We start from the raw sequence: 113077 nt of genomic DNA on the forward strand, positions 1-113077 counted from the left end.
GACCTGACCGCCCGCGATGTCGCCGAGGCGGAGATCGTCTCGCTCGTCGAGGACGCGGTGGCAGGCCGCCGCTGGTGGGTCGAGCAGTGGCCCGAGGGCGCCGGGTACGTCGCCGGGCTGGTCGCGCAGGACGTGCAGGACGCACTGCTGGAGCGGTACGGGCGCTGGCCGCTGTGCCCGGTGTGCGACGCGGGCGACCCGCACGCGCTGGACGTGGAGCCCGAGCTGGGCCCGGACCCGCACTGGGTGTGCGGGCGGGCCGGTGTGGTGGTCGCCCCGGTGGGCGGCCTCGCGTGACCCTGTACATCGACCCGCCGAACTGGCCGGGGCGCGGCCGCATGTGGTCGCACCTGGTCAGCGACGTGTCGTTCGAGGAACTGCACGCGGGGGCCGCCGCGATCGGCTGCCCCCCGCGCGCCTTCGACGGCGACCACTACGACATCCCGGCCGAGCGGTACGCCGACGCGGTGGCGGCGGGCGCCGTCGAGGTGGGGTCGAAGGAACTGGTACGGCGCCTCACGGCGGCGGGGCTGCGCCGCCCGAAGGGGCGCCCCCGCGCGTGAGGCGAGCCCGCGCGTGAGGCGAGCCCTCGCGTGAGGCGAGCCCTCGCGTGAGGCGGCGCGGCACCGTCCTGGCGGCGGCCCCGCACGGAAGCGGCACCACCCGCGCGGCGGCCCATGCGGGCAGGGGCCCCGTGCACGGGCGGGCGGCCGGGCTCAGCCCTGGACGGCGTCCGGGCCCTTGCCGGTGGCGGCGCACACCTGCACGCCGGCCGCCCCGCCACGGGCGTCCCCGCCACGACCGTCCCCGACGATCCCGCCGGGAGCGGCCATCCCGCCGGGAACCTCCCCGGCCACCCCGCCACGGGCGCTCCCGCCCGCCGCGCCGCCCGTCACGATCCGGCTCGGCGTACGGCGGTCCTCCCGGCGGTGCAGCCGCAGCGCCACGGCCACCGTCCCCAGCGCGACGAGCGTCATGGCCCCGCCCGCCCACGCGGTCGCCGGGTACCCGAGGCCCGCGTCGATGACGGTCCCGCCGAGCCACGGCCCGCCGGTGTTGCCCAGGTTGAAGGCGGCGGTCGTGGTGGCGCCCGCCAGGGTCGGGGCGGCACCGGCCACGTTGAACATGCGGGCGTTCAGCGCGGGCGCCGTGTAGAACGCGGACACGCCCAGCAGGAAGGCCAGCGCCACGGCGGCGACCGGGTTCCCGGCGAACAGCGCCAGCGCGGCGAGCAGCACCGTGGACGCCGCGATGCCGCTCAGCAGCACGCCGAACAGGTGCGCGTCCGCGACCCGCCCGCCGATCGCCGTCCCGACGAGCGCGCCGGCCCCGAACAGCCCGAGCACGGTCGGCACCCACCCGGAGGCGAGCCCGGCCACGTCGGTGAGGAGCGGCGCCAGGTAGGAGAACGCGCAGAAGACCCCGCCCGCCGCCAGGGCGGTGACGACCACGGCGAGCCACACCTGCCGGTCGCGGTAGATGGTCAGCTCACGCCGCAGCTCCGGCTTCCGCTCCGGCAGCGGGATGTGCGGGATGCGGGTGACCACGCCGACCAGGGCGACGGCGGACGCGGCGCCGACCGCCCAGAACGCCGACCGCCACCCCAGGTGCTCACCGAGGAACGCGCCCGCCGGGACGCCCAGCACGTTGGCGATGGACAGGCCGCCGATCATGACGGCCATGGCGCGGGCCCGCGCCCCCGGCCGGACCATCGCGATGGCGACGGCCGCGCCGACGGCCCAGAAGCCGGCGCACGCCAGCGCGCTCACCACGCGGGAGGCGAACAGCACCTCGTACGAGGGGGCCAGCGCGCCCGCGACCTGGCCGACGCCGAAGGTGGCGATCAGGGCGACGAGCGTGGTCTTGCGGGGCAGCCTCAGCGTCGCGACGGCGAGCAGCGGGGCGCCGACGACCATGCCGATGGCGAAGGCGGATATCAGCAGCCCGGCCTGCGGAATGGACACGTCCATGTCGTCCGCGATGGGCGGGAGCAGCCCGGACAGCATGAACTCGCTGGTGCCGAGCGCGAAGACGGACAGGCCGAGGATGTACACGGCCGCCGGCATCCGCCCGGACGCGGCGGCATCCGGTGAGGCGGGGGAGTCCGGTGAGGCTGCGGCATCCGATGAGGCGGCGGAGTCCGGTGTGGCTGCGGAGTCCGGTGAGGCGGGGGCGGCGGCGGGCGGGTGATCGTCGTCGGTGGGCATGTTGGATGGCAACACCACCGAAACGATCAGGATTCCCGCCCGCACGCCGGGCCGCCCGCCCGTCCACCGGCCGGGTGCCGGCCCTCCGGCCGTGCGGACGGTGCGGGGCGGGCCGGTACGGCTACCCGCCCAGCAGCCCCAGTTCCGTCGCGAGGTTGCGGCGGGCGGTCGGCTCCCAGTGCTCGGCGCCGTACGGGGTGCGGAACAGCCTCGGCAGGGTGAGGAGTCGGCGGAGCACCGCCGCGCGGCCCTGGCGGAACGCGTCGTCCGGCACGAAGCCGTACTCCTCCCGTACGGCCGCCGCGTACGCCGCGTACGCCTCCGGGTCTCCGGCCAGCACGGCGAGGTCGGCGTCGCACAGGACCTCGCCGTCGCGGTCGCCGGGCGCCGGGTCGTGGGTGACGGTGAGCCGGACGAGCCGGGCGGCCTCGGCCGTACGGGACGGTCCGACGCCCAGCTCGGGCAGGGCGCGCTCGGCGAGGCGGGCGCTGCGCTCCTCGTTGGTGTCCCGCTCGGGCAGGTACACCGCGTCGTGGAACCAGGCGGCGAGCTGGACGGCGGGGAGGTCGTCGGCGTAACCGGCCAGGTCGTCGACGCGGCGCAGGACGGCGAGGAGGTGGTCGGTGGTGTGGTAGCGGCGCTGGGGCTCCGCCCACCGGCGCAGCAGCTCGTCGGCGTACCGGGCGGGGGGCGGGGCGGCGGCGCTTCCGGAACCGGCTACGGCGCCGTCACCGGCTCCACTCCCGGCCCCGGGACCCGCCTCGGCACCGGCTTCGGCACCGGCTTCTGCGGGGTGCCCGGCCCGCGCCCGGCGGACGGTCTCCTCCCAGCGCAGGCGCAGTTCCTCGTGGGCGGGGTGCGGGGACAGCGGGGCGGCCATGGGCCCATTGTGCCGGTGGACCGGTGGACCGGGGGCGGTACGGCCTTCCCGTACCGCCCCCGCGTACCGCTCCGGCCCTTCGCCGCCCCGCCCCGCCCCGCCTCACGCGCCCTTGAAGCGCCGCAGCCGCAGGCTGTTGCCGACGACGAACACCGAGGAGAAGGCCATCGCCGCGCCCGCGATCATCGGGTTGAGGAAGCCCAGCGCGGCCAGCGGCAGCGCGGCGACGTTGTAGGCGAACGCCCAGAACAGGTTGCCCTTGATGGTGGCGAGGGTGCGGCGGGACAGCCGGATCGCGTCGGCGGCGGCGCGCAGGTCGCCCCGGACGAGCGTCAGGTCGCCGGCCTCGATGGCCGCGTCGGTGCCGGTGCCCATCGCGAGGCCCAGGTCGGCCTGGGCGAGGGCGGCGGCGTCGTTGACCCCGTCGCCGACCATGGCGACGCTGCGGCCCTCGGCCTGGAGGCGCTTGACGACGTCGACCTTGTCCTCGGGCATGACCTCGGCGATGACGTGCTCCGGCTCGATGCCGACCTCGGCGGCGACCGCGCGGGCGACGGCCTCGTTGTCGCCGGTGAGCAGCACGGGCGTGAGGCCCAGGGCGCGCAGCCGGCGGATCGCCTCCGCGCTGGTGTCCTTGACCGCGTCGGCGACCTCCAGGACCGCGCGGGCCTCGCCGTCCCAGGCGACCGCGATGGCGGTGCGCCCGGCGGCCTCGGCGGCGTCCTTCGCGGCGGCGAGCGGCGCGGGCAGGGCGATGGACCACTCGGCGAGCAGCTTCTCGCGCCCGACGAGGACGGCGTGCCCGTCGACGACGCCCTGGACGCCGAGGCCGGGGACGTTCGCGAAGTCCTCGGGTACGGCCAGATCGCCCACCGCGTCGGCGGCGCCCGCGGCGACGGCGCGGGCGATGGGGTGCTCGGAGGCGTTCTCCAGGGCGCCGGCGAGGCGCAGCACCTCCGCCTCGTCCGCGTCCGGGGCGGTGTGGACGGCCAGGAGGGTCATGCGGCCGGTGGTGACGGTGCCGGTCTTGTCGAGGACGACCGTGTCGGCCTTGCGGGTGTTCTCCAGGACCTCGGGGCCCTTGATGAGGATGCCGAGCTGGGCGCCGCGGCCGGTGCCGACCATGAGCGCGGTGGGCGTGGCGAGGCCGAGGGCGCACGGGCAGGCGATGATCAGCACGGCGACGGCCGCGGTGAACGCGGCGGTGATCCCGGCGCCCGAGAGCAGCCAGACGAGGAGGGTGCCGAGGGCGAGGAGGATGACGACGGGGACGAAGACGGCGGAGATGCGGTCGGCGAGGCGCTGCGCGGCGGCCTTGCCGTTCTGGGCGTCCTCGACGAGCTTGGCCATGCGGGCGAGCTGGGTGTCGGCGCCGACGCGGGTGGCCTCGACGACGAGCCGGCCGCCGGCGTTGAGGGTGGCGCCGGTGACGGTGTCGCCGGGGGCGACCTCGACGGGGACGGACTCGCCGGTCAGCATGGAGGCGTCGACGGCGCTGGTGCCCTCGACGACGGTGCCGTCGGTGGCGATCTTCTCGCCGGGGCGGACGGTGAACCGGTCGCCGACCTGGAGTTCCGCGGTGGGTACGCGCACCTCGCGGCCGTCGCGCAGGACGGTGACCTCCTTGGCGCCCAGCTCCATCAGGGCGCGCAGGGCGGCGCCGGCGCGGCGCTTGGAGCGGGCCTCGAAGTACCGCCCGGCGAGGATGAAGGTGGTGACGCCGGCGGCGGCCTCCAGGTAGATGTTGCCGCTGCCGTCGCCTCGGGAGATCGTCAGCTCGAAGGGGTGGCGCATGCCGTGCATGCCGGCGGTGCCGAAGAACAGCGCCCACACCGACCACAGGAACGCGGCGGCCGTGCCGACCGAGATCAGCGTGTCCATGGTGGCGGCGCCGTGCCGGAGGTTGGTCCAGGCGGCGCGGTGGAAGGGCCATCCGGCGTAGAGGACGACGGGCGCGGCGAGGGTGAGGGAGAGCCACTGCCAGTTGTCGAACTGGAGGGGCGGGACCATCGCCATGGCGACGACCGGGACGGAGAGGAAGAGGGCGATCAGCAGGCGCTGGCGCAGCTCGGCCAGCTCGTGGTCGCCGGTCTCCTCCGCGCCCCCGCCGGTCGCGGCGGACGCGCCGGTCGCGGCGGACGCGCCGGGCGCTCCGGCCGGGGCGGGCGGGGCGGGCGGCCGGGCGGTGTAGCCGGTGGCCTCGACGGTGGCGACGAGGTCGTCCACCGAGACGGCGGCGTCCCGGTAGGTGACCTTGGCCTTCTCGGTGGCGTAGTTGACGGTGGCCTCGACGCCGTCCATGCGGTTGAGCTTCTTCTCGATGCGCGCGGCGCAGGAGGCGCAGGTCATGCCGCCGATGGCCAGCTCCACCTCGGCGGTGCCGGGTGCGGTCACGGGACCACTCATCTCACTCTCCAATACCCAGGGGGGGTATACCAACGTGGCCAGTGTATACCCCCTCCGGGTAAACAGGACACCCCTGCGCCCGGCGGCCCGCCACGCATTAGCATTGGACTAGACCTGTAGACGTGTAAACAGCCGTGCGCCGAGATTGGGGTCCGATGAGCAACCGTGCACTCCTGGAGGTGATCGCCCTCGACGCGGAGGACGCGATCGCCGCCCAGGCCGGAGGGGCGGACCGGCTGGAGCTGGTCACCGACATGGCCGCCGACGGGCTGACCCCGTCCCGCGAGACGTACGCCCGCGTCCGGGCCGCCGTGGACGTGCCGCTGCGCGTGATGCTGCGCCTCGCGGACGGCTTCGCCGCCGGGGACGTGGACGCGCTGGCGAGGGTGGCCGGGGACCTGCGCTCCGAGGGCGCCGACGAGTTCGTGCTGGGCTTCCTCGACGGGGACGGCCACGCCGACCTGGCCGCGCTGGAACGGCTCGCCGCGGAGCTGGACGGCTGCCGGTGGACCTTCCACCGGGCCATCGACCACTGCGCCGACCGGGACGCCCTGCGCCGCCTGCTCGCCGACCTGCCGGGCCTCGACACCTACCTGACGGCCGGCTCCCCGGCGGGCGTCGACACCGGGCTGCCCGTCCTGGCGGCCGAGGCCGAGGCGTCCCGCCGGGGCGGGACGGGGTACGAACCCCGGCTGCTGGTCGGCGGCGGACTGCGCCTCGACCACGTGCCGGAGCTGCTGGCCGCGGGCGTGGACGCCTTCCACATCGGCGGCGCGGCCCGCGCGGCCGGCTGGACGTCCCCGGTGGCGCAGGGTGCGGTGGCCGCCTGGCGCCGGGCCCTGGACGCGGAGGTCCCGGTCGGGACGGTGGCGTAACGGCACGGCGCCCTCGGGGCGGCGCCGGGCACCCGCCCGGACCCCGCCCCGGGGGCACGCGGCGCCCGTATCCTGACCACGTACCGCCGGTCGCCGCGCCCACCGCGAGCGCCGGACGGATCGAGGCGGGAGGACATGGGCATGCTCCGCGGCCACACCGGCCCCTGGACCGTCGCCGACCTCCTGGCCCTGCCCGAAGACCGCACCACCCGCTACGAGTTGCTGGGGGATTCCCTCGTCCGGTCCCCCGCACCCGGCATCCGCCGTCAGCGGGCCTCGCTCAGGCTGGCGATGCTCCTGCACACGGCGGCCGAGGCCGCCGACGCGCCGGTCGAGGTACTGGAGGCGATCAACGTCATCCTGCCGTCCGGCCTGGTGGTGCCGGACCTGGTGGTGGCGGACGACGGCGCGACCGCCGAGGACGGGGTCAGCGTCGACGCCGAGGGCGTGCAGCTCGTGGTCGAGCTGGTCTCCCCCGGCAACAGAACCGTGGACCGCGAGTTCAAGCCGATGCTCTACGCCGAGGCGGCCATCCCGCACTTCTGGCGGCTCGAGTTCGACCCGGCGCCGATGCTCGTGGTGTACGAGCTGGAGGGCGGCAGGTACGTCGAGCGGACGACGGCGCTCGCGGGCGCGGCGACCCGGCTGGACGCGCCGTTCCCGGTGGAGATCGACCCGGCCGCCCTCTCCCGCCGGTAGGCACCGGCAGGTTCCGCGCGGGCCCCGGCCGAGAGCGGAAGCGACGTTCCCACCGTCCCGGTCATGACCTGGCCGCCCACCGCGCGGCCTGCCCCGTTCAAGCGACCGAAGACCTCGTTCCCGCCCGGCAGCCGCCACCGCACGGTAGCGTCGGGCCCACCACCCACCGTTCGGACGGGACGCAGGACGGACGATGAGCACAGCCCCCGACTACCACGGCATCGACGACCCCGAACGCGCGCTGAAGTACGCCGTCCAGCACATCCGGGGCGGTCGAGCCCAGATCATCGAGGGAATCATCGAGCCCGTGTCGCCGACCTGGGACCACGAAGCCGCAGCCGAGACCATCCGCGACCAGATCCGGCCCCGCGCCCGCGAACTCGGCTGCGTCACCGGATCCGGCAACCTCGACCTCCCCGGCTCCTCGAACTGGTACGTGCCGGACATCGCCGTCGTCCCCGCCGCCCAGGCCAAGGGCGCCACCGCGCTCCTCCCCGAGGACACCCTTCTCATCGTGGAGGTCACCTCCGAGTCCGACCGGGACACCGACCGGGTCGTGAAGCGCAAGCGCTACGCCGAGTACCACGCCCCGCTGTACCTGGTCGTCGACCGGCAGGAGAAGAGCGTCACGCTGTACTCGGAGCCCGGCCGCCTCGGCTACACCCGCGTCGACGGTCCCCACCCCTTCGGCGCCCGAATCCCGCTTCCCGACCCCTTCGGCATCGACCTCGACACCACCGACCTGACCTGACGCCCCGGCCCCTGCCCCCCGCTTGGGACCCGGCGCCTCCACCGGCCACGCCCCGCCCGGGTCCTCAGCGGCGCCGGGCCCGCCAGAGGAGGTACGCCGCCGTGGCCAGGGCCGCCGCGCGGAGGGTCCACGGCCAGGTCTCCGACACCGCGCGGGTGAAGGCGTCGCCACCCGCCGCGACGGGGTCGCCCCAGCGGCCGTCCATGCGGCCCCACAGCCAGACCGCCGCGCCCGCCGCGACCGCGCCCGGCAGCACCAGCACGCCCCACTTCGCCTGCGGCCTGGTCAGGCGCCGCGTCGCGTACGCCAGCAGCCACCCCGCCGCGAGCGCGAACCAGGAGCCGGTGACCGTGCCCACCACCAGGCAGCCCGCCGCCAGCAGCAGCACCGGGTCGCCGAGCCGCCGGGCGGCGGCGGGCGCGTCGGCCGCCGCCCCCTTGCGGCGGAGCGGCAGCAGCCGCAGGACCCGCGCCGCGCCGCCCGCGACGGCGGCCTCCTTCACCACGGCGGCCGGCGTACCGGCCGCACCCTTCCCGCCGGCCCCGTCCGCACCACCCGCCCCGCCCGACGCGCCCGACGCGCCCGGCTTCCTCGCGGGCAGCAGGGCGCGCAGGCCGTGCCGCTTCGGGGGGTCCGGGGGCGCGGGTGCGGGAGGGTCCTTCGGCCTCGGCGGGGCCAGCAGCTCCGGCACCTCCACCCCGCCCGTGAAGCCCGGCACCACGCTCCACCAGTCCGGTTCCGGCCCCGCGTCCGGGTCGCGCGGCTCCGGGGCGTCCGTGCCGCGCTGCCCCGGCACCGCCAGGCCGCCGTCCCGCACCGCCGACACCACCGCGTCGGGCGTGCCCAGCCGGGCCAGGATGCGGCGCACCTCGGCCGGGCTGTCCGTACCGCCCCCGCCGTCGCCCCGCTGCCGGGCGATCTCGTCCCGCAGCGACGCCACCAGGCTCATCCGCGCCTTGGCCGGGACCTGCCGCTGCTGGGCCAGGTCCCCGACCCTGCTCAGGTAGTCGAAGACCAGCTGGTCGCTCTCGATGCCCACCGCGCCCCTCGCCCCTCCATGCGGCCCGCCGGCCTGATTCCTCATGTCCCGCCGTCCCGCTGTCCCGGGCCCCGGGCCGCCTCGGGCCCCGGGCCGTCTCGGGCCCCGGGCCTCGGGCCGCGGCGTCCCACTGCCCCGGTGTCCGCGTTCCGCACGCTCCGACGGCCCGGAGGACCGATGGCCCCCGCGGCCCGCCGGCCCGGCGGCCCTGTGGCCCCGTATCCACGTCCCGACGTCCCGACGTCCCGACGTTAGCGCCTGAGGCGGGCGCCATGGGGCTAACGTGGTGCGGATGGCGACCGGCGACACCGAGCGGGAGGCGCACGTGTCCGAGGACCACGGCGGTACGGCGGCGCCCCGCACCCTGGCGGAGGCGCTGCGGGCGCGGGGCGACGAGGGGCTGGCCGCGCTGCTGCGGGCCCGTCCCGACCTGCTCACGCCCGTACCGGGCGACCTGACCCAGCTCGCCACGCGGGCCGGCACGCGGGCGTCCGTCGTCCGGGCCCTGGAGCGGCTGGACCGGTTCACCCTCCAGACCGCGGAGGCCCTGGCCGTCGCACCGGACCCCGTTCCGTACCCGGTGCTGCGCGCCCTGATGGCCGGGGAGGGCGGCGACCCGCCCGTCGAGGCGGCGCTGCCGGGCGCCGTCGCGGTCCTGCGCGAGCAGGCCCTGGTGTGGGGCGGCGACGACCGGCTCCGCCTCGTGCGCACCGCCCGCGAACTGCTCGCCCCGTCCCCGCAGCACCCCTCCCCCACCGGGCTCGGCCCGACCGTCGCGGAGGCCACCGCCGGGATGTCGCCGGGCCGGCTCCAGGAGATCCTGCGGGCCGTCGACCTGCCCTCCACCCACGACCCGGTCTCGGCGGTCGCCGCGCTGACCGCGCTCTTCACCGACCGCGCCCGCATGGACGCCCTCCTCGACCAGGCCCCGGCCGACGCGCTCGGCGTGCTGGACCGCCTCGTGTGGGGCCCTCCGTACGGCGAGGTCACCGCCAACCCGACACCGCCCGTGCGCTGGCTGCGCGACCGGGGCCTGCTGCTGCCCGCCACCGCCCGGACGGTCGCGCTCCCCCGCGAGGTGGCGCTGCACCTGCGGGGCGGCCGGGCGCACCGCACGCCCGAGCCGGTGCCGCCGCCGGTCGCCCCGGCCCGCGAGTACCGTCCACAGGTGGTGGACAGCACGGCGGCGGGCCAGGCGTACACGGCGCTCGCCACCGCCGAGGAGCTGCTGAAGAAGTGGGGCGAGGGCGGCCCGTCCGTGCTGCGCGCCGGCGGCCTGTCGGTGCGCGACCTGAAGCGCGCCGCCGTCCTGCTGGACGTGGCGGAGCCGGTCGCGGCGTTCTGGCTGGAGCTGCTGTACGCGGCGGGGCTGCTCGCCTCGGACGGCCAGGCCGACGAGCGGTACGCGCCGACGCCCGCGTACGACGAGTGGCTTGAGCTGCCGGCCGCGCGCCGCTGGGCCCGGCTGGCCGCCACCTGGCTCACCGCGACCCGCACCCCCGGCCTGGTCGGCGGCCAGGACGCGAAGGGCCGCACCCTGTCCGCGCTCGGGCCCGACCTGGACCGGGGCGCCGCGCCCGAGGTGCGCCGCCGGGTCCTGGAACTGCTCGCCGCGCTGCCACCGGGCGCGGCGCCCGAACCCGAGGCGGTCCTGGCCCGGCTGCGCTGGGAGCGCCCCCTGCGCGGGGCCGGCGAGGCCGGTGCGGAACTGCGCGCCCGCCTCGCCACCTGGGCCCTCGACGAGGCGGAGCGGCTCGGCGTCACGGGCCGGGGCGCCCTCTCGGCCCACGGCCGCGCCCTGCTCGGGGCCGCGCCGGGGCACGGGGGCGCCGGCGTGGGGGCCGGCACCGCGGAGGCCCCGGATGCGCCCGCACCGGCCGCCGCCGGTATCCCCGGCGCCCCGCCCGCACCGTCCGGCCCGCCCGCGCCGTCCGCCCCGCCCGCACCGTCCGGCCCGCCCGCGCCGGGCATCCCGTCCACGGGCGTCCCCAGCACCGTCACCACCCCCACCACCCCCACCACCCCCGAGGCACCCGCCCCCACCGCCCCCGAGGCGCCCCCCGCCGGCGCACCCGAACCACCCCACGCCCCCAACGCACACCCGCACACCCCGCAAGCCCCACACACCCCGCAAGCCCCGCAGGCCCAGCCGCCCGCCCCGGCCACCGGCCCCCGCCCGGACCCCGAGGAGGCCGCGGTCGCGCTCCTCGCCCCGCTCCTGCCCGAGCCGGTCGACCACGTCCTCCTCCAGGCCGACCTGACCGCCGTCGCGCCCGGCCCGCTGCGCCGCCCGCTCGCCGACGCCCTCGCGGTCCTCGCGGACGTCGAGTCCAAGGGCGGCGCGACCGTGTACCGCTTCACGCCCGGCTCCGTGCGCCGCGCGCTCGACGCCGGGCAGTCCGCCGCCGACCTGCACGCCTTCCTGGCCGCGCACTCCCGCACACCCGTGCCGCAGCCCCTCTCCTACCTGGTCGACGACGTGGCCCGCCGCCACGGCCACCTCCGCGTGGGCGCCGCCTCGTCGTACGTGCGCTGCGACGACGACACGGTCCTCGGGGAGATCCTGGCCGACAAGCGTTCCGCGTCGCTGCGCCTGCGCCGCCTCGCGCCGACCGTCCTCGCCGCGCAGGCCGACCCGGCGGCCCTGCTGGCCGGGCTGCGGTCCATGGGGTTCGCCCCGGCGGCCGAGGGCGACGAGGGGGACGTGCTGATCACCCGCGCCCCCGCCCGCCGCACCCCGCCCCGGACGCCGCCCGCCCCCGTCCCGGAGGGCCCGCCGCTGCCCGACGCCACCCTCCTCGGGGCCGCCGTCCGCGCGATCCGCGCCGGAGACCTGGCCGCCACCGTCCCCCGCAGGGAACCGGCCGAGCCGGCGGAGCCGGCCGCCGCCCGCCAGGGCCCCGGCAGGGCCGGACTGCCCCGCACCTCGGCGGCGGAGACCCTGGCGACCGTCCAGGCGGCGGCGCTGACCAACTCGGCGGTGTGGATCGGGTACGTCAACGCCGACGGCGCCGCCAGCCAGCGCGTGATCGCCCCGGTACGGGTGGAGGGCGGCTTCGTCACGGCGTACGACCACACCGCGGACGAGGTCCGCACGTACGCCCTGCACCGGATCACGGGCGTGGCGGAGCTGGCCGACGAGTAACCGGCCCGAAGGCGGGAGGGCGGCGCGTCAGCCCACCTCCCGCCCGCGCGAAGGCACCGCGCCGCCCCCGACGCACACCCGACGGCCGCCTCCCGGCAGGCGCCCCCGGGCCCATCCCCGCCCCACGCCCGATACGGCACACTGGAGAGCTGGCCGCGTCCCCGAGGCCGAGGCCGTACGGAAAGGGTGAGGCGTGAACGGACCGCTGATCGTCCATGCGATCAAGCTGGATGCACATACCTAGCACGTTGGGGCAGGTAGCGGATAGGCCCACCTGGAAAAGAGCGCGCTAAGCGCGCTTCACGCTCTCGGGCGGGACCAGCCACTCACGGCCCCCGCCCTCTGGCCACAGGAACGCTGTAGGGCGCTTCCGGCGCTCGCCCGGCAGGCCGGCGGGGTCCTCGTAGTCCGGAATCACGTCGCGCAGGATGCCGACCCGTCCCGCGCCATCTTCCACGCGTCGCCCGATGTCCTCTGCGGTGACCATCAGTGCCCCTCGGGGTGCCGCCGCATGAAGACGTTGCAGTCGGACACCGTGGCCATGTCGCCCCCGGCACGGGCGCGGGAGCGCACGTTGGCCAGCTCGATGCATCCCGCGCACCCGTCGACAGGGTCCGGTTCCCGATCCAGGTTCAGCGGCAGTTCGACAGGCGTAGCGCTGTATCGCGTGGGCTCACTCATGGCGCGATGGTCGCGCCGGTCGTCAGGACGAAGGAACCTCGTACGTTTCCCACTTTGGGACGTCCTACCACGTGTAAAACGTCCCTGGGAACGTCCGAAATCCGAGGGGGCGCAGCATGTCCAACGAGCGACTTCGAACCGTCATGGAGGCAGGTGGCTGGACACATGCGGCCTTGGCTGGCGTCACAGGTGTCGACCCCAAGTCCGTGGAACGGTGGGTCAATCTCGGGCGTACTCCGCGCCGGGCAACGGCGCTGGCGGCAGCGGAAGCGCTCGGGGAAGACGTGCATGCCCTGTGGCCGGCACTCCGGCAGGCGCGTGCCGCACGTGCTGTCAGCCCCGAACTCGTCGCTCTGTACGGACAGCGGGCGGATCTCCCCGTGTCGGTCTTCGTCGATCTCCTCTCCCAGGCGCGGCAGCGGATCGACGTGCTGGTGTACGCGGCCGTCTTCCTGCACGAGGCGTACCCCCGCCTCAACGACCTCCTGCGCGAACGGGCCGGCGAAGGCTGCGCGATCCGCATCGCGGTGGGTGACGCCGACGACCCCAACGTCCAGCAACGCGGACGGGAAGAGAAGTTCGGCCACGGCATCGAGTCCCGCTGCCGACTCGCGCTCCTGCATTACCGGCCTCTCGCGGACGTACCGGGAATCGAGCTGCGCACCCATGGAACGACCCTCTACAACAGCCTGTACCGCGCCGACGATCAGATGCTGGTCAACGCGCACGTGTGGGGCGTCAACGCCTACGGTGCGCCGGTGTGGCACCTCCGGCGCCACGGCGACGGGTGCATGTTCGACACCTACGCGGGGAGCTTCGACGCCGTATGGGAAACGGCCCGCCCCGTGGAAGGCTGAGCGCCGTGGCCCGAACCGAGTACTACGACGATCCCAACGCCCCCCGGCCGAACAGCCTGGTCGTGGCAGCCTCTGCCGTCGTCACCGATGAGGACGGCCGCGTACTTCTCCAGCGGCGCCGGGACAACGACTTGTGGGCGCTGCCGGGCGGAGCCATGGACATGGACGATTCCCTCCCCGGCACGGCCGTGCGAGAGGTCCAGGAGGAGACCGGTCTGGATGTCGAGATCACGGGACTCGTCGGCACGTACACCGACCCCCGCCATGTCATCGCGTACAGCGACGGAGAGGTACGCCGGCAGTTCAACGTCTGCTTCACCGCCCGGGTCGTCGGCGGCACCCTGGCCATCTCCGACGAGAGCACGGAACTCCGCTTCGTGGCGCCAGAAGAACTCGATTCGCTTCCGATGCATCACACGCAACGGCTGCGTATCCGGCACTTCCTGGAGCACCGCGCCGCCCCGTACCTGGGATAGGGCTACCGGTCGCGGTGGCGTCACTCCCCCAGCCGACTACGTGCACCGGCCAGCAGTTCATCAGGAGTAGAAGCCCTGGCCATAGTCCTCCCGCCTCAGAGTGAAGTCGTCCGGACGATCACGACGAAGCTCCTCGTATCGCTGCGCGAAGATGTCGATCGCTTCATGAAGCGTGCAGTCCAATGCTTCGCGGATCGTCATGAGCGCAGAGATGATCCTTTGCTCCAGGATGTCGCGGTCCAGACTCTCGGGCAGATGCTCCATGGCGCCGTGACCCTACCCGGCACGGATGGCCAACCCCCAGGGCAGGGTATAACTGCCCACGGAAACCCCCTGATCAGCCACGCGAGAGTTTCCGCTCCCACACGCGCTGGTCAAGGGTTGAAGGGGGCCACCGCCCACCCCCTCGCACGCAAACGGATGCGGCTCTGGCTTCCGACCGCCCACTCCCACACGCGCAGCGTGCGTGGCTCACCCTCAGTGGCGCAGGGCTGCGATGGCGCAATGACGGATCGAGCCCTTGGTCTGTTTTTCTCTTATTTTTCTATGTGCAATCAAAAAAGTAGGGAAAACCGTCATTCCGTCATCACCCTGCCGCTGAGAGAGCAGCAAACCGGCGGCACCCCCTGGGAGCGCGGACGGCCCGCCGCCAGGGCTTCCCCAGCAACGGGCCGCGAACAGTCGCCAGGAGAGCTCAGAACAGCTCAAGCGTCTGAGCCGCTGCGCGCTGTACGACCGCTTCGACGTCCTTGCCGTCGGCGTCCGCCCGGCGGATCTCGCCGTCCTCGCCGAAGTAGACCGCGAGGCGGGAAGTGTCCAATCTCGGGCCGCCCTTGCGGGACATGCCGACCTCGACGTACGCCCCCGCGTTCAGCAGCAGATCGCGCTTGCCCGCCGTGTCCGCGTCCTTCCAGAGCTGTGCGTGAGTCCGGCCGGTCGGAACCGTCTCCACGCCCGCAGGCTTCGCGGTGCGCTGCTTCTCGTTCAGCGAAGCCAAGCGTTCCTCCAGCTTGGCGTACTGAGCCGCGTACCTCGTGGCACCCTCCTCACCCTTGAACAGGCCACGGTCGTACCGGTCCTTCTCCAGGTCCTCCAGCGCTTCCCTGGCCTGCCGGATCTGCGGGCGGAAGTCCTCGCCCACGTGCTCCACCATGCGCACCACGGGGAAGGCGCCGAACTTCTCCAGGAACAGCGCCGTGACGTGCTGTTCCATGCCCTCACCGGCGATGCTCACGCCGTAGCAAGTCAGCTCCGCGCCTGCCTGCCGGGCCTTCAGCCGGCCGATGCACCGATAGCGGATGCGCCCCTTGGCGACGTACGTGTACATGCGGTTGTGGCACACCGCGCAGTAGACGATCCCCCGCAGCAGCGCCGTTCCCTCGCGTCGCCGGTCGCCCGGATTGGCTCGCCGGCTCAGCTCGTCCTGCAACGCCTGCCAGGTGTCCATGTCCAGGATCGGCGTGCGGTTGACCAGCGGCAGCCCGTCCGTCATCAGGATCGGCTTGCCGTCCTCGATCACCTGCCCCAGCAACTGAGGGTTGCCGAGAAGGCTGCGCAAGGTGGAGGGGTACCACCGCTTGGAGTCGCTGCGCTTGCCCGTGGTCTGCCGCGACGAGTGGCCGGGCGAGGGCTTGTCGGACTCCGTGAGGTCCACTGCGATCTTGAGCAGCGAGTCCTTGTTGAGGACCCGTTCCACGATCTCGTGAATCGTCTTCGCTTCCTCGGGGTTGACCTCCAGGATCTTCCCCGCACCTTCAGGGTTGGGGGCCGCCCGGTACCCGTACGGCACCCTGCCGCCCGTATAGCGGCCCTCCCGCCGCAGGTGTTCATGGGCGCTGGAGACGCGCATCCCGATGGTGTCGGACTCCAGCTCTGCGAAGACCGCGATCACCTTCGCCATGGCGCGCCCCATGGAAGAGGTGAGGTCCAGCGGCTCACTGGCGGACGCGAGAGCCACGCTCTCCGCCTGGGTGACCTTCATGATCTCCGCGAAGTCCACCGTGGAGCGCGCCAGGCGGTCGATCTTGAAAAACACGATCACGTCGAACTCGGCGAGGCGGGCCAGTATCCGCTGAAGCCCGGGACGGTCCAGGCCGCGCGAGTAGCCCGAGACGTCGATGTCCTCCTCGACGGCTATGACCTGCCAGCCACGGGCCGCGCACAGTGCCTCACAGGCCGCACGCTGCCGCTCGGGCGAGGTAGAGTTTTCTGTTTCCCGCGAAAGGCGGACATAGATGGCCGCGCGCATTCCTGGCGCATTGGCTGAGACGCCCTTCGGGCGACGGGCACGGGGCAAGGCCCGGGCCGTAGCGGTGGCAGGTGTGGTGTCTGTCACGCGACGATCCTATCTGCGGAGGTATGTGTGTCCTGCCTGATCGTCCAGAGCGACAAGACGCTCCTGCTCGAAGTCGACCACGAGCGCGCCGACGCCTGCCGCCGCGCCATCGCCCCGTTCGCGGAGCTGGAGCGGGCGCCCGAGCACATCCACACGTACCGGGTGACCCCGCTCGGCCTGTGGAACGCGCGCGCCGCCGGGCACGACGCGGAGCAGGTCGTCGACGCCCTCGTCGAGTTCTCCCGCTACCCGGTGCCGCACGCGCTGCTGGTGGACGTGGCGGAGACGATGGCCCGGTACGGGCGGCTCACCCTCAGCAGGCACCCGGTGCACGGGCTGGTCCTCACCTCCACCGACCGCCCCGTCCTGGAGGAGGTGCTCCGGTCGAAGCGCATCAAGCCGCTGGTCGGGGAGCGCATCGACCCGGACACGGTCGCCGTGCACCCCTCCGAGCGCGGCCAGATCAAGCAGACCCTCCTCAAGCTGGGCTGGCCCGCCGAGGACCTCGCCGGGTACGTCGACGGGGAGGCCCACCGGATCGACCTGGACGAGTCGGGCTGGGCGCTGCGCCCCTACCAGCAGCAGGCCGTCGAGGGCTTCTGGCACGGCGGTTCGGGCGTCGTGGTGCTGCCGTGCGGCGCGGGCAAGACCCTCGTCGGGGCGGGTGCCATGGCCAAGGCGAAGGCGACGACCCTGATCCTCGTCACCAACACGGTCTCGGCCCGGCAGTGGAAGCACGAGCTGGTGCGGCGCACCTCGCTCACCGAGGACGAGATCGGCGAGTACAGCGGCACGCGCAAGGAGATCCGCCCGGTCACCATCGCCACGTACCAGGTGCTGACGACGAAGCGGAAGGGCGTCTACCCGCACCTGGAGCTGTTCGACTCCCGCGACTGGGGCCTGATCGTCTACGACGAGGTGCACCTGCTGCCGGCGCCGGTGTTCAAGTTCACCGCCGACCTCCAGGCGCGACGGCGCCTCGGCCTGACGGCGACGCTCGTACGGGAGGACGGCCGCGAGTCGGACGTGTTCTCCCTCATCGGCCCGAAGCGGTTCGACGCGCCGTGGAAGGAGATCGAGGCGCAGGGGTACATCGCGCCCGCCGACTGCGTGGAGGTGCGCGTCGACCTCACGGAGTCGGAGCGGCTGGCGTACGCGACGGCGGAGACGGAGGAGAAGTACCGCTTCTGCGCGACGACCGACACGAAGCGCCGGGTCACCGAGGCGATCGTACGGAAGTTCGCGGGCCAGCAGATCCTGGTGATCGGCCAGTACATCGACCAGCTCGACGAGCTGGGCGAGCACCTGGGGGCGCCCGTCATCAAGGGCGAGACGCCGAACGCGCAGCGGGAGAAGCTGTTCGACGCGTTCCGGAACGGGGAGATCAGCGTGCTGGTCGTCTCGAAGGTCGCGAACTTCTCCATCGACCTGCCGGAGGCGACGGTCGCGATCCAGGTGTCGGGCACGTTCGGATCGCGCCAGGAGGAGGCGCAGCGGCTCGGCCGGGTGCTGCGGCCGAAGGCGGACGGCCACCAGGCGCACTTCTACTCGGTGGTGGCGCGGGACACCATCGACCAGGACTTCGCGGCCCACCGCCAGCGCTTCCTGGCGGAGCAGGGCTACGCGTACCGCATCATGGACGCGAGCGACCTGCTGAGCGAGGCGTAGACCCGCCGCGGCACAGGCAGGCTGCCGCCCACGGCCCCGGCGGTTCGCCGTGCGGTCGCGGTGCCCGCGAGCGAGCCGGTGGTCGCCCACCCCTGCTGCGCCTGCGGGCCGCGCGTACGGCCGGGGCACGGCCCAGGCGGGGCGCGCCCCACCGGTGGAACCGGACGGCGGGCGCCACCGCTCGGGCCGCAGGGGCGCGGCCTCACAGGTAGATCTGCCGCGCGCAGCCACGGCAGTACGTCTTCCCGCCGCGGTGCTCGGTCGTCCGGTGCTCACACCCGCCGGTCACGGCGACGTACGCGGGTACGGCGAGCGTGGCGGCCCGCCTCGTCCGCTCCCCGTCTCCTCCGTCCCGTTCGTACGCCTGGGCGCGGACCATGTGGTCCAGCTCGGCGAGGCACGGACCGCAGGCGTAGACGTTCCCCGTCGCACCCGGCGTGGTCACCGAACCGACCCACAGCACGGCCACGCCCGTGCGGCGGCAGAACAGCCAGCACATCCCCGTGTTCCAAGGGTTCCCGTCGCCCGGCCGCGCCACCAGCGGCCACGCGTCGCGCCACGGGCGCTCCACGGCCGGGGTGAACATCACCGCGCACCCCCCGCCGTCCGCGCCCGGAGTACGGCGGCGAGCGCGCGGGCCGTCTCCACGTTGCAGCGCCCCAGCTCGATCAGCCCGAGCGGGGCGGACCCGGCGCACGAGACGGGGTCCAGCCCCAGGGACGGCAGGCACACCCCGACCGCCTTCAGCGCCGCGCCCAGCTCGTCGCACGCCCTCTCGGCCTCCTGGACCCTGTCGTCCGTCCGCCGCTGCCCGTCCGTCCTCGCCATGCCTGCCACTCCGTACACCGTTGGTCGCTCGTCCGCGTGCTCTGCGTGACCTTCCGCTCACACGATGACGGCCGGGTGCTTACGCTCGCCAGGTCTGGACCCATGCCAACGCAGGTGGAATGCGAGGGAGTTGAACAGGTGAGCGAAGCCGCCGACCAGGCCCGGGGCCCCGCGAACGGTGCCGCGTACTTCGGGGAGGAGACGAGGGCGCTGCGGGAGGCCCTCGGACTGTCCCAGGAGAGGTTCGCGGAGCGGCTGCACTACCGGCAGGCGCAGGTCAGCAAGGTCGAGAACGGCACCGTACTCGCGTCGGATGCCTTCGCGGAGGCCATGGACCGGGTGGCGGGAACGCCGGGCGTGTACGCGCGTCTGCGGGCCAAGTTGAGCAAGCAGGGGCACCCGGAGTGGTTCGTACCGTACGTCACCTTGGAGGAGTCCGCGAGCGCCATCACGGACTACTCGTGCACGTTCCTCATGGGGCTGTTGCAGACTGCGGAGTACGCCACGGCCGTCTTCCGCGCCGCTCACCCGCGTGAGTCGGAGGACACCATCAAAGAGCGCGTGGAGCTGCGAATGAGGCGCCAGGCGGTCATGGAACGCGACGAGCCTCCACTCCTGTGGGTGGTGGTCCACGAGGCCGTCCTGCGCACCCGTGTCGGCGGCCGGGCGGTCATGACCGCGCAGTTGGAGCACCTGACCGCGCTGACGGCGTCCCCCCACATCACGGTCCAGGTGCTGCCCTACTCGGCGGGAGCGGCACCCAGTCATCTGCCGTTCACCCTGCTCTCCTCGAGCGGGGCGCCACACTCCGTCTACACCGAGAGCGCCACCCATGGCGGTCAGATGGACGACACAACTAGCGTGGTGGCGGGGGCAGTCGGAATGTTCGACCGGCTCCGCATGGCGGCGCTCTCCGAGGACGCGTCGCTGACCCTGATTCGCCAGATCACGGAGGACCACGCCACATGAACAGCACTTCCGTCCCCCAGCCCCCGCGCTGGGTCAAGAGCACCTACAGCGGCGGCGACGGGGGCCAGTGCGTCGAATGGGCGCCGGGCCACGCGCGCGCGACGGGCGAGTTCCTGGTCCGAGACAGCAAGAACCCGGACGGCCCCCGGCTGACCCTGGGCCGCGGCGCCTTCACCGGCCTCGTGGAGCTAGCCAAGCGGCACGGCTGACCCTGATCCGGGCGAGGCGTCCCGCCGGTGGAGACCAGGCGGTGGCGCCCGCCTCGGGTCCGCTCCGCACAGCGCCGCGCGGCGCGCCGGGTCAGCGTCGCCTGACCCCCGCCGCGTCCGCGTCGTAGTCGCCCAGGACCGCGACGCCGAACGCCGCGGCCGTGAAGACCCGCACCGCGCGCAGCGCCCCGCCGAACCCGGACGCGGGCGGTACCGGCGGTACGGGCCGTGTCCCGGCGCCGGGCGCCTGCGGGGTGCGGGGGCCGGTACGGGTCGCGGGGGTGAAGGTCGCTGTACTCATGCCTCCATGCTGCTGCCCGGAGCCCCCCACCCTCATCACCTTGCAGGCGGAAACCCCCGCACGCCCGCGTACGACTCCAGGCATACGGCGTCCCCTACGGGACGTACGCCCCGCGTATCGGCCGGCCCACCCCCGGCACGGCCCTCAGTCGGCGGGGCGGAACAGCCGGTCACCCCTGGCGGCGAGCGCCAGGACGCCGACGTGGACGGCGGCGAGGGCCAGGAGCGCTTCCACGCCGAGCGCGCCCGTCCCCGGAGAAGGCTCCCTCGTCCACAGGTAGAGGGCGTACTGCGCTTCCTCCGGGAGCCGCAGCCACGCGGCCACCCATGTCTGCGGGTGCAGCGGGGTGATGCCGTCGATGCCGACGACCGGGGCGAGCACGACCACGGGCCCGAGAGCGCCCGCCATCGTCCCCACGACCTTGCGGGTGAGGGCGGCCGCCGCGAACGCAACCGCGACGAAGAGGGCCTGGACCACCAGGGACCTGGCCACGGCCTGCGCGGCGGCCCCCCAGCCGGGGCCGTCGCCCGTGGCGAAGCCCGTCACCCCGGCGGCCGTCCGGCCCGCGGCGAACAGCACGGTGGCCAGGACGACCGTGAACGCGCTCGTCAGCAGCAGGGCGACCACCGCCTTCAGGACGATCAGCCGGGCCCGCCCCGGCCGGCTCGCCAGCAGGGACGGCCACATACCGGACTCGCACTCGACCGCGTACAGGGCACTCGCCAGCGCGGCGGCGACGACCAGGCCGAGGAAGGTCCCCGAGTGCTGGGCCGCCGCCCACATGGCTCCCGCCGGCTCGTCGAGGTACGTGGCGGGGGCGCCGTCCCTGAAGTGCCGGTAGGCGTTCCGGTAGCCGTACAGGGCCATCGCCGCCGCGGCGAGCACGGCCCCGGCGGCCGTGAGGAGGACCACCGGAGACAGCGCGGCCTTGCGCAGCTCGGCGTACCAGCCGGACCACCCGGTCATGTGACCTCGTTCCCGCGCTGGGCGGCGCGCGTGATCCACCAGATCCCCAGGGCGGTGACCAGGACCGTGGGCAGGGCCCGAAGGAGCGAGGGGACGGTGCTGACGGGCTCCGGGCCCCACCAGACGTTCCACAGCACGTCGCCGGGGTGGAAGGCCATCACGTCGGCGACGATGCCGCCGGGCAGCCAGCCCCACAGCCAGGCGGCGCCCGAACCGAGCATGAGCAGGACGAGCAGGGCCCCGGACCGCGCGATCCCGCCGGCCTGGCTGCGCGCCAGGGCGGTGAGCGCGACGGCGACGACGCTCCAGACGGCGGTGACGACCAGCGCCCCGCCCACGAGGCGCAGCCCTTGCAGCAGATCCTCTCCCGGCGGGAGGTGGAACGCGTGGAGCGGGTAGTCCGGCCGCCCCTTCACCAGGCCGAACACGGCGACGGCCGCTCCGGCGCAACACAGGGCCGCGGTCGTGGTGAGCCACAGGGCGGCGGCCTTGGCCCCGATGTGCGCCCGGATGCGCGGGTCGGCCAGCAGGAGGTTCCCGGCGGTCCGGTTGTCGTACTCGCCGCCCATCGACTGCGCGGCTAGGAGTACCAGAACCACAAGGCCGGGGAAGGAGGCGAACGCCTGCGCGGCCCAGCCGAAGGCGCCGGGCACGGTCTGCGCCCGCGCGGCCTCGGCGGCCTTCTCACGTGAGTCGGCCACCCATTCCTCGCTGAGCTGCCGCTCCCTCTCCCCGGTCCTGGTGCAGTACTCGGGCCCCAGCTTCGGATTGAGCTCCAGACAACTCCGGTACGACTCGCCGCTCTCGATGTTCCGCAGACTCTCGTGGGCCCGCTGCACGGTGCCCGACCAGTAGTCCTGGGCGTAGAACGCCGTCGTCACACAGCCGACGCTCAGGAGGGCGAACAGCAGGAGCGTCAGCGGGCGCAGGGCGGTCTTGCGCAACTCCGCGCGCACGTGCCAGATCGTCACCAGGACCCCTTGTGCCCACTGATCCGGAAGAACCAGTCCTCCAGCGACTCGGCCCCGCCCAGGCCGATCTCGTCCAGTGCTCCGCTGGCGACCACGGTGCCCCGGTCCATGACCACGACGCGGTCGCAGACCCGCTGCACCTCGTCGAGCTGGTGGCTGGAGACCAGGACGGCGGTACCGCTCTCCGCCTCGCGGCGGATCAGCTCGCGGACCATGACCACGGCGTGCGGGTCCAGCGCGTTGGTGGGCTCGTCCAGGACCAGCAGGCGCGGCCCGCGCATCAGGGCGGCGGCCAGAGCGAGGCGCTGGCGCATGCCCTGCGAGTACGCGCGGATGCGCTTGCGGGCCTCGTCCTCCAGGCCGACGCGCCGGAGCGCGGCGAGCGGCTCGCCCCGGTCCGGCAGGCCGGACGAGTGCAGCAGGCTGCGCAGCTGGGCGGGCCCGGTCATCCACCGGTAGAACGCCGGCGTGTCCAGGGCGGCGCCCACCTGCCGGGCGACGGCGGGTGAGTACGGCGGCTGCTCGCCGAGAACGCGTACGGCCCCTGCCGTCGGCTTGACCAGCCCGCAGGCCATGCGCATGAGGGTCGTCTTCCCGGCCCCGTTGGCGCCGAGGAGCCCGACCACCTCGCCGGGCGCCACATCCAGCGTCACGTCCGAGACGGCGGTCTGCGAACCGTAGGTCTTGCTGACGGAGCGGCAGGCCAGTACGGCCTGCCGCTCCTGCTCGTGGAACGTCACGGAGTGGCTGCCTCGGTGGTGGTGTGGCGGTGCGGAGGGCCGACGGGGAAGGGTGGGGTGGCGGTTGCGGGCGGTGTCGGTCGTTCCCCGGCCCGTTCCCGGTACGCGCCGCGGATCTTCCGGCGGCTCGGCGTTCGGCTGCCGCCATCATGGGAGCCGGTGGGCGCCGCCCACCACTCGCCGGCCGGTGATTGGCCGGAACACTCGCTCATCCGCACGGGTGTGGCGCGTTGCCGTGCCCGCCCCGGCGGCGCCGACGCGGGCTCCCGGAAAACGGTTCGCGTGACCCTCCGGAGCCTCATTACACTCTCCGGCTTGCCCGCCTCCCCCGTCGGGAGCGCCGCCCTCCGGTCGGAAACCGGACGGCCCCTCGTCGACCGACCCCGCCAAGCGCCCGGAGGCACCGCCATGTCCGCGACCGCTCCCACCCCGGACCCCGTCCCAGGCCCCCTCGACCGCGAGCGGGCCCACCTCGCCGCGTCCCGCGCCGCGCTGCGGGCCATGCGGGAGGACGTGGAGGCGCTGGACATCCGCGACGTGACCGCCAACTGGGTGAACGCCGCCGTGCTGGAGCGGCAGATCGAGGACCGCGTCAAGGCCCTGGCCGACCTGGCGCACACGCCGCTGTTCTTCGGGCGGCTCGACTACCTGCCCACCACCCAGGAGGGCGGCCGGTTCTACATCGGGCGGCGGCACGTCCACGACGCGCAGGGCGACCCGATGGTGATCGACTGGCGCGCCCCGGTCTCGCAGCCGTTCTACCGGGCGTCCCGGCGGGACCCGCGGGACGTGCGGCTGCGGCGCCGGTTCGGGTACACGGGCGGCGACCTCACCGCGTACGAGGACGAGCACCTCACCGACCCCGCCGAGGCGGAGACCGTCAGCCGGCTGCTCCAGCAGGAGATCGAGCGGCCGCGCGTCGGCCCGATGCGGGACATCGTCGCCACCATCCAGCCCGAGCAGGACGAGATCGTCCGCGGCGGGCTGTCCGGCACGGTGTGCGTGCAGGGCGGCCCCGGCACCGGCAAGACCGCCGTGGGCCTGCACCGGGTCGCCTACCTGCTCTACGCCCACCGGGAGCGCCTGGCCCGCACCGGCACGCTCGTCATCGGCCCGAACCGCTCCTTCCTCCGCTACATCGAGCAGGTGCTGCCCGCCCTCGGTGAGCTGGAGGTGCGGCAGGCGACCGTGGACGACCTGGTCGGCGGGCACGTCGAGGTGCGCGGCGCCGACGACCCGGCGGCGGCCGTCGTGAAGGGCGACGCGCGCATGGCGGAGGTCCTGCGCCGCGCCGTCCGCTCCCACGTCACCCTGCCGACCGAGCCGGTGATCGTGGTGCGCGGGTCGCGGCGGTGGCGGGTCCCCGCCTATGAGGTGGAGGAGATCGTCACCGAGCTGCTGGCGCGCGACATCCGGTACGGCGCCGCCCGCGAGGCCCTGCCGCAGCGCATCGCGCACGCCGTGCTGGTGCGGATGGAGGCCGCCGGGGAGGCCCCCGACGACCGGGTGCAGGACCAGGTGGCGCGCAACGCGGCGGTGAAGGCCGCCGTCAAGGCGATCTGGCCGCCGGTCGACCCGGCGAAGCTGGTGCTGCGCCTGCTGTCGGACCCGGCCTTCCTGGCGGAGCACGCGGACGGCGTCCTCGACGAGGACGAGCGGAAGGCCGTCCTGTGGGCCAGGCCGCCCAGGAGCGTGAGGTCCGCGAGGTGGTCGCCGGCCGACGCGGTCCTGGTCGACGAGGCCGCCGACTTGGTGGCCCGCACCCCGTCGCTGGGCCATGTCGTCCTGGACGAGGCGCAGGACCTGTCGCCCATGCAGTACCGGGCGGTGGGGCGCCGCTGCTCGACCGGCTCGGCGACCGTGCTCGGCGACCTGGCGCAGGGCACCACGCCGTGGGCGACGCGCGGCTGGGCGGAGGCGCTGGCGCACCTGGGCAAGCCGGACGCGCTGGTGGAGGAGCTGACGGCCGGCTTCCGCGTGCCGCGCGAGGTCATCGCGTACGCCTCCCGGCTGCTGCCGCACATCGCGCCGGGCCTCGCCGAGGTCCGCTCGGTGCGGGAGAACCCGGGCTCCCTGGAGGTGCGGGGGGTGGCCGCCGAGCGGCGGGACGCGGAGGTCCTCGGGGCGTGCGCGGCGTTCCTGCGGGAGGAGGGCTCCGTGGGGCTGATCGCCGCCGATCCGCGCGTCCCCGCCCTGGAGGAGGCGCTGCGGGCGGCCGGGGTGCCGTTCCTGTCGCCGGGCGAGGAGACCACGCCGGACGTGCGGCTGACGCTGGTCCCGGCGTCGCTGGCGAAGGGCCTGGAGTACGACTACGTGGTGCTGGACGAGCCGTCGGCGGTGGTCGCAGCGGAGCCGGACGACCGCATGGGCCTGCGCCGCCTGTACGTGGCCCTGACACGGGCGGTCTCGGGCCTGAAGGTCGTGCACGCCGCGCCGCTGCCGGAGCAGCTCGCGGGGTGAGGGGCGGGGGCGGGGGCGGGGGCAGAGGTTGGGCGGGGGGCTTGGGGCGCCCGGTCGTGGGGTGCGCGCGGGCCGGTGCCGGAGGGGCTGGCGGTGTGGGGGCGGCGGTGTGGGGGCGGTGTGGGGGCGCCCTGCCGCCGCCGGGCCGAAGGGCCGGGGACCGGCGGACGAATTCCGGCCGAAGGCGAGAAGGCGAGCTACATGTAGGCGGCACGCGAATGGCGGCTCGGGGCAGAATGCGGGCATGCCTCTCACCGTCGGGTTCGACCTCGATATGACCCTGATCGACTCCCGCCCCGGTATCCACGCCACCTACCGGGAGCTTTCGGCGCGCACGGGGGTGTGGATCGACGCCGACCTGGCGGTCTCCCGCCTCGGGCCGCCGCTCGAGCACGAGCTGGCGCACTGGTTCCCGGAGGAGCTCATTCCGGAGATGGTCGCCGCGTACCGTGAGATCTACCCCACACACGCCATCGCGCCGTCCCTCGCGCTGCCCGGCGCGGGGGATGCGATTCAAGCCGTTCGCGCGGCGGGCGGCAGGAGCGTCGTCGTCACCGCGAAGAACGAGCCGCACGCCAAACTGCACCTCGAGCACCTCCGCCTGGAACCGGACGCGGTGATCGGCTGGCTGTGGGCCGAGGCGAAGGCGGAGGCGCTGCGCGAGCACGACGCGACCGTGTACGTCGGCGACCACCTGGGCGACATCCGCGGCGCCCGCGCGGCGGGCGCCCTCGCCGTGTCGGTGGCGACGGGACCGTACGACGAGGAGGCCCTGCGCGCGGCCGGCGCGGATGTCGTCCTGCCTGATCTGACGGCCTTTCCGGCCTGGTGGGCGGCCTACGCGGAGGGCGCGGCCTCTCTGGCCTGACGCCGCTGCGCGGCGATGGAGCGGAGCACTCCGGCGCCGGCGACGAGGAAGCCGACGCCCATGAGCATCGCCACCAGGTACACGAACGTGGGGAACGGGTCGGTCCCCAGGAAGAGCGGCGCGACGGTGACGAGCGTGGCGATCGCGCCGATGATGAACAGGACCGCTCCGACCCGAATGAGCCCGTCCCCCGGGAGGGCGCCGTCCGCGTGGGTTTCACTACGCATTCGGCCAGGGTAGTTCCCCGGCCGGGGGAACGTACCGGCGGCGTCTTGTCACGGGGGCCGGGACCATTAGCCTTAACGCCTTGAGCCGCCCAGCGCGGACCCATCGAGTACGAGGACGAGGACAGGACGTGCCTACCGGCAAGGTCAAGTGGTTCAACAGCGAGAAGGGCTTCGGCTTTCTCTCCCGCGACGACGGCGGCGACGTCTTCGTGCACTCGTCGGTGCTCCCTGCCGGAGTCGACGGCCTGAAGCCGGGCCAGCGTGTGGAGTTCGGCGTCGTCGCCGGGCAGCGCGGCGACCAGGCGCTGTCGGTGACGGTCCTCGACCCGACCCCGTCGGTGGCGGCGGCGCAGCGGCGCAAGCCGGACGAGCTGGCGTCGATCGTGCAGGACCTGACGACGCTGCTGGAGAACATCACGCCGATGCTGGAGCGGGGCCGGTACCCCGACAAGGCGCACGGCAAGAAGATCGCCGGTCTGCTGCGGGCGGTCGCGGACCAGCTCGACGTCTGACCCTTCCGGATCTCCCCCCGCGCCTCCCGCTCCCCGTACGGGTGACACGCGGCCGCCCCTGCGGCGGCCCGCCCCCGTGCGGGGTGCGTGCGTGCGGGGGTGTGTGTGCGTGCGGGGGTGTGTGCGTGCCGGGACGCGCTTGGGCCGGGGCGCGTGGCGGCGGGCGTGGCGGGCCGGGACGGGTCCGGGCGGGTCCGGGCGGGTCGGGTCTGCGGTGGGTCCGGGCGGGTCGGGTCCGCGGTGGCCCGGCGCCGAAGGGCCGTCCGTACCGCCGTCCCGTACCACCCCGCGCACCCCGGGTGGCGCGCCCCGCTTCCGGGCGCGGTCGCCCGGTGGCGGGGCCGGCCGGGCGCGGTCGCCCGGTGCCCGGCGGGCGCGGCGGGCCACCGGGCCGGGGCGCGTCAGGAGTGGCCGAGGTCCTCGGAGGCCGGGTCCGCGACCGTGGGCACCGAGCCGGCGGACGGCGTCGGGTGCAGCGGGAACTCGTCCGTCGCCATCGAGTCCAGCACGGGCCCCGCGGGCCGGGGCGTCTTCGGCATGACCGCCGCCTCGGAGTGGCCGCCGCACCCGTAGTCCAGGGAGACGACCCGGCCGTCCGCCGGCGAGAACTCGTTGGCGCACACCCCGAACGCCTGCCCCAGCGATCCCCCGATCGCCATCAGGAAGCCGCACGACACGCACGACGCGGGCGCCGCCTGCGCCATCGGCGTCTTCGCGCCGAACGCCTCGTCCCACCGGTCGGCCGCCATGTTCCGCCCGTACCGGGACAGCACGCGCGCCCGGCGCATGCCCAGCTCCTCCGCGACGGCCGCGATGGCGCCCCGCGACGGCGTGGAGACGACGAACTCGGCGTCCTCCGCGTCGGCCCGCTCCGTCATCTCCTCCGACACGGCCGAGTCCGGCAGCGGCTCGTCCTCGCCGGTGTAGGCGGGCTCCAGACGCAGGTCGTCGGCCTCGGTCGGCAGCAGGTCGCCCGGCCCGAGGTCACCGGGGCGCAGCCGCTCGCTCCACGGCACCCACTCGGGCGCCAGCAGCGCGTCCGGCCCCGGCAGCAGGACGGTCTCGTCCAGGGTGACGTTCTTGGCGCGGGACGCCCGCGCGACGGTCACCGCCCAGCGCCAGCCCCGGTAGCCCGGTTCGGCGCACTCGAAGAAGTGCGTGACGACCCGGTCCCCTTCGGGCACCGCCTCCACGTACTCGCCGACGACGCCGGGCGCCGCCGCCTCCTCGGCGGCCTCGCGGGCGAGGTCCACCGCCTCGGCGCACAGGCGGTCCAGGGCCGGGGCACGCCGGGCACGGCTTCGCGTCGTCGCAGCACTCACAGGTTCGCTTCTCTCCTACGCCGTCTTAACGGTGCGCCGGCCGATGCGCGACTGCACGGGCGGCGGACGGAGCGGACCCGGGGACCGCATCGACGTCCGCGCCCGACGTGCTCGGGCACACCTCATGTCATCCATTCTGCGGGATGCCGAAGAGGCGCGTGGCCGAGACCTTTTCCGCCGGTGGCGCGCTACGCACGCTACCCCCTCAACCGCCTGCCGCCCACATGGCCGCCCCAAGTCGGCCGTCGCGGACGGCGGCGGTGGGGCACTATGGCGACGTGGCAGCCGCGCGGTGGTCCCGGAAACCGTCGCCGCAGCGCCCCGGCCGGACCGGGCGCGCTGGGCGGGCCGGGCGCGTCGGAGGGACCTGGCGCGCCGGAGGACCGGGGGCGGGTGAGCGGCCGGATCCCACCGGGCGGCCGGAGCCCCATGGGCGGCCGAGCCCGGTCGAACCGGAACCCACCACCGGGCAGCCCCACCGCGTCGACGGAGCCGAACCCGTCGGGCGGCCGGACCCCGCCGACCCAACGGACACCGCCGGCCCAACGGACACCGCCGGCCCAACGGACACCGCCGGCCCAACAGCCCCTAGCGACCCACCGGTCCCCGCCGACCCAACGGACCCCGCACACCCCCCAGGCCCCATCGGTCCGCCGGACCCCACCAGTCGGCCGAAACGCGCCGGTAGGTTCCGTGCGGCGGCCCGCGGTCTGGGCCGGGCCGCCCGCCTGCCCTTCACCTCCACCGCCCGCGGCATCCGCCGCGCCACCCACGCGCAGGGCGCGGGCGAGTCCGGCCTCGGCAAGCTCATCGAACTGCACGCCGTGAACGGCGCGGGCGACGTGATGATCACCGTGGCGCTCGCCTCGACCGTGTTCTTCTCCGTGCCGACCGACGAGGCGCGCGGCCGGGTCGCCCTGTACCTGGCCATCACGCTCGCCCCGTTCGCCCTGCTCGCCCCCGTCATCGGCCCCCTCCTCGACCATGTGCCGCACGGCCGGCGCGCGGCGATGGCGGGCGCCATGGCGTTCCGCGCGTTCCTCGCCGTCGCCCTGTCGGGGGTGGTCGCGACCGGCGGCCTGGAGCTGTACCCGGAGGCGCTCGGCGTGCTCGTGGCGTCGAAGGCGTACGGGGTGGTCCGCTCCGCCGTCGTACCGCGCCTGCTGCCGCCCCGCTTCTCCCTGGTGAAGGCGAACTCGCGGGTCACCCTCGCGGGGCTCCTCGCGACGGGCGCCGCGGCACCCGTCGCGGTCGGGCTGCACCGGATCGGGCCGCAGTGGCCGCTGTACGGGGCGTGCGCGCTGTTCGCGGCCGGCACGGTCCTGGCCTTCACGCTGCCGCACAAGGTGGACTCCGCGAAGGGCGAGCGGAGGGCGCGCATCCTCGTCCACGACGAGCGGAAGGCGGGGCTGCGCACGGTCGGCCCGGCCGTCCTGCACGCCCTCCAGGCCAACGCGGCGGTGCGCGGGCTGGCCGGGTTCCTGATCTTCTTCCTGGCGTTCCTGCTGCGGGTGGACCCGATCGGCGGGCAGAGCGCGGCCGTCTCGCTCGCGGTGGTGGGGGTCGCCGCAGGGGTGGGCAACGCCTGCGGCACGGCGGTCGGGGCGTGGCTCAGGGACCGCGCGCCGGAGGCGATCATCGCCACGATGCTGGTGCTGCTGCTGGCCGCGACGGTCGCGGCGGCCGTCTTCTTCAGCGGCGCGCTGGTCGCCCTGCTGGGCGCCGTCGCGGGGCTGGCGCAGGCCCTGTCGAAGCTCTCCCTCGACGCGCTGATCCAGCGGGACGTGCCGGAGTCGGTGCGCACGTCGGCGTTCGCCCGCTCCGAGACGCTGCTCCAGATGGCGTGGGTGGTGGGCGGCGCGCTCGGCATCGTCCTGCCGCTCAACGGCACGCTGGGCATGGCCGTGGCGGCGGCCATCCTCGCCGCCGGGGCCGCCGTGGCGGGCCGGGGCCTCCTGCACGAGGCCCGCCACCACCCCCGGCCGGCCCACCCCTCACCCCCCGGCCCGGCTCCCGGTCCGGCCCCCGGCCCGGCTCCCGGTCCGGCCCCCGGCCCGGCTCCTGGGTCGGCTCCCGGCTCCGCCGACCGTCCGGCTCCCGGCCCCGCGCCCGGCTCGGCGGCGGACCCGGACGCGACCCGCTGACCACCGGCCCTCCGCCCCGGCGACGCCGCGAGGCGAGGCGAGGCGAGCGGAACGAAGCGAACCGGAACAGACCAGACCGGACCGATCAGAACAGGTCAGGTCAGAACAGGTCAGGTCAGGTCAGAACAGGTCAGGTCAGGTCAGGTCAGGTCAGCCACGGCACCACACCGCAGCCCACCGCACCGCACCGCAGGGCACCGCAAGGCGGCCGGGGCGTGGCGAGAGCCGGGGCAGAGCGGGGCGACCGGCTCCGCTGGAACCGGGGGCCGGGACCGGCACGGATCGGGCGGGACACGTACCAGGACATGGCGAGAAATGTCCGGTGCGGGGACACGGGGGAGCCCCACCGTGCGGTGGGCCGCCGGGTGAGGTGTGCGCGCCGCGCGAGCCCCGCATGCGCCTGCGGCGGCCGGGACCGATAGCCTTCGGCCCATGACCGTTGCGTTCTTCTCCGGAAAGGCCCGCCGGGCCGGCGTCGCTCTGGGTGCCGTCTCCGCCGGCCTGCTCGTCCTCTCCGCTTGCGGCTCCAAGCCGACGCCGATCGCGACCGTGACGGTCGGCTCCGACTCGTACAACACCGAGGCGGCCGAAAACTGCTACGACGAGGGCGGCCTCAAGGAGTCCCGCGTCCAGGAGTGCCTCAGCGCCAAGGGCGGCGAGGAGGTCGAGGTGTCCGTCGACGACCGGATCCGCTTCGGCGTCGACCCGGAGATCGCCGAGAACGGCTGGACGATCTTCCTGGACGGGGAGCGCGCCGAGCAGGAGCCGTACACGAAGACGTACCGCTCGATCAGCGCCAGCTCGTTCTTCGCGCCCGGCATGGGCGGCCAGACCAGCCCCAACGTCCGGGTGGCGCTCCTGGAGACCGACGCGAAGACGAAGAAGGCCATCGGCGTCTACCGCTTCGTCCTCAAGAAGGTGTGACCCTGCGCGTCCTGGTCGTGACCGCCGTGGCGGCGGAGGCCCACTCCGTCGCCGGCGGACTCGTCGACTGCGCGGCGCGGTCCTCCCGGCCGCTGCCGAGCGGCCACACCGTGACGAGCCACCTGCTCACGGGGCGCAGCCTCGACCGGCTGACCGGTGCCGCCGCGCCCGCCGTGGACGTGCTGGCGGCCGGTGTCGGGCCCGCCGCCGCCGCGGTCGGCGCCGCGACGGCGCTGGCCACCGCCCCGTACCCGTACGACCTGGTGATCAGCGCAGGGATCGGTGGCGGGTTCGCGCCGCGCGCCCCGCTCGGGTCCCTCGTCGTCGCCGACAGCATCGTCGCCGCCGACCTGGGCGCCGACACGCCCGACGGCTACCTCCCGGTGGAGGAGCTGGGCTTCGGCCGCTCCGTCCACACCCCGCCGGCCGCGCTGTGCGACCGGGTCGCGGAGGCCGTGCGCGGCGCCGGGCTGCCGTGCCTCACGGCGCCCGTCCTGACGGTGTCCACCGTCACCGGCACCGCCGCCCGCACCGCCGAGCTCACCGCCCGCCATCCGCGCGCCGGGGCGGAGGCCATGGAGGGCTTCGGCGTCGCCGAGGCCGCCGCCGCGCACGGTGTGCCGGCCGTCGAGATCCGCGCCGTCTCCAACGCGGTCGGCCCGCGCGACCGCGCCGCATGGCGCGTCGGTGCGGCGCTGGACGCGCTGCGCACGGCGTTCGAACCGCTCAGCACCCGCGTCTTCAGGGAGGAGTGAGGGCCAGTGGTGACGCGCATCGCGTACTCCCCCTGCCCGAACGACACGTTCGTCTTCCACGCGTGGGCGCACGGCCTGGTGCCGGGCGCTCCGGAGCTGGACGTCACCTTCGCCGACATCGACGTCACCAACGGCATGGCGGAGCGCGGCGAACTGGACGTCCTCAAGGTCTCGTACGCCGTACTGCCCTGGGTCCTCGACGAGTACGCCCTCCTGCCGTGCGGCGGGGCGCTGGGGCGGGGCTGCGGCCCGCTGGTCCTGGCGCGGGAGCCGGGGCTGGACCTGTCGGGGCGGACCGTGGCGGTGCCCAGCGAGCGGTCGACGGCCTATCTGCTGTTCCGGCTGTGGGCGGCGCAGGCCGTGCCGGGCGGCGGGGTCGGCGAGGTCGTCGTGATGCCGTTCCACGAGATCATGCCGGCGGTGCGGGACGGGAAGGTCGACGCGGGCCTCGTGATCCACGAGGCGCGGTTCACCTACCAGGACTACGGGCTGCACCGCCTCGCGGACATGGGCGAGCACTGGGAGGCCACGACCGGGCACCCCATCCCGCTGGGCGCCATCATCGCCAAGCGCTCGCTGGGCGCGCGGGCGCTGCGGGGCCTCGCGGACGCGGCGCGGGAGTCGGTGCGGCGGGCGTGGGCCTCACCGTCGGCGTCGGCCGAGTACGTGCGGGCGCACGCCCAGGAGATGGCGCCGGACGTGGCGCGGCGCCACATCGACCTGTACGTCAACGACTTCACGGAGGACCTGGGGCCCGCCGGCTACGAGGCCGTGCACGCCCTGCTGTCCCGCGCGGCCTCCCAGGGCCTGGTCCCACCGGTCCCCCCGGCCTCCCTCGCCTTCCCCTGACGCCCCCTCCCCGGACTCACCGGCCGGCACCACCGCGCGTCGGGCCCCTGCGGCACGTCGCCGTCGCCACTCCCCCACAGCGCCCCACGTAGCCGTACGGGCGGAGCCGTGCGCGTCCGACCGATGGGCCCGCGCCCGTCCGTACGGGCGGGCCCAGAAGAGGCCGAGACGGCGCGGGGCGTGCTCCCCCGCGGTCCGACCGCGCCGCCCCGCTGCCCGGCCGCGCAGCGCTCTGACCGGGGGCGGGGGGCGCACCAGTCACGGTCCCCGCCGTCGCCCAGCCCCTGCCGGGGGCGGTCGCCGGTCGGGCCCGCACGCGGTCCGGCGGCCGAGCCGCCGAGCGGCCCAGCGGCCCAGCGGCCCAGCGGCCCAGCGGCCCAGCGGCCGAGGGTGGGGCCGTCGGAGTCGGCGCCGTCAGCGGGTGGGCGGCAAGGGGTGAACGGGCGGGTGCGGGGCGCTCACGTGATCGTCTCCTCGCCGGCGTTGCTGAAGGCGGTCACGCGCAGCCGGGTCACCGAGGCGGGGAAGCCCTCCGGCAGGGAGATGCGCACCCGGTGCGTGCGCGACTCCCCCGCCGGGAGCGTCGCCGTCGTGAGGCGGGCCGTGTGGCCGATGGGCCGCCAGGAGCCGTCCTCCGCCAGCAGGGACACGTTCACGTCGCCGCCGGAGAGCGTGCCGCCCTCGGCGGCCACGGACAGGTTGTCCGTGGCGTCCTCCGCGTCCCCGCCGGTCGTGTTGAGGACCGTCACCGTGAGGGTCAGCGGGTCGTCGCCCGTGCGGAGCGTACGGGTGGCTCCCGCCTCGCCCAGGACGACGGTGACCGCGCGGGAACCGGCCTGCGGCCCCCCGTCCGGGCCCGAGCCCGGACCGGTCCCCCCGGTCCCGTCGGCCGTATCGCTGCCTTCACTTGGATAGACGTGCGGCCCCCTCCGGGGTTGCAGGTCGCCCCGCAAGATTTTCCGGAAGTTCTTCGCGACCCCCGCGCACCCCTGCTGACCTGCGCGTTCATGGGGACGGCGGGGTGCGCGGTACCTTCGGCCGCAGACCGGTTTCGTACGTCGAGGAGAGCGGAGCACATCGTGAGCGTGAGGGCGACGGCGGCGGGCGAGGGCACCGACCCGTTCGGGACCGCGCGGTTGCGGCGCGGAGTGCTCGACGCGTGGGGCGCCGGTCCCGCGCGGTTCCGGGAGGACGCCAACGCCGAGGAGGAGCTGAGCCTCGGCGGCTACCGCGACCGGCTCGTGGTGGAGCTCGCGCAGAACGCCGCCGACGCCGCGGCCCGCGCCGGGGCGCCGGGCCGCCTCCGGCTCACCCTCCACCCCGCCGGCGCGGACGGCCCGGCGGTGCTCGCCGCCGCCAACACGGGCGCCCCGCTGGACGCGACGGGCGTCGAGTCGCTGTCCACGCTCCGCGCCTCCGCCAAGCGGGAGGGCCACGAGGGCGCGGTCGGCCGGTTCGGGGTCGGCTTCGCCGCGGTCCTCGCCGTCACCGACGAGCCCGCGGTCATCGGTCGGCACGGCGGTGTGCGCTGGTCCCTGGCGGAGGCCCGCGACATGGCCGCCGAGGCCGCGAAGGCCAGCCCCGGCCTCGGCGACGAACTGCGCCGCCGCGACGGCCACGTGCCCCTGCTGCGCCTGCCGCTGCCCGCCGAGGGCACCCCGCCCACCGGCTACGACACGGTGGTCGTCCTCCCGCTGCGCGACGCCGCCGCCGTGGACCTGGTGGAGCGGCTGCTCGCCGGGATCGGCGACACGCTGCTGCTCACCCTGCCGGGCCTCGCCGAGATCGTCGTGGAGACCCCGGCCGGCACGCGGACCCTCACGCGCGGGCGCGACGAGGAGTACACGATCGTGGACGACTCCGCGCGCGGCACCACCCGCTGGCGGACCGTCACCCGCACCGGCGCGACCCCGCCCGAGCTGCTCAGGGACCGCCCCGTCGAGGAGCGGCTGCGCCCGCACTGGTCGGTGACCTGGGCCGTCCCCGCCGACGCGGACGGCGCGCCCGTCCGCCCGGACACCGCGCCCGTCGTGCACGCGCCGACGCCGACCGACGAGCCCCTGACCGTACCGGCGCTGCTCATCGCGTCGTTCCCGCTGGACTCCACGCGCCGCCACCCCGCGCCCGGTCCGCTCACCGACTTCGTCGTGGCCCGCGCCGCCGAGGCGTACGCCGAACTCCTCGCCGCCTGGCGTCCCGTGACGACCGGCACCATCGACCTGGTGCCCGGACCGCTCGGCAAGGGCGTCCTGGACGGCGCGATCCGCGGCGCGGTGCTGGAGCTGCTGCCCCGCGTCCCGTTCCTCGCCCCGGCCGCCCCCTCCGAGGAGCTGGTGGCGCTGCGCCCGTTCGAGGCGGAGGTCGTCGAGGGCGCCGGCGCGGACACCGTACGGGTCCTGGCGGAGGTGCTGCCCACGCTGCTGCCCGCCGGGCTGGAGCGGCGCGCCGAGCTGCGGGCACTGGGCGTGGCACGGCTGCCGCTGGGTGACGCGATCGACCGGCTGGCGGGCACCGAGCGGGCACCCGGGTGGTGGCACCGGCTGTACGACTCGCTGGCGGGCGTCGACCCGGACCGGCTGACCGGCCTGCCGGTGCCGCTGGCCGACAACCGGACCACCATCGGCCCCCGGCAGGTCCTGCTGCCGCTGCCCGACACCCCGGTGGACCTCGCCCGGCTCGGGCTGAAGGTCGCCCACCCCGACGCGGCGCACCCGCTCCTGGAGAAGCTGGGCGCCCTGCCGGCCACCCCGCGCGCGGTGCTGACGACCCCGCAGGTGCGGGCGGCGGTCGCGGCGTCCCTGGACGCCGACGAGGTGTGGGACGAGAACGGGGTGGACGCCGAGGAGCTGGCGGAGATCGTCCTCGCGCTGGTGCGGGACGCGGGCCTGGAGCCGGGCGACGAGCCGTGGCTCGGCGCGCTGGCGCTGCCGGACGAGGACGGGGAGCCGGCGCCGGCCGGCGAGCTGGTGCTGCCCGGCAGCGCGTTCGCCTCCGTCATGCGGGAGGGCGAGCTGGCGCTGTGCGACGAGGAGCTGGCGGCCCGCTGGGGCGAGCGGCCGCTCGCCGCGTGCGGTGTGCTGGCCGACTTCGCGCTCGTACGGGCGAGCGACGTGGTGCTGGACCCGGACGAGCTGGAGCCCCGCGACGCCGACTACGCGGAGCCGGACGACGTGGGCCTGCTGGACGCCGTGGACGTGTGGTGCGAGGACGTGCTGGACCGGCTGCCCGAGGCCCCGGTGCCGCCGGTCGCGACGGAGGTCGTCGCCGTACGGGACCTCGACCTGGTCGACGACGACGCCTGGCCGCGCGCGCTGGCCCTGCTGTCCCGGCCGCCGCTGCGGGACGCGCTGACCCAGCCGGTGCGGGTGCTGCTGCCGGACGGTACGACCGAGACGGTCCGCCCATACACGGCGTGGTGGCTGCGCGACCACCCGGTGCTGGACGGCCGCCGCCCGGCGGGCCTGCGCGCGGCGGGCGCCGACCCGCTACTGGAGGGCCTCTACGAGTCGGTGGACACCACGGGCTTCGACGACGCGCAGGTGCTGCGCGCCCTGGGCGTGCGGACGTCGGTGGCCGCCCTGCTGGACGAGCCGGGCGGCGCGGCGGAGCTGCTGGGCCGGCTCGCGGACCCGGACCGCGAGGTCACGGGGGCCCAGCTGCACGGGCTGTACTCGGCGCTGGCGGAGCTGGACCCGGAGCAGGTGACGCTCCCGGAGGAGCTGCGGGCCGTCGTGGACGGCGAGGTGCGGGTGGTGGACGCGGCGGACGCGGTGGTCGCGGACGCGCCGGACCTGCTGCCGCTGGCCGGCGGGCTGCCGCTGCTGCCGGTGGCGCCGTCACGGGCGGCCGACCTGGCGGAGCTGCTCCAGGTGCGGCGGCTGGGCGAGGCCGTGGTGGCGGAGGTGTCGACGGACGGCGAGGAGCACGAGGTCCCCGCGCCGGTGCACGCGCTGCTCGGCCCGGCCACCCCGGCGACGTACGTGGAGCACGAGGAGCTGGTGGCCGGCGGGGTGGAGCTGGACTGGCGGATCACCCCGGACGGCACCCTGCACGCGGCGACGCTGGAGGGCGTGGCGGCGGGGCTGGCCTGGGCGGCGGGGCAGTGGCCGCGCCGGTTCGAGGTGGCGGCGCTGCTGGAGGACCCGTCGCGCACGGAGGAACTGGCCCGGGACCGCTGGTTCGACTGAGCCGGGAACGGGCGGGGAGCCGGCTCGGGCCGGAGTGCTCGGGCTCCGGCCGAGGCCGGCTCCAGCCGAGGCCGGGGGTCAGCCGAGGCCGGCTCCAACCGAGGCCGGGGTCAGCCGAGGCCGGCTCCAACCGAGGCCGGGGGTCAGCCGAGGCCGGCTCCAGCCGGGCCGTGCGGGTACGAGGGTGCCGGCGCCGCGGAGCACCCCGGACGGTGCCGGCTGAGGGGTGCTCCCGGGCGGGGGTGGACGACCGGAGTACCCCTCAGCCCGGCCCCCGGGCCCACCCGCCCGGCCCCGGACCGTCCGGCCCGCCCGGCCCCCAGCCCGCCCGTCCGGCCCCCGGCCCCACCGGGCCCCTGGTCACCACCCTCCCCGCCCCTCACGCCGGAACGCGCCGCTCCACCCACCGCCACGCGACCTCCAGCAGCGCCGCTCCCGCCACGGCGATACCGGCCGCGGCCCACGGCATCGTCGTGCCCACCAGCCGCAGCGCGAAGAACTCCTGCAGCCAGGGCACGACGAGCACCAGCAGGAACGCCCCGCCCATCGCCGCGACCAGCACCACCCGCCACCACGTGTACGGCCGGGCGATGATCGCCAGCACCCACAGCGAGACCAGGAACAGCGTCAGGGTCGCCGCGCTGGTCTCGGCCTCGAGGGCGCCCGGCCCGCTGTAGTGGTGCCCGGCGAGCAGGTACGAGGTGAAGGTGGCCGCCGCCGCGATGAGCCCGGCCGGCAGGGCGTACCGCATGACGCGCCGCACGAAGTGCGGCTGGGCGCGCTCCTTGTTGGGGGCGAGCGCCAGGAAGAAGGCGGGCACGCCGATGGTGAGCGTGGACAGCAGGGTCAGGTGCCGGGGCAGGAACGGGTACTCGACCTGGGCGACGACGACGAGGACGGCGAGCAGCACCGAGTAGGCGGTCTTCGTCAGGAACAGCGTCGCCACGCGCGTGATGTTGCCGATGACGCGCCGCCCCTCGGCGACGACGTGCGGCAGGGTGGCGAAGCTGTTGTCGAGGAGGACGATCTGGGCGACCGCGCGGGTGGCCTCGGAGCCGGAGCCCATGCTGACGCCGATGTCGGCGTCCTTGAGGGCGAGCACGTCGTTGACCCCGTCGCCGGTCATGGCCACGGTGTGGCCGCGCGACTGGAGGGCGCCGACCATGTCGCGCTTCTGCTGCGGGGTGACCCGCCCGAAGACGACGCCCTCCTCCAGGGCGCGGGCCATCTCCTCGGGCCGCTCGGGCAGGTGCCGCGCGTCGACGGGCCGGTCGGCGCCGGGCAGGTCCAGCTTGGCGGCGACGGCGCCGACGGAGACCGCGTTGTCGCCGGAGATGACCTTGGCGGCGACGTCCTGGTCGGCGAAGTAGGCGAGGGTGTCGGAGGCGTCGGGGCGCAGTCGCTGTTCGAGGACGACGAGGGCGGCGGCCCGCGCCGTGCCGGGGGTCTTCGGGTCGTCCAGCTCGCCGGTGACCCGCGCGAGGAGCAGGACGCGCATGCCGCGCCGGTTGAGGGAGTCGGTCTCGGCGAGGGCGGGGTCGCCGTCGGGGAGGAGGACGTCGGGGGCGCCGAGGAGCCAGGAGCTGCTCTGCCCGTCGCCCTCGCTGAAGGTGGCGCCGCTGTACTTGCGGGCGGAGGAGAAGGGCAGGGCCTCCGTGCAGCGCCAGTCGTCGGTGTCGGGGTAGGCGTCGATGACGGCCTGGAGGGAGGCGTTGGGGCGGGGGTCGGAGTCCCCGACGGCGCCGAGGACCTTCCGTACGTACGCCTCGTCGAAACCGTCCAGGGGCCGCAGCTCGGCGACGTCCATGCCGCCCTCGGTGAGGGTGCCGGTCTTGTCCAGGCAGACCACGTCGACGCGGGCGAGCCCCTCGATGGCGGGCAGCTCCTGTACGAGGCACTGCCTGCGGCCGAGCCGGATGACGCCGATGGCGAAGGCGACGGAGGTCAGGAGGACGAGGCCCTCGGGGATCATCGGCACGATGCCGCCGACCGTGCGGGCGACGGAGTCCTTGAGGTCGGTGTCCTTGACGACGAGCTGGCTCACGATGAGCGCGGTGGCGGTCGGGACCATCATCCAGGTGACGTACTTGAGGATGGTGGAGATGCCGGAGCGCAGCTCGGAGTGGACGAGGGTGAAGCGGGACGCCTCCTCGGCGAGCTGGGCGGCGTAGGCCTCGCGGCCGACTTTGGTGGCGGTGAAGGCGCCGCCGCCGGCGACGACGAAGCTGCCGGACATGACGGGGTCGCCGGGCTTCTTCAGCACGGGGTCGGCCTCGCCGGTGAGCAGCGACTCGTCGACCTCCAGGCTGTCGGACTCCGCGACGGCGCCGTCGACCACGACCTTGTCACCGGGCCCCAGCTCCACGAGGTCGCCGAGGACGATCTCGGAGACGGACACCTCGACGGGCGCGCCGTCCCGGCGGACGGTCGGTTTCGCCTCGCCGATGACGGCGAGGGAGTCGAGGGTCCTCTTGGCGCGCAGCTCCTGCACGATGCCGATGCCGGTGTTGGCGACGATGACGAAGCCGAAGAGGCTGTCCTGAATGGGCGCGACGACCAGCATGACCGCCCAGAGCAGGCCGATGATGGCGTTGAAGCGGGTGAGGACGTTGCCCCGGACGATGTCGAGCACGGACCGGGAGGACCGTACGGGGACGTCGTTGACCTCGCCCCGCCGGACCCGCGCCGCCACCTCGGCGGCGGTCAGCCCGTCCGGCCGGTACGGCACGTCCGCGCCCCCGGCGGCTCCCACGATGGCGTCCTCGGTCCCGGCCCGCTGCGTCATGTGTCCGACGGTACGGCCGGAGCACGGCGGCCACCCGCGAAACGGGCGCGGGATCCGACCCTGGTAGGACGAGAACCCTCCCGGGGCACTACACGCGCCGCCCCCGCCGCTCCCGTCCGGAGGACCGCACCGGCCGGGGCGCCCCGAGGCACCCGGCCCGCATGACCCGCCCCGCGGCCCGCCCGGCCCGCCCCGTCACTCCGGCCCGCCCCGTCACTCCGGCCCGACGGACCACCGGCTCCACCGGACCACCCGGCCCGACCGGACCACCCGGACCATCGGACCACCCGGCCCGACCGGTCCTCCGCCGGGTCAGGGCGCGGCGGGGCCGGCGGGCGCGGCGGGTGCGGTCCCCGCGGGGGCTCCGGGCCCCGCCGGGCCGCCGCCGGAGCCGCCCCCGCCGCCCGGTGCGCCGGGAGTGCCCGGCCCGCCCGGCCCGGAGGCCGCGCGCCGGAGCGCGGCGTCCCGCCGGCGGACGTACCAGATGCCGATGAGGCCCAGGCCCGCGCCCGCGAGGCAGGTCCACACCCACCAGTCGAGGTCGCGGTCGGCGAACCAGCCGTAGAAGGGGACCTGCACCAGGAAGAGGACGAACCACAGGATCGTGCCGCCGGTGATGGTGGCGACGACCGGCCCCTCCAGGGGCTCGGGCGCCTCGTGCGAAGGGGTCCACTTGGCCATGTCCACATGGTAAGCGGCGGACCGTTCTACGCGCGGAGATAGCGATCTTCCAGTCATATGTTCATACTGAAACCGTTTGCCGTAGCCCGGCTATTCTCGTACGAACACACAATGAGCCGCCGCCGACCGGCTGACGGCCCCACCATCCCCGCATCACGAGGTTCCGCATGCCCTCCTCGGTCACCGCTCCCCCGGCTGCGCCCGGGCAGCAGCCGACCGGCTCCAGCAGCCCGCTGGACCGGTTCTTCAAGATCTCGGAGCGTGGCTCCACCATCGGCCGGGAGGTACGCGGCGGCTTCGCGACCTTCTTCGCGATGGCCTACATCATCGTGCTGAACCCGATCATCCTCGGCAGCGCCAAGGACATGTACGGGCACCAGCTGGACAGCGGCGAGCTGGTCACGGCGACCGTGCTGAGCGCGGCCTTCACGACGCTCCTCATGGGCGTGATCGGCAACGTCCCGATCGCCCTCGCCGCCGGCCTCGGCGTCAACACGGTCGTCGCCCTCCAGCTGGCGCCGCGCATGGCGTGGGCGGACGCGATGGGCATGGTCGTCATCGCCGGCCTCATCGTGATGCTCCTCGTCGCGACCGGCCTGCGGGAGCGCGTGATGAGCGCCGTCCCGGTGGGCCTGCGCAAGGGCATCGCCATCGGCATCGGCCTGTTCATCATGCTGATCGGCCTGGTGGACGCCGGCTTCGTCTCGCGCATCCCGGACATCGCCCGCACCACCGTCCCGCTCCAGCTCGGCGCGGACGGCCACCTCGGCGGCTGGCCCGTCCTGATCTTCGCGGTCGGCACGCTGCTCACCCTGGCGCTGATCATCCGCAGGGTGCCGGGGGCCATCCTCATCTCGATCGTCGCCATGACGGTCGCCGCGATGGTCGTGAACGCGGTCGCCGAGGTCCCGTCCTGGGGCCTGACCACGCCCACCTGGCCGGGCAACCCGGTCGCCACCCCGGACTTCGGCCTGCTCGGGCAGGTCAGCCTGCTCGGCGGCTTCGAGAAGGTGGGGCTGCTCACCGGCTCGCTGTTCGTCTTCACCGTCCTGCTGTCCTGCTTCTTCGACGCCATGGGCACGATCCTCGGCGTCGGCGACGAGGCGAAGCTGATGGACGAGAAGGGCGAGTTCCCCGGCATCAACAAGGTCCTCCTCGTGGACGGCCTCGCCGTCGCCACGGGCGGCCTCACCTCGTCGTCCGCCACCACCTGCTACGTCGAGTCCACCGCGGGCGTCGGCGAGGGCGCCCGTACGGGCCTCGCCTCCGTCGTCACGGGCGGCCTGTTCGGCGTGGCGCTCTTCTTCACGCCGCTCGCCACGATGGTCCCGTCGCAGGCGGCGACGCCCGCGCTGATCGCGGTCGGCTTCCTCATCCTCGCCGGGTCGATCAAGGACATCGACTGGAGCGACTTCACCATCGCCGTCCCGGCGTTCCTGGCGATGACGATGATGCCGTTCACGTACTCGATCACCAACGGCATCGGCATCGGCTTCATCTCGTTCAGCGTCCTGCGCCTCGCCGCGGGCCGCGGACGCGAGGTCCCGCCCGCGATGTACGCGGTGTCGGCGGTGTTCGTCTTCTACTACGCCATGCCGGCCCTGGGCCTCACATAGCGGCCCCGGCGCCGCGGCCCGGACGCCGGACGGCCCGGCCCACCAACGCGGCCCCGCCCACCACGGGCGGGGCCGCGCGGCGTCACGTCGCGCCGTAGAACCGCTCCGTCTCGTCGACGGCCGCGTGGAACCGCTCGTCGAAGTCCTCGCGAACAAGCGTCCGGACGACATAGTCCTGGACGCTCATCCCGCTTCTCGCCGCGTGCTGCCGGAGCCGCTCCAGCAGCTCCCCGTCCATCCGCAGGCTGAGCACTGTCGATCCCATGCCGCCCAGGGTCCCGGCCCGCACTCCGCGCCCGCGCGCATTCTCGTCGGATAATCACTCCTACGAGTGACCCACCCTCCCGCCGGACGGCGGCCTCCGGTACGGCCGCCCGGCTGCGGCGGCCTCGATACGGCGATGAACGGCCATCCCCCGCCCCGCCGCGCCAAGGGGCACGTGCACGAGATGCGACGGCCAGGCAGCCTCGATGGTGAGCCGGGCCCGGGTGCCCTGGGCCAGCCAGCGGTGGATGAGCTGCTCGTAGGCGGTCACCACCTGCCGGGTGGCCCACTGGGCGGTCTCCCGGTCGGGATAAGAAGCGGAACCGGTCAGCGCGGGGGGCATCCTCTCAAACCACCTGGTCGGCGGCTGGGCCGTCAGTCGGAGAACGTCCAGAACAGCCCGACCTCGGTGCCCGACACGACGACGAGGCCGCAGTCCTCCATCAGGACGCTCAGCGGGCTGTACCCCAGGCTCTGCAACGTGAAGTCGAGGGTGCCGGGCGCGCTGCCGGTCTTGCTGACGTTGGTGTGATAGGCGGCCTCGTCGCCGTAGCGAGCCAGGATGGTGCGCGCCATCGCCCTCAGCTCATCCTCGGACTCGTCGAAGTACCGGAGGTTGTCCAGGGTGCAGCCGGCCTCGGTGAGGGCCAAAAGCAGGTTCTCGGCACTGTCCCTGTCGATCTCCTTGAGGCGCGGCGCGACGTACTCCGGGGGGTGACTGGCGAAGGGCCACATCGGGTTCGCCTCCCGCTCGGCGTCCTTCTCCGCGTCGTCGACACGGGCCCACCCCCGGGGATCCGGCACCGCCCGGGCCATCAGCGCGAGGACGTCGAGCGTCCAGTACTGGTGGCGGCGCGATCCGGTGGCGATGTACGCGGACGCGTCCCTGTACAGGTGGCGTACCGCGGCTTCCCAGGAGGTCCGGTCGGTGAACATGTGGTGCGAGTCTTCCTCGGAGGGCTAGGGCTTGGAGGGCATCGACGTCATGACGGTGAAGGGCGGGTTGCGGCTGCTGTCGTACCTGATGCGCGTGTCGATGCCGGTCACGTCGTACGCCTTGGCATCCATCCCGCCTCCCTTGTAGCCGGACTTCGGGTCGTCGGGTCGACCGGCTGCTTGGGCACGCTTCCGCCACTGGTCTCGCCGTTCGGCGTGCGTCTTGCCGACGTGCTTGTCGAGTGTGTGGCCGTGCTCGAAGTACTCGTTGGCGGTGAGGTTGAGGTCGTACTTCCCTGTGGAGTCCACCTTCAGCCAGACCTGCGACTCCTTGAACTCCTCCAGGGCGCGCACGCCGAAGCCCTGGGCGCGGGCGACGCCGGCCTCGAACTTGGGAGCGCTCAGGTACGCCTCCTCAAGCGGCCCCTTCAGCGCTTCCATGCGGGCGGTCAGCCCGTCCAGGATGCCGGTGTACGTGTCCACGATCCGGTTGAGCTTCGCCGTGTTGATGTCGAGGATGGCCTTGACGTCGAACGAGAGGACCAGGCCCGCGCCCTTGCCGACGACGGAGGTGACGCCGGTGACAAGGCTCTTGGGGCTCGTCGACCTGGCCATGTCCTCGGCGATCTCCTTGGCCGCCACCAGCATGGCACGATGGATCTCGTCCGCGACATCGCGGTTCGGATCGACGGCCGCCTCGGCGTACTCGCGCAGGATGGTGGCGATGTCGTCGGCGGACGACGCCGACTACGCGCCGGGCCTCGCAGAGCTGCGCATGGAGGTCGATCCCCCGAGGCCCTCGCCCCAGCGCGCGGCCGGCCATGGCCGCCGGCCGCCTCACCGCTCGCACGCGGACTCTGGCCCTCCCGCAGAGGTCAGGGGGTGACATCCCTCACCACAGGCGCCGGTCGGATCATCGGACTGGTCTTTAGACAGAGTAATGAGTTAGGCTAAAGAACATGCCTGACCTGTCCCACGGCCACCCCGGCGGCGACGACGCCGACGCAGCCGCTGTGAACGCGCTCCGCTCCGCCGTCATGCGGCTGTCCCGGCGGCTGAAGCACCAGCGCGTCGACGAGTCGCTGAGCCCCACCGAGATGTCGGTGCTCGGCACGCTCGCCCGCTGCGGCTCGGCCACCCCCGGCGAGCTGGCCCGCAAGGAGCACGTCCAGCCGCCGTCCATGACGCGCATCGTCGCGCTGCTGGAGGCCAAGGGACTGGTGAGGCTGGAGCCGCATCCGGACGACCGCCGCCAGAAGGTGGTCAGCCAGACCGAGCGGGCCGAGGCCATGCTCGAGGAGTCCCGCCGCAGGCGGAACGCCTGGCTGGCCTCCCTCGCCGAGGGTCTGGACGAGGACGAGTGGGCCAGGCTGCGCGCCGCCGCCCCCGTACTGGAGAAGCTCGCGCACCTGTAGGACGACCCGAGCCGAGGAGGCGACCCCTTTTGAGTACGGGAACCGGAGAACTCTCCGCCCCCGGACACAACCCCCACCCCGCCGACCGCACCACCCGCGCCCCGCACCGCGCCGCAGGCGGCACGTTCGCCTCGCTGAAGGTACGGAACTACCGCCTCTTCTTCACCGGGGCCATCGTCTCCAACACGGGGACCTGGATGGCCCGCATCACCCAGGACTGGCTGGTCCTGAGCCTCACCGGCTCCGCCGCCGCCGTCGGCGTCACCACGGCGCTGCAGTTCCTCCCGATGCTGCTGTTCGGCCTGTACGGCGGAGTGATCGCCGACCGGTACCCCAAGCGGCGCCTCCTCGTCCTGAGCCAGGGCGCCCTCGGCCTGTGCGGCATCGCCCTCGCCGTGCTCACCCTCTCCGGGCACGTCCAGGTGTGGCACGTGTACCTGGTGGCCTTCCTGCTCGGCATGGTCACCGTCGTCGACAACCCGGCCCGCCAGTCCTTCGTCTCCGAGATGGTCGGCCCCGACCAGCTCCGCAACGCCGTCAGCCTGAACTCGGCGAACTTCCAGTCGGCCCGCCTCGTCGGCCCCGCCGTCGCCGGTCTGCTGATCGCCTCCGTCGGCAGCGGCTGGGCGTTCCTCGTCAACGGCCTGTCGTTCCTGGCCCCCCTGGCCGCGCTGCTGATGATGCGGCCCGCCGAGCTGCACCCCACCGCCCGCGTCCCGCGCGGCAAGGGCCAGCTCCGGGAGGGCCTGCGGTACGTCGCCGGGCGCCCCGACCTGATCTGGCCGATCGCCCTGGTCGGCTTCATCGGCACGTTCGGGTTCAACTTCCCGATCTGGCTGACCGCCTTCGCCGACGGCGTCTTCCACGTCGGACCCGGCATGTACGGCCTCCTCAACACCCTCATGGCCGTCGGCTCCCTGGCGGGCGCCCTGCTGTCGGCCCGGCGCGGCACGTCCCGGCTGCGGCTGCTGATCGGCGCCGCCGCCGTCTTCGGCGTCCTGGAGATCGCCGCCGCGATGAGCCCCGGCTTCTGGCTGTTCACGCTGCTGCTGGTGCCGATCGGCATGTTCGGGCTGACCGTGAACGTGACGGCCAACTCCTTCGTGCAGCTCGCGACCGACCCCGAGATGCGGGGCCGGGTGATGAGCCTCTACATGATGGTCTTCGCCGGCGGTACGCCGCTGGGCGCGCCGCTGCTGGGCTGGGTCACCGACACGTACGGCGCCCGCGTGGGCTTCGCGACCGGCGGCGCCGTGTCGCTGGCCGCCGCCGTCGTGATCGGCGCGCTGCTGTCCCGCTCGACCGGGCTGCGGATGCGGGTGGAGCTGCGGCCGGGCCGCCGCGTACGGCACCCGCAGGTGCGTTTCGTGCCCCGCGCGGGGCGTGAAGGGCGTGAAGAGGGCGCCCGCCTCGCCGCCACGGCGTGACAGACTCGCCGTATGAGGCTTTTCGCCGCCGTACTGCCGCCGCCCGCGGCGGTCGAGGAACTGGCCGCCCTGGTGGGGGAGCTGCGGAGGATGCCGGGCGCGGACGCGCTGCGCTGGACGGGCCGCCCGAGCTGGCACTACACGCTGGCGTTCATGGGCGAGGTGGACGAGGCCGTCCTGCCCGAGCTGTCGGAGCGGCTCGGCCGCGCCGCGCACCGCACGCCGCCGTTCCCGCTGCGCGTCCACGGGGGCGGGCGGTTCGGCCGCCGCGCCCTGTGGGCCGGCGCGGCGGGCGGCCTCGACGACATGCGGCTGCTCGCGGAGCGCTCCGACGCGGCGGCCCGGCGCTCGGGCGTCGCGATGGAGGAGCCCCGCCGGTACCAGCCCCACCTCACGCTCGCCCGCAGCCGCGCCGACGCGGACCTGCGGCCGTTCGTCGAGGCGCTGGAGCACTTCCGGGGTAGCCGCTGGGAGGTCGCCGCGCTGGACCTGGTCCGCAGCAACCCGCCCGCCCCCGGGGTGCCGGGCGAGGCGCCCCGCTACGAGACGCTCGCCACGTGGCCCCTGGGCGGGCCGGCCCCGGGGGCCGGTTAACCTCGAAGGGTGGACCCGAAGACCCGTAACCGCGTCATGGCCGCCGTGCTCGTGCTGATGTTCGCCGTCGTCGCCGTGGCGGCGGCAGCAGGCCGGTAACCCGCCCGCGCCGCCCCCGCCCGCGCGACGCGCCGGCCCGCGCCCGGCCCGCCCGCACGCGCCCCCGTACGCGGCCCGCCCGGATCCGTACGCACTCCGTACACGCCCGGCCCCGGGCGGGGGCCCGGCCTGACGGGCGTCCGGACCCCCCGCCCCGTACGCCGGTGCCAGGCCCTACGAGCCGGGGCCCCGCGAGCCTGGAGCCCCGCGCCAAGGCGCCCGGCCGCGGGCGGCACCTCGCCTTACCAGGCGAACGCCTCCGGGGACGGTCCCGGACCGGGGAAGACGCGGTCCAGTTCGGTCAGGACCTCCTCCGTCAGTTCGAGCTGCGAGGCCCGCACCGCCGAGGCGAGCTGGTCCGTCGTGCGCGGGCCGACGATCGGGCCCGTGACACCGGGGCGGGTGAGCAGCCACGCCAGCGCCACCTCGCCCGGCTCCAGCCCGTGCTTCTCCAGCAGCGTCTCGTACGCCTGGACCTTCTCCCGCATGTCGGTGTCCCTCAGCGCGTCCGCCGACCGGCCCGACCGGGCGCGCGGCGACGCGCCGCCCTCGCGCTCCTTGCGCAGGACGCCGCCCAGCAGGCCGCCGTGGAGCGGTGACCAGGGGATGACGCCGAGCCCGTAGTCGCGGGCCGCCGGGATGACCTCCATCTCGGCGCGCCGCTCCGCCAGGTTGTACAGGCACTGCTCGCTGACCAGACCGACCATGCCGCGCCGCGCGGCGGCCTCGTTGGCCTGCGCGATCTTGTAGCCGGGGAAGTTGCTCGACCCCGCGTACAGCACCTTGCCCTGCTGGATCAGTACGTCGATCGCCTGCCAGATCTCCTCGAAGGGCGTCCGGCGGTCGATGTGGTGGAACTGGTACAGGTCGATGTAGTCCGTCCTCAGCCGCTTGAGGCTGCCCTCGACGGCCCGCCTGATGTTCACGGCGGACAGCCGGTCGTGGTTGGGCCAGACCTCCCCGTCGGGCGCCATCGAGCCGTACACCTTCGTGGCGAGGACGACCTTGTCCCGCCGGCGGGAACCGCCCGCGAACCAGGAGCCGATGATCTCCTCGGTGCGGCCCTTGTCGTCGCCCCAGCCGTAGACGTTGGCCGTGTCGAAGAAGTTGACACCGGCGTCGAGCGCCGCGTCCATGATGGCGTGGCTGTCCGCCTCGTCCGTCTGGGGTCCGAAGTTCATCGTGCCGAGGACGAGTCGGCTGACCTTGAGTCCGGTGCGTCCGAGCTGCGTGTACTTCATGGGAGACAAGCCAACGCCTTGGAGCCCACTCCATGCAAGGCCGCCTCCGGCCCTCCGGCCATACGGCGCGAAGGGGGGGGCCGGTCGGCCGGTGGGGTGGTTCCGGGGGCGGGTGGCGTAGCCCCGCTTTCGCGGGGGGCGGGAGCCTTCGAGGGTGGTGGGGACGGACCGGAAGGCTCACGGAGGGGAGGCGGGGATGGCTCGCATGGCGGTCTGGCGATGGGCGCTCGTCGGCTCGCTGCTGCCGCCGCTCCTCGTGGCGGTGATGCTCCTGTCGCTGCCCTCCGCCCCGTCCGCCGCCGCCGACGGCGCGGGCGCCGGGGCCCTCACCCTGTCCGTCACCGTCAACGGGCTGCCTGGCCGCGCCGCCGAGGACCGCGGCGTTCCCGCCGGCCACCCCGTCGTCAAGCGGTACGTGGTGACGAACCGGTCCGGCGCCGACCTGCACCGCGTCACCGTCACCGACCCGGCCGCCCCCGGCCGGGCCCTGGTCTGCCCGGGCGGGCCCCGCTTCCGGCTGCGGGGCATGGCCGGCGTCGTCTGCACGTCCCGCGTCCCGGCCGCGCCAGGCCGCCACACCACCACGGCCCGCGTCCGCGCCGACATCCCCTCCGTGGGCCTGCGGCCGACGGCCAGCACGACCACCGGCTACCGGGGGGTCGGCGGCGCCTCCGTGGCCGTGCCCTCGGCGGGGAGCGCGCCGCCCCCACCGTAGGCGGCCGGCCGCTCCCCGCCGCCGTCACTTCCGCGCCCCCTCCAGCGCGGCGGCCAGCCGGACCGCCGTGTCCAGGTTGCACCGGCCCAGCTCCACCAGCGGATACGGTGCCTCGCTCGTGACCGTCACCAGGTCCACCCGCAGCGACGGCAGGACCACACCGACCCTGAGCAGCTCGTCCCGCAAGCGGTCCACCGTCTCCTCCGCAGCCCGCAGCCGCTCCGCCATGGCACGCACCTCCATACGCTCTGTGAACGATCTCCCTACACAGCGTGGTCAATGAGGGGGCGCCCTGAACGGAGTCGCCGCCCCGACAACCCCATCTGACTAACCGGACTTGCGCGGCGGCCCCCGCGCCCCCGCCCGGCCGCCCCGCCGGGAACGCCCGAGGGCGGCGGCTCCGGGTGGGAGCCGCCGCCCTCGGGACGGAACGCGCGGGCGCGGGACCGACCGGCGGCGACCGGTCAGGCGCGGGGCCCGTCAGACGCGGGGCCCGTCAGACGCGGGGCCCGTCAGACGCGGGGCCCGTCAGTCGCAGGGCCGTCAGTCGCAGGGCCTGTCAGGCGACGCGGTCGCGGCCGGCCTCGTCGGGCCAGCACTCGACACCGGTCAGGTCCGGCAGGCGGCTCGCCGTGAACACCGGGTCGCGGCCCTCGCGGCGCTGCGCCTGGTAGTCCTCCAGCAGGCGGAAGGCCACCACCGACAGCGGGACGATCGCCGCCAGGTTGACCAGCGCCATGAAGCCCATGAAGACGTCCGCCAGGTTCCACACGACGCTGACCGTGCCGAGCGCGCCGAGGAAGACGGTGACCAGGACGAGCGTCCGGTACGCGGGCAGCGCCCAGCGCTTGGTCGTCATGTACTCGATGTTCGACTCGCCGTAGTAGTAGTTCCCGATCAGCGTCGAGAAGCACAGCATGAAGACGACGACGGTCAGCGCGTGGCCGGCCCAGGCGCCGAGCGTGGACTCCAGCGCGGACTGCGTCAGGTCGGCGCCCTGGCGGCCGGCCAGCGTCGGGTTGGTCGTCAGGATGATGAAGGCGGTCATCGTGCAGATCAGCAGGGTGTCGAAGAAGACGCCCAGCGCCTGTACGAGGCCCTGCTTGACCGGGTGGGTGACCTCGGCGGCGGCGCCCGCGTTGGGGGCGGAGCCGAGACCGGCCTCGTTGGAGAACATGCCGCGCCGGATGCCGTTCTGGATCGCCGCGCCGACGGCGCCGCCCGCGACCTCGCGGAAGCCGAACGCCCCGCCGACGATGTCCGCGAACACGCGCGGGATGTCGCCGACGTTCAGCAGGACGACGATCGCGCCCAGGACCAGGTACAGGATCGCCATCACGGGCACCAGCCACTGGGTGACCGAGGCGATGCGGCGCACGCCGCCGAAGATGACCAGACCCAGCAGGAGGGCGACGGCCGCGCCGATCACCGGGGCGAGCCCGTCGGCGCTCTCGGCGCCCAGGGAGCCGCTGACGACGGCGGTGATGGTGTTGGACTGCACGGCGTTGAAGACGAAGCCGAAGGTCACGGTGATCGTCACGGCGAAGAGCAGGCCCAGCCACGGCTTCTTGAGGCCGCGCCGCATGTAGTACGCGGGGCCGCCGCGGTACGTGCCGTCCTCGTCGCGCACCTTGTACAGCTGCGCCAGCGTCGACTCGACGAACGCGGAGGCCGCGCCGACGAGGGCCATGACCCACATCCAGAAGACCGCGCCGGCGCCGCCGAGCGTGATCGCTCCCGCGACACCCGCGATGTTGCCCGTACCGACGCGGGCCGCGGCGGAGATGGTGAAGGCCCCGAACGACGAGACGGGCTTGCCGCCGCCCCCTGCGGACTCGGGCGCCGGGTCCTTCAGCACGCGGAACATCTCGGGAAGGAGCCGGATCTGCACACCGCGGGACCGCAGGGTGAACCAGAGGCCCGCGAGCACGACGACCGGAATGAGCAGATAGGTCCAGAAGACGTCGTTGACGTCGACGATCAGGGAGTCGAGGGTCTGCACGGGATTCCTTGTGGGGTCGGCTGCACAAGGGCCTCCCACCCGGGGAGACCCGCCCCATCGTCACATGAACAGACAATCAGCCGTAACCACGCCCGGCTTTAAGTGAAATGCCCCACTCTGCCCCTGTGTGCCTCGGTACCTTCTCCGGTCAGCCCCGGACGAACGACCCGGACGACTCCGTACGGAACGAGCCCGGACGGCGAAAGGGGCGGTACCCCCGCACCGGGGGTACCGCCCTCTGACGTCCTACTGGACTGGTCCGATCCGCGAGGATCAGAAGTCCATGTCACCGCCCGGCATGCCGCCGCCGGCCGGCGCGGCGGCCTTCTCCGGCTTGTCGGCGATGACGGCCTCGGTGGTGAGGAACAGCGCGGCGATCGACGCGGCGTTCTGCAGCGCGGAGCGCGTCACCTTGGCCGGGTCGATGATGCCCTCGGCGACCAGGTCGACGTACTCGCCGGTCGCGGCGTTGAGGCCGTGGCCCGGGGTGAGGTTGCGGACCTTCTCCACCACGACGCCGCCCTCGAGGCCGGCGTTGACGGCGATCTGCTTGAGCGGGGCCTCCAGGGCGGCCTTGACGGCGGCGGCACCGGTGGCCTCGTCGCCGTCCAGCTCCAGCTTGTCGAAGACGGCGGACGCCTGGAGCAGGGCCACGCCACCACCGGCGACGATGCCCTCCTCGACGGCGGCCTTGGCGTTGCGCACCGCGTCCTCGATGCGGTGCTTGCGCTCCTTCAGCTCGACCTCGGTGGCGGCACCGGCCTTGATGACGGCCACGCCGCCGGCCAGCTTCGCCAGGCGCTCCTGGAGCTTCTCGCGGTCGTAGTCCGAGTCGGAGTTCTCGATCTCGGCGCGGATCTGGTTGACGCGGCCCTGGACCTGCTCGCTGTCGCCGGCACCGTCGACGATCGTCGTCTCGTCCTTGGTGATGACGACCTTGCGGGCGCGGCCCAGGAGGTCCAGACCGGCGTTCTCCAGCTTGAGGCCGACCTCCTCGGAGATGACCTGGCCACCCGTGAGGATGGCGATGTCGCCGAGCATGGCCTTGCGGCGGTCGCCGAAGCCCGGGGCCTTGACGGCGACGGACTTGAACGTGCCGCGGATCTTGTTGACGACCAGCGTGGAGAGCGCCTCGCCCTCGACGTCCTCGGCGATGATCAGCAGCGGCTTGCCGGACTGCATGACCTTCTCCAGCAGCGGGAGGAGGTCCTTCACCGCGGAGACCTTGGAGTTGACGATGAGGATGTACGGGTCCTCGAGGACGGCCTCCATGCGCTCCATGTCGGTCGCGAAGTACGCCGAGATGTAGCCCTTGTCGAAGCGCATGCCCTCGGTGAGCTCGAGCTCCAGACCGAAGGTGTTGGACTCCTCGACGGTGATGACGCCTTCCTTGCCGACCTTGTCCATGGCCTCGGCGATCAGCTCGCCGATCTGGGTGTCGGCGGCGGAGATGGACGCGGTGGAGGCGATCTGCTCCTTGGTCTCCACGTCCTTCGCCTGCTCCAGCAGCGCACCGGAGACGGCCTCGACGGCCTTCTCGATGCCGCGCTTCAGGGCCATCGGGTTGGCGCCGGCGGCGACGTTGCGCAGGCCCTCGCGGACCAGCGCCTGGGCGAGCACGGTCGCGGTGGTCGTACCGTCACCGGCGACGTCGTCCGTCTTCTTGGCGACTTCCTTGACCAGCTCGGCGCCGATCTTCTCGTACGGGTCCTCGAGCTCGATCTCCTTGGCGATGGAGACACCATCGTTGGTGATCGTGGGGGCGCCCCACTTCTTCTCGAGGACGACGTTGCGACCCTTGGGGCCAAGGGTGACCTTGACGGCGTCGGCGAGCTGGTTCATCCCGCGCTCGAGACCGCGCCGTGCCTCCTCGTCGAACGCGATGATCTTGGCCATGTGAAGTGGTCCTCCCGGACTGGGGTGGATTGCTCCGGACCGCGCTGGCGCCCGCGACGGACGGCCCGTGTGCCGTGTGGTTCCTTGCCCCACACGCCCCTCGGGCCTCACCGACGAGGTCCTTCGTTGTCACTCTCATGCGCAGAGTGCTAACGCCAATGATTAGCACTCGCCCTAGGAGAGTGCAAGCGCCTCACGGCGGCACGGGCCCCGGCAAGCCGGTTTCCGGCGCCCTGCCGGACCCGCCCGCGCCGCGCGCGCCGTCCGGAATGTCCGCTTCCGCAGGCGCGTACGCCCCCCGTGACCCCGCACACCAGGACGCGGTCCCCTCCAGCGGGCCGAGGCGCGCACCCGCCGGGGCGCGGAGGCGTCCGACGGGACGCGGAAGCGTCCGCCGGGGCGCGGAGGCGCCGACGGACCAAAGGGCGCATCCACCGGACCAAGGGGCGCATCCACCGAGCCGAGAGCCGCACCCACCGGGCGAGGGCCTCACCCGCCGGGCCGGGCGGGCGCCGTCAGCCGGGGCCCGACCCCCGGAGCCCCCCGCACACCCCCACCACCCCCGGGGCGCCCCGAGCGCCCCCGCCGCCCGCCCGGGGCGCACCCGGCCGCTCCAGGTCCCGGACAGGCCGGAGGGCCCGCACCCCTCAGGGTGCGGGCCCTCCTTGAATGCCGTTGGCCGGAACGCGTCGTGCCTAGACGGCGATCTTGACCATGTCCGCCTGCGGACCCTTCTGGCCCTGCGAGATCTCGAACTCGACCCGCTGGCCCTCCTCCAGGGTGCGGTAGCCATCCATCTGGATCGCGCTGTAGTGCACGAAGACATCCGCACCACCGTCGACCGCGATGAAGCCGTACCCCTTCTCCGCGTTGAACCACTTGACGGTGCCCTGAGCCATGCCTAACTCCCCTATTACTGGCCCTTGCACAGGACCGCACTTCGCGGACCCGGGTCAGACCTCGCCCACTGACAGGGGTGGGCGTGCGCCGGAACGCGTCGACCGCGGCTGAATGTATCTGCCCAACTGCCCTCTGCAACAGGTCAATCGGACGAGAAATCCGAGCACGGGTGAACGGAAAAGGCGGCCGGAATCGGCGGAATCCAGGGCAAGTCGGGCCGACAAAAGGCGCATAACACTCGGACGTCCACACGAGTTTGGCTACTTCTGGTCGGACCCCGGCGCGTTCTCATATGCGCCCGGCACAGGCGGGGCGGGGAACCGGGCCCACTCTATCGCGCCCGGCCCACCGCTCCCGCCACGCGACGGCACCCCCGTACCCCGCCCGGTCGTGGCCGTGGCGGGGTACGGGGGTGCGGGGTGCGCGGGGTCCCGGGGGCGGCGCCCGACGCGGGGCGCGCCGGTGGGCCGGGGGCGGGGTCAGCCGCCGGCGACCGCCGGGATGATGGAGACGCCGGCGCCCTGCGGGGTCGCCGTGTCGAGGCCCTGCTCGAAGCGGACGTCGTCGTCGTTGACGTAGACGTTCACGAAGCGGCGCAGCTTGCCCTGGTCGTCCAGGACGCGGGCGGCGATGCCCGGGTGGTTCTTCTCCAGGGACTCGATGACCTCGGCGAGGGTGCTGCCCTCCGCCGGCACCTCGGCCTGTCCGCCCGTGTAGGTGCGCAGGATGGTGGGGATGCGGACGTTGACGCTCATGTTCGTGTCTCCGGGGTGTCAGTGGGCGAGGCCGGCGTCGCGGAACGCGTCCAGGCTCGGGCGGATCGTCGTGGTGGGGCCGGTCGTCGGGGCGACCGCGTCCAGGGTCTTCAGACCGTCGCCGGTGTTGAGGACGACGGTGGTGAGGGCCGGGTCCAGCGCGCCGGTCTCGATGAGCTTGCGGGTGACGCCGACGGTCACCCCGCCGGCCGTCTCGGCGAAGATGCCCTCGGTGCGGGCGAGCAGCTTGATGGCGTCGACGATCCGCGCGTCGTCCACGTCCTCGACGGCGCCGCCCGTGCGGCGGGCGATGTCCAGGACGTACGGGCCGTCGGCCGGGTTGCCGATGGCGAGGGACTTGGCGATGGTGTCCGGCTTCTGGGGGCGCACGACGTCGTGGCCGGCCTTGAAGGCGGCCGAGACCGGGGAGCAGCCCTCGGCCTGGGCGCCGAAGATCTTGTACGGGCGGTCCTCGACGAGGCCGAGCGCGATCAGCTCCCGCAGCCCCTTGTCGATCTTGGTGAGCTGGGAACCGGAGGCGATGGGGACGACGATCTGGTCCGGCAGCCGCCAGCCGAGCTGCTCGCAGATCTCGTACGCGAGGGTCTTGGAGCCCTCCGCGTAGTACGGCCGCAGGTTGACGTTGACGAAGCCCCAGCCCTCGCCGAGCGGGTCGCCGATGAGCTCCGAGCAGAAGCGGTTGACGTCGTCGTACGTGCCCTCGATGCCGACCAGGTCGCCGCCGTACACCGCGGCCATGACGACCTTGCCCTGCTCCAGGTCGTGCGGGATGAACACGCAGGAGCGCAGGCCGGCGCGTGCGGCGGCGGCGCCGACCGCGCCCGCCAGGTTGCCCGTGGAGGAGCAGGAGAGGGTGGTGAAGCCGAAGGCGCGCGCGGCCTCCAGGGCCTGGGCGACCACGCGGTCCTTGAAGGAGTGCGTGGGGTTGCCGGAGTCGTCCTTGACGTAGAGGCCGCCGGTCACGCCGAGTTCGCGGGCGAGGTTGTCGGCCTTGACGAGCGGGGTCCAGCCGGGGTTGAGGTTCGGCTTGTCCGCGACGTCCGCGGGGACGGGGAGCAGCGGGGCGTAGCGCCAGATGCTGGCGGGGCCGGACTCGATGCGCTTGCGCAGCTGCTCCGGGTCTCCGGCCGGCAGGTCGTAGGCGACCTCGAGCGGGCCGAAACAGTGGGCGCAGGCGAAGATCGGGCCGAGCGGGAAGCGCTCGCCGCACTCGCGGCAGGAGAGCCCGGCGGCGGGGCCGAGGTCGACGGAGGGGGTACCCGAGGGGGTGGTGGGTGCGGCGGTCTGCACAGCCATGGGAGGCGAGGCCCTTTCTCCTCATCTTCCTCACTGACGCGTGTCGTCGTGAGACGGAATTGGCACCTTCCCGAGCCGGGGGACCTCGCGTGAACGTGCGAGAACCGACTGGAGGGTTGCCGGGGCTTCATCGGGCCGTGTCCCTCTGCCCCTCTGGATGAGCGGTATGCGGTTGTCGGCGCGGGGACCCCGGCATGCGGTGGTCTCGCGCGTTGTTCAAGACTGTAACCGACGGGGCGGGGGTCTGAGACAGGCGTCCGCACCGCGAGATGGATCACATACCCGCCCGTAACGACCGAGAGACCGAGGAGTGGCGCGCGTGCTGGAAGAGGTGGAGCGCTGGCTGGGCCGGCGGTCCTGGTCCGTGGCCGACCGGCCGATCGACCGGCTGCTCGCCGCGAAACGGGCCCACGGCACGACCGTGAGCGTCGTCCTGCCCGCGCTGAACGAGGAGGCGACGGTCGGGGACATCGTCGCCGTGATCCGCCGGGACCTGATGTCGGAGGCGGTGCCGCTCGTCGACGAGCTGGTGGTCCTGGACTCGGGCTCCACGGACCGGACGGCGGAGGTGGCCGCGAAGGCGGGCGCGCGGGTGGTGGCGCGGGACGAGGTGCTGCCCCGCATCCCCGCCGTGCCCGGCAAGGGCGAGGTGCTGTGGCGCTCCCTGCTGGTGACGGACGGGGACGTCGTGTGCTTCGTCGACTCCGACCTGCGGGAGTTCGACGCGGACTTCGTGACGGGGATCGTCGGGCCGCTGCTGACGGAGCCGGACGTGCAGTTCGTGAAGGCGATGTACGACCGGCCGTTCACCGGCGCGGGCGCGGGCGCGGCCGGTGGGGCGGACCGGGGCGGTGCCGGCACCGGGCCGGGCGGCGCGGCCGGGGCCGAGGGGGCTGCCGGGGCTGCCGGGATCGGGGCCGGCGGGGCTGCCGGTGCCGGTGCCGGTGCGGACGGGGGCGCCGGGCAGGGCGGGCGGGTGACGGAGCTGGTGGCGCGCCCGCTGCTGAACCTGCACTGGCCGCTGCTGGCCGGGTTCGTACAGCCGCTGGGCGGCGAGTACGCGGCCCGGCGCTCGCTGCTGGAGCGGTTGCCGTTCCCGGTGGGGTACGGGGTGGAGCTGGGGCTCCTGGTGGACGCGCTGCACCTGGTGGGGCTGGACGCGCTGGCGCAGGTGGACGTGGGCGTGCGGCTGCACCGGCACCAGGACGAGCGGGCGCTCGGCCGGATGGCGGCGGCGATCTACCGGACGGCGCAGCTCCGGCTGTCGCGCGGGCACCTCGTACGCCCCCGGCTCACGCAGTTCGACCGCACCGAGGCCGGGTTCACCCCGCGCACCCACCCGGTGGACACGGAGGAGCGGCCGCCGATGCGGGAGGTCGCGGAGTACGTGCGGAGCCGCCGCGTGGCTTGATTTCCGCACGTTTGAGCGTTTCCCGGTCGGGCTAGGTTCGCCTCATGGTCTCGGACATCCTGGTGGCATCGAATCGTGGTCCGGTCAGCTACGCGCTGCGCGAGGACGGGGCGCTGGAGGCCCGGCGCGGCGGCGGGGGCCTGGTGTCGGGGCTCTCCGCGATCGGGCCCGACGCGGGCGCGGTCTGGGTGTGCGCAGCGCTCGGTGAGGGCGACCGGGAGGCGGTGCGGCGCGGCGTCGGCGAGACGGGTGTCCGGATGCTGGACGTGGACGCGCTGGCGGGCGAGGGGACGCACGCCGACGCGTACAACGGCATCGCCAACTCGGTGCTGTGGTTCGTCCACCACATGCTGTACCAGACGCCGATGGAGCCCGTCTTCGACGCGGCCTTCCGCCGCCGGTGGGAGGCGTACCGGGCGTACAACCGGGCGTTCGCGCAGGCCCTCGCGGCGGAGGCGGCGCCCGGCGCGGCGGTCCTGATCCAGGACTACCACCTGACGCTGGCGCCCGGCATGCTCCGCGCGCTCCGCCCCGACCTGCGGATCGGGCACTTCTCGCACACCCCGTGGGCGCCGCCGGAGTACTTCGGCCTGCTCCCCGACGACATCGCCCGCGAGCTGCTCGAGGGCATGCTCGGCGCGGACCGGCTCGGCTTCCTCACCCACCGCTGGGCGGACGCGTTCGCCGCGTGCTGCGCGCGCGTGGTGGGCGGCACGGGGCGGACGGAGATCGGGGTGCACGGGCTGGGCGCGGACGCCGCCTTCCTGCGCGGCCGGTCGCGGCAGGAGGACGTCGAGGAGCGGATGGCGGCGCTGCGGCAGCAGATCGGCGGCGCCGACCGGAAGACGGTCATCCGCGTGGACCGCACGGAGCTGTCCAAGAACATCGTGCGCGGGCTGCTGGCCTTCCGCGAGCTGCTGGCGGCGCGCCCGGAGTGGCGCGGGCGGGTCGTGCACATCGCCTTCGCGTACCCGTCCCGCCAGGACCTGGAGGTCTACCGGCGGTACACGGCGGAGGTCTCGCGGGTGGCCGAGGAGATCAACGCCGAGTACGGCACGGAGACGTGGACGCCCGTCCTGCTCCACGTGAAGGACGACTTCGCCCGGTCGCTCGCCGCCTACCGCCTGGCGGACGTGGCGCTGGTCAACCCCATCCGGGACGGGATGAACCTGGTCGCCAAGGAGGTGCCGGTCGTCTCCGACGAGGGCTGCGCCCTGGTGCTGTCCCGCGAGGCGGGGGCGTTCGAGGAGCTGGGCGCCGACGCGGTGGCGGTCAACCCGTACGACGTCACCGCGACGGCCGAGGCGCTGCACGAGGCGCTGTCGATGCCCCCGGCCGACCGGGCGGACCGCACCAAGCGCCTGGCCGCCGCGGCCACGGCCCTGCCGCCGCAGCGCTGGTTCCTGGACCAGCTGGAGGCCCTGCGCGCCGCACCGTCGCCGGCCGTCTGACGCCCCGGCGGCCGGCCGTCTGACGCCCCGGCGGCCGGCCGCGGTCGGCCCCGGTCGGCTTCGCCGGGCGGGACGCGCCGGGCCGGCGAGACGGCCTGCGGGCGACCGGGCGACCGGGCGACCGGGCGACCGGCGGGATGTACCGGCCCGCGGGCCGCCCGGCCGACGGGCGTACCGGCCCGGGGGCCGGTCAGGCGGGCATGGCCTCCGCCAGGGCGGCGAGGAAGGCGACGACCTGTGCCGGGCCGTCCAGGGTGAGGTCGGCGCGGGCGGCCAGGGCCTGCACCTCGTCGCTGCCGCTGCACACCAGCAGGCCCGGCACCCCGTCGGCGCGCAGCTTCTCGACCGCCGCGAACGCCGGGAGGTCGCCCAGGTCGTCGCCCGCGTACACCACGGCCCGCGCGCCCGTCTCCCGTACGTGCTCCAGGAGCGCCCGGCCCTTGTCCATGCCCGGCGGGCGCAGCTCCAGGACCATCCGGCCCGGTTCGACGACCAGGCCGTGGCGGGTGGCCAGGTCGGTGAGGGGCCCCGTCAGGGCGTCGAACGCGGCCTGCGGGTCGGCGGCGCGGCGGGTGTGGACGGCGACCGCGCGGCCCTTCTCCTCGATCCAGGTGCCGGGCCACGCGCCGGCCCGCTCCAGGACGCCGGGGAGTTCGGCCCGTACGGCGGTGACCCCGGGGTGCTCGGGGGCGGCGCGGACCTCGCCGGTGGCGGCGTCCCAGCGTTCGGCGCCGTAGTGGCCGAGGACGACGAGGTGGTCGAGGCCGGGCACCCCGGCGAAGCCGCCGTACCGCACGGCGACCCCGGCGGGGCGGCCGGTGACGACGGCGACGGAGGCGACGCGCGGGGCGAGGGCGGCGAGCGCCGGGACGGCTCCGGGGTGGGCGCGCGCCTGCTCGGGATCGGCGACGATGGGCGCCAGGGTGCCGTCGAAGTCGACCGCGACGGTGGCGGCCGAGGGGTCCGCCAGGAGGGCGGCCAGGGCGTCGCGCCCGGCGGCGGTCACGGGACGGGGAAGCGGGTTGCTGGGCATGTGTGCGTACCTATCCACGACCCTCCCCCACCACACCTGGCGACCGCCGTACCGGCACCCGCCGGGCCGAAGGGCCGCGAGGCCGAAGGGCCGCCGACCCGCCGGGCCGCCCGGTCAGCGGCGGGACTCGCGGGAGGCGCGCAGCCGGCGCAGCCGGTTGACCGTGACCGGATCGTGGGCCAGCGCCCGCTCGTCGTCCAGCAGCGCGTTGAGCAGCTGGTAGTACCGGACCGGGGACAGGTCCAGCTGCTCCCGGATCGCGCGCTCCTTGGCGCCGGGGCCCGGCCAGGAGCGGCGCTCCATGGCGAGCACCGCGCGCTCGCGGTCGTTCAGCCCGGGGGGGCGCCGTTCGGTCATGACGGGAACCCTAACTACCCCGCCGACGTCTCCGCTGCCCTGGCGTCCCGCGCGATGTCCTCCAGCACGGCCCGCGGGTTGCCGCCGGGGGCGACGGCCCGGCCGATGTTCTTCTTCACGCTCTCGCTCACCCGCGCCCACGACGTCTCGCCCACCGGGTACAGCTCCGATCCGGCCAGCTCCTCCAGGAACGGGCGGAGCGCCGCGTGCTCGGAGTCCGCCTCCATGGCGTCGCTGGCGCTGACGGTCACGGGCAGCAGGTCGTACCGGTCGGAGAAGTCCAGCACGTTCTTGTCGTTGTAGACGAAGTCGAGGAAGGCCCCGATCTCCTTGCGGTGGCCGTTCTGCTTGAACGCCATCATCCAGTCGGCGACGCCCAGCGTCGCCTTCGCCTTGCCGTCGATGCCGGGCAGCGGGACGGTGCCCACCTTCACCCCGGCCTTGCGGGCCGTGTCCATCAGCGTGGGGTGCCCGTTCAGCATGCCGACCTCGCCGCGCACGAACGCGTCGAACGCCTGCTGCCGGTCGAGTTCGCCGGGCGCGACCGGGCCCGTGAGGCCGGCGCCGACCAGCTTCTCCTTGAGCCACGTCATCGTCTCGACGTTCGCGGGCGAGTCGATCTGGTACGCCGTGCCGGTCGCGTCGCGGTAGCCGCCGCCCCCGCCGAGCAGCCACATCATGGTCTCGGCCTGGGACTCCTCGGAGCCGAGCGGCAGCGCGAAGGGGTACTTCACGTCCTTGGCCTTGAGCTTCGCGGCGGCCTCGCGCAGGCCGTCCCAGTCGGCGGGCGGCTCGGCCCCGGCCTGGTCGAGCAGTTCCTCGTTGAAGAAGAGCATGCGGGTGCTCGCGCCGAACGGCAGGCCGTACTGGACGCGCTCCACCTCGCCGGCCTGCCGCAGCAGGGGCAGGAAGTTGGCCTGGGTGGGCACGGAGACGAGGTTGTCGACCGGGTACAGCTTGCCGGCGCGCGCGTAGTCGGCGTAGGCGCCTATCTGCGCCAGGTCGGGCGCCTCGCCGCGCTCGACCATCGCCGCGACCTCGCGGTCGACGTCCTTCCAGGACAGGACGTTGACGTCGATCTTCACGCCGGGCGTCTTCTGCTCGTAGGCGCGGGCGAGTGCGTCCCAGTACTTCTTCGACGTGTTGGCGTCGGTGCTGCCGTAGTCGGCGGCGACGAGCTTGAGGGTGACCCCCTCGGAGCCGCCCGTCCCGCAGCCCGACAGCGTCGCTGTGATCGTCAGTGCGGCCAACACCGCGGTCGTTCCCTTGTAGCGGCGCACTGCCCTACCACCCTCGCTCGCGAGCTGCGATTTTCCTCCCGGAAGGATAAGAGGTCTACACCTAGGTCTAAACCACGGGGCTCGGCGGTGGCCGGTTGGGTACGGTCCGGTCGTCCGCAGACAGCGACGCGAGGGAGTGACGCGCATGTCCCGTACAGCCGCCGAGATCGCCACCCAGCCGCAGCTCTGGCGCCGCGCCGCCGCCGAAGCCGCCCGCTCCGCCGGGGCGGGCCGCTCCCGCCGGGCGTCAGACTCGGGCGGGCCGTCAGGCTCGGGCGGGCCGTCAGGCTCGGGCGGGGCGCCCGGCCCGGGCGGGGTGCTGCCCCGCGCCGGGGAGCGCGTCGCCGTGACCGGGTGCGGCACCTCCTGGTTCATGGCGCTCGCCTACGCGGCGCTGCGGGAGGCGGCCGGTCAGGGCGAGACCGACGCGTTCGCCGCGTCCGAGTTCCCGGCCGGGCGGGCCGGGAACTACGACCGGGTGGTGGCGCTCACCCGGTCCGGTACGACGACGGAGGTGCTCCAGCTGCTCGCGCGGCTGCGCGGCACGACCCGCACGGCGGCGCTCACCGCCGACCCCGGCACCCCGGTGGTGGACGCGGCGGACGAGGTCGCGGTGCTGGACTGGGCGGACGAGGAGTCGGTGGTGCAGACCCGGTTCGCGACGACCGCCCTGGCGTACCTGCGGGCCGGGCTCGGCGCCGTACCGGGGGTCAAGCCGGTGGAGGAGGCCGCGCTCGACGCGGAGCTGGCGGTGACGGAGCCGCTGCCGGAGGCGCTGCTCGCGGCCGAGCAGTGGACGTTCCTGGGACGGGGGTGGACCTACGGGCTGGCACTGGAGGCGGCGCTGAAGATGCGGGAGGCGGCGGGCGCCTGGACGGAGGCGTACCCGGCCATGGAGTACCGGCACGGCCCCATCGCGATCACCGGCCCGCACCGGGTGGCGTGGGTGTTCGGCGCCCTGCCGGAGGGGCTGGCGGCGGACGTGGCGCGGGTCGGCGGGACCCTGCACGCCCACGCGTCGGCGGACCCGCTGGCCGACCTGGTCCGCGCGCAGCGCCTCGCGGTGGCGCTGGCGGAGGCGCGGGGCCTGGACCCGGACCGCCCGCGCAACCTGACCCGCAGCGTGATCCTCCCCTGACGCCCCGGCCCGGCGGGGGCCGCCCGGCCGCCCTCCCGGAGGCCGGACCCGACGTCGCCCCCGAAGGCCGGGGCCCGCCGCGCCCTGACCGGCCCGGCCGCGCCCTGCCCGAGCGGGGCATGACCGAGCGGGGCATGACCGGCCGCGACCGGTGCGGGGCCTCTTCGCCCCAGGCGGGTGCGGTCCGGGCCGGGCCCGGCAGTCGGCCGGGTACGGCCGCGCCGCCGGGTGGTACGGAGCCGGTACGGGCCGCACGGGAGCCGGTACGGGCCGCGCACCGGCCGGGACAGGAGCCGGTACAGCCGCGCCGCCGATGCGCGACCGGGGCGGGGCCGGCACGCGGCGGGGTACGGGGCCGGCACCGAAGCCTGTCGCGCACGCGCCGGCCGGTGAGCACCGGCGCACGCACCCGCCCGGTGCCTGCGCCGTACCGGGCCGGCACGGCGCAGGCACCGGCCCGCTTCGGAGCCGCCCACCGAGCGGCGCCCGTTCCGGCGCCGCGCGGACGCCCCGTACGGGTTCGGGCGGACGCCCCGTACGGGTTCGCGCGGACGCCCCGTACGGGGCCGGGTACGCGACCCGTGCCCGGCCCGGTCCGCCCCGGGCGTCCCACGCCGGGCCCCCGCGCCCCGCCCGTTCGGCGGGATCTTCGGGTGATCGGATTTGTATGCCCGGGTAACAATCCACTGAAGTGGACTAGACCTTTCACGTCCGTCGGGCGACACTGTTCCGCGTGAGACACGTCATCGCCCTCGATGTGGGCGGCACCGGCATGAAGGCCGCCCTGGTCGGAGCCGACGGGGCACTGCTGCACGAGGCGCGGCGGGCGACCGGCCGCGAACGCGGCCCCGACGCCGTCGTCGCGTCCATCCTCGGCTTCGCCGCCGACCTGCTCGCCCTCGGCGAGGAGCGGTACGGCACGCGCGCCGAGGCCGCCGGGGTCGCCGTGCCCGGCATCGTCGACCCGGACGGCGGCATAGCCGTCTACGCGGCGAACCTCGGCTGGCGCGACGTCCCGCTGCGCGCCCTGCTGGGCGAGCGGCTCGGCGGCCTGCCTGTGGCGCTCGGCCACGACGTGCGCACCGGCGGCCTCGCCGAGGGGCGCGTCGGCGCGGGCCGGGGCGCCGACCGGTTCCTGTTCGTCCCGCTGGGCACCGGCATCGCGGGCGCCATCGGCATCGACGGCGCCATCGAGGCGGGCGCGCACGGCTGCGCCGGCGAGATCGGCCACATCGTCGTACGCCCCGGCGGCCCCGCCTGCGGCTGCGGGCAGTACGGCTGCCTGGAGACCCTGGCGTCGGCCTCGGCCGTGACCCGCGCCTGGGCGGAGGCCGGCGGCGACCCCGACGCGGACGCCGCCGACTGCGCGAAGGCCGTCGAATCGGGCGACCCGCGGGCCCTGCGGGTCTGGCGGGACGCGGTGGACGCCCTCGCCGACGGACTGGTCACCGCGCTCACCCTGCTGGACCCCCGCACCCTGATCATCGGTGGCGGTCTCGCCGAGGCGGGGGAAACCTTGTTCACACCGCTGCGGGCCGCGGTCGCGGAGCGGATCACGTTCCAGCGCCCGCCCGTCATCGTGCCCGCGGCCCTCGGGGACACCGCCGGCTGCCTGGGCGCGGGACTCCTCGCCTGGGACCTGCTCGCCACCGACCTGGAGGTATCCGCCTGATGGCCGTTCACGCCGACCGCAAGGTCCTCGCCGGGGCCCGTGTGGTGCTGCCGACCGGCGTCGCCGAGGACGGGCGGGTCGCCGTCGAGGGCGCCCGCATCGCCGACGCGGCCGCACTCCCCGCCGACGCGCCCGCGCTGGACCTCACGGGCCACTGGCTGGTGCCCGGCTTCGTCGACCTCCACAACCACGGCGGCGGCGGCGCCTCCTTCACCTCCGGCACCGTGGAGGAGGTCCTGCGGGGCATCCGCACCCACCGCGAGCACGGCACGACGACCCTCGTCGCGTCGACCGTCACCGGCGACATGGACTTCCTCGCCCACCGCGCGGGCGAGCTGTCCGAGCTGGCCGAGCAGGGCGACATCGCGGGCATCCACTTCGAGGGCCCGTTCATCTCCCCCTGCCGCAAGGGCGCCCACAGCGAGGCCCTGCTGCGCGACCCCGACCCGGCCGAGGTCCGCAAGCTGATCGACGCGGCGCGCGGCCAGGCCCGCATGGTGACCCTCGCGACCGAGCTGCCCGGCGGCGTCGACTCCGTGCACCTCCTCGCGGAGCACGGCGTCATCGCCGCCATCGGCCACACCGACGCCACGTACGAGCAGACCGTGGAGGCCATCGAGGCGGGCGCGACCGTCGCGACGCACCTGTTCAACGCGATGCCCGCGCTCGGGCACCGCGCCCCCGGCCCGATCGCCGCCCTCCTGGAGGACGAGCGGGTCACCGTCGAGCTGATCAACGACGGCACGCACCTGCACCCGGCCGCCCTGGAGCTGGCGTTCCGCCACGCCGGTGCCGGGCGGGTCGCGTTCATCACGGACGCCATGGACGCGGCCGGGTTCGGGGACGGGGTCTACCACCTCGGCCCGCTGGAGGTCGAGGTCAGGGATGGGGTGGCCCGGCTGGTCGAGGGCGGCTCCATCGCCGGGTCCACCCTCACCCTCGACACCGCCTTCCGGCGCGCCGCCATCGTCGACGGGCTGCCCGTCGAGTCGATCGTCCAGGCCGTCTCCGCCAACCCGGCGAAGCTGCTCGGCCTGTACGACCGGATCGGCTCCATCGAGCCGGGCAAGGACGCCGATCTGGTCGTCCTGGACGAGGAGTTCACGCTCAAGGGCGTCATGCGCCGGGGCGAATGGGTGATCGAGCCACAAGTGGGTTGATCTCCCGCCGCCTCGCGGGAAGGCGGCCCACCCGGGGACTGGGCGGGCCGCCTTCCGTTTGGCATGATCGTGGACCGTAAATTCTCCGGGCCGGACGCCGAGACGAGGCCGGTCCACGACTCCGGGGGTGTTGGAACCGGTGATCCTCACGGTCACGCTCAACACCGCGCTCGACCTCACCTACACGGTGCCCGCGCTCGCGCCGCACACCGCGCACCGCGTCACCGACGTGGCCGAGCGCCCCGGCGGCAAGGGCGTCAACGTGGCCCGCGTCCTGGCCGCCCTCGGCCACGAGGCCGTCGTCACGGGCTTCGCGGGCGGCCCCACCGGAGCCGTCCTGCGCGACCTGCTCGCCCCGCTGCCGGTACGGGACGCCCTGGTGCCCTCCTCGGACGCCACCCGCCGCACCGTCGCCGTCGTCGACACCGCGACCGGCGACGCCACCCAGTTCAGCGAGCCCGGCCCGGTCGTCACCCCCGCCGAGTGGGCGGCGTTCGTCGGCACGTACGAGGAACTGCTCGGCGGGGCCGAGGCGGTCGCCCTGTGCGGCAGCCTCCCGCGCGGCATCCACGTCGGCGCGTACGGGGAGCTGGTGCGCCGCGCCCGCCGCGCCGGCGTCCCCGCGCTGCTCGACACGAGCGGCGAGCCCCTGCGGCGGGGCATCGCCGCCCGCCCCGACCTGGTCAAGCCGAACGCCGACGAGCTGGCCGCCCTCACCGGCTCCCGCGAGCCGCTGCGCGCCGCACGCGACGCCCGCCGGCGCGGCGCCCACGCGGTCGTCGCCTCGCTCGGCCCGGACGGGCTCCTCGCGGTCACCCCGGACGGCACCTGGTCCGCCGCCCCGCCTGCCCCGGTCGCGGGCAACCCGACCGGCGCGGGCGACTCGGCGGTCGCCGGGCTGCTGTCCGCGCTGGTCGAGGGCGTGCCGTGGCCCGGCCGGCTGGCCCGTGCGGCGGCCCTGGCGACGGCCACCGTGTACGCCCCGGCAGCCGGGGAGTTCGACGCGGCCCGGTACGGGGAGCTGCTGGACCTGGTGACGGTCACGGAGGAAGCCACCGCTGCCTGACACACGTACGTACGGCGTCCCCTGACGCGGCGCCAGGCCGTCTCCCCGGCTCACGACCCGAACGCCGACCCGGCGCCCGTCCCGGCACTCCCCCGGACCGACAACCGGACCAACGCACCACCGGGCCAACGCACCACCGGGCCGACGCACCACCGGACAGCACCAGGACCTGACCACCCGACAGCCCGACACCCCGCCACCTGACACCCCGGCCGCCCGACGCCCCGACGCCTCACGACCTGCACCATGGCGTCGATCACGCCCCCGGCCCCTCGCACCCGGCACCCTGCACAGCCCCGCCCCGCCCCACCCGCCTGACCGAGCGTCACCACAGTGGAAGGGAAGCGCGCATGCCCCTCGTCACCACCGCCGACCTGATCGGCCCGGCCCGGAAGGCGGGGCGCGCGGTCGTCGCGTTCAACGTCATCACTCTGGAGCACGCCGAGGCGGTCGCGGCCGCGGCCGAACGCACCGGCCTGGCCGCGGTCCTCCAGATCTCCGAGAACGCCGTCCGCTTCCACGGCGGCGACCTGTCCGCCGTGGCCGCCGCCGCCACGGCCGTGGCCCGCGCCTCCCGCGCGCCGCTCGCCCTCCACCTCGACCACGTGGTCACCCCCGAGCTGGTGCACGCCGCCCACGCGGCGGGCTTCGGCTCGGTGATGGTCGACGCGTCGCGGCTCGGCTACGGCGACAACGTGAAGGCCACGGCGGAGGCCGTCCGCTGGGGCCACGCGCGCGGCATGTGGGTGGAGGCCGAGCTGGGGCGGGTCGGCGGCAAGGACGGCGAGCCGCCGCTCGACGCCCACGCGCCGGGCGCCCGCACCGATCCGGCGGAGGCGGCGGCGTACGTGGCGGAGACCGGCGTGGACGCGCTGGCCGTGGCGGTCGGCTCGGCCCACGCCATGACGGAGCGCACGGCCGCGCTGGACCACGCCCTGATCGCCGCCCTGCGCGCGGCCCTGCCGGTGCCGCTGGTGCTCCACGGCTCGTCGGGCGTCCCGGACGAGGACCTGCGGGCGGCGGTCCGGGGGGGGATGACCAAGATCAATGTGGGCACGGCCCTGAACACCGCCTACACCGGGGCCCTGCGGGCCCACCTGGCGGCGCACCCCCGCACCGTGGACCCCCGCCGCTACCTGGCGGAGGCACGCGAGGCGATGACGGCCACGGCCGCGCGGTTCCTGACGGTGGTGGCGGGCGGCGGGAGCGCGTGACCACGGGACCGGACACGTAACCGGGCGCGGGACCGCCGGGCCGCCCGCGGCCGCCGGGGCACAGCCCGCCGAAGCGGCAAGCGGCACAAGGGCGGGGCCCGGCCGAGCCGTCAGCTGTCGCGGCGGAGCTCGCCCGGCTTGAGCCACACCTGGTCGAGGTAGGCGTCGCACGTGTTGCCCGGCTCGCAGGACATCTTGAGGGTGTTCTCGCCCTTCTTCAGGTCGAGCCAGGCGTACGTCTCGGTCCAGCCCTTGCCCCAGTCGCCCTCGGGGGCGCGCGCGAAGTTCGACATGTTGAGCCGGCGCGGCTTGCCGTCGTTGACGGTCAGGGACGTCTCCGCGTCCTTGCCCGGCACGCTGTAGGTGAGGAACAGCGTGTACTTGCCTGCCTCCGGCACGTCGACCTTCCAGCTCGCCGCGCCGCCGAGCCCGTTGAACATCACGTACGCGCCGCCCGCGCCCTTGGCGCCCTGCACGTCCGTGCCCAGCACGGCCGGCGGGGTGAGCTGGAGGGTGGCGGCGTCCCGCTTGGGCATCGCGGTGGCGTCCTCGCCGGAGGACGGGGAGGGCGACGGGGACGGGTCGCCGGAGGGGTCCGCGGGGTCGGCCGGCGCGCTGGGGGCGGGCTCGGCCTTCTTCTCCTCGTCGGACTTGTTGCTGATCACGGCCGCCGTGATGCCGCCGACCACGACCAGGACCACCGCGACCGCGCCGATCAGCAGGCCCCTGGTGTTGGGCCCGCCGCTCCGGCCGCCCCGGCCGCCGCCCTGGGGAGGGACCGGGCGGGTGGGCGCGCCGCCCGGATACGTCTCGGGCGCGGCGTACTGGGGGTGGGGCTGCCCGTACGGCTGCTGCGGCGGCGGGGCCTGCGGGCGCGGCCGCTCACCGACCGCCCTGACCTGGTTGTACGAGGTACGGGGGCGCCCGGGCTGGGCGGCGCCCGCCGGGCCGGGGTAGCCGTACCCGCCCTGGCCGCCGCCCCGCTGGGCGCCGGAGTCCTGGCCGTCCGCGTAGAGGTAGCCGAACGGGTCGTCGTCCTCGGGCGTGCCCGCGCCGTTGCCGTGGTTCCCGGCAGCCATCCCTGGTCACTCCTCATCCGTGCTCGCCAGCCGTCACCGACCCGGGCGAGCCTACCCCGAACGGGTTACCCCGCCCGGCGCTGCACCTTGGCGCGGGAGCGCTTCTCCATGTACATCCGCTGGTCGGCGGAGTTCAGCACCTCTTCGACGGACATTCCGCACTCCGCCCAGCCGATGCCGAAACTGGCGCCCACCCGCACCGCCCGGCCGTCCACGCGGATCGGCGGGATGATGCCGTTGCGGAGACGAACGGCCAGGTCGGCGGCGTCGGCGGCGCCCAGGCCGTCGGCGAGGACGACGAACTCGTCACCGCCGAGCCGGGCGACCGTGTCCCCGTCGCGCACCCCGGCGGTGAGCCGCCGGGCCACCTCGATGAGGACGGCGTCGCCGGTGTGGTGGCCGAACCGGTCGTTGATCGATTTGAAACCGTCGAGGTCGCAGAAGAGGACCGCGAGGCCCTTCGTCCCGTCGTCGATCTCCCCGACCGGCGCGACGGCGTGCACATGCCCGTCGTACGCCCCCGCCCCCGCGCCGCCGGAGGGGCCGAAGTCGAAGCCGTCCGCCCGGTAGGCGTGCTCGTACTCGTACGCACCGGTCGCTCCGGGACCGTACGCGCCCTCGTACGTCCTCTCGTACGCACCCTCGTAGGCGCCCCCGTACGCCGCGCCGTCCTCGTACGCGGCACCGCTCTCGTACGGTGCGCCGCTCTCGTACGCGGCGCCGTTCCCGTACGCCGGGGCGAGGCCGGCCGCGTCGGCGGCGGTGGCCCGGACGCGCCCGTCGGGCCGGGAGCAGAGCCGCGCGCTCAGCCGGGCGCGCAGCTCGGCGCTGTTGGGCAGGCCGGTCAGGGCGTCGTGGGAGGCCCGGTGGGCGAGCTGGAGCTCGTGCCGCTTGCGCTCCTCGATGTCCTCGATGTGGGTGAGCAGGAAGCGGGGCCCGTCGGCGGTGTCGGCGACCACGGAGTTCCGCAGGGACACCCAGATGTACGTGCCGTCCCTGCGGGCGAGGCGCAGCTCGGCGCGTCCGCCCTCGGGCGAGGTCCGCAGCAGCGTGCCCACGTCCTCGGGGTGGACCAGGTCGGCGAAGGAGTACCGCCGCATCACGGCGGCGGGCCGCCCGAGCAGCCGGCACAGGGCGTCGTTGGCCCGGAGCAGCCGCCCGTGCTGGTCGCCGCCCATCTCCGCGATGGCCATCCCGGACGGGGCGTACTCGAACGCCTGGCGGAACGACTCCTCGCTGGCCCGGAGCGCCTGCTGCTCCCGCTCCAGCCGGACGAGGGCCCGCTGCATGTTGGAGCGCAGCCGGGCGTTGCTGATGGCGATGGCCGCCTGGGAGGCGTACATCTGGAGCGCCTCGCGGCCCCAGGCGCCGGGGCGGCGGCCGTTGCGGGGCCGGTCGACGGAGATGACGCCGAGCAGTTCGCGCTGGCCGCCCGAGGTGTACATGGGGGCGTAGAGCCGGTCGAGGGGGTGCCACTCGTCCTCGAAGCGGGGCTCCGGGCCGTCCGTGTGCCACTGGGGCACGTCGTCGTCGACGAGGACCCAGCCCTCGGTGTGCGGTATGAACCGCAGGTCGCCCCAGGCCTCGCCCATGCGGAGGCGCCGGTCCCAGGAGGCGCGGGAGCCGACACGGCCGGTGATCAGGGCCTCCGCGGCGGGGTCCCCGGCGAAGGCGGCGACGACGAGGTCGCCGTCCGCGCGGACGAGGTTGACGCAGGACAGCTGGTAGCCGAGGCCGGTGAGGACGCCGTCGGCGACGGTCTGCAGCGTGTCGGCCAGGCTGCGGGCCGTGTTGAGGTTGGCGACGACCTGGTGCAGCTGCCGCAGGGTCGCAAGACGGACGTACGGCTCCGACTCGGTCTCCATTGCTCGCTCTCCCCGAGACCTCGACAGCAACAACTCCAGATGTGTCAGCGGCGTCCTCGTGCGGTGTCACCGGCCACTGAATCACAGGGAGCTGTGCCCCCGGTACACAGGGTCAACAAATACTGCCCTCTGTGACTCAAGTCACAAATACGACAACCAGGCCGTGGTGATTCCGGTAGCGAATCGATCCGGGGACCTAGGTCCCGTACGCGTCCTGCTGGTCCTCCCGTCCGATGCGGCCGGGTGGCGGGCGAGGTTAGCGTTCCGGATGTGCTGCCAACAACTCGGACCCCGGTGTCAGACTCCGACCTGCCTCATGCTGAAGGGGTGGGCAGCGAGGAGTTCCGTGCGGCGATGTCCCGGCTGGCGGCCGGTGTCGTCCTGGTGACGGCGGTCGAGCCGCCGCTCGACGAGGACGTCGGCATGACGGCGACGGCCTTCGTGTCGGTGTCGCTGGACCCGCCGCTGGTCCTGGTCAGCCTGCGCAACGGCTCCCGGATGGACGACCTGCTGGCGGAGCAGCCGCTGTGGGGGGTGTCGCTCCTGGCCGAGGACCAGCGGCAGGTCGCGGCGCGCTTCGCGATGAGGAACCGGATCAGCGACCGGCTGCTGTTCGCCGACCTCCCCCACACGCGCGGGGCGCTGACCGGGGCGCCGCTGGTCGCCGGGGCGCTGGCCACACTGGAGTGCCGGACGGAGCAGCGGGTGGAGGCGGGCGACCACACGCTGGTCGTCGCCCGGGTGCTGGCGGCCGCCTTCCCGAACGCGGAGGGCGCGCCGCTGACGTACTTCCGCGGGCGGTACCGGCACCTCGGGTGACCGGCCGGAACCGGCCGGAACCGGTCGGCCGGAACCGGTCGGCCGGGACGGGCCGGGTCGGGTCCCGCCGGGGCTACGTCCAGTCGCGGGGCGAGCGCCCGCGCTTGGTCTCGGAGCGCTGCTTCTTCTCCCGCAGCCGCCGCTCGTTGATCCCGCGCGGGATCCTCGTGGGCCGCCTGGGGCGCGGCGGGGGCGCCGTGGCCTCCGCCAGGAGGCCCGCGAGCCGGACGGCCGCCGCCTCGCGGTTGCGCCACTGCGACCGGTGCTCCGACGCCCGTACGACGAGGACGCCCCCCACCAGCCGGCCGGCGAGCCGCTCCAGGGCGCGCTCCTTCCAGACCGGCGGCAGGGCCTCCGTACGGGCGAGGTCGAAGCGCAGCTCGACCTGGGAGTCGCTGGTGTTGACGTGCTGTCCGCCCGGCCCGGAGGACCTGGAGAAACGCCACACCAGCTCGGACTCCGGCAGGGAGACCGAACCTCTGATGACATGGCGACCGGACACGTCCCCCATGTTCCCCGACCTCCGCCCGCCGCGTCACGCGCATTTCCCGCACCCGGCGGGCGAGCCTGGAACCACCTCGTGCCGCCGGGCGTTATCAGCAGTGACGCCACGGGGGCACCCATGGCACCAGAGCACTCGGTATAGGAAGGGACTTCCATGGCTGTAAGCCTGTCCAAGGGCGGCAATGTCTCGCTGACCAAGGAGGCTCCGGGCCTCACCGCCGTCACGGTGGGCCTCGGCTGGGACGTCCGCACCACCACGGGCACGGACTTCGACCTCGACGCGTCGGCGATCGGCGTCAACGCGGCCGGCCAGGTCGCCTCGGACGCGCACTTCGTCTTCTTCAACAACAAGTCGACCCCGGACGGCACCATCGTCCACACCGGTGACAACCGCACGGGTGAGGGCGGCGGCGACGACGAGCAGATCAACGTCAACCTGGCGGGTCTCCCGGCCGACGTCGACAAGATCGTCTTCCCGGTCTCCATCTACGACGCGGTCGCCCGCTCGCAGAACTTCGGCCAGGTCCGCAACGCGTACATCCGCATCGTGAACCAGAACGGCGGCACCGAGATCGCCCGCTACGACCTCAGCGAGGACGCCGCGACGGAGACCGCCATGGTCTTCGGCGAGCTGTACCGGCACGGCGCCGAGTGGAAGTTCCGCGCGGTCGGCCAGGGCTACGCCTCCGGCCTGGAGGGCATCGCCCGCGACTTCGGTGTGAACGTCTGACCGACGCCCCCGCCGTGCGGACGCCCCGGCGCCCGCCCGCGCCCGTGTCCGCGCCCCGGGGATCCCGCCGGCCGCCGCCGGCCCCCCGGGCGCCGGACAGGGGGCGCTTCCGGCCGGCCCGTCGGCCGGGCCCCCGCCGACCGGCCCGGTGGCGGTCGCCGCTCCGGGGCCCGTCGTTGCCTACTGTGGCCGCATGATCGTGGAACCGCTGGAGCCCGGCGAGGAGGGCGCCCTGCCGGGCCCGCTCCTCACCGAGCTCACCGAGCTGTACGCGTCCAACCGGGAGTTCCAGCAGCTCAGCGGGGAGTTCCCGGACCCCGACGACATCCGGCCCGAGCAGGTCGCCGCCTCGCTCGCCGACGAGCTGGCGCAGCCCGGCGCGGAGGTGCTGGTCGCCCGGTCCGCCGGACGGGTGATCGGCATCGCCGTGACCCTGGCCCACCACCCGGACCCGGACGACCCGGACCCGTGGATCGGGCTGCTGATGGTGCACGGCCGGGACCACCGCATGGGCTTCGGCCGGGAGCTGACCGAGATCGTCGAGAAGCGGTTCCGGGCGCTGGGCCGGACGGGCGTGAAGCTCGCCGTACTGGACAACAACCGCAAGGCCCTGTCCTTCTGGCGCTCCCTCGGGTACGCGGAGGTCGCCCGCCGCCGGGACCTCAGGCTCGGCCGCGACTGCGTGGTGCTCCGCAAGCCCCTGTGACCCGGCGGGGGGCGGGGCTCAGGGCGCGGCCGGCCTCCCCTCGCCGTACAGCCACGTGTCCCACAGCGCGGTCAGGTCCCGGCCCGTCTCCTCCTCCACGTACGCGGTGAAGTCGTCCGTCGAGGCGGTGCCGTGCCGGTGCTCGGCCGCCCATCCGCGCAGCAGCGCGAAGAACGCCACGTCGCCGACGGCCCGTCGGACCTGGTGGAGGACCATCGCGCCCCGGCCGTACACCGGCGGCCCCGAGATGTCCGCGGCGGTCGGCGGCTCGGCGGGCGGGAACGCCCAGTTGTCCTCGTCGGCGAAGGCCGCGTCGAAGCTGTCCCGCACCGGTGTGCCCTCGAAGTCCTCCGCGTACAGCCACTCCGCGTACTGGGCGAAGCCCTCGTTCAGCCACATGTCCCGCCACGTGGCGGGCGAGACCGAGTCGCCGTACCACTGGTGGGCCAGTTCGTGGACGAGGATGCCGGGGGTGAACAGGTCCTCGGGGACGACCGGCCGGGTCTGCGTCTCCAGGGCGTACGCCGCGTCGCCCGCGCGCTCCACGACGACCCCGGCGGAGGAGAACGGGTACGGGCCGAACCGCTCCGCCAGCCAGTCCAGGAGCTCCGGCACCCGCGCCGCCAGCGGGGCGGCCCGGCGGGTGACGGTCCGGTCGGTCGCCGTGACGACGGGCACCCCGGCCGCGGTGCGGGCCGTGGTGACGTCGAACCGGCCGACGGCGACCGTCGCCAGGTAGCTCGCCATCGGCTCGGTGGTCCGCCAGGTGGTGGTCGTGCGTCCGTCCCGCGTCACCGCGCGGCCCGGCTGCCCGTTGGTGACGGCCCGGTAGCCGGCCGGGACGGTGAGGGTGACGGTGTAGGTCGCCTTGTCGGACGGGTGGTGGTTGCCGGGGAACCACGCCATGGACCCGGTCGGCTGGCCCAGGGCGACGGCGCCGTCCGCCGTCCGCAGCCACCCCTCCTCGGAGCCGTCCGGATCGGTGATCGTGCGCGGGGAGCCGGTGTAGCGGACGACGGCGCGGAAGGCCGCCCCGTCCTCGATGTCGGCGCGGGGCCGGAGGGTCACCTCGTTCCCGGCCCGCTGGACGGAGGCCGGTTCGCCGTCGACGGTGGCCCCCTCGACGGTGAGCCCGGCCAGGTCCAGACGGAAGGCGCTCAGGTCCTGGGTGGCGCGGGCGGTGATCTCGGCGGCGCCGTCGAGGCGGCCGGTGGCCGGGTCGTAGGCGACGGTCAGGGCGTAGTGGCGCACGTCGTAGCCGCCGTTGCCCAGGCGCGGGAAGTACGGGTCGCGCAGCCCGGCGGCGCCCGGCGTGCCCGTGACACCACCCGAGCACCCGGCCGCCGGCACCAGCAGCAGCGCGGCGAGCCCCGCGCGGACCAGCCGCCGCGCCCTCGTCCCATGGATCACCCGGCGATCCTAAGCGGGCGCCCGGCCGCCGCCCGGCCGGCGCCCGCCTCACACCCGTACGCCGCCGGTTCAGTCGGTGGTGAGCACGGCGGCGCCGGCCCGCGCGTACTTCTCGTCCAGGGCGCCACTCGGGGCGCCGGCCACTCCGATGCCCGCGACGGGCGTGCCGTCGGCGGCCACCGGGACGCCGCCGCCGAGGAAGAGGGTGCCGGGGATGTCCTTGAGGTTCGGCGTCGACTCCAGGCGCTTGACCAGCTCGGAGGTCGGAGCGTTCCAGGAGGCGGCGGTGTACGCCTTGCGCTCGGCCGACTGGTACGACTGCGGGCCGGCGCCGTCGCCGCGCAGGACCGCGATGGTGTTGCCGTTGCGGTCCACGACGGCGACCGTGACCCGCTGGCCGTCCTCGCGGGCGGCCTTCAGGGCGGCCTGCGCGGCGCGCGCGGCGGCGTCGGCGGTGAGGTGGCGGGTCCGGTGCGTGTCCCGCTCGGCGACGGCGGAGGCCGGGGCGGCCGTCCGGGCCCGCTGCGGGGCGTCCGGCGCGGAGGCGGTGGCGGAGACGGCGCCGAACGTGCCGGCGCCGAGGGCGGCCGCGACGAGGGCGCCGGTCAGGAGGCGGGTGCCGCGGGTGTGCTGGCGGTGGGCTGCCATGGGTGCTCCAGGGTCTCGGGGGGAGGGCCGGTCGGCCGCTGCGGTACCTCCACGATCCCGCCGCGGCCCGCCGCCCCGCGTCGCCGGAGGGGGCGACGGGAGCGTCAGCCGATCGGTTGATGCCGCATGGCGCGCGCGGGCGGAGGATGGGGAGCGTGACGCACAGGGACACACCGGAGCGCCCGCGTCGGGCCGCCCCGGCCCACCCGGCCGGGGCGGCGGCGGGGGCGGCTGCCGGGGGGAGGGCCGGGGCGGCGGCCGGGGCGAGTACCGGTACGGCGGCCGGGGGGAGGGCCGGGGCGGCGGCCGGGGCGAGTACCGGTACGGCGGCCGGGGGAAGGGCCGGGACGGCGGCCGGGGGAAGGGCCGGGACGGCGGCCGGGGGAAGGGCCGGGGCGGCGGCCGGCGACGCGGACGCCCGCCTGCTGGCGCGGGTCATGCACGTCGCGTTCTTCCTGCTGCTCGCCGCCTCCCTGGCCCGGTACCTGCTGCGCCACCCCTGGGACGGCACGGCCGGCTGGGTCGTCGCGCTCTCCGCGGTCCTGGCCGCGCTGTACGTCCTCGGCCCCGGCGCCGGGTCCCCGGCGGAGCCCCCCGCGCGGCGCGGCCGGGTGTGGCTGGCCGCCGTCGTGGCGGTGTGGCTGGTCCTGGTGGTCGTGGCGCCGAGCTTCGCGCTGTGCGCCGTACCCCTGCTGTACACGGGGCTGCGGCTGCTGCCGCCACGCGCCGCGCTGGTGCTGGTGGCCCTGCTGACGCTGTTCGTGGTGGTCGCCCTGCAGAAGCTGGCGGACGCAGGGGTCGACCCCATGCTGCTGATCGCCCCGCCCGCGGCGGCCGCCATCGCGACGGCCGTGTTCCTGCACGCCCAGCGGCAGGCCGGCCGGCAGCGGGCGCTCATCGGGGACCTGCTGCGCACCCGCCGCGAGCTGGCCGCGACCGAGCGGCGCGAGGGCACCCTCGCGGAGCGGCAGCGGCTGTCCATGGAGATCCACGACACCCTCGCCCAGGGCCTGTCCAGCCAGCGGATGCTGCTCCAGGCCGCCGACCGCACCTGGGACACCGACCCCGGGGCGGCGCGCCGCCATGTGCGGGCCGCCGCGTCCATCGCCGAGCACAACCTCGCCGAGGCCCGCCGCTTCGTCCACGACCTGGCGCCCGCCGACCTGGCCGCGAGCGGCGGCGACCTGGCGACCGCGCTGCGGGCCCTCGCCGCCCGCGAGACGGGCGCCGCGCTCCGGGTGCGGTTCCACGCCGAGGGCGAGGGCGGTCCGCTGCCCGGACGGGTGGCGTCGGCGCTGCTGCGGATCGCCCAGGGCGCCCTGGCGAACGTCCGGGAGCACGCCGGTGCCACCACCGCCGCAGTGACCCTGACCCGGCTGGACGACCAGGTGGTGCTGGACGTGGCGGACGACGGCCGCGGCTTCGACGCGCCGGACGCCCCGCGGGAGCCCGGCGGGGGCGTGCGCGGCCACGGTCTGCCCGCGATGCGCGCCCGCGCGGCGGCGCTGGGCGGCGTCCTGAACGTGGAGTCCGCGCCGGGCGAGGGCACGGTCCTGTCCGTATCGATCCCCTTGGGAGCGGCCCCCCGTGACACCTGAAGAGACCCCGACCGGCCCGACCGGTCCCACCGGCCCGACGGGCCCCACCGGCCCGGCAGGCCCGGCGGGGCCCGCCGGCCCGATCCGCGTCCTCCTCTGCGACGACCACGCCGTGGTGCGCGCCGGGCTGCTCGCCCTGCTGGGCAGCGAGCCGGGCATCGAGGTGGCCGGCGAGGCGGGCAGCGGAGAGGAGGCGGTCGCCCGCGCGGCGCGGCTGCGGCCCGACGTGGTGCTGATGGACCTCCAGCTGGGCCCCGGCATGGACGGCGTGGAGGCCACCCGCCGGATCGCCTCCCCTGAGGTCCGGGTCCTCGTCCTCACCACGTACGACACGGACGCCGACGTCACCCGCGCCATCGACGCGGGGGCCACCGGCTACCTCCTCAAGGCGGAGCGCCCGGAGGAGCTGTTCGCCGCGATCCGTGCCGCCGCCCAGGGGCGCACGGCCCTGTCCGCGCCGGTCGCCGGCCGCGTCATGGACCGGGTGCGCGGGGTGGCCGGGCCCGCCCTGACGGCCCGGGAGCGCGACATCCTCGGCCAGCTCGCACGCGGACTCGGCAACCGAGAGATCGCGCGCGCCCTCTTCATCAGCGAGGCGACGGTCAAGACCCATCTGGGCCGCATCTACACGAAGCTCGGCGTCGACACCCGCGCGGGCGCCGTGGCGGTCGCCAAGGAGCAGCGCCTCCTGACCTGACCCCCGCCCCCGCGCCGCCCCGGGCCGCCGGTCCACCAACGCCGGTCCACCACCGGCCGGTCCACCACCGGCAGGCCCGTCACCGCCGGTCCACCACCGCCGGACGCGGCGCCCCGGGGACGTGACACCATCGCGTACGTGCTCGACATCGGCTACTCCCTCTCGCGTCGCTTCCCCGACCCCCCGCAGACCGACTACCGGCGGGCCGACGTGCACGCCCTGCGCCACGACCTGTTCTGCGGGGACGTGTACCTGGCGGACACCGAGACCGACCGGGAGGTGGCCACCGCCTGGGGGTGGGTGCCGGTACTGGACTTCGCGTGGGCGCTGTGCGACACCGTGGAGCGCCTCGACCGCGACCCCCTCGGCAGCCGCTCGGCGCGGCCCCAGTACGCCGAGATCGACTTCACCGAGTCCACCGACCGGATGCTGTTCGAGCGCCGCTTCGGGTGGGTGGACGTGGAGGCCGACTGGATGCCCGGCGACGAGCCGCCGCTCACCTTCGGCCACGCGGTGCTGCGCCGGGAGGCGCGGGACTTCCTGCACGACCTGATCGCCGACCTGGTCGACCTGCACGAGGGCCTCGCCGACAACCCCGCCGTGTGGGACCTCCAGGCCCGCTTCCCGCGCATGCCCTGACGGCCGGCGCACCGCCCGCCCGCGGGCCCGCGCACCGGTTCTCGAACTCCCTTGACCTCGACCGCGCTTGAGGAAGGAAGCTGCCTCGTGCACGCCGCCGCACGAGACAGGAGCCCCTCATGCACGCCGTCCGCCTGCACGCCTTCGGTCCCGCCGGGAACCTGACGTACGAGGAGGTCCCGGACCCCGTGCCGGGCCCCGGCCAGGTCCGCGTCGTGGTCGCCGCCGCGGGGGTCCACCTCCTCGACACGGCACTGCGCGAGGGCATGCCGGGCCCGTTCGGCGGCCCCGCCGACCTGCCGACCGTCCCCGGCCGCGAGGTCGCCGGCACGGTGGACGCGCTCGGCGAGGGCGCCGACCCGTCCTGGCTCGGCCGCCGCGTCGTCGCCCACCTGGGCGCCGCCCCCGGCGGCTACGCGGAGCTGGCCGTCACCGGCGCGGACCGCCTCCACCCGGTCCCGGACGGTCTGGACGAGGCGGCGGCCGTCGCCATGATCGGCACGGGCCGCACGGCGATGGGGATCGTCCGGTTCGCCGAGCCGGGCCGAGGCGACGTGGTCGTCGTCCCGGCGGCGGCGGGCGGCATCGGCACCCTCCTCGTGCAGTACGCGAAGAACGCCGGGGCCACCGTCCTCGGCCTCGCGGGCGGCCCCGCCAAGACCGCCCTCGTGCTGGCCAACGGCGCGGACGCCGCGATCGACTACACCCGCCCCGGCTGGGCGCGGGAGGCGCGCGCGTGGCTCGGCGGGCGGCGGGCGGCGGTCGTGTACGACTCCGTGGGCGGCGACCTCGGCCGCGAGGCGGTCGGCCTGCTCGGCGAGGGCGGCCGGCACATCGTCTTCGGCTGGTCCAGCCAGGGCGTCCGGGACGGCGGGCCGCTGGTCCTCACGGAGGAGGAGCAGGCCGCGCGGGGGATCACCTCGCGGCAGGTGCTCGGCCGGGCCATGCTCGACCGGGCGGGCGGGGACGTACGGGTGCTGGAGACCCGCGCCCTGGCGGAGGCCGCCGCCGGCCGCCTCCGCCCGGCCGTCCAGCGCTTCCCGCTGCGGGAGGCGGCCCGGGCCCACCGCGCCCTGGAGACCCGCGGCACGACGGGCAAGGTCGTCCTGGTCCCGTGACCGCCCCGGGCCCGCCGCTACCGGGCGCCCAGCTCCGCCAGGGCCTCGTCGGTCAGCCGGTAGACGGTCCACTCGTCCTGCGGGCGGGCGCCCAGGGCCTTGTAGAAGTTGATCGACGGGGTGTTCCAGTTCAGCACCGACCACTCCAGCCGCTCGTACCCGCGCTCCACGCAGATCCGCGCCAGCTCCCGCAGCAGCGCCTTCCCGTGGCCGCCGCCGCGCGCCTCGGGGCGCACGTACAGGTCCTCCAGGTAGATGCCGTGCACACCGCGCCAGGTGGAGAAGTTCAGGAACCACAGCGCGAAGCCGACGACCTCGCCCGCCTCGTCCTCGGCGATGTGGGCGTACGCCGCGGGCCGCTCCCCGAACAGCGCCTCGCGGAGGTGCTCCTCGGTGGCCCGCACCTCGTGCAGCGCCTTCTCGTACTCGGCGAGGTCGCGGATCATGGCATGGATGACCGGCACGTCGGCCGGGGCAGCGCTACGAATCATGCCCCCAGCCTGCCACTCGCCCACCGCCCGCCCCACCGGGCCCCCGCCGGTGACGCGGGGCACCCTCCCGGCGGCGCTTCCCCGCTCCGGCGACGCCCCGTGCCCGTCCGCCGGAGCGGGGGTCCCGCCGGAGCGGGGGTCCCGCCGGAGCGGGGAAGGAAAAGGACCCCCGGCCGCGTGGCCGGGGGTCCTCCAGGAGCCGCCTGTCGGAATCGAACCGACGACCTCAAGATTACAAGTCAAGCGCTCTAGCCAACTGAGCTAAGGCGGCAGCCCGGTCAGTGTAACCAACCCCCAAGGCGGCGAAGGTGAGAATTCCGATCGCCCCGGACTGCTGACACATCCCTTCCGGCCAGGTAGCGTCACCGGGAAGTTCACCTCGGTGGACTGGACACACATCCCTCCTTTACTCGGATCGTCCGGCACGTTCCTGCCGGTGAAGGGACCCATCACCATGGCTTCTGTCACGTTCGACAAGGCGACGCGGCTCTACCCGGGCGGCACCAAGCCCGCCGTCGACCAGCTCGAGATCGAGATCGCGGACGGCGAGTTCCTCGTCCTCGTCGGCCCGTCCGGCTGCGGCAAGTCCACCTCCCTGCGGATGCTCGCGGGCCTGGAGGACGTCAACGGCGGCGCGATCCGCATCGGCGACCGCGACGTCACCCACCTGCCGCCGAAGGACCGGGACATCGCCATGGTGTTCCAGAACTACGCGCTCTACCCGCACATGACCGTCGCCGACAACATGGGCTTCGCGCTCAAGATCGCCGGGGTCAACAAGGCGGAGATCCGCAAGAAGGTCGAGGAGGCGGCGAAGATCCTCGACCTCACCGAGTACCTCGACCGCAAGCCGAAGGCGCTCTCCGGCGGCCAGCGCCAGCGCGTCGCCATGGGCCGCGCGATCGTCCGCGAGCCGCAGGTCTTCCTCATGGACGAGCCGCTGTCGAACCTCGACGCCAAGCTCCGCGTCTCCACCCGTACGCAGATCGCCTCCCTCCAGCGCCGCCTCGGCATCACCACCGTGTACGTCACGCACGACCAGGTCGAGGCGCTCACCATGGGCGACCGGGTCGCCGTCCTCAAGGACGGCCTGCTCCAGCAGGTCGACACCCCGCGCAACATGTACGACCGCCCGGCCAACCTCTTCGTCGCCGGCTTCATCGGCTCCCCCGCCATGAACCTGGTCGAGGTGCCGATCACCGACGGCGGCGTGAAGTTCGGCAACAGCGTGGTGCCCGTCTCCCGCGAGGCGCTGACCGCCGCCACCGCCAACGGCGACACCACCGTCACGGTCGGCATCCGCCCCGAGCACTTCGACGTGGTCGAGCACGGCGGCGCCGCCGCGCAGGCCCTGAGCAAGGACGCCTCCGCCCCGGCCGGCCTCGCCGTCCAGGTCAACGTCGTCGAGGAGCTGGGCGCCGACGGCTACGTGTACGGCTCCGCCCGCGTCGGCGGCGACCTGAAGGACCTGGTCGTCCGCGTCGGCGGCCGCTCCATCCCGGCGAAGGGCTCCGAGCTGCACGTCGTCCCGCGCCCGGGCGAGCTGCACGTCTTCTCCACCTCCACCGGCGCCCGCCTCAGCGACTGAGGCCCCACCGCCCACGGAACGGAACGGACGGCTCCGCGTACTCCACGCGGAGCCGTCCGCGTTTGGCGATCACGCGAACCCCTCAAGCCGGAGAAACCCCGGCACACCTGCCCGTTTCGGGTGACGTTCGTCAACAACGGACCCGGTCGAAGGTAACGAAACCTCCCCCGTGAGAGTGACTAAGCGTCCCTGAAACTTCACCGAGCGCTACGCTCGCCTCCGTGAACCAGACAGCACGCCGCATCGGCCGTTCCCTCGCCCTCGTCCTGCCCGTCGTCCTGGTCCTCTCCGGCACGCTCGCGGTCTCCAGCGTCCCGTGGGCCGGACAGCGCTCCGAGACGCAGCTGCTCACCGCCGCCGCGGAGAACGTCGCGGCACCGGCCGCCGCCCGCACCGAGCAGCGGCGCGCCCCCCAGGACCTGCTCCTCGACCGCCTCGTCGGCGAGATGGAGCGCACGGACCCGGGCGTCGCCCTGACGCACCTCCAGCGCGCCGTCGAGGACAGCCCGTCCCTCGCCCCGCACTGCATGTCGATCGCCCGCGACCTCGGCGCCGCCGCCGTCCGCGTCTACGGCCCGACCCGGGCGCAGTCCTTCTCCCGGCCCGTCTGCGACACGTCGTTCGCCGGTGGCGTCGCCGCCGCGAGCTGAGCCGGGGCCACGGCCGGTCCTGCTTCCGGATCGGAAGCGGGAGCCACGGCCGGACCCGATGCCGGGCCGGGGCCCCCGCAGGGCCGGGGCCCCACGCAGGGCCGGACCCGGAGCCGCGGCCGAGACCGAGGCCGAGGCCGAGGCCGGGCGGCGAACCGCCCCCGGGGCCGCCGGGGTGCGCCTATCGTGCCCCGTATGCACACCACTCCGACGCAGGCCGTGGTCCTGGCGGGCGGCCAGGGCTCCCGACTGCGCCCCTACACCGACGACCGCCCCAAGCCGATGGTCGAGATCCCGGGCACCGGGACCCCGATCATCGGCCATCAGCTCGCCTGGCTCGCCGCCGAGGGCGTGACCCACGCCGTCGTCTCCTGCGGCCACCTCGCCGACGTGCTGCGGCGGTGGCTCGACGACGCCGACCTGCCCCTGCACGTCACCACCGTCGTCGAGGAGGAGCCGCTCGGACGCGGCGGCGGCCTGAAGCACGCGGCGGCCCGGCTCCCGCACCCCGACGAACCCTGGTACGCCACCAACGGCGACATCTGGACCCGGTTCTCGCTGCGCGAGATGGCCGCCTTCCACACCGAGCGCGACGCGACCGCCACGCTCGCCCTGGCCCGCCCCCGCATCCCGTGGGGCGCCGTCGAGACCGACGCCTTCGGCCACATCACCGACTTCATCGAGGCGCCCCCGTCGCCCTACCTGATCAACGCGGGCGTGTACGTCTTCTCCGCGGCCTTCCGCGACCTGCTGCCCGAGCGCGGCGACCACGAGCGGACCACCTTCCCCGGCCTCGCCCGCGAGCGGCGGCTGGCCGGCTTCCCCCTGCCCCAGGGCGCCTACTGGCGGGCCATCGACACCGCCAAGGACCTGACGGAGGCCGCCAGGGAGCTGGCCGCCCGCGGACGGGTCCAGGACACCCCCGCGCGGGCCTGAGGGCAGCGCCCCGGCCGCCGTGCGGACCGGACCGCGCAGCGGTCTGACCGCCGCGCCGGGCCCGGCCCGCTCAGGCCCCGCCGGCCGGGCGCCCCCGCCGGGGGCGCGCGGACCGGCCCCGCCCGCCGGGAGCGGTCGCGTCGTCGCCGCGGGTACGGGCGCGGACGTGCATCCGCTCGCCCTGGCGGCCGAAGATGGACAGGATCTCCACCGGACCGTCCCCGGTGGAGCCGAACCAGTGCGGGACGCGCGTGTCGAACTCGGCCGCCTCCCCCGCCCCCAGCACCACGTCGTGGTCGCCGAGCACCAGCCGCAGCCGCCCCGCGAGCACGTACAGCCACTCGTGGCCCTCGTGGACGCGCGGGTCCGGGGTGGTGCGGGACACCGGGATCACCATCTTGTACGTCTGGAGCGGGCCGGGCTGCCGGGTGAGCGGCACCACCGTCGAGCCGCGCACGGTGCGCGGCTTGAGCCGTACGCGCGGATCGCCGACGTCGGGGGCGCCGACCAGCTCGTCCAGCGGTACCTGGTAGGTCTGGGAGAGCGGCAGCAGCAGTTCCAGCGTGGGGCGGCGCCGGCCGGTCTCCAGGCGGGACAGGGTGCTGCGGGAGATGCCGGTGGCGTCGGACAGCGCCGCGAGGGTGACGCCGCGCCGCCGCCGCAGCTCGCGCAGCCGGGGGCCGACCGAGGCGAGCGCCTGCTCCAGCCCCCCGGGGCCGGGCCCGGCAGGGGCCGTCGAGGGGGCGCTCGCGGGCGCGTACCGGGCGGTGCGCACCGCCGTGTCCCGCACCGCGGTGTCCCGCACCGCCCTGCCCTGCGCCGCCGCGCCGTGTGCCGCCCTGCAGGCGCGCTCCGCCGTGCCGTCGCGCTTCACCCTGTCGTGCCCCGCCGCCTCGTGCCCCGCCGTGTCGTGCTGCCGCATGCCGGTCATTGCATCCCGCCCCTTGCCACACCGGCAACCGCTGTTGCCGCTTCCGGGAAACGGGCACGGCACGGACACGGACACGGACACGGCACGGCACGGACGCCGGTACGGGCACGGGCACGGGTGGCACGGAGGGCGGCCACCGGCGCGGGTGCCGCGCGCGGTGACCGCCCTCGGATACCGGAGGGGGCCGGGGTCAGCCGAGGAGGCCGCCCAGCGGGTTGCGGTTGCCGCCCGTACCGCCTCCGGAGGAGCCGCCGGACGTGCCGTCGTCCGTGCCGCCCGAGCCGAAGCCGTCGTCGCCGCCACCGCCGCCGGAGCCGCCGCTGGAGGTGGGGCCCGCGCTGGCCACCGGGGGCGGCTCGGGGCGGGGCTCCTGCGGGACCTCGCCGGCGCCCCGCGTGGCCGTGGGCGCCTCCTGCTCGACCCGGCCGCTCTCGTAGACCGGCTCCTCCTCGGCCTGCTGCCCCGCCGTCGGGCTCTCGCTGGGCGCGGCCGACTCGGACGGGGAGGCGGACTCGGACGGCTCGGGCGCCTCGGCCGAGGCGCTCTCCGACTCGCGCTGCGCGGGCTCCTCCGGCAGCGGGCGCCCCGGCAGGTGGTTGGTCGGGTCGGCGTTCGGGCCCGGCACGGTGATCAGGTCCGAGGACCGCACGGCCCCGCCCAGCACCGAGCCGACGAGCAGCGTCAGGCCGGTCACCACCGCGGCCACCACCGCGCCGCGCCGCAGCACCCGGCGGCGCAGGTCCCACAGGGCGGCGCGCGGACCGAGCCTGCGCCAGGCCTCCCCCGCGAGGCGGCCGTCCACGGAGTAGACGGGCGCCCCGGCGATGATCAGCGGCGACCAGGCGGCGAGGTAGATGATGTCGGGCGCGTCGTACGCGGGGACGGCCCGCCAGCTCACGGTCAGCAGCAGCGCCGCCGACAGCAGCGCGCCGAACACCGCGGCGACCCGCTGCCACAGCCCCAGGATGGTGAGGACGCCCACGATGACCTGGGCGAACGCGACGCTGAGACCGGCGCCGACCGGGTGGGCCAGCGCGAAGTCGCGCAGCGGCTCGGCGAGCGGCCACGGGTCCAGCGACGTCAGCCAGCGGACCATGGAGCCGCGCTCGCCGCCGTCGAAGTAGACCGGGTCGCACAGCTTGCCCATGCCGGCGTAGACGGAGATGAGCCCGAGGAAGACGCGCAGCGGCAGCAGCACGACCCCGAGGTTCATCCGGCGGCCGGGGTAGTAGGCGTGCCGGTGGTGCGCGGGGGCGCCGTCCGCGTACCGGTCGCGGTCCTCGTCCGCGTACCGGCCGCCCTCGTACCGCTCGGCGTACCGGTCGGCGTACTGGTCGAGGTCGTACCCGTCCCGGTCGGCGGTCTCCGGGTCGTAGGCGCCGTACCCGGCGTCGGGGCCCGCGTCGGGGCCCGTGCCGTAGCCGGGGCCGTACCCGCCGGGGCCGTGGGCCGCGGGGTGCGGCGGCGCGCCGTGGCCGTACGGGAGCGCCGTCTCCCGGGTGTCGTCGGGCCGCAGGTCGTAGGCGCCCTCGGCGCGGCGCATGGGCGGCAGCAGCGGCGGCGCGTCGGGGGCGCGCCGTCCGCCGACGACCGGGGTCGGCAGCGTGTCGTCGCCGTAGCCGACGCGCGGGAGGACGCGGGTGGCGCCCGCCGCGGCGTCCGTCAGCGGCAGGGCCTGCGTGCGGTCGAGCGTGTCGACGCCCGCCGAGTCCCGTACCGCCTGGAGGAGTCCGGTCGCGCCGAGGTCCCCGGGCGAGGACTTGCCGGTCCACACGACGGGCGCGCGGCGCCGGGCGGAGCCGGGCGCCGCGCCGCTCAGGGCGGGGACGCGGGAGGGGTCCGCGAACCGGGGCCTCCGGACCGGGGCGAGCTGTACCCGGAAACTGGCGTGGTTCACGATGACCTGCGCGGGGTCGCTGTTGACCTTGACCATGCTCAGCGCAGGCTGATCGTCGAAGCCGGGCCTGGGCGTTCTGGTGTCCACACTCATCTAACCGAGTGACGGCGCGATAGGACACTGCCTTGACGGCCCCCAAATGTCCGAGACCCGTCAAGATCATGACGGGTCCCGGTACGGCGGCGCCGGACCCGCGGTGTCGGGCCCGGCGGGGGGTCAGGCCCTCCGGCGGGCCGCCTCGTAGAGCACGACGCCGGCCGCGACGCCGGCGTTGAGCGACTCGGCGCCGCCCGGCATCGGGATGCGGACCAGGTGGTCGCAGGTCTCGCCGACGAGCCGGGACAGGCCCTTGCCCTCGCTGCCGACCACGATGACGACCGGGCCCTCCAGCGCCTCCAGGTCGCCGACCTCCGTCTCGCCCTCGGCGGCGAGGCCGACGACGGTCAGGCCGGCCTTCTGGTACGCCTCCAGGGCGCGCGTCAGGTTGGTGGCGCGTGCGACGGGCGTGCGGGCGGCCGTACCGGCGGACGTCTTCCAGGCGCCCGCGGTCATGCCGGCCGCGCGCCGCTCCGGGACGACCACGCCGTGGCCGCCGAACGCCGACACGGACCGGACGATCGCGCCGAGGTTGCGCGGGTCGGTGACGCCGTCGAGGGCGACGATCAGCGGCTCCTCGCCCTCGTCGTACGCGGCGGCGGCCAGGTCCTCGGGGTGGGCGTACTCGTAGGGCGGGACCTGGAGGACGAGGCCCTGGTGGTTCAGGCCGTTCGTCATCCGGTCCAGCTCGGCGCGCGGGGCCTCCATGAGGTGGATGCCGCCCCGGTCGGCGGCGAGCTTCAGCGCGTCGCGCACCCGCTCGTCGTTGTCGATGAACTGCTGGACGTAGAGCGTCGTCGCGGGCACGCCGTCGCGCAGGGCCTCGAAGACCGGGTTGCGGCCGACGACCATCTCGGACTGGCCCTTGCCGCCGCGCCGGACGACCGGGCGGCGCGCGGACTGCTTGGCCTTGGCGTTGGCGACGCGGTTCTTCACGTGCCCCTTGCGCATGTGCGCGGGCGGCGTCGGGCCCTTGCCCTCCAGGGAGCGGCGCCGGTTGCCACCGCTGCCGACCGTCGCGCCCTTCTTGTTGCTGGTGCGGCGGTTCCTGCGCTGGCTGTTCCCGGCCATGACCTACCTGTCTCCGTCAAAAATCACAGTCGTGCGTACGTGTGGGGGGTGTGCCGCCCGGCCGGGCCGGGCGGCACCTCAAGAGTGCGTCAGCGGGCGCCGAGCGTCCAGCGAGGCCCGTCCGGGCCGTCCTCGATGACGAGCCCGGACTGCCCGAGCTGGTCGCGGATCGCGTCGGCGGTGGCCCAGTCCTTGCGGGCGCGGGCCGACTCCCGCTGCTCGAGCACCATGCGTACGAGGCTGTCCACGACGCCGTGCAGGTCCTGGCTCGACTCCGCCTCGCCCGCCCAGTGCGGGTCGAGCGGGTCCAGGCCGAGGACGCCGAGCATCGCCCGGACCTCCGCGAGCCGGGCGACGGCCGCGTCCTTGTCGTCGGCGGCCAGTGCGCTGTTGCCCTGGCGGACCGTGTTGTGGATGACCGCCAGCGCCTGCGGGACGCCCAGGTCGTCGTCCATGGCCTCGGCGAACGCGGGCGGCACCTCGGCGGCGGGCTCCACGGTCCGGCCGGCCTTCTCGACGACCCGCTGGACGAAGCCCTCGATCCGCGCGTACGCGGCGTCCGCCTCGCGCAGGGCCTCCTCGCTGTACTCGATCATCGACCGGTAGTGCGGCGTGCCGAGGTAGTAGCGGAGCACGACGGGGCGCCACTGCTTGACCATCTCGGAGACGAGCACCGAGTTGCCGAGCGACTTCGACATCTTCTCGCCGCTCATGGTGACCCAGGCGTTGTGCACCCAGAACCGGGCGAACTCGTCGCCGAACGCCTTGGCCTGCGCGATCTCGTTCTCGTGGTGCGGGAAGACCAGGTCCAGGCCGCCGCCGTGGATGTCGAACGCCTCGCCCAGGTACTTGTGGGCCATCGCCGAGCACTCCAGGTGCCAGCCGGGGCGGCCGCGGCCCCACGGGGTCTCCCAGCTCGGCTCGCCGGGCTTGGCCGCCTTCCACAGGGCGAAGTCCCGCGGGTCGCGCTTGCCGGTCTCGCCCTCGCCGGACGGCTGGCGCAGGTCGTCCAGGTCCTGCCGCGACAGCTCCAGGTAGCCGGGGAAGGAGCGCACGTCGAAGTAGACGTTCCCGTCGGCCTCGTAGGCGTGGCCCCGCTCGATGAGGCCGCGCATCATCTCGACCATCTCGGTGACGTGCCCGGTGGCCCGCGGCTCGTACGTGGGCGGCAGGCAGCCGAGGGCCCGGTAGCCGTCGTCGAACGCGCGCTCGTTCTGGTACCCGATCGACCACCAGGGGCGGCCCTGCTCGGCGGCCTTGGTGATGATCTTGTCGTCGATGTCGGTGACGTTGCGCACGAACGTCACCTCGTAGCCGCGGTAGGCGAACCAGCGGCGCATGATGTCGAAGTTCAGCCCGGACCTGATGTGCCCGATGTGCGGGGCCGCCTGCACGGTCGCGCCACACAGGTAGATCGAGACGCACCCCGGCTTGAGGGGGGAGAAGTCGCGGATCCGCCGGGCGCTGGTGTCGTACAGCCGAATAGTCACCACTCCAGGGTAGTGGGCGACCACCCGTGCCCACGCCCGTCCCGTGGTATCCGCCCGCGGGGCGGGCGGGGCGGACGGGCCCGCGGGTGCCCCTCGTGCCCGGTCGGGAGGTTCGCGCGGGTGTTCCTGGACCCGATCCGGGCGCGGACCCATCCGAACGGGCTCCGGCTCCGAAGTACCGGTGAGGGTTCCGCACGGGCGCGGCCGGTCGCCTCGGCGGCGACCGGCCGTGCCGGTGGTGCCGGTGGTGCCGGTGGCGGTCGGTCCGTGCCGGTGGCGACCGGTCCGTGCCGGTGGTGCCGGTGGTGCCGGTGGCACCGGTCCGTGCCGGTGGTGCGGGATCTGTGGTCCCTGTCGTTCCGCCGGCCCCGCCGGCCCTTCGGTTCCTCTGGTTCCTCTGGTTCCTTCGGTTCCTTCCGCCCCGTCGGTCCCGCCGGGTCCCGTCGTAGGAGAGGTTGCGTATGCACGGCCGTCACGTCCCCCCGCCCCCGCCGGGCCGTCCGCGCCCGGGAGGCGCCCGGTGAGCGGCTTCGCGCGCGTCGCGGGCGGTGCGCCCGGCGGCGCCGCCGACCTCGCGGAGACCGTCGCCCGGGTGGCCGACGGGGACCGGGAGGCGTTCGCCGCCCTGTACGACGCCCTCGCCGGCCCCGTGTACGGCCTGGTGCTCCGGGTGCTGCGGGACCCGGCCCAGTCCGAGGAGGTGGCGCAGGAGGTCATGGTGGAGGTGTGGCGTTCCGCGGCCCGCTACGCGCCCGAGCGGGGCGGGGTCACCACCTGGGTGCTGACGATCGCGCACCGGCGCGCCGTCGACCGGGTCCGCTCCGAGCAGGCGGCGGCGGACCGCGAGGAGCGCACCGCGACCGCGGCGCACACCCCGCCGTACGACCAGGTCAGCGAGGAGGTGGCGGTGCGTCTGGAGAGCGAGCAGGTGCGCCGCTGCCTGGGGTCGCTGACCGACCTGCAGCGGCAGGCGGTGACACTCGCCTACTACCAGGGCTACACGTACCGGGAGGTCGCCACGTTCCTCGCGACGCCCCTCGGCACGGTCAAGACGCGGCTGCGGGACGGACTCATCCGGCTCCGGGACTGCATGGGAGTGAGCGCATGACCGAGGACCACCTGCACGCCCCGACCGGCGCCTACGCGCTGCACGCCCTCCCGGACGACGAGCGGGCGGAGTTCGAGCGCCACCTGCGGGACTGCCCGGCGTGCGCCCAGGAGGTGCGGGAGCTGACCGCCACCGCCGCGCGCCTGGGCGCCGCCGTCGCCGCCGCGCCCCCGCGGGAGATGCGGGCGCGGGTGCTGGAGCGGATCGCGACCGTGCGGCAGGTGCCGCCGCGCGTGCCCGACGACGGCGGCGGGCGGGCGCCGCGCCGGTGGACGGCGGCCCGGCTGGCCCTGGCGGCCAGCGTGGCGGCGTGCGCCGTGCTCGGCGGCGTGGCCGTGCGGCAGTACCAGGAGGTGCGGCACGCGGAGGCGGCGGCGCTGAACGCGCAGCGGCAGGCCGACGCGCTGGCCCGGGTGCTGGCCGCGCCGGACGCCCGCACGGCGGCCGGGGCACTGGGCGGGGGCGGGCGGGCCGCGGTGGTCGTCTCGCGCGGCGAGGACCGGGCCGTCTTCCTTGCGACGGGGCTGCCGGAGCTGCCCGCCGGGCGCACGTACCAGCTGTGGTTCGCGCGCGGCGAGGAGATGAGGCCCGCCGGTCTCGTACGGGGCGACGGCGCCCTGGTCATGGACGGGCCGGTGGGCGCGGCGACCGGCATGGGCGTCACGGTGGAACCGGCGGGCGGCTCGCCGCAGCCGACCACGGCGCCGCTGGCCGTGATGGCGCTGCCGTCCTGAGGGGGCGACAGCGGCCGTACGGAGGACGCCGCCTGACGGAGGCACACGACGGCGCCGCCTGACGGAGGCGCACACGAAGGGGTGCGGGGGCCCGGCCGGGTCCCCGCACCCCTTCGCCGTCATCGCCCGCACCCGTCCGCCGTCGGCGCCCGGCGCCCCTTCGCCGTCATCGCCCGGCGCCCGGCGTGCCCGGCCCGGCGCCGTACCGGCCCCACCGGCCGGACCGGCGGCCCCGGCGGCCCCGGCGGACCCTCGGTACCTGGGGGTCATCCCCCCTTTCTCACTCTTTCGGGTGACTGACCCATCCGCCGGACGGCCCGCGCCGAATACGGGATGTGAGCACCCTTCGACGGATCCTCGACCGCGCCGCCCACGGCGCCGCCTGCGGCCTGCCGGCGGCGTTCACCGCGCTCGCGGTGGCCGAGCTGGCCGCGGCCCTCGTGCGCCCCGAGGCCGGCCCCGTCACCGTGGTCGGAGGGGCGGCGATCGACCGCACGCCCGCGCCGGTGAAGGACTGGGCCATCCGCTCCTTCGGGGAGGCCGACAAACTCGTCCTGCAGGTCGGCATCCTGGCCGTGCTCGCGGGGTGCGCCGTGCTCGTCGGCGTGCTCGCGCCGCGCCGGCGCCTGGTCGGCGCCGCGCTGGTGCTCGCCTTCGGCGCGGTGGGCGCGGCGGCGGCCCTGTCCCGCCCCGACAGCCGGGGCGCCGTCGACGCGCTGCCCTCGCTGGCCGGCGGAGCGGCCGGCGCGGTCGCCCTGTACCTGCTGGCCGGACTGGCCGGCCGGGCCGCCGAGTCCGCCCGCCCGGCCGCCGCGGGCGGGGCGCACGCCGATCCGGTCGCGGTGGGCGGCGCCTGCCCGGCCCCGGTCACCGTGGGCGGGGCGCACGGCCGGGGCGGCGCAGGCGGCGGAGGCGGCGGTACGGGCGCCGATGGCCGTGGCGGCGCCACCGGCGGCGGTGGCAGTACGGCCACCACCGGTACGGCCACCGGCTCGGCCGGGGCGCCCGGTGCGGGATCCGACGAGGGCCCCGCGCCGGTGGGCACGGTCACCGCCGACGCGGACACCGCAGGCGGGGGCGGCACCGGCGCGGACGGCCCCCGTACGGCCCCCGGTCCGGGCGGCGGGGACCGGCGCGCCCGGCGGACGTTCCTCGCGGCGGCCCTCGCCACGACGGCCGCCGCCACCGGGGCGGGAGTCCTGGGCCGTACCCTCACCACCCGCCGCGCACGGGGCGCCGTCGCCTCCCGCGAGGCCCTGCGGCTCCCCGCGCCCGCCTCGCCGGCACCGCCCCTGCCGGCCGGGTCCGCCGTCCGCGTGCCGGGCGTGGCCGCCTTCACGACGGCCGACAGGGACTTCTACCGGGTGGACACCGCCCTGGTCGTGCCGCGGATCGACGCCGGCACCTGGCGGCTGCGCCTCCGCGGCAAGGGCGTGGCGCGGCCCCGCACGTACTCCCTGGCGGACCTGCTCGCCCGGCCGCTCGTCGAGCGGGACATCACCCTCACCTGCGTCTCCAACGAGGTGGGCGGCCCCTATGTCGGTACGGCGCGCTGGCTCGGCGTACCGCTGGCGGAGCTGCTGCGCGAGGCGGGCGTACGGCCCCCCTCGCGCGGCGGCCCGGCGGACCAGCTGGTGGCCCGCTCCGTGGACGGGATGACGATCGGCACGCCCGTCGAGGACGTGATGGACGGCCGCGACGCGCTGCTCGCCGTGGGCATCAACGGCGCACCCCTGTCGTTCGAGCGCGGCTTCCCCGTCCGCATGGTGGTCCCCGGCCTGTACGGCTACGTCTCGGCCTGCAAGTGGATCGAGGAGATCGAGCTGACCACGTTCGCCGACTTCGACGCCTACTGGGTGCGGCGCAAGTGGGCCAGGCGGGCCCCGGTGAAGACGCAGTCGCGCATCGACACGCCGAGGCCCTTCTCTCGGCCGGCCGCCGGTGTGGTCATGGTCGGCGGGGTCGCCTGGGCGCAGCGCCGGGGCATCGCCCGTGTGGAGGTGCGGGTCGACGACGGCCCGTGGCAGGACGCCCGGCTGGCGGCCCAGGGCTCCGTCGACACCTGGCGGCAGTGGTCCTACGCGTGGCGGGCCACCCCCGGCGGCCACACCCTCACCGTCCGCGCCACCGACGGCACCGGCGCCGTCCAGACGGAGCGGCGCACCAGGACCGTCCCCGACGGGGCGAGCGGCCGGCACAGCGTGTTCGTCACCGTGACCGACCCCGAGTCGCCATGAGCCCAGGCACCAGGCCCCCGCCCCCGGCCTCCAGGCCCCCCAGGCCCCCGTCCGCGGCCACCCGGCCCCGGCCGCCCCCGACCCCTCCCTTCGTCCGCCCCCTTCCTCCGCGACCCGACGTCCCGTATCCGATCCCGTTTCCCCATCCCGTACCCCACCCGGGTCCGGCCCGGCGCCGGCCCCCATCCGACGACGACCGTCACCATCAGGAGATCCAGAACATGAACAGCACCCCGCGTTTCCGTCGCACCGCCGTCGCCCTGGCCGCCGCCGCGGTCCTGCCGTTCTCGCTGGCGGCCTGCTCCGACTCCGGAAGCGACAGTGCCGCTCCGGCCGCCGAGAAGTCGGCGGAGAAGCCCGCGGCCGACGGTGCCGAGGGGCAGGACCAGGCCAGTGCCATGGAGGAGCCGTTCGGCCCGGCGTGCGCGTCCGTGCCCAAGGAGGGCGCGGGCAGCTTCTCCGGCATGGCCCAGGACCCGGTCGCCACCGCGGCGTCCAACAACCCGGCCCTGTCGACCCTCGTCAGCGCGGTCACCAAGGCCGGCCTCGTGGACACCCTCAACAACGCCCAGGACATCACCGTCTTCGCGCCCACCAACGACGCCTTCGCCAAGATCCCGAAGGCCGACCTCGACAAGGTGCTGAACGACAAGGCCGCCCTGACGAACATCCTCACCTACCACGTGGTCGGCGAGCGCCTGACGCCGGAGCAGCTGACGAAGGGCTCCTTCCCCACGCTCCAGAAGGGCACCGTCACCACGGCCGGCTCGGGCGAGACGTACAAGGTGAACGACGCCTCCACGGTCGTCTGCGGCAACGTCAAGACGGCGAACGCCAACGTCTACATCGTCGACACGGTCCTGATGCCGAAGTAGCCGGGGCCGCCGCCGCACGAAGGGACCGGGCGGCACAGGCATCACGGACCCACTCGGACCGAGGGTCCCGCGGATCGGCTCCCCCGCCCCCCGCGGCACCCTCGCCGGTACGGCGGCGCCCTACCGGCCACACCACCCCCCGGAGGTGTGAGGGCGCCGTCGTGCCACCGGCCGGGTGCGCCGCCCGCGCGGAGGGCGGCGCACCCGGCCACTCGTCTGCGGCCGGACCGCCGGGCGCGCGGCAGCGACCCGGCGCCCACCCGCGCGCGGCAGCGGCCCGGCGCCCACCCGGCCGGAAGCGAGAGGGGGGCGCACGGCGCGAGGACCCGGCCCTCGGGACCCTAAGGCCGCCGGACGACCAGCGCGGTGGCGATGGCCGCGAGCCCCTCGGCGCGGCCGGTCAGGCCGAGGCCGTCGGTCGTGGTGCCGGACACGGCGACCGGCGCGCCGACCGCCGCGCTCAGCGCCGCCTGCGCCTCGGCCCGCCGCTTGCCGATCTTGGGGCGGACGCCGACGACCTGGACGGCGACGTTGCCGATCTCGTACCCCTCGGCGCGGACCAGCCGGGCCGCCTCCGCGAGGAGGGTGACCCCGGACGCGCCGGACCACTCGGGGCGGCTGGTGCCGAAGTGGGCGCCGAGGTCGCCGATCCCGGCCGCCGAGAACAGCGCGTCGCAGGCGGCGTGGGCGGCCACGTCCCCGTCGGAGTGCCCGGCGAGGCCGTACTCCTCGCCCTCCCAGAGCAGGCCCGCGCACCACAGCTCACGGCCCCGCTCGAAGGCGTGGACGTCCGTGCCGATGCCGACGAGCGGCAGGGGGAAGCCCTCAGAAGCCATCGTTGACCCTCCTCCGGGCGAGTACGGCCTCGGCGAGCACCAGGTCCAGAGGACGCGTCACCTTGAACGCCTCCTCGTGGCCGGGCACGGCGACGACGGGGACGCCGAGCCGCTCGACCATGCCGGCGTCGTCGGTGACCTCGCCGGTGACCTCCCGATGGGCGCGCACGAGCGTCGCCCGGTCGAAGCCCTGCGGGGTCTGCACGGCCCGCAGCCGGGCCCGCTCCGGCGTGCCGAGCACGGGCTCGGGGGTGCCGTCGCCGGCCGGCTCGACCTCCTTGACGGTGTCCGCGAGGGGTACGGCGGGGACGACGGCGGGCGCGCCCCCGTCCCGTACGGCCTCGACGACCGCGTCGACCGTGTCGACCGGGACGAGCGGCCGGGCGGCGTCGTGGACGAGGACGGTGGTGACGGAGTCGGGGAGCGCGTCCAGCCCGCGCCGCACCGACTCCTGTCGGGTGGCGCCGCCGGGCACGACGAGGACGTCGGTGCGCTCGGGCGCCGGGTACTCGTCGAGGAGGGCCCGTACGCCGGCGACGTCGTCCGGCGGCGCCACGACGACGACCAGGGAGACGGCGCGGGACGCGGACATGGCGCGGACGGCGTGGACGAGCATGGGGGTGCCGCCCAGCATGCGGAGCGCCTTGGGGGCGCCCGGCCCGAGCCGTACGCCTCGACCGGCGGCGGGGATGACCGCCGCGGTGCGGGCAGGAGGTGCTGCGTCTGACATCGGTTGCACTCCGGCAGGTTTGTTTACTCGGCCGACATGGGTATGGCCACAGCGCGGGCGCGACGCCTTGACCGGACCCTTCCGTGACGGTGGTCGAGCGGGTCGCCCGGTGCGGGAAGTCTCCACGGGTACGAACATGCCGCAGCGCCCGGCGACGGAGCTGTGGGTTCACAGCATGTCATCGGGCACCGCGGCAGTGTTACTGCGTTGCTCCGTGGGCCGTGTGAGGCGTATCGCATCGCGGTACGCGCGCACGGCGGCACGTCCGCCAGGGGCGGCGACTCACTCCCCGTACCGCGTCCACTCCGGCCGATGCCGTGGACGGAGTGCGGTGCGGCTTCCGGCGCTCAGGACCCCGGTCCGGCCGCCTGCCCCCGTCGGTCCGCCGGTGGACCGACGCGGGTCGTACGGTCGGCGGCGGGGGCGGGGGATGCGGTGGTGCCGGGCCCGAGAGGATCCGGCGTCAGGACGCGAGGACCTCGTCGAGCAGGGCCTCGGCCTTGTCTTCGTTGGTGTTCTCCGCGAGCGCGAGCTCGCTGACGAGGATCTGGCGCGCCTTCGCGAGCATCCGCTTCTCTCCGGCGGAGAGACCGCGCTCGCGCTCGCGGCGCCACAGGTCGCGGACCACTTCGGCGACCTTGATGACATCGCCGGAGGCGAGCTTCTCGAGGTTCGCCTTGTAGCGGCGGGACCAGTTCGTGGGCTCCTCGGCGTACGGTGCGCGGAGCACCTCGAAGACCCGGTCCAGCCCGTCCTGGCCGACCACATCGCGCACACCGACGAACTCCGCGTTGTCCGCCGGGACGCGTACCGTCAAGTCACCCTGGGCGACCTTGAGCACCAAGTAGGTCTTGTCCACGCCTTTGATCTGGCGAGTTTCGATGGCCTCGATCAGCGCGGCCCCGTGATGGGGATAGACCACGGTGTCGCCAACCTTGAACGTCATGTGACAGGTACCCCTTCCGTGGCTATCCAGGGTAACACGGATACAGCGCGTTCTGAATGGCGTTTTCGCAGGTCAGGGCATATCTCGGGGCTTGACAACGACTGCGCGGACGTGCTGCGGCGGGCTTTCGCGAGCGGGTATCCGCAGGTCGGAGCGGCTGCGGGCGCGAGCCGAAACGTCTCGCCCGAGCCGCCCGGGGCGCAGCTCGAAGGGGCGAAACATCCGGTTTTGTCGGGTTCGGCGGCGTCCGGTTCCCGTACTCCGTTCGGTTGTCGGTCACTCGCACGGACGGTTGCCGGGCACTTTCCGGAATTGATCACGGGTGGCTTTTCCGTGGGGAATGTGTGAGGGCCGGAGAATTGATCACGCCGGGATTTGGGAACGGCGCCGAGAACCGGCCACCCTCCGGCGCGCTCCGGCCCCGCCGGTCGAGCCGTGCGCGGTGGGCCACCCGGGGGCGACCGGGCGGCCGGCCGTACGGGCGGGAGACGCGAGCCCTCCTCCGGGCGGGCGCGAGGCGGCACGGGGTCCCCACCGGGGTGGGCGCGGGGGGCACGGGGTCCCCATCCGGGCGGGCGCTGAGCGGCACGGGGTCCCCATCCGGGCGGGCGCGGGGTGGCGTGGCCGGGGACGGAATCGATGCGGGCCCGCCTGGTGCAGCGGAGGCGGGGGCGGGCGGGGCGGGCGGGGGGCGGTACAGGGCGGGTCGGGTGCGGGACGGTGACACCGGGTCGGTAACCTGAGCCCGCTGACCACCCCTTGATCGGCCCCTGGGTCCGGTCCGGGAGGGTCGCGCAGCCACACCGCCCGAGCCGTCCCTCGTCCGTACGTCTAGGAGTTGCCGCCGCCGTGAGCCGCAGCCTTCGACGCGGCGCCCTCGCCGCCACCGCCCTCGTCATCTCCGTCGCCTCGCTCACCGCATGCGGGGCGGGCAACGACGCACAGACCCTCCAGATCAGGCCGGACAACGCCGCCACCAAGGTCGGCGACATCAAGGTCCAGAACGCCGTGGTGATCACCCAGTCCGAGGGCGAGGGCCAGGCGGCCGTCGCCGCGACGGTCTTCAACGACGGCTCCAAGCCCCAGACGCTGGAGGGCGTCCAGCTGCCCGGCTCCGACGCCAAGGCCGCGCTGAAGCCCGCCGGGGGCTCCGGCCCCGTCACCATCCCGGCCGGCGGCTCCGTCGTCTTCGGCGGCAAGGGCAACGCCGCCATCGTCGTCGAGGGCCTGGAGCCGTCCGTGCAGGGCGGCGTCCAGGACGTCGTCTTCCAGCTCAGCGAGACGGGCGACGTGAAGCTCCAGGCGCTCGTCCACCCCTCGGACGGCTACCTGACGGACTTCGGTCCGACCGGTGCCCCGTCCACCCCGGCGGCCTCCGCCGCGCCGTCCGGCTCCCCGGCCCCGTCGGGCTCCCCCGCCGCCTCGGCCGCCCCGTCGGGCTCGCCCGCGGGCAGCCCGGCCGCGTCGGCCCCCGCCTCCGCCCCGGCCCAGGGCGAGGGCGCCGAGAGCGACTGACGGCCCGCCCCGGCGCGGTGCGCGCGGGGTACGCCCGGCAGCACGGAAGGGCGCCCCACCGGTTCGACCGGTGGGGCGCCCTTCCGCGTGGCGGCGCGTACGGACCCCGTGGGACCCGCCTGGTTCCTACGGCTCGAACTTGTAGCCGAGGCCGCGGACGGTCACCAGGTAGCGCGGGGCGCCCGGGTCCGGCTCGATCTTGGCGCGCAGCCGCTTGACGTGCACGTCGAGGGTCTTGGTGTCGCCCACGTAGTCGGCGCCCCACACCCGGTCGATGAGCTGCATCCGGGTGAGCACCCGGCCCGCGTTGCGCAGCAGCATCTCCAGGAGGTCGAACTCCTTCAGCGGCAGGTCCACCTTGGCGCCGTCCACCGTCACCACGTGCCGGTCGACGTCCATGCGCACCGGGCCCGCCTCCAGGGCCGCCGGGGCGCTCTCCTCCGGCTCGCCGCGCCGGCGCAGCACCGCGCGGATGCGGGCCACCAGCTCCCGCGACGAGAACGGCTTCGTCACGTAGTCGTCGGCGCCTATCTCCAGGCCGACGACCTTGTCGATCTCGCTGTCCTTGGCGGTGACCATGATGACGGGGACGTTGGACCGGCCGCGGAGCTGGCGGCAGACCTCCGTGCCCGGCAGTCCGGGGAGCATCAGGTCGAGCAGGACGAGGTCGGCGCCGTTGCGCTCGAACTCGTCGAGTCCCTCCGGCCCGGTGGTCGCGACGGCTACCTCGAATCCCTCCTTGCGGAGCATGTACGACAGGGCGTCGCTGAAGGACTCCTCGTCCTCGACGACAAGCACTCGGGTCACGGAAGGACCTCCGGGGCGGTGAACGGTTCGGTGGTGATCTCGGAGCTGGTGCCGCGGCCGTCACGGGTGCGGTCGCGGCCGGCGGCCGCCTCGGGGAGGCGGAGGGTGAAGGTGGAGCCCTGCCCCTCGGTGGACCATACGGTCACCTCGCCGCCGTGGGAGGCGACGACGTGCTTGACGATGGCCAGGCCGAGGCCCGTGCCGCCGGTCGCGCGGGAGCGGGCGGGGTCGACGCGGTAGAAGCGCTCGAAGATGCGCTCCTTGTCCTTGTCGGGGATGCCTATGCCCTGGTCGGTGACGGCGATCTCGATCAGGTCGCCGCCGGGGGCGGTGACGCGGCGGGCTGCGATGCCGACGCGGGTGTGGGCCGGTGAGTAGTTGACGGCGTTCTCGACGAGATTGCCGAGGGCCGCGGCGAGCTGGCCCCGGTGGCCCCAGACCCGCAGGTCGGAGGCGCCGCCGGCGGCCATGGTGATGTTCTTGGTGGTGGCCGTGTGCCGGGAGCGGTCGATGGCCTCGGCGACCAGCTCCTGCACGCGTACCGGCTCGGCGTCCTCCAGCGGGTGGTCGTTCTGCACCCGCGAGAGGTCGATCAGCTCCTGTACGAGGTTGGTCAGCCGGGTCGCCTCGATCTGCATGCGGCCGGCGAAGCGGGTCACCGCCTCCGGGTCGTCGGCCGCGTCCATGACGGCCTCCGACAGCAGGGAGAGGGCGCCGACGGGGGTCTTCAGCTCGTGGCTGACGTTCGCGACGAAGTCGCGGCGTACGGCCTCGATCCGGCGGGCCTCCGTCAGGTCCTCGACCAGCAGCAGCACCAGCCGGGAGCCGAGCGGCGCCACGCGCGCGGAGACCGCGAGGGCTTCGCCGCGGCCCGTCCCGCGCCGCGGGAGGTCCAGCTCGACCTGGCGTATCTCGCCGTCCCGCCGGGTGTCGCGGGCCATCTGGAGCATCGGCTCGACGGCGAGCTTCCCGCCCCGGACCAGCCCCAGCGCGTACGCGGCGGAGCTCGCCTTGACCACGGCGTCGCCCTCGTCCAGCACGACCGCGGAGGAGCGCAGCACCGACAGGACCGTGTCGACACCGGGCGGCAGCACCGCGTCCGTGTGCAGGGAGGTCCGGGTGGGCCGCGCCTGGTCGCGCTCGCTCCAGCGGAACGCGAGCATGGCGATGACGCCGGTGAGCAACCCGGCGATCGCTGCCACTGCGGCGACCGCCGCGTTCACGTCCATGCTTCCAGGTTAGGCATGGTCAACGGTGGGCTCCCAGCCGTCCGAGCACCTGCTCGAACACTCGTCGCCCGAAGTTCACCGAGGGGACGGGGGCGGTTCACTTGTGGGGGAGGCCCAGGACTCCTCCCGAGGTGACCGTGGGAACGTGGGGGCCCGGCACCACCGCCAGACGCCGGCGAGGACGGCGGGCGAGACACGGCGAGACACCCTGAGCCCCACCGGGGGCCCCGAGCGTAGTGAGAGAGGGACATCCATGCGGGACGCGTACCACGAGGAACTGGACTCGATCGGCGAGGGCCTGGTCGAGATGGCCCGGCTGGTCGGGTCGGCGATCGGGCGCGCCACGACGGCGATGCTCGACGCGGACCTGAAGCTGGCCGAGGCGGTGATCGCCGCCGACCAGAAGATCGACGACCTCCAGCACGACCTGGAGGCGCGCGCGATAGCGCTGCTGGCGCGCCAGCAGCCGGTGGCGACGGACCTGCGCATCGTGGTGACCTCGCTGCGCATGAGCGCCGACCTGGAGCGCTCCGGCGACCTGGCCCAGCACGTGGCCAAGCTGGCGCGGCTGCGCTTCCCGGACCGCGCGGTGCCGGCCGACCTGCACGCCACGATCCTGGAGATGGGCCAGCTCGCGCAGCGCCTGATGGCCAAGGCCGCGGAGGTCATCATCACCAAGGACGTCGACCTGGCGCTCCAGCTGGAGCAGGACGACGACGAGATGGACCTGCTGCACCGGACGCTGTTCCGGCACCTGATGGACGACCGCTGGCGGCACGGCATCGAGACGGCCGTCGACGTGACGCTGCTGGGCCGGTACTACGAGCGGTTCGCCGACCACGCGGTGTCGGTGGCCAAGCGCGTGGTGTACCTGGTGACGGGCGAGCACGCGGACGAGCTCCAGCAGCCGGAGGCGCCGGTCGAGGGCGCCTGAGCCGCCGCGCGGCGGGGCGTGGTGCGGGGGAGGTGCGGGGCCGGGGGGCGGGCCTCGCGGCGCCTCCGTGCGCCGTTGATGCGCCCTCCCCGGCGGGCGTCCAATGGGGGCGAGGTGACACAGGCACCCCGCTGAGGAGGAAGCCATGGCAGATTCCCCCACGACCCACACCGAGCAGGAGACCCCCGTCGAAGCCACCCACCTGCCGCTGCTCGGCGCCTGCGGGTGCGGCTCCGGCTGCAGCTGCGGCTGCCAGTCGGGCGGGCCGTGCTCGTGCAGCGGCAGCTGCGGCTGACGGCGACGGCCGTACGGCGGCCGTGAGGCGGCAGCGGCCGACGGCCGAGGCCGTGTGACGGCGGCTCCGGGCAGCGGCGCGTGAAGGCGGGCGCCGCTGCCCCGGGCGGTGGACGAGGCGGTACGGGGCCGGGGGGCCCGGCCCTTCGCCCCCCGCTCGTCCGTACGCGGACACGTAACGGGACGTGCGGGGGCACAGGTCTCGCGGCCGCCGGACGTGGCGGGGCACAGGTCTCGGGGCCGCCACCGTGGCGGGGCGCTGTTCCTGAGCTGCCGCTGCCGGAGTCCAGGGCCGCCGCTGCCGGAGTCTCAGGGCCTCCGCCCACGGACGGGCAGTTCGATCTCCGCCCAGATGGTCTTCCCCTCGGCGCGGTGGCGTGTGCCCCAGCGCTGGGCGAACTGCGCGACGAGCAGCAGTCCGCGGCCGCCCTCGTCGAAGGCGCGGGCGCGGCGCAGGTGGGGGGCGGTGCTGCTGCCGTCGTACACCTCGACGACGAGCGCGCTCCCGTGGATGAGCCGCAGCTGCACGGGCGGGCGGCCGTAGCGGATCGCGTTGGTGACGAGCTCGCTCACCACGAGCTCCGCGGTGAACGCCACGTCGTCCAGGTGCCACTCGGCCAGCCGGTCCAGCACCCCGGAGCGGGCGCGGGCCACCGCCGCGGGCTCGGACGGCAGGTCCCACGTGGCGACCCGGTCCGGGCCGAGGGCCCGCGTGCGGGCCGCCAGCAGGACGACGTCGTCCTCGGGGTGGGACGGCAGCAGGGTGCGGACGACGTGGTCGCACGTCGCCTCCAGCGACCGGGCGGGACGTTCCAGGGCCCGGCGCAGCCTGTCCAGACCGCCGCCCGGGTCGTGCTCCTCGCCCTGGACGAGGCCGTCCGTGTAGAGCACGAGGAGGCCGCCCGCGGGCACCTCCCAGTCGAGGGTCTCGAAGGGCAGGCCGCCGACGCCCAGCGGCGGCCCCGCGGGGACGTCCGCGAAGTCCACCCGGCCCGCGGGCGTGACCACGGCGGGCGGCGGATGGCCGGCGGTGGCGGCCGTGCAGCGGCCCGAGACCGGGTCGTAGACCACGTACAGGCAGGTGGCGATGAGGTCCGTGGGCACCTCCAGACCGGCGGACCGGCGCGGCGCCGGCGTCTCCTCCTCGGCCGACACGTGGGTGATGAGGTCGTCCAGGTGGGTGAGGAGCTCGTCGGGGGGCAGATCGACGTCGGCGAGGGTGCGCACCGCGGTCCGCAGGCGCCCCATGGTCGCGGACGCCCGCAGGCCGTGGCCCACGACGTCGCCCACGACGAGCGCGACCCGGGCGCCCGACAGGGGGATCACGTCGAACCAGTCGCCGCCCAGGCCCGCCCGCGTGCGGGCCGGGAGGTAGCGGTGCGCCACCTCGACCGCGTCCTGGGCGGCGAGCCGGTGCGGCAGCAGGCTGCGCTGGAGCGCCAGCGCGGTCTCGCGCTCCAGGGTGTAGCGGCGGGCGTTGTCCACGGCCACGGCGGCGCGCGCGGCGATCTCCTCCGCCAGGGACAGGTCGTCCTCCGTGAAGGGGTCCTCGCGCCGGTGCCGTACGAAGACGGCCACGCCGAGGGTGACGCCGCGGGCCCGCAGCGGGATGACCATGAGCGAGTGGATGCCGAAGGCCCGGACGACCTCCGAGCGCCTCGGGTCGGCCTCCCGCCAGGCCCTGACGGCCTCGTCGAGGGTGCGGTGCAGTGAGGGCCTGCCGGTGGCCAGGCAGCGGGCGGGGGGCGTGGACTCGGGGTACTCGTCCACCTCGCCGGGGGCCGCCAGCGCCTCGGGGACCCCGGGCAGCACGGACTGCTGGGCGGCTCGGCGCAGGGTGACGGCGCCCGTGCGGGAGGGTCTCGGCTCGGCCCCGCTGAACAGCGGGTCCAGCAGGTCGATGGTGACGAAGTCGGCCAGCCGGCCCACCGCCACGTCGGCCGTCTCCTGCGCGGTGCGCATCACGTCCAGGGTGCTGCCGATCCGCGCGCTGACGTCGTTGAGCAGCGCGAGCCGTTCGCGGGCCAGGTGCTGCTCGGTGATGTCCAGCGCGGACAGCTCCAGATGCCGTACCCGGCCCGCCGGGTCCCTGAGCGGGGAGACGGTGATGGACCAGATCCGCTCGCGGGCGCCGGGGCGGGACCTGCCGCGTACGGGGAACCTCTCGGGCTCCCCCGTGCCGAGCACCCGGCACATGCCGTCCTCGACCTCGCGGCAGATGTGGGGCGGCAGGATCTCGGTGACGCTGCGGCCCACCATCCGCTGCTCGCTGAGGCCGAGCTCGTGCTGGGCGCCCGCGGTCGCGCGTACGGCGCGCAGCGCGGAGTCGAACACCATGACGGGCAGGCGGCACTGGTCGAACATCGCCTCCCCCGCCGCCGGGTCGGGCCCCGGCCCCGGCCCGACCGGCGGCGGGGCGGTCGGCGGCGGGGTGGGCGGCGGCTCCGTCCCTGGGCCGGGGGGCGGCCCGGCCTCCTCCGGGGCCCGGTCGGGCGCCGCCGGGTCGAGTGGCCGGTGGCCCATCCGGTCGTCCGGCCGGTCGTCCGGCCGGTCGTCCGGCCGAGCGGCTGCGGGCCCATCTGACCGGTCCCGCTCTGTCCGCTCACCGGGCCGGTTCGGGGCGGAGCGCTCCTGGGGCGTCGCCACGACGAGCCGTTGGGCGCGGCCCTCACCGTCGACCCACGGATACGCGCGCAGCCTCGCCGCCACCTGACGGCCGTCCCGGTGGCGGAGCAGGACCGTCACGCTCCGGCCGTCGAGGGCCGCGCTCACCGCCCTGCCCGCCGCCCCCTCCGCCCCCCGCGCCTTCCCCTCGCCGCCGCGCCCGCCGTCCGGGGCGGCGGCACCCCGGTCCGGGCCTCGGCCCGCGTCCCGGCCAGGACCGGGGTCGCTGTCCCGGTCCGGCTCCCGGCCCCGGTCCGGGCCCGGTCGCTCGCCGGGGTGTGGTCGCTCATCGGGGGGTGGCCGCTCGCCCGGGTCCGGTGGCGGGTCCAGGCCCGGCCTCATGTCCGGGTCTCTTCGCGGGTCCGGGCCCGCCGGTCGCGCCCCCGGGGCCGAGCGCGCGTCCGGGCCGTGGCCCGGGGCCGAGCGCGCGTCCGGGGCGGGACCCGGGGCCGAGCACGTGTCCGGGGCGGGGCCCCGGGCCGAGCACGTGTCCGGGGCGGGGCCCCGGGCCGAGCGCGGGTCCGGGGCGGGGCCCCGGGCCGAGCGCGGGTCCGGGGCCGCTCCGAGCAGGTGGGCCGCGGGACGCCCGATGACGGCCTGGGGCGGGTAGCCGAGCAGACGCTCGGCGCCCACGCTCCACCCGGTCACGACACAGCGCGCGTCGACGACGGCCGTGGCCGGGGCCTCCGGCTCCGGGAGGCCGCCCGCGTCACCGCCGAGCGGTGTGGCGTCGTGCATGTCGATCATCGCCCGTTCCTGCCCTGAGGTCCCGGCACCGGGGCTCTCCCGGCTCCCGGCCGCCACGGTTCCGGGATCCGCCCGGCGCGGCTCCGGGGCCACCTCCGCCGCGGAGCGCCCCGACCGGTGGCGGCCGCCGGGCCGCGGACCGCCGGGGCGGCGATCCCCCGGAGGGCCGCCGGAGCGACGCGCCGCGCGTCGGCCCGCCGGAGCGGTGGCCCACCGGGGTGGCGTACCGCGGTCCGCCGCGGTGCCGGCGGCTCCGTCGGTTCGCCCCCGGCCCGCCTCTCACGCTTCCCCACCCCTCCCATCCTTCTCCGTCGCCGCTCGCCTGTCGCGTCGCGCGGCACATGGTCCGAGAACCGGGCGACGCGCTCCGGCGCCCCTCCATGCCGGGAATACGCCTTTCACAACATTTAAGCTGATTGTTGCGGTTCAGATGTCCTCCGTCAGGGACGAGAGTGCGGTGACGAAAGAGCAGCAGGTGCCCGAGCCGACCGGTACGCACCGACCGGAGCGGGCCGAAGAGCTGCCGCTCAGCCCCCGCATCCTGGCGACCGCGCACGCGATCGCCGGCGCCACCGCCCTGGCCGCCGCCCTCCTGGGCCTGGTGGTCCTTGTCGGATGGATCATCGACGCCGACGCGCTGAAGAACCTGCTGCCCAGCGCCGGCGGGGCCATGAAGGCGCCGACCGCCGTGGCCGTCACCGCCCTCGGCCTCTCCCTGTACGGGGTGGCCCGGAGGCCGGCCCGCCCCGGGGTGCTCACCGCGGCCCGCGCGGCGGCGGTCCTGGCGACCGTGATCGGGGTGCTCACCCTCGCGGAGTACGCGACCGGGACGAGCCTGGGCCTCGACGAGCTCCTCTTCGAGGACGACACCGCCGACGTGGCGACGGGTACGCCCGGACGGATGGCGCCGAACACGGCGGCGGCGCTGGCGCTCGCGGGCGCGGCGTCCCTGTGGTCGAGCACGCCCCGGCTCCCCGCCTGGACCAGCCAGCTCATGGGCCTGGCCGTGGTGACGCTCGGCATGCTGCGGATGTACGGGGGCGCCTACGGGGTGCCCGAGCTGGAACGGTTCGGCGCCTACACGGGCATGGCCATGCACACGGCGCTGGCCCTGGTGCTGCTGGGCACCTCCGTCTTCCTGAACCGGCCGGACGAGGACCTGACCGGCCTGCTGACCAACGCCGGCACGACGGGCGCCCTGGGGCGCCGCCTCTTCGCCGCGGCCCTGGTCGTACCGCCGCTGCTGGGCTGGGTCGTCCTCGCCGGGGTGAAGGCGGGGACGTTCAGTTCGCGGCTGGGCACGGCGCTGCTGGTGTCGGCGCACGTGGCCGCGTTCACCGTGATGATCTTCGGGGCCCTGATCATGGGCCGCCGGGTCGAGGTGTCGCACGCCCGCCTCGAATGGCAGGTGCGCCAGAACGAACTGCTGCAGGCCTTCATGGACCACACCCCCGCGGTGGTGTTCATCAAGGACCTGGAGGGCCGCTTCCTGGCGGTCAACACGAAGTTCGAGCAGAACCTGGGCCTGACCCGCGACCAGGTGCTGGGCCGCCGTTACGAGGACGTCATGCCGCCGGAGCTGGCCCGTCAGGCACGCGCCGCCGACCTCGACATGCTGGAGCAGGGCAGGCCCGTACAGCGGGAGGAAGTGCTCGCCGTGCCGGACGGGCCGCGGGAGTTCCTGTCCAGCCTCTTCCCGCTCAACGACGCGTCGGGCACGCCCTACGCCCTGTGCGGGGTGGTCACCGACATCACCGAGCGCGTCGCGGCCCAGCGCGAGGTCGAGCGGTCCCGGCAGCGGTTCCTCGCCCTGCTGGAGTCCGCGCCCGACGCCATTCTGATCACGAACGGCGACGGCACCGTCGTGATGGCCAACGCGCAGGTGGAGCGCCTGTTCGGCCGTTCACCGGACGACCTGCTCGGCACCCGGGCCGTCGACCTGGCACCCGCTCCGTGGCGGCGGCGGCACAGGGCGCTCCTCGGGGCGTACCTGCGCTCGCGCGACCCGCGGCCGACGGTCGTGGACCGGAACCTGTACGGGACGCGCGCCGACGGCACCCCGTTCCCCGTCGAGGTGAGCGTCAGCAGTCTGCAGGCCGAGCGGGAGACCCTCGTGTTCCTGACCGTGCGGGACATCACCGAGCGCAGAAGGGCGGAGGCCGAACGCGCCGAGCGCTACGAGCAGCAGCGGCGCATCGCCTACACGCTGCAGCACAGCCTCATGGGCGAGCCGCCCCGCCTCCCGCACCTGCCGACCGCGTACCGGTACCTGGCGTCCGTGCAGGACCCCGGCGTCGGCGGCGACTGGTTCGACGTCATCCCGCTCGACCGGCACCGCACCGGCGTCATCATCGGCGACGTGATGGGACGGGGGCTGGAGGCGGCGGCCGTCATGGGGCAGCTGCGCGCCGCGTCCCACGCGCTGGCCCGCACCGGCACGGCGCCCAGCCGGCTGATGGCCGCGCTGGACACCTTCGTCGACGATCTGGCGGACCAGCTCGTGACCTGCCTGTACCTGGTCCTGGACCAGGACGCGGGCGAGGTCACCGTGTGCTCGGCGGGGCACCTGCCGGTGATCGTCCTGCCCCCCGACGGCCCCGCCCGCCTCCTGCGGGCCCCGGTCGGAGTGCCACTGGGGGTCAACGCCCCGAGCGGCGGCGGGGTGCCCTTCGAGGAGGTGACCGGGCCGCTGCCGCCGGGCAGTGTGCTGGCGCTCTACACCGACGGGCTGGTCGAGCGGCCGGGTACGGACATCGAGGCCCGGATCGGCCTCCTCGCCGACACCCTGAACAGCGCGCCGAGGCCCGCGCCCACCGACCCGAAGGCCCTCGACGGGCTGGCGGAACTGCTGCTGCGGACCCTCATCGAGGACCCGGCCGCCTACGACGACGACGTGACGCTGCTCCTGATCAGCGTTCCCGCCCTGCCCGGTACGCCCGGCGGGGGCTGACCCGCCGCGCCCGCCGGGGGCGCCGGCCTCGGTCGCTGCCGTGCCACCGGACGACGCGCGGCGCCCCGGCCCCCGTCGTCCGCTTGCGTCCGCACCGCGTGCGGGACCGATCCACCGGTGTGAGGATGAGCCGGGAGCCACTCTCCGCACCCGCACAACGCCTCATGGGGACCTCATGGAGATCGCCGTCATCGTGGGCGTGGGCGTCATCCTCGTCTGCATCATCATCGGAACCACCATCGCCCTGGTCACACTCGCGCGGAAGGCCCAGAGCGGCGACGCGCTGAGCGAGCAGATCCGTTCCATCGCGGGCATGTTCGTGGTGGTGACGGCGGTCGCCGCCCTCCTCACCGTCGCCGCCTGGGGCGTACAGGCGTCGGGCAAAGGCACGGAGCAGACGGTCACCGTACTGACCAGCGCGTTCACGGCCGTCACGTCCATCACGACCGCCTACCTGGGCATCCGGGCCGCCAGCAACACGGCGCGGCGGGCCATCGACCGGCAGAACCGCGGCGCCGAGGACGGCGGGGCCACGCGCGTCCCGACCTCGAACCCCCCGCACTGAGCACCACCGGGCACCACCGGGCACCGCCGGGCGGACACCGCCGGGCGCCCCGCCCTCAGCCGACGAGGGCGACCAGTCCGTACACCCAGATCCCCAGCATCGCGACACCCGCCACCAGGCATCCGACTCCCAGCAGGAAGCCGGCGAGGCGCCCCTCGCCGTCCCCGGGCTCCGGCAGGTCCGAGTCCCCCCAGTCCACCTCGCGCCCCAGGGCCTGCGAGCAGGCGGTCCGCACCGCCGCCAGCTGCTGCGCCGCGAACGGGGTCGGGGCCGACTCCTCGGACCCCTGCCACGCGAGGGCGCGCATCCGCGCCGGGGGCGTCCGGTACCGCGCCTCGAAGGCGCCGGTCTCGTCCGCGTCGCGGTCCTCCTCCAGGTACATCCAGCGCCCGGCCTCCGCCGGATCGCCGTACAGCCGGTACACCTCCGCCAGGCGCCGGCGCAGCGCGGGGTCGTGGGGGAAGGAGGACACGAGTCCCCGCAGACGCTGCCGCGCCATGGGCACACGCCCGGCCGCCAGGTCCGCGTCGACCCGCGCGAGGGTGACGGTCAGAGCCATGCCCACATGGTCGGCCAAGGCACCGCACCGCATCGACCCCTTTTCGCCACCCGCCCGACGGGCGCCCCGGCCCGGCGGGCGCCCCGGCCCGGCCGCGCGGAGCGCTGAGCAGGGCCCCGCTCAGCGCGAGCGGGGCCCGTGCGAGGGCCCGGAACGACCGGTAGGCCCCCTGCCGGGCGGTGGCCGCGGCAGGGGGCCCACCGGCGCGGACCTACTTCTTCTTGCCCTGGTTCTTCACCGCTTCGACGGCGGCCGCGGCGGCCTGGGGGTCGAGGTACTGGCCGCCGGGGGTGACCGGCTTGAAGTCGGCGTCGAGCTCGTAGGAGAGCGGGATGCCCGTCGGGATGTTCAGGCCCGCGATGTCGGCGTCCGAGATGCCGTCCAGGTGCTTGACCAGCGCGCGCAGGCTGTTGCCGTGGGCGGCGACCAGGACGGTGCGGCCGGCCAGCAGGTCGGGGACGATGCCGTCGTACCAGTACGGGAGCATACGGGTCACGACGTCCTTCAGGCACTCCGTGCGGGGCCGCAGCTCCGGCGGGATCGTGGCGTAGCGGGCGTCGCCGGCCTGCGAGTACGGGTCGTCGTCGGCGAGGACCGGCGGCGGGGTGTCGTACGAGCGGCGCCACAGCATGAACTGCTCCTCGCCGAACTCGGCGAGCGTCTGCGCCTTGTCCTTGCCCTGCAGCGCACCGTAGTGCCGCTCGTTCAGCCGCCAGGAGCGGTGGACCGGGATCCAGTGGCGGTCGGCGGCCTCCAGGGCGAGCTGCGCCGTGCGGATGGCGCGCTTCTGCAGCGACGTGTGCAGCACGTCGGGGAGCAGACCGGCGTCCGCCAGCAGCTCACCGCCGCGGACCGCCTCCTTCTCGCCCTTCTCGGTGAGGTTGACGTCCACCCAGCCGGTGAACAGGTTCTTCGCGTTCCACTCGCTCTCGCCGTGGCGGAGCAGGATCAGCTTGTACGGTGCGTCGGCCATGCGTACGAGATTAGTGGACGCCTCCGACAGCGGACGCTTGACGGTCCCCGTCAATTGACTGGCAGCCGGGCGGGGCGGGCCCGTAAGTTCCGGATAAGCAGTCGGCCGCTTACAGGGGGAGCTCGCGTGTCCATCGTCCCGCTCATACGTTCAGCCCGGGGCACCGTGTCCGGGCTCCCCGGCGGTTTCTGGTGGCTGTGGCTGTCGACGCTGGTGAACCGTACGGGCGCGTTCGTGCTGACGTTCCTGTCGCTGTTCCTCACCCAGGAGCTGGGCTTCTCCGGCTGGTACGCGGGCCTCGTGGTCGCGCTGCACGGGCTCGGCGGCATCGCCGGTTCGCCGCTGGGCGGGATGCTCAGCGACCGCTGGGGGCGGCGCCCGACCATGGTGACGGGCCACCTGGCGGCGGCCGCTGGCGCGGCGTCCCTCGCGGTGGTGACCAGCCCGTGGGCGGTCGCCGCGGTGGTGCTGCTGATGGGCGTCGCCATGCAGTCCGTGCGGCCCGCCATCGGCGCGACCATCGCGGACCAGGTGCCCGAGCACGACCGGCGCCGGGCGTACGCGCTGAACTACTGGGCCCTGAACCTCGGCTTCGCCATCGCCGCGACCGGCGGCGGCGCCGCCCTGTTCCTCGGCTACCGGACCCTGTTCCTCATCGAGGCCGTCGCGACGGCGCTGTGCGCGGTGATCGTGTTCGTACGGCTGCCGGAGACGCGCCCCGAGGCGCCGGTGAACGCCGACGGCGAGCGGTCCGCCGCGCCCCGGCTGACCACCCTGGACGTGCTGCGGGACGGGCCGTTCCGCACGCTGGTGCTGCTGAGCCTGCTCGTGTGCACCGTCTTCAGCACCCCCTGGGTCGGCCTGCCGCTGACCATGACGTCCACGGGGCTCGCCCCCGAGTCGTACGGCGTGGTCATCGCCGTGAACGGCGTCGTCATCGTCGTCTTCCAGCTGCTCGTCAACAGGATCACCGAGGGCCGGTCGACGATCGGGCTCCTGGTCGTCTCGGCGCTGCTGTTCGCCCTCGGCACCGGCGCGACCGCGCTGGCGGACACCCCGCTGCTGTTCGCCGCGACCGTCGTCGTGTGGACCATCGGCGAGATGGTGTACATCCCGGTCAACGCCGCCGCGACGGCCCGTCTGGCGCCGGTGCACGCCCGGGGCCGCTACCAGGGCGTCATGGGCATGGCGTGGTCGGTGGGCGGGTTCGTCGCGCCGGTCACGGCCGGCTGGGTCGTGGAGGGGCCGGGGCCGGACGTCCTGTGGCTGGGCTGCGCCGCCGTCGCCGTGCTGGCCGCCGTCGGGTACGTGGTGCTGCTGCGGCGAGCGCTGGGCGGCGACGACGCGGCGGGGGGCGCGGTAGCCGCGGGGGGCACGGTAGCTGCGGGGCGGAGCCTGGAGGGCACGAAGGCCGCGGGGGCCGCCGCAGGTGGGGCTGGAGCCGGGGCCGGCGGGGGTACGGCTGCGGGCCGGGGCGGCGACGGGAGGGGCGAGTCGCCGGACGGCGCCGCCACCGCCGCCGAGGGCACGGCCACCGCCGTCAGCGCGGGGTGAGCGCGCGGCGGGCGGCCTGCTGAGGGTTCCGGGGGCGTACGGACACGGGGGTGCCGTACGCCCCCGGGCACGCGCGCGGGCGGGCGTACTCCCGGGCGGCCGCCACGTGACGAGCACGACCGCCCTGTGCACGGCTCCCGACGCCTCTTGGGTCGCTGCTCACGGCCGTGGCTCGGCAGGGGCCGGGGGGCGGGCCCCTGCTCGGCAGCCGACGGCCTCCGGCGGGCCGTGGGGCCGAGGCTGCGGGGCCGAGGGCTGCGGGGACGCGGGCTGCGGGGACGCGGGACGGGTCGGCGGGGTCGGCTCCCTTCGGAGCCGCCGGTCACGGCCGGCCGGGCGGGCCGGGGATCGTGCGGGAGCGCGTCACTTCGACGGCTGTGTGAGGCGGCTGAACGCCTCCAGGTTGCGGGTGGACTCGCCGCGCGCGACCCGCCACTCGTACTCGCGGCGGATCGCCGACGCGAAGCCCATCTCCAGCAGCGTGTTGAACGCCCCGTCGGCCGCCTCCAGGACCGAGCCCATCAGGCGGTCCAGCTCCTCGGCCGTGACGGCGGACAGCGGGAGCTTGCCCGTGAGGTAGATGTCGCCGAGCGGGTCGACGGCGTACCCCACCCCGTACAGCTTGAGGTTCCGCTCCAGGAGCCAGCGGTGGACGGCCGCCTCGTTCTCCTCCGGGTGGCGGATGACGAAGGCGTTGAGGGAGAGCGAGTGGTTGCCCAGGCGCAGGGACAGCGTGGTGGACAGCTTCTTGGTGCCGGGGAGCGTGACGACGTACGAGCCGGGCTCCGGTGACTCCCAGGCCAGTTCGGCGTCGCGCAGTGCGGACTCGATGATCTCCGGTGCGTCAGCCATGGGCCGAGCGTACGCGACGGCGGTGCTCGTGCATGGCCGCCGCGTACACCTCGGCGGTGGCCGACGCGGCGCGGTCCCAGCCGAAGGACCGGGCATGGCGGGCGGCGGCGTCGCCGAGGCGGGCGGTGAGATACGGATCGGCGGCGAACCGGGCCAGTACGCGCGCGTAGTCGGCCGGGTCGTGGCCCTCGACCAGGAACCCGGTCTCACCGTTCCGCACGGCCACCGGCAGGCCGCCCACGGCTGCGGCCACGACGGGCGTCCCGGTGGCCTGCGCCTCGATGGCCACGAGCCCGAACGACTCGCTGTGGGACGGCATGACGAGGACGCTCGCCGCGCGGAACCAGTCGGCCAGCTCCTGCTGGGCGACCGGTGGGTGGAAGCGGACCACGTCGGCGATGCCGAGCCTGGCCGCCAGCTTCTGCAGGCCCTCCGGCTTGGCGAGGCCGCTTCCGCTGGGACCGCCGACGACGGGGACGACCATGCGGGAGCGCAGCGACGGATCGGCGTCGAGGAGCCGGGCGGCGGCGCGGAGCAGCACGTCCGGGGCCTTCAGGGGCTGTATGCGGCCCGCGAAGAGCGGCACGAACGCGTCCTGCGGCAGCCCCAGGCGGGCCCGCGCGGCGGCGCGGCCGTCGGCGGGGCGGAAGCGGTCCAGGTTGACGCCGGGGTGGACCACGGCGACCCTGCCGGGGTCGGCGTCGTAGTGGTGGACCAGCTCCTCGGCCTCGCCGGTCGTGTTGGCGATGAGCCGGTCGGAGGCCCGTACGATCTGCGTCTCGCCGATCACGCGGGCGGCGGGCTCGGGGGTGTCGCCCTCGGCGAGCGAGGCGTTCTTGACCTTGGCCATGGTGTGCATGGCGTGCACGAGCGGGGCGCCCCACCGCTCCGCGGCGAGCCAGCCGACGTGGCCGCTGAGCCAGTAGTGGGAGTGGACCAGGTCGTAGTGGCCGGGACGGTTGCGGGCCCACGCGCGCATCACGCCGTGCGTGAAGGCGCACAGCTGGGCGGGGAGGTCTTCCTTGTTGAGCCCTTCGTACGGGCCCGCCTCGACGTGCCGTACGAGGACGCCGGGCGCCAGCTCCACCGAGCGGGGCAGCCCGCCGGCGGTGGCACGGGTGAAGATCTCGACCTCGATGTCGATGGCGGCGAGACGTTTCGCCAGCTCGACGATGTAGACGTTCATGCCGCCCGCGTCGCCGGTTCCGGGCTGGTGGAGCGGGGAGGTGTGGACGCTCAGCATGGCGATCCGCCGGGGCCCGCGGCGGTGCCGCCCGGGCAGCCTGAGCCTGGGCGGCGGTACCAGGGTGCCGGCGAACCGGGACACGT

103 protein-coding genes, 1 tRNA gene and 1 riboswitch (2 of these 105 running past the window's edge) are annotated in these 113077 nt (G+C 75.0%); of the genes, 51 read left to right on the top strand and 53 right to left on the bottom strand.

The features are described 5' to 3' along the window. On the top strand, nt 1-297 hold the 3' portion of the coding sequence (locus CP974_RS13045; RefSeq protein WP_031133982.1) for a DUF8819 family protein. It extends 60 nt beyond the left edge of the window; only the last 297 of its 357 coding nucleotides appear in the window; its start codon lies off the left edge, out of view; its stop codon occupies nt 295-297. Further along, the gene (locus CP974_RS13050) at nt 294-563 is read left to right on the top strand and encodes a DUF4031 domain-containing protein (protein WP_031133984.1); all 270 of its coding nucleotides are present in this window, start codon (nt 294-296) and stop codon (nt 561-563) included. The genes CP974_RS13045 and CP974_RS13050 overlap by 4 nt, the downstream gene beginning before the upstream one ends. A 153-nt stretch (nt 564-716) precedes the next feature. On the opposite strand, the gene CP974_RS13055 is transcribed toward CP974_RS13050, so the two are convergent. The 3 genes from CP974_RS13055 to CP974_RS13065 all read right to left on the bottom strand — a co-directional run bounded on the left by CP974_RS13055 (nt 717) and on the right by CP974_RS13065 (nt 5493). Then, nucleotides 717-2066: a Cmx/CmrA family chloramphenicol efflux MFS transporter gene (locus tag CP974_RS13055; RefSeq protein WP_031133986.1), complete on the bottom strand. Its 1350-nt coding sequence runs from the start codon at nt 2064-2066 to the stop codon at nt 717-719. Between the two features lie 262 nt (nt 2067-2328). Continuing rightward, the gene (locus tag CP974_RS13060) at nt 2329-3087 is read right to left on the bottom strand and encodes an HD domain-containing protein (RefSeq protein ID WP_031133988.1); all 759 of its coding nucleotides are present in this window, start codon (nt 3085-3087) and stop codon (nt 2329-2331) included. A gap of 102 nt (nt 3088-3189) precedes the next feature. Next, the gene (locus CP974_RS13065) at nt 3190-5493 is read right to left on the bottom strand and encodes a heavy metal translocating P-type ATPase (RefSeq protein ID WP_031133990.1); all 2304 of its coding nucleotides are present in this window, start codon (nt 5491-5493) and stop codon (nt 3190-3192) included. Nucleotides 5494-5648: 155 nt separating this feature from the next. Between CP974_RS13065 and CP974_RS13070 the strand changes: the two genes are divergently transcribed. The 3 genes from CP974_RS13070 (at nt 5649) to CP974_RS13080 (ending at nt 7818) form a co-directional block, all read left to right on the top strand. Further along, on the top strand, nt 5649-6368 hold the full coding sequence (locus tag CP974_RS13070) for a copper homeostasis protein CutC (protein WP_031133992.1): 720 nt from the start codon (nt 5649-5651) through the stop codon (nt 6366-6368). A 135-nt stretch (nt 6369-6503) separates the two neighbouring features. Then, nucleotides 6504-7067 carry a Uma2 family endonuclease gene (locus CP974_RS13075; protein ID WP_031133994.1) on the top strand — a complete coding sequence of 188 codons (564 nt, stop codon included), beginning with the start codon at nt 6504-6506 and terminating at the stop codon, nt 7065-7067. 193 nt (nt 7068-7260) lie between these two features. Continuing rightward, a complete protein-coding gene (locus CP974_RS13080; protein WP_031133996.1) occupies nt 7261-7818 on the top strand; it encodes a Uma2 family endonuclease in 558 nt (185 codons plus the stop codon). Nucleotides 7819-7882: 64 nt separating this feature from the next. Here the strand turns inward: CP974_RS13080 and CP974_RS13085 are convergent, their stop codons facing one another. Continuing rightward, nucleotides 7883-8857, bottom strand: a complete 975-nt coding sequence (locus CP974_RS13085; RefSeq protein WP_031133998.1) for a hypothetical protein — start codon at nt 8855-8857, stop codon at nt 7883-7885. Nucleotides 8858-9149: 292 nt separating this feature from the next. Here CP974_RS13085 and CP974_RS13090 point away from each other — a divergent pair, with 292 nt between their 5' ends. Then, nucleotides 9150-12002: a helicase C-terminal domain-containing protein gene (locus tag CP974_RS13090; RefSeq protein WP_150485805.1), complete on the top strand. Its 2853-nt coding sequence runs from the start codon at nt 9150-9152 to the stop codon at nt 12000-12002. Between the two features lie 486 nt (nt 12003-12488). Here the strand turns inward: CP974_RS13090 and CP974_RS13100 are convergent, their stop codons facing one another. Continuing rightward, on the bottom strand, nt 12489-12683 hold the full coding sequence (locus tag CP974_RS13100; protein WP_031132883.1) for a hypothetical protein: 195 nt from the start codon (nt 12681-12683) through the stop codon (nt 12489-12491). A 116-nt stretch (nt 12684-12799) separates the two neighbouring features. Here CP974_RS13100 and CP974_RS13105 point away from each other — a divergent pair, with 116 nt between their 5' ends. Then, nucleotides 12800-13540, top strand: coding sequence for a helix-turn-helix domain-containing protein (locus CP974_RS13105; RefSeq protein WP_031132885.1), 741 nt, complete (start codon nt 12800-12802; stop codon nt 13538-13540). Nucleotides 13541-13545: 5 nt separating this feature from the next. Next, nucleotides 13546-14016, top strand: coding sequence for an NUDIX domain-containing protein (locus CP974_RS13110; protein WP_031132887.1), 471 nt, complete (start codon nt 13546-13548; stop codon nt 14014-14016). Between the two features lie 60 nt (nt 14017-14076). Here CP974_RS13110 and CP974_RS13115 read toward each other — a convergent pair whose 3' ends face one another. Both CP974_RS13115 and CP974_RS13120 read right to left on the bottom strand, forming a co-directional pair. Further along, entirely contained in the window at nt 14077-14280 is a 204-nt protein-coding gene (locus tag CP974_RS13115) for a hypothetical protein (protein WP_031132889.1), read from the bottom strand. A gap of 430 nt (nt 14281-14710) precedes the next feature. Continuing rightward, a complete protein-coding gene (locus CP974_RS13120; RefSeq protein WP_140160766.1) occupies nt 14711-16351 on the bottom strand; it encodes a recombinase family protein in 1641 nt (546 codons plus the stop codon). A 27-nt stretch (nt 16352-16378) separates the two neighbouring features. On the opposite strand from CP974_RS13120, the gene CP974_RS13125 reads away from it, so the two are divergent. Then, nucleotides 16379-18019 carry a DNA repair helicase XPB gene (locus CP974_RS13125; protein WP_031132892.1) on the top strand — a complete coding sequence of 547 codons (1641 nt, stop codon included), beginning with the start codon at nt 16379-16381 and terminating at the stop codon, nt 18017-18019. A 202-nt stretch (nt 18020-18221) separates the two neighbouring features. On the opposite strand, the gene CP974_RS13130 is transcribed toward CP974_RS13125, so the two are convergent. Beyond that, a complete protein-coding gene (locus CP974_RS13130; RefSeq protein WP_031132894.1) occupies nt 18222-18605 on the bottom strand; it encodes a hypothetical protein in 384 nt (127 codons plus the stop codon). Next, nucleotides 18605-18847, bottom strand: coding sequence for a hypothetical protein (locus tag CP974_RS13135; RefSeq protein ID WP_031132896.1), 243 nt, complete (start codon nt 18845-18847; stop codon nt 18605-18607). The genes CP974_RS13130 and CP974_RS13135 overlap by 1 nt, the downstream gene beginning before the upstream one ends. Before the next feature lie 138 nt (nt 18848-18985). On the opposite strand from CP974_RS13135, the gene CP974_RS13140 reads away from it, so the two are divergent. Beyond that, on the top strand, nt 18986-19816 hold the full coding sequence (locus CP974_RS13140; protein WP_031132898.1) for a helix-turn-helix domain-containing protein: 831 nt from the start codon (nt 18986-18988) through the stop codon (nt 19814-19816). Next, complete coding sequence (locus CP974_RS13145; protein ID WP_031132900.1) at nt 19813-20025, top strand: DUF397 domain-containing protein; 213 nt, start codon at nt 19813-19815, stop codon at nt 20023-20025. The genes CP974_RS13140 and CP974_RS13145 overlap by 4 nt, the downstream gene beginning before the upstream one ends. A gap of 91 nt (nt 20026-20116) precedes the next feature. Here the strand turns inward: CP974_RS13145 and CP974_RS13150 are convergent, their stop codons facing one another. From CP974_RS13150 to CP974_RS13165, 4 genes are all read right to left on the bottom strand, one after another. Further along, on the bottom strand, nt 20117-20326 hold the full coding sequence (locus CP974_RS13150; RefSeq protein ID WP_031132902.1) for a hypothetical protein: 210 nt from the start codon (nt 20324-20326) through the stop codon (nt 20117-20119). A gap of 144 nt (nt 20327-20470) precedes the next feature. Next, nucleotides 20471-21292 carry an ABC transporter permease subunit gene (locus tag CP974_RS13155; protein ID WP_031132904.1) on the bottom strand — a complete coding sequence of 274 codons (822 nt, stop codon included), beginning with the start codon at nt 21290-21292 and terminating at the stop codon, nt 20471-20473. Further along, nucleotides 21289-22263, bottom strand: a complete 975-nt coding sequence (locus tag CP974_RS13160; protein WP_031132906.1) for an ABC transporter permease — start codon at nt 22261-22263, stop codon at nt 21289-21291. The genes CP974_RS13155 and CP974_RS13160 overlap by 4 nt, the downstream gene beginning before the upstream one ends. Then, the gene (locus CP974_RS13165; RefSeq protein WP_051839583.1) at nt 22260-23003 is read right to left on the bottom strand and encodes an ABC transporter ATP-binding protein; all 744 of its coding nucleotides are present in this window, start codon (nt 23001-23003) and stop codon (nt 22260-22262) included. Before CP974_RS13165 ends, CP974_RS13160 begins: the two co-directional genes overlap by 4 nt. A 408-nt stretch (nt 23004-23411) precedes the next feature. Between CP974_RS13165 and CP974_RS13170 the strand changes: the two genes are divergently transcribed. Together CP974_RS13170 and CP974_RS13175 are read left to right on the top strand one after the other, a co-directional pair. Further along, nucleotides 23412-25463 carry a HelD family protein gene (locus tag CP974_RS13170; protein WP_031132910.1) on the top strand — a complete coding sequence of 684 codons (2052 nt, stop codon included), beginning with the start codon at nt 23412-23414 and terminating at the stop codon, nt 25461-25463. Nucleotides 25464-25707: 244 nt separating this feature from the next. Beyond that, the gene (locus CP974_RS13175) at nt 25708-26331 is read left to right on the top strand and encodes an HAD family hydrolase (RefSeq protein WP_031137231.1); all 624 of its coding nucleotides are present in this window, start codon (nt 25708-25710) and stop codon (nt 26329-26331) included. Here the strand turns inward: CP974_RS13175 and CP974_RS13180 are convergent. Then, nucleotides 26301-26558, bottom strand: a complete 258-nt coding sequence (locus CP974_RS13180; protein WP_031137233.1) for a hypothetical protein — start codon at nt 26556-26558, stop codon at nt 26301-26303. The two genes, CP974_RS13175 and CP974_RS13180, sit on opposite strands and share 31 nt — an antisense overlap. A gap of 128 nt (nt 26559-26686) precedes the next feature. Here CP974_RS13180 and CP974_RS30850 point away from each other — a divergent pair, with 128 nt between their 5' ends. Continuing rightward, nucleotides 26687-27070: a cold-shock protein gene (locus CP974_RS30850; protein WP_031137235.1), complete on the top strand. Its 384-nt coding sequence runs from the start codon at nt 26687-26689 to the stop codon at nt 27068-27070. A 401-nt stretch (nt 27071-27471) separates the two neighbouring features. Here the strand turns inward: CP974_RS30850 and CP974_RS13190 are convergent, their stop codons facing one another. After that, the gene (locus CP974_RS13190) at nt 27472-28392 is read right to left on the bottom strand and encodes a DUF3027 domain-containing protein (protein ID WP_031136851.1); all 921 of its coding nucleotides are present in this window, start codon (nt 28390-28392) and stop codon (nt 27472-27474) included. Between the two features lie 824 nt (nt 28393-29216). Here CP974_RS13190 and CP974_RS13200 point away from each other — a divergent pair. From CP974_RS13200 to CP974_RS13215, 4 genes are all read left to right on the top strand, one after another. Then, nucleotides 29217-30536 carry an MFS transporter gene (locus CP974_RS13200; protein ID WP_373276712.1) on the top strand — a complete coding sequence of 440 codons (1320 nt, stop codon included), beginning with the start codon at nt 29217-29219 and terminating at the stop codon, nt 30534-30536. A 432-nt stretch (nt 30537-30968) separates the two neighbouring features. Beyond that, the gene (locus tag CP974_RS13205) at nt 30969-31460 is read left to right on the top strand and encodes a hypothetical protein (protein WP_031135621.1); all 492 of its coding nucleotides are present in this window, start codon (nt 30969-30971) and stop codon (nt 31458-31460) included. Beyond that, nucleotides 31457-32215, top strand: coding sequence for a futalosine hydrolase (locus CP974_RS13210; protein ID WP_031135623.1), 759 nt, complete (start codon nt 31457-31459; stop codon nt 32213-32215). The genes CP974_RS13205 and CP974_RS13210 overlap by 4 nt, the downstream gene beginning before the upstream one ends. Nucleotides 32216-32221: 6 nt before the next feature. Then, a complete protein-coding gene (locus tag CP974_RS13215) occupies nt 32222-33064 on the top strand; it encodes a 1,4-dihydroxy-6-naphtoate synthase (RefSeq protein WP_031135625.1) in 843 nt (280 codons plus the stop codon). Nucleotides 33065-33522: 458 nt separating this feature from the next. On the opposite strand, the gene CP974_RS13220 is transcribed toward CP974_RS13215, so the two are convergent. Next, the gene (locus CP974_RS13220) at nt 33523-33813 is read right to left on the bottom strand and encodes a hypothetical protein (protein ID WP_140160790.1); all 291 of its coding nucleotides are present in this window, start codon (nt 33811-33813) and stop codon (nt 33523-33525) included. A 258-nt stretch (nt 33814-34071) separates the two neighbouring features. Here CP974_RS13220 and CP974_RS13225 point away from each other — a divergent pair, with 258 nt between their 5' ends. Further along, on the top strand, nt 34072-37251 hold the full coding sequence (locus tag CP974_RS13225; RefSeq protein ID WP_373365949.1) for a sacsin N-terminal ATP-binding-like domain-containing protein: 3180 nt from the start codon (nt 34072-34074) through the stop codon (nt 37249-37251). 379 nt (nt 37252-37630) lie between these two features. On the opposite strand, the gene CP974_RS13230 is transcribed toward CP974_RS13225, so the two are convergent. Together CP974_RS13230 and CP974_RS13235 are read right to left on the bottom strand one after the other, a co-directional pair. Next, a complete protein-coding gene (locus CP974_RS13230) occupies nt 37631-40036 on the bottom strand; it encodes an HAD-IC family P-type ATPase (protein ID WP_031128808.1) in 2406 nt (801 codons plus the stop codon). 312 nt (nt 40037-40348) lie between these two features. After that, on the bottom strand, nt 40349-40717 hold the full coding sequence (locus CP974_RS13235) for a DUF2530 domain-containing protein (RefSeq protein ID WP_051838967.1): 369 nt from the start codon (nt 40715-40717) through the stop codon (nt 40349-40351). A 167-nt stretch (nt 40718-40884) separates the two neighbouring features. Between CP974_RS13235 and CP974_RS13240 the strand changes: the two genes are divergently transcribed. Further along, entirely contained in the window at nt 40885-42333 is a 1449-nt protein-coding gene (locus tag CP974_RS13240; RefSeq protein WP_031128811.1) for an NCS2 family permease, read from the top strand. An 82-nt stretch (nt 42334-42415) separates the two neighbouring features. Here CP974_RS13240 and CP974_RS13245 read toward each other — a convergent pair whose 3' ends face one another. Genes CP974_RS13245 through CP974_RS13260 form a run of 4 tightly spaced genes read right to left on the bottom strand, consistent with a single transcriptional unit; the run spans nt 42416 to nt 44181 of the window. Then, complete coding sequence (locus tag CP974_RS13245; RefSeq protein ID WP_031128813.1) at nt 42416-42598, bottom strand: hypothetical protein; 183 nt, start codon at nt 42596-42598, stop codon at nt 42416-42418. A gap of 60 nt (nt 42599-42658) precedes the next feature. Continuing rightward, nucleotides 42659-42940: a hypothetical protein gene (locus CP974_RS13250; protein WP_031128815.1), complete on the bottom strand. Its 282-nt coding sequence runs from the start codon at nt 42938-42940 to the stop codon at nt 42659-42661. A 32-nt stretch (nt 42941-42972) separates the two neighbouring features. Continuing rightward, nucleotides 42973-43533, bottom strand: coding sequence for a hypothetical protein (locus CP974_RS13255; RefSeq protein ID WP_031128817.1), 561 nt, complete (start codon nt 43531-43533; stop codon nt 42973-42975). 24 nt (nt 43534-43557) lie between these two features. Then, nucleotides 43558-44181: a hypothetical protein gene (locus CP974_RS13260; protein ID WP_031128819.1), complete on the bottom strand. Its 624-nt coding sequence runs from the start codon at nt 44179-44181 to the stop codon at nt 43558-43560. 311 nt (nt 44182-44492) lie between these two features. On the opposite strand from CP974_RS13260, the gene CP974_RS13265 reads away from it, so the two are divergent. The 3 genes from CP974_RS13265 to thpR are packed head-to-tail and all read left to right on the top strand — an operon-like array spanning nt 44493 to nt 46969. Beyond that, nucleotides 44493-44948, top strand: coding sequence for a MarR family winged helix-turn-helix transcriptional regulator (locus tag CP974_RS13265; RefSeq protein ID WP_031128821.1), 456 nt, complete (start codon nt 44493-44495; stop codon nt 44946-44948). Between the two features lie 29 nt (nt 44949-44977). Then, entirely contained in the window at nt 44978-46375 is a 1398-nt protein-coding gene (locus CP974_RS13270) for an MFS transporter (RefSeq protein WP_037936616.1), read from the top strand. 12 nt (nt 46376-46387) lie between these two features. Continuing rightward, nucleotides 46388-46969 carry an RNA 2',3'-cyclic phosphodiesterase gene (thpR, locus tag CP974_RS13275; protein WP_031128823.1) on the top strand — a complete coding sequence of 194 codons (582 nt, stop codon included), beginning with the start codon at nt 46388-46390 and terminating at the stop codon, nt 46967-46969. 341 nt (nt 46970-47310) lie between these two features. Here thpR and CP974_RS13280 read toward each other — a convergent pair whose 3' ends face one another. Beyond that, nucleotides 47311-48309, bottom strand: a complete 999-nt coding sequence (locus CP974_RS13280) for an aldo/keto reductase (protein WP_031128825.1) — start codon at nt 48307-48309, stop codon at nt 47311-47313. Nucleotides 48310-48514: 205 nt separating this feature from the next. Between CP974_RS13280 and CP974_RS13285 the strand changes: the two genes are divergently transcribed. Then, complete coding sequence (locus CP974_RS13285) at nt 48515-49024, top strand: hypothetical protein (protein ID WP_031128827.1); 510 nt, start codon at nt 48515-48517, stop codon at nt 49022-49024. A gap of 24 nt (nt 49025-49048) precedes the next feature. Here the strand turns inward: CP974_RS13285 and CP974_RS13290 are convergent, their stop codons facing one another. The 6 genes from CP974_RS13290 to thrC all read right to left on the bottom strand — a co-directional run bounded on the left by CP974_RS13290 (nt 49049) and on the right by thrC (nt 55894). Beyond that, a complete protein-coding gene (locus CP974_RS13290) occupies nt 49049-49267 on the bottom strand; it encodes a hypothetical protein (RefSeq protein ID WP_031128828.1) in 219 nt (72 codons plus the stop codon). A 316-nt stretch (nt 49268-49583) separates the two neighbouring features. Then, nucleotides 49584-51026: an alanine/glycine:cation symporter family protein gene (locus CP974_RS13295; RefSeq protein WP_031128829.1), complete on the bottom strand. Its 1443-nt coding sequence runs from the start codon at nt 51024-51026 to the stop codon at nt 49584-49586. Nucleotides 51027-51299: 273 nt separating this feature from the next. Next, nucleotides 51300-52922 (bottom strand): chaperonin GroEL, encoded by a 1623-nt coding sequence (groL, locus tag CP974_RS13300; RefSeq protein ID WP_031128831.1) that lies wholly within the window; start codon nt 52920-52922, stop codon nt 51300-51302. Nucleotides 52923-53617: 695 nt separating this feature from the next. After that, the gene (locus CP974_RS13305) at nt 53618-53821 is read right to left on the bottom strand and encodes a cold-shock protein (protein ID WP_010474007.1); all 204 of its coding nucleotides are present in this window, start codon (nt 53819-53821) and stop codon (nt 53618-53620) included. A gap of 480 nt (nt 53822-54301) precedes the next feature. Then, nucleotides 54302-54577 (bottom strand): ubiquitin-like small modifier protein 1, encoded by a 276-nt coding sequence (locus CP974_RS13310; RefSeq protein ID WP_031128833.1) that lies wholly within the window; start codon nt 54575-54577, stop codon nt 54302-54304. A gap of 18 nt (nt 54578-54595) precedes the next feature. Next, nucleotides 54596-55894 carry a threonine synthase gene (thrC, locus tag CP974_RS13315; RefSeq protein ID WP_031128835.1) on the bottom strand — a complete coding sequence of 433 codons (1299 nt, stop codon included), beginning with the start codon at nt 55892-55894 and terminating at the stop codon, nt 54596-54598. An 18-nt stretch (nt 55895-55912) separates the two neighbouring features. After that, nucleotides 55913-56058: riboswitch (SAM riboswitch) on the bottom strand. A gap of 155 nt (nt 56059-56213) precedes the next feature. On the opposite strand from thrC, the gene CP974_RS13320 reads away from it, so the two are divergent. Beyond that, entirely contained in the window at nt 56214-57305 is a 1092-nt protein-coding gene (locus CP974_RS13320) for a glucosyl-3-phosphoglycerate synthase (protein ID WP_031128837.1), read from the top strand. Between the two features lie 44 nt (nt 57306-57349). Continuing rightward, entirely contained in the window at nt 57350-58756 is a 1407-nt protein-coding gene (locus CP974_RS13325) for an alpha,alpha-trehalose-phosphate synthase (UDP-forming) (RefSeq protein WP_031128838.1), read from the top strand. A gap of 190 nt (nt 58757-58946) precedes the next feature. Here CP974_RS13325 and otsB read toward each other — a convergent pair whose 3' ends face one another. The 3 genes from otsB to CP974_RS13340 all read right to left on the bottom strand — a co-directional run bounded on the left by otsB (nt 58947) and on the right by CP974_RS13340 (nt 61399). Then, a complete protein-coding gene (gene otsB, locus CP974_RS13330; RefSeq protein ID WP_031128839.1) occupies nt 58947-59789 on the bottom strand; it encodes a trehalose-phosphatase in 843 nt (280 codons plus the stop codon). A 114-nt stretch (nt 59790-59903) separates the two neighbouring features. Then, nucleotides 59904-60146 carry a DUF3263 domain-containing protein gene (locus CP974_RS13335; protein ID WP_031128840.1) on the bottom strand — a complete coding sequence of 81 codons (243 nt, stop codon included), beginning with the start codon at nt 60144-60146 and terminating at the stop codon, nt 59904-59906. 14 nt (nt 60147-60160) lie between these two features. Then, nucleotides 60161-61399, bottom strand: coding sequence for an ABC transporter substrate-binding protein (locus CP974_RS13340; protein ID WP_223844368.1), 1239 nt, complete (start codon nt 61397-61399; stop codon nt 60161-60163). Nucleotides 61400-61571: 172 nt separating this feature from the next. On the opposite strand from CP974_RS13340, the gene CP974_RS13345 reads away from it, so the two are divergent. From CP974_RS13345 to CP974_RS13365, 5 genes are all read left to right on the top strand, one after another. After that, complete coding sequence (locus CP974_RS13345; protein WP_031128842.1) at nt 61572-62564, top strand: SIS domain-containing protein; 993 nt, start codon at nt 61572-61574, stop codon at nt 62562-62564. 733 nt (nt 62565-63297) lie between these two features. Continuing rightward, a complete protein-coding gene (locus CP974_RS13350; protein ID WP_031128843.1) occupies nt 63298-64236 on the top strand; it encodes an ROK family protein in 939 nt (312 codons plus the stop codon). Next, nucleotides 64236-65396: an N-acetylglucosamine-6-phosphate deacetylase gene (gene nagA, locus CP974_RS13355; protein WP_031128844.1), complete on the top strand. Its 1161-nt coding sequence runs from the start codon at nt 64236-64238 to the stop codon at nt 65394-65396. The genes CP974_RS13350 and nagA overlap by 1 nt, the downstream gene beginning before the upstream one ends. A gap of 139 nt (nt 65397-65535) precedes the next feature. Then, the gene (locus tag CP974_RS13360; RefSeq protein WP_031128845.1) at nt 65536-66462 is read left to right on the top strand and encodes a 1-phosphofructokinase family hexose kinase; all 927 of its coding nucleotides are present in this window, start codon (nt 65536-65538) and stop codon (nt 66460-66462) included. A gap of 350 nt (nt 66463-66812) precedes the next feature. Beyond that, on the top strand, nt 66813-67676 hold the full coding sequence (locus CP974_RS13365) for a class II fructose-bisphosphate aldolase (protein ID WP_031128846.1): 864 nt from the start codon (nt 66813-66815) through the stop codon (nt 67674-67676). 110 nt (nt 67677-67786) lie between these two features. On the opposite strand, the gene CP974_RS13370 is transcribed toward CP974_RS13365, so the two are convergent. Together CP974_RS13370 and cdgB are read right to left on the bottom strand one after the other, a co-directional pair. Beyond that, the gene (locus CP974_RS13370) at nt 67787-68755 is read right to left on the bottom strand and encodes a carbohydrate-binding protein (RefSeq protein ID WP_031128847.1); all 969 of its coding nucleotides are present in this window, start codon (nt 68753-68755) and stop codon (nt 67787-67789) included. A gap of 65 nt (nt 68756-68820) precedes the next feature. Further along, nucleotides 68821-70620, bottom strand: coding sequence for a diguanylate cyclase CdgB (gene cdgB / locus CP974_RS13375; protein WP_031128848.1), 1800 nt, complete (start codon nt 70618-70620; stop codon nt 68821-68823). Nucleotides 70621-70890: 270 nt separating this feature from the next. Here cdgB and CP974_RS13380 point away from each other — a divergent pair, with 270 nt between their 5' ends. Further along, nucleotides 70891-71439, top strand: coding sequence for a flavin reductase family protein (locus CP974_RS13380; RefSeq protein WP_223844369.1), 549 nt, complete (start codon nt 70891-70893; stop codon nt 71437-71439). Between the two features lie 73 nt (nt 71440-71512). Here the strand turns inward: CP974_RS13380 and arfB are convergent, their stop codons facing one another. Then, nucleotides 71513-71950, bottom strand: coding sequence for an alternative ribosome rescue aminoacyl-tRNA hydrolase ArfB (gene arfB, locus CP974_RS13385; protein WP_031128850.1), 438 nt, complete (start codon nt 71948-71950; stop codon nt 71513-71515). A gap of 147 nt (nt 71951-72097) precedes the next feature. Between arfB and CP974_RS13390 the strand changes: the two genes are divergently transcribed. Then, nucleotides 72098-72673, top strand: a complete 576-nt coding sequence (locus tag CP974_RS13390) for a TerD family protein (protein ID WP_031128851.1) — start codon at nt 72098-72100, stop codon at nt 72671-72673. 193 nt (nt 72674-72866) lie between these two features. Next, on the top strand, nt 72867-73379 hold the full coding sequence (locus CP974_RS13395) for a GNAT family N-acetyltransferase (RefSeq protein WP_031128852.1): 513 nt from the start codon (nt 72867-72869) through the stop codon (nt 73377-73379). Between the two features lie 18 nt (nt 73380-73397). Here CP974_RS13395 and CP974_RS13400 read toward each other — a convergent pair whose 3' ends face one another. Both CP974_RS13400 and CP974_RS13405 read right to left on the bottom strand, forming a co-directional pair. Beyond that, nucleotides 73398-74789 (bottom strand): M1 family metallopeptidase, encoded by a 1392-nt coding sequence (locus tag CP974_RS13400; RefSeq protein WP_037936621.1) that lies wholly within the window; start codon nt 74787-74789, stop codon nt 73398-73400. A gap of 69 nt (nt 74790-74858) precedes the next feature. Continuing rightward, a complete protein-coding gene (locus CP974_RS13405; protein ID WP_031128854.1) occupies nt 74859-75437 on the bottom strand; it encodes a GlcG/HbpS family heme-binding protein in 579 nt (192 codons plus the stop codon). Between the two features lie 437 nt (nt 75438-75874). Between CP974_RS13405 and CP974_RS13410 the strand changes: the two genes are divergently transcribed. The 4 genes from CP974_RS13410 to CP974_RS13425 all read left to right on the top strand — a co-directional run bounded on the left by CP974_RS13410 (nt 75875) and on the right by CP974_RS13425 (nt 79489). Continuing rightward, complete coding sequence (locus tag CP974_RS13410) at nt 75875-77035, top strand: sensor histidine kinase (RefSeq protein ID WP_051839322.1); 1161 nt, start codon at nt 75875-75877, stop codon at nt 77033-77035. Between the two features lie 82 nt (nt 77036-77117). Then, nucleotides 77118-77732 carry a response regulator gene (locus CP974_RS13415; RefSeq protein WP_031130883.1) on the top strand — a complete coding sequence of 205 codons (615 nt, stop codon included), beginning with the start codon at nt 77118-77120 and terminating at the stop codon, nt 77730-77732. A gap of 138 nt (nt 77733-77870) precedes the next feature. After that, nucleotides 77871-78371 (top strand): hypothetical protein, encoded by a 501-nt coding sequence (locus CP974_RS13420; RefSeq protein WP_031130885.1) that lies wholly within the window; start codon nt 77871-77873, stop codon nt 78369-78371. A 119-nt stretch (nt 78372-78490) separates the two neighbouring features. Beyond that, nucleotides 78491-79489 (top strand): zinc-binding dehydrogenase, encoded by a 999-nt coding sequence (locus CP974_RS13425; RefSeq protein WP_031130887.1) that lies wholly within the window; start codon nt 78491-78493, stop codon nt 79487-79489. Between the two features lie 17 nt (nt 79490-79506). Here the strand turns inward: CP974_RS13425 and CP974_RS13430 are convergent, their stop codons facing one another. Both CP974_RS13430 and CP974_RS13435 read right to left on the bottom strand, forming a co-directional pair. Next, on the bottom strand, nt 79507-79980 hold the full coding sequence (locus tag CP974_RS13430; protein WP_031130889.1) for a GNAT family N-acetyltransferase: 474 nt from the start codon (nt 79978-79980) through the stop codon (nt 79507-79509). A gap of 197 nt (nt 79981-80177) precedes the next feature. Next, a tRNA-Thr gene (locus CP974_RS13435) sits at nt 80178-80251 on the bottom strand. 183 nt (nt 80252-80434) lie between these two features. Between CP974_RS13435 and CP974_RS13440 the strand changes: the two genes are divergently transcribed. From CP974_RS13440 to CP974_RS13450, 3 genes are all read left to right on the top strand, one after another. Then, nucleotides 80435-81568, top strand: a complete 1134-nt coding sequence (locus tag CP974_RS13440; RefSeq protein ID WP_031130891.1) for an ABC transporter ATP-binding protein — start codon at nt 80435-80437, stop codon at nt 81566-81568. A 221-nt stretch (nt 81569-81789) separates the two neighbouring features. Then, a complete protein-coding gene (locus CP974_RS13445; RefSeq protein ID WP_031130893.1) occupies nt 81790-82218 on the top strand; it encodes a hypothetical protein in 429 nt (142 codons plus the stop codon). Between the two features lie 195 nt (nt 82219-82413). Next, on the top strand, nt 82414-83154 hold the full coding sequence (locus tag CP974_RS13450; protein WP_031130895.1) for a nucleotidyltransferase family protein: 741 nt from the start codon (nt 82414-82416) through the stop codon (nt 83152-83154). 70 nt (nt 83155-83224) lie between these two features. On the opposite strand, the gene CP974_RS13455 is transcribed toward CP974_RS13450, so the two are convergent. The 4 genes from CP974_RS13455 to cysS form a co-directional block, all read right to left on the bottom strand. After that, nucleotides 83225-83860: a helix-turn-helix domain-containing protein gene (locus CP974_RS13455; RefSeq protein ID WP_079140529.1), complete on the bottom strand. Its 636-nt coding sequence runs from the start codon at nt 83858-83860 to the stop codon at nt 83225-83227. A gap of 415 nt (nt 83861-84275) precedes the next feature. Further along, nucleotides 84276-86075, bottom strand: a complete 1800-nt coding sequence (locus CP974_RS13460; RefSeq protein ID WP_223844370.1) for a DoxX family protein — start codon at nt 86073-86075, stop codon at nt 84276-84278. 123 nt (nt 86076-86198) lie between these two features. Then, on the bottom strand, nt 86199-87149 hold the full coding sequence (gene rlmB / locus CP974_RS13465) for a 23S rRNA (guanosine(2251)-2'-O)-methyltransferase RlmB (RefSeq protein ID WP_031130902.1): 951 nt from the start codon (nt 87147-87149) through the stop codon (nt 86199-86201). Nucleotides 87150-87238: 89 nt separating this feature from the next. Beyond that, nucleotides 87239-88639, bottom strand: coding sequence for a cysteine--tRNA ligase (cysS, locus tag CP974_RS13470; RefSeq protein WP_031130904.1), 1401 nt, complete (start codon nt 88637-88639; stop codon nt 87239-87241). Nucleotides 88640-89231: 592 nt separating this feature from the next. Between cysS and sigK the strand changes: the two genes are divergently transcribed. From sigK to CP974_RS13490, 4 genes are all read left to right on the top strand, one after another. Beyond that, on the top strand, nt 89232-89747 hold the full coding sequence (gene sigK, locus CP974_RS13475; protein ID WP_231717366.1) for an ECF RNA polymerase sigma factor SigK: 516 nt from the start codon (nt 89232-89234) through the stop codon (nt 89745-89747). After that, complete coding sequence (locus tag CP974_RS13480; protein WP_031130909.1) at nt 89744-90481, top strand: anti-sigma factor; 738 nt, start codon at nt 89744-89746, stop codon at nt 90479-90481. The genes sigK and CP974_RS13480 overlap by 4 nt, the downstream gene beginning before the upstream one ends. A 335-nt stretch (nt 90482-90816) precedes the next feature. Then, entirely contained in the window at nt 90817-92718 is a 1902-nt protein-coding gene (locus tag CP974_RS13485) for a molybdopterin-dependent oxidoreductase (RefSeq protein ID WP_031130911.1), read from the top strand. Nucleotides 92719-92939: 221 nt separating this feature from the next. Then, the gene (locus tag CP974_RS13490) at nt 92940-93593 is read left to right on the top strand and encodes a fasciclin domain-containing protein (RefSeq protein WP_031130913.1); all 654 of its coding nucleotides are present in this window, start codon (nt 92940-92942) and stop codon (nt 93591-93593) included. Nucleotides 93594-93934: 341 nt separating this feature from the next. Here CP974_RS13490 and ispF read toward each other — a convergent pair whose 3' ends face one another. The 3 genes from ispF to CP974_RS13505 all read right to left on the bottom strand — a co-directional run bounded on the left by ispF (nt 93935) and on the right by CP974_RS13505 (nt 96105). Next, the gene (gene ispF / locus CP974_RS13495) at nt 93935-94429 is read right to left on the bottom strand and encodes a 2-C-methyl-D-erythritol 2,4-cyclodiphosphate synthase (RefSeq protein ID WP_031130916.1); all 495 of its coding nucleotides are present in this window, start codon (nt 94427-94429) and stop codon (nt 93935-93937) included. Continuing rightward, complete coding sequence (gene ispD / locus CP974_RS13500) at nt 94419-95159, bottom strand: 2-C-methyl-D-erythritol 4-phosphate cytidylyltransferase (protein WP_031130918.1); 741 nt, start codon at nt 95157-95159, stop codon at nt 94419-94421. Before ispD ends, ispF begins: the two co-directional genes overlap by 11 nt. Nucleotides 95160-95622: 463 nt before the next feature. Next, entirely contained in the window at nt 95623-96105 is a 483-nt protein-coding gene (locus tag CP974_RS13505) for a CarD family transcriptional regulator (protein WP_003953493.1), read from the bottom strand. 849 nt (nt 96106-96954) lie between these two features. On the opposite strand from CP974_RS13505, the gene CP974_RS13515 reads away from it, so the two are divergent. Further along, complete coding sequence (locus CP974_RS13515) at nt 96955-97620, top strand: copper chaperone PCu(A)C (protein WP_031130261.1); 666 nt, start codon at nt 96955-96957, stop codon at nt 97618-97620. A gap of 126 nt (nt 97621-97746) precedes the next feature. Here the strand turns inward: CP974_RS13515 and phoP are convergent, their stop codons facing one another. Then, nucleotides 97747-98427 carry a two-component system response regulator PhoP gene (gene phoP / locus CP974_RS13520; RefSeq protein ID WP_031130262.1) on the bottom strand — a complete coding sequence of 227 codons (681 nt, stop codon included), beginning with the start codon at nt 98425-98427 and terminating at the stop codon, nt 97747-97749. After that, complete coding sequence (phoR, locus tag CP974_RS13525) at nt 98424-99656, bottom strand: two-component system sensor histidine kinase PhoR (protein ID WP_031130263.1); 1233 nt, start codon at nt 99654-99656, stop codon at nt 98424-98426. The genes phoP and phoR overlap by 4 nt, the downstream gene beginning before the upstream one ends. A gap of 253 nt (nt 99657-99909) precedes the next feature. Here phoR and phoU point away from each other — a divergent pair, with 253 nt between their 5' ends. Both phoU and CP974_RS29605 read left to right on the top strand, forming a co-directional pair. After that, nucleotides 99910-100590: a phosphate signaling complex protein PhoU gene (gene phoU, locus CP974_RS13530; protein ID WP_031130264.1), complete on the top strand. Its 681-nt coding sequence runs from the start codon at nt 99910-99912 to the stop codon at nt 100588-100590. A gap of 145 nt (nt 100591-100735) precedes the next feature. After that, nucleotides 100736-100885 carry a hypothetical protein gene (locus CP974_RS29605; protein WP_162887732.1) on the top strand — a complete coding sequence of 50 codons (150 nt, stop codon included), beginning with the start codon at nt 100736-100738 and terminating at the stop codon, nt 100883-100885. Between the two features lie 308 nt (nt 100886-101193). On the opposite strand, the gene CP974_RS13535 is transcribed toward CP974_RS29605, so the two are convergent. Continuing rightward, entirely contained in the window at nt 101194-103629 is a 2436-nt protein-coding gene (locus tag CP974_RS13535) for an ATP-binding SpoIIE family protein phosphatase (RefSeq protein ID WP_223844371.1), read from the bottom strand. 1123 nt (nt 103630-104752) lie between these two features. Here CP974_RS13535 and CP974_RS13545 point away from each other — a divergent pair. Together CP974_RS13545 and CP974_RS13550 are read left to right on the top strand one after the other, a co-directional pair. Further along, nucleotides 104753-107245, top strand: a complete 2493-nt coding sequence (locus CP974_RS13545) for a SpoIIE family protein phosphatase (protein ID WP_051839254.1) — start codon at nt 104753-104755, stop codon at nt 107243-107245. Between the two features lie 175 nt (nt 107246-107420). Continuing rightward, entirely contained in the window at nt 107421-107810 is a 390-nt protein-coding gene (locus CP974_RS13550) for a hypothetical protein (RefSeq protein WP_051839256.1), read from the top strand. A 55-nt stretch (nt 107811-107865) separates the two neighbouring features. Here CP974_RS13550 and CP974_RS13555 read toward each other — a convergent pair whose 3' ends face one another. Both CP974_RS13555 and CP974_RS13560 read right to left on the bottom strand, forming a co-directional pair. Beyond that, nucleotides 107866-108369, bottom strand: a complete 504-nt coding sequence (locus tag CP974_RS13555; RefSeq protein ID WP_031130268.1) for a DUF6584 family protein — start codon at nt 108367-108369, stop codon at nt 107866-107868. A gap of 211 nt (nt 108370-108580) precedes the next feature. Next, nucleotides 108581-109342, bottom strand: a complete 762-nt coding sequence (locus CP974_RS13560; RefSeq protein ID WP_031130269.1) for a phosphoglyceromutase — start codon at nt 109340-109342, stop codon at nt 108581-108583. Nucleotides 109343-109507: 165 nt separating this feature from the next. On the opposite strand from CP974_RS13560, the gene CP974_RS13565 reads away from it, so the two are divergent. Then, on the top strand, nt 109508-110896 hold the full coding sequence (locus CP974_RS13565; protein WP_223844372.1) for an MDR family MFS transporter: 1389 nt from the start codon (nt 109508-109510) through the stop codon (nt 110894-110896). A 363-nt stretch (nt 110897-111259) separates the two neighbouring features. Here CP974_RS13565 and CP974_RS13570 read toward each other — a convergent pair whose 3' ends face one another. After that, entirely contained in the window at nt 111260-111748 is a 489-nt protein-coding gene (locus CP974_RS13570; protein WP_031130271.1) for a type III secretion system chaperone family protein, read from the bottom strand. Then, nucleotides 111741-113077, bottom strand: partial view of a D-inositol-3-phosphate glycosyltransferase gene (gene mshA / locus CP974_RS13575; protein WP_031130272.1) — the 3' portion only. 10 nt of this gene lie beyond the right edge of the window; 1337 of the gene's 1347 nt are visible here — the last part of the coding sequence; its start codon lies beyond the right edge, outside the window; the stop codon is at nt 111741-111743. Before mshA ends, CP974_RS13570 begins: the two co-directional genes overlap by 8 nt.

Origin of the sequence: Streptomyces fradiae ATCC 10745 = DSM 40063 (assembly GCF_008704425.1) — a bacterium.
Classification (GTDB): Bacteria; Actinomycetota; Actinomycetes; order Streptomycetales; family Streptomycetaceae; genus Streptomyces; species Streptomyces fradiae.

Coding starts and splice junctions, on each gene's coding strand:
- CP974_RS13055 (WP_031133986.1), bottom strand. CDS start 2,066: ATGCCGGCGGCCGTGTACATCCTCGGCCTGTCCGTCTTCGCGCTCGGC.
- CP974_RS13060 (WP_031133988.1), bottom strand. CDS start 3,087: ATGGCCGCCCCGCTGTCCCCGCACCCCGCCCACGAGGAACTGCGCCTG.
- CP974_RS13065 (WP_031133990.1), bottom strand. CDS start 5,493: ATGAGTGGTCCCGTGACCGCACCCGGCACCGCCGAGGTGGAGCTGGCC.
- CP974_RS13070 (WP_031133992.1), top strand. CDS start 5,649: ATGAGCAACCGTGCACTCCTGGAGGTGATCGCCCTCGACGCGGAGGAC.
- CP974_RS13075 (WP_031133994.1), top strand. CDS start 6,504: ATGGGCATGCTCCGCGGCCACACCGGCCCCTGGACCGTCGCCGACCTC.
- CP974_RS13080 (WP_031133996.1), top strand. CDS start 7,261: ATGAGCACAGCCCCCGACTACCACGGCATCGACGACCCCGAACGCGCG.
- CP974_RS13090 (WP_150485805.1), top strand. CDS start 9,150: ATGGCGACCGGCGACACCGAGCGGGAGGCGCACGTGTCCGAGGACCAC.
- CP974_RS13100 (WP_031132883.1), bottom strand. CDS start 12,683: ATGAGTGAGCCCACGCGATACAGCGCTACGCCTGTCGAACTGCCGCTG.
- CP974_RS13105 (WP_031132885.1), top strand. CDS start 12,800: ATGTCCAACGAGCGACTTCGAACCGTCATGGAGGCAGGTGGCTGGACA.
- CP974_RS13115 (WP_031132889.1), bottom strand. CDS start 14,280: ATGGAGCATCTGCCCGAGAGTCTGGACCGCGACATCCTGGAGCAAAGG.
- CP974_RS13130 (WP_031132894.1), bottom strand. CDS start 18,605: ATGTTCACCCCGGCCGTGGAGCGCCCGTGGCGCGACGCGTGGCCGCTG.
- CP974_RS13135 (WP_031132896.1), bottom strand. CDS start 18,847: ATGGCGAGGACGGACGGGCAGCGGCGGACGGACGACAGGGTCCAGGAG.
- CP974_RS13145 (WP_031132900.1), top strand. CDS start 19,813: ATGAACAGCACTTCCGTCCCCCAGCCCCCGCGCTGGGTCAAGAGCACC.
- CP974_RS13150 (WP_031132902.1), bottom strand. CDS start 20,326: ATGAGTACAGCGACCTTCACCCCCGCGACCCGTACCGGCCCCCGCACC.
- CP974_RS13155 (WP_031132904.1), bottom strand. CDS start 21,292: ATGACCGGGTGGTCCGGCTGGTACGCCGAGCTGCGCAAGGCCGCGCTG.
- CP974_RS13170 (WP_031132910.1), top strand. CDS start 23,412: ATGTCCGCGACCGCTCCCACCCCGGACCCCGTCCCAGGCCCCCTCGAC.
- CP974_RS13175 (WP_031137231.1), top strand. CDS start 25,708: ATGCCTCTCACCGTCGGGTTCGACCTCGATATGACCCTGATCGACTCC.
- CP974_RS13180 (WP_031137233.1), bottom strand. CDS start 26,558: ATGCGTAGTGAAACCCACGCGGACGGCGCCCTCCCGGGGGACGGGCTC.
- CP974_RS13205 (WP_031135621.1), top strand. CDS start 30,969: ATGACCGTTGCGTTCTTCTCCGGAAAGGCCCGCCGGGCCGGCGTCGCT.
- CP974_RS13225 (WP_373365949.1), top strand. CDS start 34,072: ATGGGGACGGCGGGGTGCGCGGTACCTTCGGCCGCAGACCGGTTTCGT.
- CP974_RS13230 (WP_031128808.1), bottom strand. CDS start 40,036: ATGACGCAGCGGGCCGGGACCGAGGACGCCATCGTGGGAGCCGCCGGG.
- CP974_RS13235 (WP_051838967.1), bottom strand. CDS start 40,717: ATGGCCAAGTGGACCCCTTCGCACGAGGCGCCCGAGCCCCTGGAGGGG.
- CP974_RS13240 (WP_031128811.1), top strand. CDS start 40,885: ATGCCCTCCTCGGTCACCGCTCCCCCGGCTGCGCCCGGGCAGCAGCCG.
- CP974_RS13245 (WP_031128813.1), bottom strand. CDS start 42,598: ATGGGATCGACAGTGCTCAGCCTGCGGATGGACGGGGAGCTGCTGGAG.
- CP974_RS13250 (WP_031128815.1), bottom strand. CDS start 42,940: ATGCCCCCCGCGCTGACCGGTTCCGCTTCTTATCCCGACCGGGAGACC.
- CP974_RS13255 (WP_031128817.1), bottom strand. CDS start 43,533: ATGTTCACCGACCGGACCTCCTGGGAAGCCGCGGTACGCCACCTGTAC.
- CP974_RS13260 (WP_031128819.1), bottom strand. CDS start 44,181: ATGCTGGTGGCGGCCAAGGAGATCGCCGAGGACATGGCCAGGTCGACG.
- CP974_RS13265 (WP_031128821.1), top strand. CDS start 44,493: ATGCCTGACCTGTCCCACGGCCACCCCGGCGGCGACGACGCCGACGCA.
- thpR (WP_031128823.1), top strand. CDS start 46,388: ATGAGGCTTTTCGCCGCCGTACTGCCGCCGCCCGCGGCGGTCGAGGAA.
- CP974_RS13280 (WP_031128825.1), bottom strand. CDS start 48,309: ATGAAGTACACGCAGCTCGGACGCACCGGACTCAAGGTCAGCCGACTC.
- CP974_RS13285 (WP_031128827.1), top strand. CDS start 48,515: ATGGCGGTCTGGCGATGGGCGCTCGTCGGCTCGCTGCTGCCGCCGCTC.
- CP974_RS13290 (WP_031128828.1), bottom strand. CDS start 49,267: ATGGAGGTGCGTGCCATGGCGGAGCGGCTGCGGGCTGCGGAGGAGACG.
- groL (WP_031128831.1), bottom strand. CDS start 52,922: ATGGCCAAGATCATCGCGTTCGACGAGGAGGCACGGCGCGGTCTCGAG.
- CP974_RS13305 (WP_010474007.1), bottom strand. CDS start 53,821: ATGGCTCAGGGCACCGTCAAGTGGTTCAACGCGGAGAAGGGGTACGGC.
- CP974_RS13310 (WP_031128833.1), bottom strand. CDS start 54,577: ATGAGCGTCAACGTCCGCATCCCCACCATCCTGCGCACCTACACGGGC.
- thrC (WP_031128835.1), bottom strand. CDS start 55,894: ATGGCTGTGCAGACCGCCGCACCCACCACCCCCTCGGGTACCCCCTCC.
- CP974_RS13325 (WP_031128838.1), top strand. CDS start 57,350: ATGGTCTCGGACATCCTGGTGGCATCGAATCGTGGTCCGGTCAGCTAC.
- otsB (WP_031128839.1), bottom strand. CDS start 59,789: ATGCCCAGCAACCCGCTTCCCCGTCCCGTGACCGCCGCCGGGCGCGAC.
- CP974_RS13335 (WP_031128840.1), bottom strand. CDS start 60,146: ATGACCGAACGGCGCCCCCCCGGGCTGAACGACCGCGAGCGCGCGGTG.
- CP974_RS13345 (WP_031128842.1), top strand. CDS start 61,572: ATGTCCCGTACAGCCGCCGAGATCGCCACCCAGCCGCAGCTCTGGCGC.
- nagA (WP_031128844.1), top strand. CDS start 64,236: ATGGCCGTTCACGCCGACCGCAAGGTCCTCGCCGGGGCCCGTGTGGTG.
- CP974_RS13365 (WP_031128846.1), top strand. CDS start 66,813: ATGCCCCTCGTCACCACCGCCGACCTGATCGGCCCGGCCCGGAAGGCG.
- CP974_RS13370 (WP_031128847.1), bottom strand. CDS start 68,755: ATGGCTGCCGGGAACCACGGCAACGGCGCGGGCACGCCCGAGGACGAC.
- cdgB (WP_031128848.1), bottom strand. CDS start 70,620: ATGGAGACCGAGTCGGAGCCGTACGTCCGTCTTGCGACCCTGCGGCAG.
- arfB (WP_031128850.1), bottom strand. CDS start 71,950: ATGGGGGACGTGTCCGGTCGCCATGTCATCAGAGGTTCGGTCTCCCTG.
- CP974_RS13390 (WP_031128851.1), top strand. CDS start 72,098: ATGGCTGTAAGCCTGTCCAAGGGCGGCAATGTCTCGCTGACCAAGGAG.
- CP974_RS13395 (WP_031128852.1), top strand. CDS start 72,867: ATGATCGTGGAACCGCTGGAGCCCGGCGAGGAGGGCGCCCTGCCGGGC.
- CP974_RS13405 (WP_031128854.1), bottom strand. CDS start 75,437: ATGGCAGCCCACCGCCAGCACACCCGCGGCACCCGCCTCCTGACCGGC.
- CP974_RS13410 (WP_051839322.1), top strand. CDS start 75,875: ATGCACGTCGCGTTCTTCCTGCTGCTCGCCGCCTCCCTGGCCCGGTAC.
- CP974_RS13425 (WP_031130887.1), top strand. CDS start 78,491: ATGCACGCCGTCCGCCTGCACGCCTTCGGTCCCGCCGGGAACCTGACG.
- CP974_RS13430 (WP_031130889.1), bottom strand. CDS start 79,980: ATGATTCGTAGCGCTGCCCCGGCCGACGTGCCGGTCATCCATGCCATG.
- CP974_RS13440 (WP_031130891.1), top strand. CDS start 80,435: ATGGCTTCTGTCACGTTCGACAAGGCGACGCGGCTCTACCCGGGCGGC.
- CP974_RS13450 (WP_031130895.1), top strand. CDS start 82,414: ATGCACACCACTCCGACGCAGGCCGTGGTCCTGGCGGGCGGCCAGGGC.
- CP974_RS13460 (WP_223844370.1), bottom strand. CDS start 86,075: ATGAGTGTGGACACCAGAACGCCCAGGCCCGGCTTCGACGATCAGCCT.
- rlmB (WP_031130902.1), bottom strand. CDS start 87,149: ATGGCCGGGAACAGCCAGCGCAGGAACCGCCGCACCAGCAACAAGAAG.
- CP974_RS13480 (WP_031130909.1), top strand. CDS start 89,744: ATGACCGAGGACCACCTGCACGCCCCGACCGGCGCCTACGCGCTGCAC.
- CP974_RS13490 (WP_031130913.1), top strand. CDS start 92,940: ATGAACAGCACCCCGCGTTTCCGTCGCACCGCCGTCGCCCTGGCCGCC.
- ispF (WP_031130916.1), bottom strand. CDS start 94,429: ATGGCTTCTGAGGGCTTCCCCCTGCCGCTCGTCGGCATCGGCACGGAC.
- ispD (WP_031130918.1), bottom strand. CDS start 95,159: ATGTCAGACGCAGCACCTCCTGCCCGCACCGCGGCGGTCATCCCCGCC.
- CP974_RS13505 (WP_003953493.1), bottom strand. CDS start 96,105: ATGACGTTCAAGGTTGGCGACACCGTGGTCTATCCCCATCACGGGGCC.
- phoR (WP_031130263.1), bottom strand. CDS start 99,656: ATGGACGTGAACGCGGCGGTCGCCGCAGTGGCAGCGATCGCCGGGTTG.
- phoU (WP_031130264.1), top strand. CDS start 99,910: ATGCGGGACGCGTACCACGAGGAACTGGACTCGATCGGCGAGGGCCTG.
- CP974_RS29605 (WP_162887732.1), top strand. CDS start 100,736: ATGGCAGATTCCCCCACGACCCACACCGAGCAGGAGACCCCCGTCGAA.
- CP974_RS13550 (WP_051839256.1), top strand. CDS start 107,421: ATGGAGATCGCCGTCATCGTGGGCGTGGGCGTCATCCTCGTCTGCATC.
- CP974_RS13555 (WP_031130268.1), bottom strand. CDS start 108,369: ATGGCTCTGACCGTCACCCTCGCGCGGGTCGACGCGGACCTGGCGGCC.
- CP974_RS13560 (WP_031130269.1), bottom strand. CDS start 109,342: ATGGCCGACGCACCGTACAAGCTGATCCTGCTCCGCCACGGCGAGAGC.
- CP974_RS13570 (WP_031130271.1), bottom strand. CDS start 111,748: ATGGCTGACGCACCGGAGATCATCGAGTCCGCACTGCGCGACGCCGAA.